The 86,328-nt window shown below is 68.5% G+C and carries 90 protein-coding genes and 3 pseudogenes; 45 read left to right on the top strand and 48 right to left on the bottom strand.

Going from position 1 to position 86,328, the window contains the following annotated elements:
• The first annotated feature begins 139 nt into the window (after window positions 1–139).
• Both NS334_RS02360 and NS334_RS17580 read left to right on the top strand, forming a co-directional pair.
• Window positions 140–331 (top strand): type II toxin-antitoxin system Phd/YefM family antitoxin, encoded by a 192-nt coding sequence (locus NS334_RS02360; RefSeq protein ID WP_058754455.1) that lies wholly within the window; start codon window positions 140–142, stop codon window positions 329–331.
• A gap of 136 nt (window positions 332–467) precedes the next feature.
• The gene (locus tag NS334_RS17580; protein ID WP_193752980.1) at window positions 468–1,184 is read left to right on the top strand and encodes a DUF3800 domain-containing protein; all 717 of its coding nucleotides are present in this window, start codon (window positions 468–470) and stop codon (window positions 1,182–1,184) included.
• A gap of 159 nt (window positions 1,185–1,343) precedes the next feature.
• Here NS334_RS17580 and thiC read toward each other — a convergent pair whose 3' ends face one another.
• The 3 genes from thiC to NS334_RS02375 form a co-directional block, all read right to left on the bottom strand.
• Entirely contained in the window at window positions 1,344–3,188 is a 1,845-nt protein-coding gene (gene thiC, locus NS334_RS02365; protein ID WP_058754379.1) for a phosphomethylpyrimidine synthase ThiC, read from the bottom strand.
• A 277-nt stretch (window positions 3,189–3,465) separates the two neighbouring features.
• Entirely contained in the window at window positions 3,466–4,485 is a 1,020-nt protein-coding gene (locus NS334_RS02370) for a ferritin-like domain-containing protein (protein WP_058754380.1), read from the bottom strand.
• 64 nt (window positions 4,486–4,549) lie between these two features.
• Window positions 4,550–5,581 carry a ferritin-like domain-containing protein gene (locus tag NS334_RS02375; RefSeq protein ID WP_058754381.1) on the bottom strand — a complete coding sequence of 344 codons (1,032 nt, stop codon included), beginning with the start codon at window positions 5,579–5,581 and terminating at the stop codon, window positions 4,550–4,552.
• 129 nt (window positions 5,582–5,710) lie between these two features.
• On the opposite strand from NS334_RS02375, the gene NS334_RS02380 reads away from it, so the two are divergent.
• Together NS334_RS02380 and NS334_RS02385 are read left to right on the top strand one after the other, a co-directional pair.
• On the top strand, window positions 5,711–6,286 hold the full coding sequence (locus tag NS334_RS02380) for a sigma-70 family RNA polymerase sigma factor (RefSeq protein WP_083500218.1): 576 nt from the start codon (window positions 5,711–5,713) through the stop codon (window positions 6,284–6,286).
• Complete coding sequence (locus tag NS334_RS02385; protein ID WP_058754383.1) at window positions 6,276–6,986, top strand: anti-sigma factor; 711 nt, start codon at window positions 6,276–6,278, stop codon at window positions 6,984–6,986. The genes NS334_RS02380 and NS334_RS02385 overlap by 11 nt, the downstream gene beginning before the upstream one ends.
• A 365-nt stretch (window positions 6,987–7,351) precedes the next feature.
• Here the strand turns inward: NS334_RS02385 and NS334_RS02390 are convergent, their stop codons facing one another.
• From NS334_RS02390 to NS334_RS02400, 3 genes are all read right to left on the bottom strand, one after another.
• Window positions 7,352–8,233, bottom strand: coding sequence for a MipA/OmpV family protein (locus tag NS334_RS02390; RefSeq protein WP_193752981.1), 882 nt, complete (start codon window positions 8,231–8,233; stop codon window positions 7,352–7,354).
• Window positions 8,234–8,296: 63 nt separating this feature from the next.
• On the bottom strand, window positions 8,297–8,683 hold the full coding sequence (locus NS334_RS02395) for a DUF2141 domain-containing protein (protein ID WP_058754457.1): 387 nt from the start codon (window positions 8,681–8,683) through the stop codon (window positions 8,297–8,299).
• On the bottom strand, window positions 8,592–9,464 hold the full coding sequence (locus NS334_RS02400; RefSeq protein ID WP_058754384.1) for a sterol desaturase family protein: 873 nt from the start codon (window positions 9,462–9,464) through the stop codon (window positions 8,592–8,594). Before NS334_RS02400 ends, NS334_RS02395 begins: the two co-directional genes overlap by 92 nt.
• Window positions 9,465–9,510: 46 nt before the next feature.
• On the opposite strand from NS334_RS02400, the gene NS334_RS02405 reads away from it, so the two are divergent.
• Window positions 9,511–10,329: an inositol monophosphatase family protein gene (locus tag NS334_RS02405; protein WP_058754385.1), complete on the top strand. Its 819-nt coding sequence runs from the start codon at window positions 9,511–9,513 to the stop codon at window positions 10,327–10,329.
• Here NS334_RS02405 and NS334_RS02410 read toward each other — a convergent pair.
• Complete coding sequence (locus NS334_RS02410) at window positions 10,323–11,864, bottom strand: glycoside hydrolase family 43 protein (RefSeq protein ID WP_058754386.1); 1,542 nt, start codon at window positions 11,862–11,864, stop codon at window positions 10,323–10,325. The two genes, NS334_RS02405 and NS334_RS02410, sit on opposite strands and share 7 nt — an antisense overlap.
• A 278-nt stretch (window positions 11,865–12,142) precedes the next feature.
• Here NS334_RS02410 and NS334_RS02415 point away from each other — a divergent pair, with 278 nt between their 5' ends.
• The 4 genes from NS334_RS02415 (at window position 12,143) to NS334_RS02430 (ending at window position 18,558) form a co-directional block, all read left to right on the top strand.
• Window positions 12,143–15,319, top strand: coding sequence for a TonB-dependent receptor (locus NS334_RS02415; RefSeq protein ID WP_083500214.1), 3,177 nt, complete (start codon window positions 12,143–12,145; stop codon window positions 15,317–15,319).
• Between the two features lie 73 nt (window positions 15,320–15,392).
• On the top strand, window positions 15,393–16,088 hold the full coding sequence (locus NS334_RS02420; RefSeq protein ID WP_083500215.1) for a SapC family protein: 696 nt from the start codon (window positions 15,393–15,395) through the stop codon (window positions 16,086–16,088).
• Window positions 16,085–17,098 carry a cupin-like domain-containing protein gene (locus NS334_RS02425; protein ID WP_058754387.1) on the top strand — a complete coding sequence of 338 codons (1,014 nt, stop codon included), beginning with the start codon at window positions 16,085–16,087 and terminating at the stop codon, window positions 17,096–17,098. The genes NS334_RS02420 and NS334_RS02425 overlap by 4 nt, the downstream gene beginning before the upstream one ends.
• On the top strand, window positions 17,095–18,558 hold the full coding sequence (locus NS334_RS02430; protein WP_058754388.1) for a tryptophan halogenase family protein: 1,464 nt from the start codon (window positions 17,095–17,097) through the stop codon (window positions 18,556–18,558). Before NS334_RS02425 ends, NS334_RS02430 begins: the two co-directional genes overlap by 4 nt.
• 10 nt (window positions 18,559–18,568) lie before the next feature.
• On the opposite strand, the gene NS334_RS02435 is transcribed toward NS334_RS02430, so the two are convergent.
• The 3 genes from NS334_RS02435 to NS334_RS02445 all read right to left on the bottom strand — a co-directional run bounded on the left by NS334_RS02435 (window position 18,569) and on the right by NS334_RS02445 (window position 21,229).
• Window positions 18,569–19,477 (bottom strand): prephenate/arogenate dehydrogenase family protein, encoded by a 909-nt coding sequence (locus tag NS334_RS02435; protein ID WP_058754389.1) that lies wholly within the window; start codon window positions 19,475–19,477, stop codon window positions 18,569–18,571.
• The gene (hisC, locus tag NS334_RS02440; protein ID WP_058754390.1) at window positions 19,477–20,577 is read right to left on the bottom strand and encodes a histidinol-phosphate transaminase; all 1,101 of its coding nucleotides are present in this window, start codon (window positions 20,575–20,577) and stop codon (window positions 19,477–19,479) included. Before hisC ends, NS334_RS02435 begins: the two co-directional genes overlap by 1 nt.
• A 79-nt stretch (window positions 20,578–20,656) precedes the next feature.
• Window positions 20,657–21,229, bottom strand: coding sequence for a hypothetical protein (locus NS334_RS02445; protein WP_058754391.1), 573 nt, complete (start codon window positions 21,227–21,229; stop codon window positions 20,657–20,659).
• 162 nt (window positions 21,230–21,391) lie between these two features.
• Here NS334_RS02445 and metX point away from each other — a divergent pair, with 162 nt between their 5' ends.
• From metX to NS334_RS02460, 3 genes are read left to right on the top strand one after another with little or no spacing between them, the layout of a single operon-like run.
• Entirely contained in the window at window positions 21,392–22,522 is a 1,131-nt protein-coding gene (metX, locus tag NS334_RS02450; protein WP_058754392.1) for a homoserine O-acetyltransferase MetX, read from the top strand.
• Window positions 22,519–23,118, top strand: a complete 600-nt coding sequence (gene metW, locus NS334_RS02455; protein WP_058754393.1) for a methionine biosynthesis protein MetW — start codon at window positions 22,519–22,521, stop codon at window positions 23,116–23,118. Before metX ends, metW begins: the two co-directional genes overlap by 4 nt.
• A gap of 34 nt (window positions 23,119–23,152) precedes the next feature.
• Complete coding sequence (locus NS334_RS02460) at window positions 23,153–23,551, top strand: response regulator (protein ID WP_193752982.1); 399 nt, start codon at window positions 23,153–23,155, stop codon at window positions 23,549–23,551.
• On the opposite strand, the gene NS334_RS02465 is transcribed toward NS334_RS02460, so the two are convergent.
• The 7 genes from NS334_RS02465 to NS334_RS02495 form a co-directional block, all read right to left on the bottom strand.
• A complete protein-coding gene (locus NS334_RS02465) occupies window positions 23,529–25,085 on the bottom strand; it encodes a PAS domain-containing protein (RefSeq protein WP_058754395.1) in 1,557 nt (518 codons plus the stop codon). The genes NS334_RS02460 and NS334_RS02465 overlap by 23 nt on opposite strands.
• Window positions 25,086–25,667 carry a single-stranded DNA-binding protein gene (ssb, locus tag NS334_RS02470; RefSeq protein ID WP_058754396.1) on the bottom strand — a complete coding sequence of 194 codons (582 nt, stop codon included), beginning with the start codon at window positions 25,665–25,667 and terminating at the stop codon, window positions 25,086–25,088. It abuts the gene before it with no gap.
• A gap of 9 nt (window positions 25,668–25,676) precedes the next feature.
• Window positions 25,677–27,530, bottom strand: a complete 1,854-nt coding sequence (gene feoB / locus NS334_RS02475) for a ferrous iron transporter B (protein WP_058754397.1) — start codon at window positions 27,528–27,530, stop codon at window positions 25,677–25,679.
• Between the two features lie 22 nt (window positions 27,531–27,552).
• On the bottom strand, window positions 27,553–27,810 hold the full coding sequence (locus tag NS334_RS02480; RefSeq protein WP_058754398.1) for a FeoA family protein: 258 nt from the start codon (window positions 27,808–27,810) through the stop codon (window positions 27,553–27,555).
• Between the two features lie 117 nt (window positions 27,811–27,927).
• Complete coding sequence (locus NS334_RS02485) at window positions 27,928–28,581, bottom strand: COQ9 family protein (RefSeq protein WP_058754399.1); 654 nt, start codon at window positions 28,579–28,581, stop codon at window positions 27,928–27,930.
• Window positions 28,578–29,501 (bottom strand): DMT family transporter, encoded by a 924-nt coding sequence (locus NS334_RS02490; protein ID WP_153002562.1) that lies wholly within the window; start codon window positions 29,499–29,501, stop codon window positions 28,578–28,580. The genes NS334_RS02485 and NS334_RS02490 overlap by 4 nt, the downstream gene beginning before the upstream one ends.
• Window positions 29,502–29,643: 142 nt before the next feature.
• Window positions 29,644–30,222 carry a TlpA family protein disulfide reductase gene (locus NS334_RS02495; RefSeq protein WP_058754401.1) on the bottom strand — a complete coding sequence of 193 codons (579 nt, stop codon included), beginning with the start codon at window positions 30,220–30,222 and terminating at the stop codon, window positions 29,644–29,646.
• Between the two features lie 16 nt (window positions 30,223–30,238).
• Here NS334_RS02495 and argH point away from each other — a divergent pair, with 16 nt between their 5' ends.
• The 5 genes from argH to NS334_RS02520 all read left to right on the top strand — a co-directional run bounded on the left by argH (window position 30,239) and on the right by NS334_RS02520 (window position 34,979).
• Window positions 30,239–31,597: an argininosuccinate lyase gene (gene argH, locus NS334_RS02500; RefSeq protein ID WP_058754460.1), complete on the top strand. Its 1,359-nt coding sequence runs from the start codon at window positions 30,239–30,241 to the stop codon at window positions 31,595–31,597.
• Window positions 31,594–31,827 carry a hypothetical protein gene (locus NS334_RS02505; protein ID WP_058754402.1) on the top strand — a complete coding sequence of 78 codons (234 nt, stop codon included), beginning with the start codon at window positions 31,594–31,596 and terminating at the stop codon, window positions 31,825–31,827. The genes argH and NS334_RS02505 overlap by 4 nt, the downstream gene beginning before the upstream one ends.
• 23 nt (window positions 31,828–31,850) lie before the next feature.
• Complete coding sequence (gene lysA / locus NS334_RS02510; protein WP_058754403.1) at window positions 31,851–33,107, top strand: diaminopimelate decarboxylase; 1,257 nt, start codon at window positions 31,851–31,853, stop codon at window positions 33,105–33,107.
• A gap of 163 nt (window positions 33,108–33,270) precedes the next feature.
• Entirely contained in the window at window positions 33,271–34,026 is a 756-nt protein-coding gene (locus tag NS334_RS02515) for a precorrin-2 dehydrogenase/sirohydrochlorin ferrochelatase family protein (RefSeq protein WP_193752983.1), read from the top strand.
• Window positions 34,023–34,979: a CorA family divalent cation transporter gene (locus NS334_RS02520; RefSeq protein WP_058754404.1), complete on the top strand. Its 957-nt coding sequence runs from the start codon at window positions 34,023–34,025 to the stop codon at window positions 34,977–34,979. The genes NS334_RS02515 and NS334_RS02520 overlap by 4 nt, the downstream gene beginning before the upstream one ends.
• A gap of 253 nt (window positions 34,980–35,232) precedes the next feature.
• On the opposite strand, the gene NS334_RS02525 is transcribed toward NS334_RS02520, so the two are convergent.
• The 18 genes from NS334_RS02525 to NS334_RS02610 all read right to left on the bottom strand — a co-directional run bounded on the left by NS334_RS02525 (window position 35,233) and on the right by NS334_RS02610 (window position 52,136).
• Window positions 35,233–35,631 (bottom strand): flagellar protein FliS, encoded by a 399-nt coding sequence (locus NS334_RS02525; protein ID WP_058754405.1) that lies wholly within the window; start codon window positions 35,629–35,631, stop codon window positions 35,233–35,235.
• 19 nt (window positions 35,632–35,650) lie between these two features.
• Complete coding sequence (gene fliD / locus NS334_RS02530) at window positions 35,651–37,207, bottom strand: flagellar filament capping protein FliD (RefSeq protein WP_058754406.1); 1,557 nt, start codon at window positions 37,205–37,207, stop codon at window positions 35,651–35,653.
• A 34-nt stretch (window positions 37,208–37,241) separates the two neighbouring features.
• Window positions 37,242–38,366 (bottom strand): EscU/YscU/HrcU family type III secretion system export apparatus switch protein, encoded by a 1,125-nt coding sequence (locus NS334_RS02535; RefSeq protein ID WP_058754407.1) that lies wholly within the window; start codon window positions 38,364–38,366, stop codon window positions 37,242–37,244.
• Entirely contained in the window at window positions 38,366–39,139 is a 774-nt protein-coding gene (gene fliR / locus NS334_RS02540; protein WP_058754408.1) for a flagellar biosynthetic protein FliR, read from the bottom strand. The genes NS334_RS02535 and fliR overlap by 1 nt, the downstream gene beginning before the upstream one ends.
• A gap of 40 nt (window positions 39,140–39,179) precedes the next feature.
• On the bottom strand, window positions 39,180–39,461 hold the full coding sequence (gene fliQ, locus NS334_RS02545) for a flagellar biosynthesis protein FliQ (protein ID WP_058754409.1): 282 nt from the start codon (window positions 39,459–39,461) through the stop codon (window positions 39,180–39,182).
• A gap of 118 nt (window positions 39,462–39,579) precedes the next feature.
• Window positions 39,580–40,488 carry a flagellar type III secretion system pore protein FliP gene (fliP, locus tag NS334_RS02550; RefSeq protein WP_058754410.1) on the bottom strand — a complete coding sequence of 303 codons (909 nt, stop codon included), beginning with the start codon at window positions 40,486–40,488 and terminating at the stop codon, window positions 39,580–39,582.
• Window positions 40,485–40,763, bottom strand: coding sequence for a flagellar biosynthetic protein FliO (locus NS334_RS02555; protein WP_058754411.1), 279 nt, complete (start codon window positions 40,761–40,763; stop codon window positions 40,485–40,487). The genes fliP and NS334_RS02555 overlap by 4 nt, the downstream gene beginning before the upstream one ends.
• Before the next feature lie 15 nt (window positions 40,764–40,778).
• Window positions 40,779–41,069 carry a flagellar motor switch protein FliN gene (fliN, locus tag NS334_RS02560; protein WP_058754412.1) on the bottom strand — a complete coding sequence of 97 codons (291 nt, stop codon included), beginning with the start codon at window positions 41,067–41,069 and terminating at the stop codon, window positions 40,779–40,781.
• Entirely contained in the window at window positions 41,066–42,004 is a 939-nt protein-coding gene (locus NS334_RS02565) for a flagellar motor switch protein FliM (protein ID WP_058754413.1), read from the bottom strand. Before NS334_RS02565 ends, fliN begins: the two co-directional genes overlap by 4 nt.
• Before the next feature lie 6 nt (window positions 42,005–42,010).
• Complete coding sequence (locus NS334_RS02570) at window positions 42,011–42,634, bottom strand: flagellar basal body-associated FliL family protein (RefSeq protein ID WP_241491782.1); 624 nt, start codon at window positions 42,632–42,634, stop codon at window positions 42,011–42,013.
• Window positions 42,635–42,707: 73 nt separating this feature from the next.
• Complete coding sequence (locus NS334_RS02575; protein WP_193752984.1) at window positions 42,708–45,149, bottom strand: flagellar hook-length control protein FliK; 2,442 nt, start codon at window positions 45,147–45,149, stop codon at window positions 42,708–42,710.
• 78 nt (window positions 45,150–45,227) lie between these two features.
• Window positions 45,228–45,635 (bottom strand): hypothetical protein, encoded by a 408-nt coding sequence (locus NS334_RS02580; RefSeq protein WP_153002564.1) that lies wholly within the window; start codon window positions 45,633–45,635, stop codon window positions 45,228–45,230.
• A complete protein-coding gene (locus NS334_RS02585; protein ID WP_058754416.1) occupies window positions 45,628–46,959 on the bottom strand; it encodes a FliI/YscN family ATPase in 1,332 nt (443 codons plus the stop codon). The genes NS334_RS02580 and NS334_RS02585 overlap by 8 nt, the downstream gene beginning before the upstream one ends.
• On the bottom strand, window positions 46,953–47,741 hold the full coding sequence (locus NS334_RS02590; RefSeq protein WP_058754417.1) for a flagellar biosynthesis protein FliH: 789 nt from the start codon (window positions 47,739–47,741) through the stop codon (window positions 46,953–46,955). Before NS334_RS02590 ends, NS334_RS02585 begins: the two co-directional genes overlap by 7 nt.
• On the bottom strand, window positions 47,734–48,753 hold the full coding sequence (gene fliG, locus NS334_RS02595) for a flagellar motor switch protein FliG (protein WP_058754418.1): 1,020 nt from the start codon (window positions 48,751–48,753) through the stop codon (window positions 47,734–47,736). Before fliG ends, NS334_RS02590 begins: the two co-directional genes overlap by 8 nt.
• The gene (fliF, locus tag NS334_RS02600; protein WP_058754419.1) at window positions 48,750–50,510 is read right to left on the bottom strand and encodes a flagellar basal-body MS-ring/collar protein FliF; all 1,761 of its coding nucleotides are present in this window, start codon (window positions 50,508–50,510) and stop codon (window positions 48,750–48,752) included. The genes fliG and fliF overlap by 4 nt, the downstream gene beginning before the upstream one ends.
• 1 nt (window position 50,511) lies before the next feature.
• Window positions 50,512–50,874: a flagellar hook-basal body complex protein FliE gene (fliE, locus tag NS334_RS02605; protein WP_058754420.1), complete on the bottom strand. Its 363-nt coding sequence runs from the start codon at window positions 50,872–50,874 to the stop codon at window positions 50,512–50,514.
• On the bottom strand, window positions 50,871–52,136 hold the full coding sequence (locus tag NS334_RS02610; protein ID WP_058754421.1) for a sigma-54 interaction domain-containing protein: 1,266 nt from the start codon (window positions 52,134–52,136) through the stop codon (window positions 50,871–50,873). Before NS334_RS02610 ends, fliE begins: the two co-directional genes overlap by 4 nt.
• A gap of 281 nt (window positions 52,137–52,417) precedes the next feature.
• Between NS334_RS02610 and NS334_RS19390 the strand changes: the two are divergent.
• Window positions 52,418–52,828: pseudogene (locus NS334_RS19390) on the top strand (flagellin); the annotation flags it as partial.
• A gap of 714 nt (window positions 52,829–53,542) precedes the next feature.
• Window positions 53,543–53,794: pseudogene (locus NS334_RS19395) on the top strand (flagellin); the annotation flags it as partial.
• A gap of 464 nt (window positions 53,795–54,258) precedes the next feature.
• Here the strand turns inward: NS334_RS19395 and NS334_RS18525 are convergent.
• The 9 genes from NS334_RS18525 to NS334_RS02655 all read right to left on the bottom strand — a co-directional run bounded on the left by NS334_RS18525 (window position 54,259) and on the right by NS334_RS02655 (window position 60,832).
• The gene (locus NS334_RS18525; protein ID WP_193752986.1) at window positions 54,259–54,396 is read right to left on the bottom strand and encodes a hypothetical protein; all 138 of its coding nucleotides are present in this window, start codon (window positions 54,394–54,396) and stop codon (window positions 54,259–54,261) included.
• A 119-nt stretch (window positions 54,397–54,515) separates the two neighbouring features.
• Window positions 54,516–55,277: a sigma-70 family RNA polymerase sigma factor gene (locus NS334_RS02620; protein WP_058754423.1), complete on the bottom strand. Its 762-nt coding sequence runs from the start codon at window positions 55,275–55,277 to the stop codon at window positions 54,516–54,518.
• Window positions 55,274–57,337, bottom strand: coding sequence for a flagellar biosynthesis protein FlhA (gene flhA, locus NS334_RS02625; protein WP_058754424.1), 2,064 nt, complete (start codon window positions 57,335–57,337; stop codon window positions 55,274–55,276). Before flhA ends, NS334_RS02620 begins: the two co-directional genes overlap by 4 nt.
• Window positions 57,334–58,197, bottom strand: a complete 864-nt coding sequence (locus NS334_RS02630) for a hypothetical protein (RefSeq protein WP_058754425.1) — start codon at window positions 58,195–58,197, stop codon at window positions 57,334–57,336. Before NS334_RS02630 ends, flhA begins: the two co-directional genes overlap by 4 nt.
• Before the next feature lie 232 nt (window positions 58,198–58,429).
• Complete coding sequence (locus NS334_RS02635) at window positions 58,430–58,741, bottom strand: flagellar protein FlgN (protein WP_058754426.1); 312 nt, start codon at window positions 58,739–58,741, stop codon at window positions 58,430–58,432.
• Entirely contained in the window at window positions 58,728–59,036 is a 309-nt protein-coding gene (gene flgM / locus NS334_RS02640) for a flagellar biosynthesis anti-sigma factor FlgM (protein WP_083500216.1), read from the bottom strand. Before flgM ends, NS334_RS02635 begins: the two co-directional genes overlap by 14 nt.
• A 67-nt stretch (window positions 59,037–59,103) precedes the next feature.
• On the bottom strand, window positions 59,104–59,619 hold the full coding sequence (locus NS334_RS02645) for a flagella basal body P-ring formation protein FlgA (RefSeq protein ID WP_058754428.1): 516 nt from the start codon (window positions 59,617–59,619) through the stop codon (window positions 59,104–59,106).
• Entirely contained in the window at window positions 59,616–60,140 is a 525-nt protein-coding gene (locus NS334_RS02650; protein WP_241491783.1) for an OmpA family protein, read from the bottom strand. The genes NS334_RS02645 and NS334_RS02650 overlap by 4 nt, the downstream gene beginning before the upstream one ends.
• A complete protein-coding gene (locus NS334_RS02655; protein WP_058754429.1) occupies window positions 60,137–60,832 on the bottom strand; it encodes a motility protein A in 696 nt (231 codons plus the stop codon). Before NS334_RS02655 ends, NS334_RS02650 begins: the two co-directional genes overlap by 4 nt.
• Before the next feature lie 218 nt (window positions 60,833–61,050).
• Between NS334_RS02655 and NS334_RS02660 the strand changes: the two genes are divergently transcribed.
• The 13 genes from NS334_RS02660 (at window position 61,051) to NS334_RS02720 (ending at window position 71,937) form a co-directional block, all read left to right on the top strand.
• Entirely contained in the window at window positions 61,051–61,401 is a 351-nt protein-coding gene (locus NS334_RS02660) for a flagellar basal body rod protein FlgB (protein ID WP_058754463.1), read from the top strand.
• 3 nt (window positions 61,402–61,404) lie between these two features.
• Entirely contained in the window at window positions 61,405–61,815 is a 411-nt protein-coding gene (gene flgC / locus NS334_RS02665) for a flagellar basal body rod protein FlgC (protein WP_058754430.1), read from the top strand.
• 2 nt (window positions 61,816–61,817) lie between these two features.
• A complete protein-coding gene (locus NS334_RS02670) occupies window positions 61,818–62,525 on the top strand; it encodes a flagellar hook assembly protein FlgD (RefSeq protein WP_058754431.1) in 708 nt (235 codons plus the stop codon).
• 39 nt (window positions 62,526–62,564) lie between these two features.
• Window positions 62,565–63,863 (top strand): flagellar hook protein FlgE, encoded by a 1,299-nt coding sequence (locus NS334_RS02675; protein WP_058754432.1) that lies wholly within the window; start codon window positions 62,565–62,567, stop codon window positions 63,861–63,863.
• 35 nt (window positions 63,864–63,898) lie between these two features.
• On the top strand, window positions 63,899–64,651 hold the full coding sequence (locus NS334_RS02680; RefSeq protein WP_058754433.1) for a flagellar basal body rod protein FlgF: 753 nt from the start codon (window positions 63,899–63,901) through the stop codon (window positions 64,649–64,651).
• Between the two features lie 15 nt (window positions 64,652–64,666).
• Complete coding sequence (flgG, locus tag NS334_RS02685) at window positions 64,667–65,458, top strand: flagellar basal-body rod protein FlgG (RefSeq protein ID WP_058754434.1); 792 nt, start codon at window positions 64,667–64,669, stop codon at window positions 65,456–65,458.
• Window positions 65,459–65,466: 8 nt separating this feature from the next.
• Window positions 65,467–66,219, top strand: coding sequence for a flagellar basal body L-ring protein FlgH (locus NS334_RS02690; protein ID WP_083500219.1), 753 nt, complete (start codon window positions 65,467–65,469; stop codon window positions 66,217–66,219).
• Window positions 66,219–67,325: a flagellar basal body P-ring protein FlgI gene (locus NS334_RS02695; protein WP_058754435.1), complete on the top strand. Its 1,107-nt coding sequence runs from the start codon at window positions 66,219–66,221 to the stop codon at window positions 67,323–67,325. Before NS334_RS02690 ends, NS334_RS02695 begins: the two co-directional genes overlap by 1 nt.
• Complete coding sequence (locus NS334_RS02700) at window positions 67,325–67,669, top strand: rod-binding protein (protein WP_083500217.1); 345 nt, start codon at window positions 67,325–67,327, stop codon at window positions 67,667–67,669. The genes NS334_RS02695 and NS334_RS02700 overlap by 1 nt, the downstream gene beginning before the upstream one ends.
• Window positions 67,670–67,739: 70 nt before the next feature.
• Window positions 67,740–69,083, top strand: coding sequence for a flagellar hook-associated protein FlgK (gene flgK, locus NS334_RS02705; RefSeq protein ID WP_058754436.1), 1,344 nt, complete (start codon window positions 67,740–67,742; stop codon window positions 69,081–69,083).
• Between the two features lie 26 nt (window positions 69,084–69,109).
• Window positions 69,110–69,985 carry a flagellin gene (locus tag NS334_RS02710; RefSeq protein WP_193752987.1) on the top strand — a complete coding sequence of 292 codons (876 nt, stop codon included), beginning with the start codon at window positions 69,110–69,112 and terminating at the stop codon, window positions 69,983–69,985.
• A gap of 180 nt (window positions 69,986–70,165) precedes the next feature.
• Window positions 70,166–71,029 (top strand): flagellar motor stator protein MotA, encoded by an 864-nt coding sequence (motA, locus tag NS334_RS02715; protein WP_058754438.1) that lies wholly within the window; start codon window positions 70,166–70,168, stop codon window positions 71,027–71,029.
• Window positions 71,030–71,034: 5 nt separating this feature from the next.
• Window positions 71,035–71,937, top strand: a complete 903-nt coding sequence (locus NS334_RS02720; protein WP_058754439.1) for a flagellar motor protein MotB — start codon at window positions 71,035–71,037, stop codon at window positions 71,935–71,937.
• A gap of 7 nt (window positions 71,938–71,944) precedes the next feature.
• Here the strand turns inward: NS334_RS02720 and NS334_RS02725 are convergent, their stop codons facing one another.
• Window positions 71,945–73,111, bottom strand: coding sequence for an acyltransferase family protein (locus NS334_RS02725; RefSeq protein ID WP_058754440.1), 1,167 nt, complete (start codon window positions 73,109–73,111; stop codon window positions 71,945–71,947).
• A 73-nt stretch (window positions 73,112–73,184) separates the two neighbouring features.
• On the opposite strand from NS334_RS02725, the gene ispG reads away from it, so the two are divergent.
• The 7 genes from ispG (at window position 73,185) to NS334_RS02760 (ending at window position 77,368) form a co-directional block, all read left to right on the top strand.
• Window positions 73,185–74,309, top strand: a complete 1,125-nt coding sequence (gene ispG / locus NS334_RS02730) for a flavodoxin-dependent (E)-4-hydroxy-3-methylbut-2-enyl-diphosphate synthase (RefSeq protein WP_058754441.1) — start codon at window positions 73,185–73,187, stop codon at window positions 74,307–74,309.
• A gap of 36 nt (window positions 74,310–74,345) precedes the next feature.
• Window positions 74,346–74,624 carry an AbrB/MazE/SpoVT family DNA-binding domain-containing protein gene (locus NS334_RS02735; RefSeq protein WP_058754442.1) on the top strand — a complete coding sequence of 93 codons (279 nt, stop codon included), beginning with the start codon at window positions 74,346–74,348 and terminating at the stop codon, window positions 74,622–74,624.
• Complete coding sequence (locus tag NS334_RS02740; protein ID WP_058754443.1) at window positions 74,621–75,001, top strand: type II toxin-antitoxin system VapC family toxin; 381 nt, start codon at window positions 74,621–74,623, stop codon at window positions 74,999–75,001. The genes NS334_RS02735 and NS334_RS02740 overlap by 4 nt, the downstream gene beginning before the upstream one ends.
• A complete protein-coding gene (locus NS334_RS02745; protein WP_058754444.1) occupies window positions 74,998–75,900 on the top strand; it encodes a DMT family transporter in 903 nt (300 codons plus the stop codon). Before NS334_RS02740 ends, NS334_RS02745 begins: the two co-directional genes overlap by 4 nt.
• A gap of 143 nt (window positions 75,901–76,043) precedes the next feature.
• A complete protein-coding gene (locus tag NS334_RS02750; protein WP_058754445.1) occupies window positions 76,044–76,526 on the top strand; it encodes a GNAT family N-acetyltransferase in 483 nt (160 codons plus the stop codon).
• Complete coding sequence (locus tag NS334_RS02755; protein WP_058754446.1) at window positions 76,526–76,846, top strand: DMT family transporter; 321 nt, start codon at window positions 76,526–76,528, stop codon at window positions 76,844–76,846. The genes NS334_RS02750 and NS334_RS02755 overlap by 1 nt, the downstream gene beginning before the upstream one ends.
• Before the next feature lie 144 nt (window positions 76,847–76,990).
• Entirely contained in the window at window positions 76,991–77,368 is a 378-nt protein-coding gene (locus tag NS334_RS02760) for a TfoX/Sxy family protein (protein ID WP_058754447.1), read from the top strand.
• Window position 77,369: 1 nt separating this feature from the next.
• Here NS334_RS02760 and ppa read toward each other — a convergent pair whose 3' ends face one another.
• The 3 genes from ppa to NS334_RS02775 form a co-directional block, all read right to left on the bottom strand.
• Complete coding sequence (gene ppa / locus NS334_RS02765) at window positions 77,370–77,948, bottom strand: inorganic diphosphatase (RefSeq protein WP_058754448.1); 579 nt, start codon at window positions 77,946–77,948, stop codon at window positions 77,370–77,372.
• 33 nt (window positions 77,949–77,981) lie between these two features.
• Window positions 77,982–79,904, bottom strand: coding sequence for a M61 family metallopeptidase (locus NS334_RS02770; RefSeq protein WP_058754449.1), 1,923 nt, complete (start codon window positions 79,902–79,904; stop codon window positions 77,982–77,984).
• Between the two features lie 70 nt (window positions 79,905–79,974).
• Window positions 79,975–80,625 (bottom strand): DUF1345 domain-containing protein, encoded by a 651-nt coding sequence (locus NS334_RS02775; RefSeq protein WP_058754450.1) that lies wholly within the window; start codon window positions 80,623–80,625, stop codon window positions 79,975–79,977.
• Between the two features lie 52 nt (window positions 80,626–80,677).
• On the opposite strand from NS334_RS02775, the gene hisS reads away from it, so the two are divergent.
• From hisS to NS334_RS02800, 6 genes and pseudogenes are all read left to right on the top strand, one after another.
• Window positions 80,678–82,006, top strand: coding sequence for a histidine--tRNA ligase (hisS, locus tag NS334_RS02780; protein ID WP_058754451.1), 1,329 nt, complete (start codon window positions 80,678–80,680; stop codon window positions 82,004–82,006).
• Window positions 82,003–83,079, top strand: coding sequence for a peptide chain release factor 1 (gene prfA / locus NS334_RS02785; RefSeq protein ID WP_058754452.1), 1,077 nt, complete (start codon window positions 82,003–82,005; stop codon window positions 83,077–83,079). Before hisS ends, prfA begins: the two co-directional genes overlap by 4 nt.
• Window positions 83,080–83,556: 477 nt before the next feature.
• A complete protein-coding gene (gene prmC / locus NS334_RS02790) occupies window positions 83,557–84,375 on the top strand; it encodes a peptide chain release factor N(5)-glutamine methyltransferase (RefSeq protein ID WP_058754453.1) in 819 nt (272 codons plus the stop codon).
• A gap of 172 nt (window positions 84,376–84,547) precedes the next feature.
• Window positions 84,548–84,814 (top strand): annotated as a pseudogene (locus tag NS334_RS19330) (DUF4167 domain-containing protein); the annotation flags it as partial.
• Window positions 84,815–84,991: 177 nt separating this feature from the next.
• Complete coding sequence (locus tag NS334_RS19335) at window positions 84,992–85,429, top strand: hypothetical protein (RefSeq protein ID WP_342585527.1); 438 nt, start codon at window positions 84,992–84,994, stop codon at window positions 85,427–85,429.
• A gap of 140 nt (window positions 85,430–85,569) precedes the next feature.
• Window positions 85,570–86,001 carry a CBS domain-containing protein gene (locus NS334_RS02800; protein WP_058754454.1) on the top strand — a complete coding sequence of 144 codons (432 nt, stop codon included), beginning with the start codon at window positions 85,570–85,572 and terminating at the stop codon, window positions 85,999–86,001.
• Window positions 86,002–86,328: the final 327 nt, after the last annotated feature.

Raw genomic sequence — 86,328 nt, forward strand, 5'->3', positions numbered from 1 at the left:
GATTGGTATAAGAGACAGGGGGAGGCCGCTTCGGCGGCGGGGGGCGTTTGGTCGGTCATGCCTGCGATGAAGGCATATGTTGGAGGATGTAGGACAGGGGCGTTTGACGTGGCGACGGGGGCGGTGCACCTTCGTGACCATGCACGCTGTCAGCTATGCCGAGGCTCGTAGGAACTTGGAGGCGATGATCGACAAGGTCGTTGCCGACCGCGCGCCCTTGGCGATTACGCGGGATCGGGCTGAGGGAGCGGTGCTGATCTCGGCGAGTGAGTGGGCGGAGATTGAGAGAATTTGTGCGGGTGGCGCTCGCCCAGTGGCGAAAATTTTGTAGGAAGCGCGATTCCGTCCGAGTGATGAGCGGTCGAGCTTGCAAGGCGGTCCGGAGATCAAGCGACTTGATTTAGCTTAAATTCTCATAAAAATTAGGCTTGGATCGTGGAATCGGTGCTTAGCCTATCGAGGTGTTGGTGGCAGAAGATTACTGGGACATTTACGTCGACGAAAGTAGCCAAACGAAGAATCGATACTTGGTGCTTGGAGCTATCATCATTCCCACTTCGAAGGTGACAAGTGCTGACGAGTGCCTTCAATCTGCCCGCCTCCCAGAGTTGCCGCATGGCGAGATGAAGTGGGGGAAGGTCTCAAGCGCCAAACTAACGGCGTATAAAAGGTATGCCGATCAGTTTTTCGACCACGCCTGCCTCCACGAAGCAAAATTTCACAGCCTTGTTGTCGATACAACCCAGCTAAATCACCATAAATTTAATGAAGGATCTAGGGAGATAGGGTTTAACAAGGAGCTTTACAACTTGGCGACCAAGTGTGCCAGATTGCAAAAAACTGGTTTGTTTCATCTCTACCCAGATTTTCGGGACACTAACCAAAAGCCTGAAGACTTGAGAAACATATTAAATCACGGCCGACACAAAAATAGCGACGGGCGCAACTGGCCATTCAGAAGATGCCAATTTCGAGATTCTTCTAAGACGCCCTTACTTCAGCTAGTAGATCTATTACTTGGATCGCTCGCCTATGGAGTAAATAAGCACTACGAAAAAAAAGATGCGTCGCCTGCAAAGCTAGATTTGGCAAGGCATATCATGCGCCGCGCTGGGCTGAAAGATTTAACGCGTGATACTAGCATGAACGGTAAGTATACCGTTTGGCACAGGCGGTTGCGCTGATGGCATCCCCCGAGGTTAGATCACTTAGATCACCGCTAGGACGCGGCTCCTTTCACCGTGGGTGGAAGGCTTAGCCTCGGGGGAGTGACTGCACTATATGAATAGGCTTGACTTTGTCAAGCCTTTAGGGGGGGCATCGCCGATTCGGCGACTCGAAGGTCACTCCGCCGGCAGGTACACCTCCCCGCCCTTCTCGCGGAACTTCTCGCTCATCTCCGCCATCCCGGCTTCCGCATCCCCGACGGCCACGAACGTCTCCACCGGCGCATTCTGCTTCGCCGCGAAGTCGCGCACTTCCTGCGTGATCTTCATCGAGCAAAACTTAGGCCCGCACATCGAGCAGAAGTGCGCGGTCTTGGCGCCTTCCGCCGGCAACGTCTGGTCGTGGTAGGATTCCGCCGTGTCGGGGTCGAGCGACAGGTTGAACTGGTCGCGCCAGCGGAACTCGAAGCGCGCGCGGCTCAGCGCGTCGTCGCGCAGCTTGGCGGCGGGGTGGCCCTTGGCGAGGTCGGCGGCGTGGGCGGCCAGTTTGTAGGTGACGACGCCGACCTTCACGTCGTCGCGGTCGGGCAGGCCCAGATGCTCCTTGGGCGTGACGTAGCAGAGCATCGCCGTGCCGTACCAACCGATCATCGCTGCGCCGATCCCGCTGGTGATATGGTCGTAACCCGGCGCGATGTCGGTGGTGAGCGGCCCGAGCGTGTAGAAGGGCGCCTCGCCGCACGCCTCCAGCTGCTTCTCCATGTTCTGCTTGATCTTGTGCATGGGCACGTGGCCCGGCCCCTCGATCATCACCTGCACGTCCTGCTCCCAGGCGCGCTTGGTCAGCTCGCCCAGCGTGTAGAGCTCGGCGAACTGCGCCTCGTCATTGGCGTCGGCGATCGCGCCGGGGCGCAGGCCGTCGCCCAGCGAATAGGCGATGTCATACGCCTTCATGATCTCGGTGATCTCGTCGAAGCGTTCGTAGAGGAACGATTCCTTGTGATGCGCCAGGCACCATTTCGCCATGATGCTGCCGCCGCGCGAGACGATACCGGTCACGCGCTTCGCGGTGAGCGGCACGTAGGGCAGCCGGACCCCGGCGTGGATCGTGAAGTAATCGACGCCCTGTTCGGCCTGTTCGATCAGCGTGTCGCGGAAGATCTCCCACGTCAGCTCCTCGGCGATGCCGCCGACCTTCTCCAGCGCCTGATAGATCGGCACGGTGCCGATCGGCACCGGCGAGTTGCGGATGATCCATTCGCGGGTGTCGTGGATGTTGCGGCCCGTGGACAGGTCCATGACCGTGTCCGCGCCCCAGCGGATCGACCAGACGAGCTTGTCGACCTCCGCCGCGACGTTCGACGCGACCGCGCTGTTGCCGATATTGGCGTTGATCTTGACCAGGAAGTTGCGGCCGATCGCCATCGGCTCGGATTCGGGGTGGTTGATGTTGTTGGGGATGATCGCGCGGCCGCGTGCGACTTCGTCGCGGACGAACTCCGGCGTCACGTAATCGGGGATCGCCGCGCCGAAGCTCTCGCCGTCGCGGACATATTCCTTGAGCATCTCGCGCCCGAGATTTTCGCGGGTGGCGACATATTCCATCTCGGGAGTGATGATGCCGCGCCGGGCATAATGCATCTGGCTGACGTTCGCGCCCGCTTTCGCGCGCAAGGGACGGCGGTTGACGTTCGGGAAGGGCTGCACCCCGCCGGAGCGGTCGGGGCCGAGCTGGCCATTGTCCTCGGGGCGGATTTCGCGCGCGTCATACGCCTCGACATCGCCGCGCGCCATGATCCAGTCGCGGCGCAGCGCGGGCAGGCCAGCGCCGATATCGATCCAGGCGGCGGGATCGGTGTAGGGGCCGGAGGTGTCGTAGACGTTGAGCGGCGGCTCCCCGGACGACGGATCGAGATCGATCGCGCGCATCGCGACGTTCAGCGGGCCGACGTGGATCTTGCGGCTGCCGCGGATCGGGCCGGTCGTCACGCCGATTTCGGTGCGGGCGGGAATGTCTGCCATGCGTCTTCTCCTCGTGGTCCGGGAGCGAAGACGGTGTGTCCGGGGACGCCGCATCCACTCCCTACGCCGGTGTCAGCCGGATCAGGTTCAGCGGGTCGAGGGCTGCCTCGGGTCCCATGAAAGTGATACTTTCATGGGCGCCCTACCCTCCTCTCAACCGCGGCATCGGCGGTCCCCCGGGGAAGGCGGCAGTATAGGCCGCTCGCGGGCGAGTACCAACGAAAAAGGGCCGCGCGCCGGTGACGACGCGCGGCCCGGGCTGTTCACCGGGGTGCGGTCAGACCGCGACGCCGGTACGCAGCGCCTCCAGCGAGTTGTTGGTGCCGGCCGGGAAGAAGCCGCCGCCGATCGTCGCGCCGGTTTTCAGGTACACGATATTGTGGACCTGCCCGCTGTTGCGGCTGAACGCGATGCCGTTGGAGTCGGCGTTGACGATCTTCGCGTCGCCCGAGCCATCGGCGTTGGCGCTGATCCCGATGTCGAGGTCGGTCGATCCGTCGAGCGAGTCGCGGGCATCCGAGATCTTGTTGGCGGCGACGCGCGCGGTGGTGCCGCGACGGTACAGCTCGGTGCGGATCAACCCGGCGTGATAGGCCTCCGCCGCCAGGATGCCGGCCGCCGCCTCCAGATAGATCGCGCTGCTGATCAGCGGCGACGCGCCCTTGTACGCGCTGACCCCGACATCCTCGAACAGGAAAGCGGCGAGCAGGAAGCTGTCGTCATTGGCATAGGGGTCGAACGTGTCGTTCTGCCCGATCAGCCCCGCCGCGCGCGCCGCGGTGGTGAACGCGCCGTTCGCTCCGCCGTCGATGTTGATCGCGGGCTGGTTGATGACCGCGGCCGAATTCACACTGGTGATGACGGCGCGCAGCGCGTTGACGTGCGCGATCTCGTCCGCCGCGATCTCGCGCGCATAGCTGGCGATGATCGGGTCGGAGAATTGCACCTGCTTGCCGCCGGTGACGGCGCCGCGCGTGCCGACGCTGCCCGTCAGGCTGGCATCGGGCAGCGGACGGCCGAACGCCGCCCAGGAGTAGAATTGCGCCTCCAGATATTCGAGGTTCAGCGCGAGCTGCAGGATCGCGACGTCGGTCGAGACGCTGCCGGTCGGCGTGGGCGTCGGACTGGGGGTGGGCGAGGGGCTGGTCGAATTGTTGTTGTCGCTGCCGCAGGCGGACAGCAGCGCCAGGCCGCCGACAGCGGCGGTGCCGGCCCCGGCGAGCTTCAGGAAGCGACGGCGCTCCTCGCGGCGGTGGTTCGCCATTTCGAGCGCGGCGAAAACGGAATCCTTGATCATGGCATCATTCCCTTGTGCGGGCGGTATGGACGAAGGCGGGGGAGGGCGGGCGATCCCGCCCGCGTCAGGCGGACGCCGCGCTCGTCTTGATGTTGCCGTTGACGCCGGCCGGGAAGAACCCGCCCGAACTGGTCGCCGCCGCGTTGAGATAGACGATGTTGAGCACCTGCCCCGGCGAGCGGCTGAACGCGATGCCGTTCACGTTCAGCGGCACGATGTTCGATACCGTACCGTCGCTGGTGGTGGTGGTGGCGAGGCCCTGATCGTCGACCGGGCCGATGCCGCGCACCAGATCCTCGGTCGGCTTGCCGTCCAGCGTGTCGCGCGCCTTGGAGATGGCGGTGGTCGCCTCGATCAGTTGCAGCGACGGGGTGGCGATGCCCTTGCGGTACAGGGTCGAACGGACGATCGCGGCGTGATACGCCTCCACCGCCAGAATGCCGGCCGCCGCCTCCAGATAGAGCTTGTTGTTGAGGAGCGCCGGGGCCGCGCCCTTGTAGGCGGTGACGCCGACATCCTCGAACAGATAGGCGCCCAGCAGGAACGCCTCGTCACTGGCATAGGGATCGAAGCTCACGCCGGCACCGACCAGCCCGGCGGCCTGCGCCGCGGTGCTGAACGCGCCGGTCGGGCTGGTGCCCAGGTCGATCCTCGGCTGCGCCAGCCGCGTCGTGTCGGTGAACTGCGCGCGCAGGAAGCGGACGTGCGCCAGCTCGTCCTGATAGATTTCCTTCGCATAGGCGGCGACGAGCGGATCCTTGAAGGCGACGGCGCGCCCGCCGGTCGCGGCGCCGGCGGTGCCGACCGCGCCGCTGATGTCGGCGCTGGCCAGCCCGGAGCCGGTGACGGCGAAGGCATAATAGTTCGCCTCGAGATATTCGAGGTTCAGCGCGAAGTTCAGCACGTCGGCCTCGGTAAAGACCGCGGTCGCCGTCGGGCTGGGGGTGGGGGTCGGCGTGGTCTGCGCCACCGCCTTGCCGGACAGCGCGGTCGCGCCAGCCGCCGCGCCCAGGACGCCGGTGAAGAAGGCGCGACGTGAATCGCGGCGACGCACACGCGCGTCGAGCGTTTCGATCAACTGCTCGCTATCCGTCATGGCATGCTCTTCCCTAATCGTTTGTCTGTCCGCCGTCCGGCTGGCATATCCGGTCCGTAGGCCAGCTAGATACGGCGAGGGAAGAAGAAGGATGCGCGCGTCGAGCAAATTTCTTTGGCCGTGCCGTCGTTGAGCGCGTCCGCAACGGAGCTGGCGGAACGGCGCCGTATCCTGACCCATGCGCTGGTCGAAACCGGGGCCGAGGATCGTGCCGCGTTTCAGCGGCTGTACCGGCTGACCTCCGCGAAGCTGTTTGGCATCTGCCTGCGTATCTGCGGCGAACGGCAGGCGGCGGAGGATGTGTTGCAGGAAGTCTATGTCCAGGTCTGGCGACGCGCCGGCGCGTATGAGCCGGGCCGGGCGAGCCCGATCACCTGGCTGGCGACGATCGCGCGCAACCGTGCGCTCGACTGGCGGCGGGCGCAGGGACGCGCGCCGGTGACCTCGGACGCGGTATTGCCCGAAGTCGCCGATCCGTCGCCCGATGCGGAGGCGGCGATGCTGGATGCCGATGCCACCGCGCGCGTCGGCCATTGCCTGGAGCAACTGGAGGCGCGGCAGCGCAGCGCGATCCGCACCGCCTTCTTCGACGGCGTGACCTATGCCGAGCTGGCGATGCGCGAGGCGGTGCCGCTGGGGACGATGAAGAGCATCGTGCGGCGCGCGCTGATCCGGTTGCGGGGGTGCCTGTCCGATGACGCCTGACGATCGCGCACTGGCCGCCGAACTGGTGCTGGGGCTGCTGGACGATGCCGAGCAGGCGGCGGCGCGCGCGCGGATGCTGTCGGACCGCGCGTTCGCGGCCGAGGTGGCGCATTGGCAGGCGTGGCTGATGCCGCTGGCGCATGGGTGGCCGGAGGAAGCGCCGCCGCCCGCGCTGGAGCCGCGCATCATGGCCGCGATCGACACGCCGCTGCCGGGCGCGACGCGGCGCGGCTGGGCGCGCGCGGCCGGACTGGCGGCGGTCGCGCTGGCGGCTGCGATCGTCGCGCTGGTGGCGGGGCCGTTCCATACGAGCGCGCCGGCGCCGGCGCCCGCGCCCGCCGTCGGCGAGCGCCCGGCGCTGCTGGCGGCGCTGGCGGTGACGGACGGGCAGCAGGCGGAGGGGCGCGGCGCGCTGGCGGTCGCGATCGAGCCGGAGGCGGGCGTGGTGCGCGTCTCGCCGGGCGCGGGCGTGCCGGCGCGGCGCAGCGCCGAGCTGTGGGCGATCGCCGAGGGGCGCGCGCCGGTGTCGCTGGGACTGCTGGCAGCGGACGGCACGTCGCGGGTGACGGTGCCGGCGGCGGCGCGAGCGTTGCTGAGGAGCGGCGTGACGTTGGCGGTATCGGTCGAGCCGGAGGGCGGCTCGCCGACCGGCGCGCCGACCGGGCCGGTGGTGGCGGCGGGGGTGATCGCGGCGGGGTGAGATTGTTGGCCTCACGCGGTCGTCACTGCGGCGCACGCCGGGGCGGATGGCCCGCACGAGCGACGGCTGCTGCTCGTCCGGCGCGCTGGACCCCGGCCTGCGCCGGGGCGACGGGCGGGTGAGGCGAAGGACGGGCGATCGGGGAGGACCGCGTCGGTCGCGGTCCATCGGTCGTCGCGGGAAGGGCTGAAAGAGATTCGACGCGCCATGCCGCGCTCACCTCCCCGGCGTCCCCGGGGGCGGTGAGTGGGGGCGCTTCGGAAGGCTCGGGGCGCTGCGGCGAAGCCGCGTCGTCGGTCGGGTCGGGGCCTCGTCGGCCAGGCTCGGGCGAGGCCCGGCGCAGCGTGCGCCGGGCCGCCCGGCGACTAGAACGTATATCCCACGCCGATCGCCGCCAGCCACTGGCTGCGTGAGCCGGCCACCGACACCACCGGCGTATCGCCGAAGTCGTTCAGCATCTTCTTGTAGGTGACGCCGCCGATCGCCTTCCAGCCTTTCAGCAGATTGCCGGTCAGCGCGTAGGTCCCCGCAAGCCCCGCGGTCCAGTGTTTCCACCCGCCGCGCGTGCGGAATTGCGGCAGGCCGCTCGCCAGCGATTGCGCGGCATCGACGTCGAAATAGGTGCGCGCGAAGCCGCGTTCGACGCGCTCGGCGGAGGCGAAGAGGCCGACGCCGGCCTTCAGGCTGAGCGGGGTGAAGTAGTTGACCGACGGGGTCCAGATGCCGCTGCGGTGGACGCCCGACACGTCGTGGCGATAGCTGAGCGAGGCGGACAGTTTGTCATAGGGGCTGGTGATGACCCCGGTCTTGCCCAGCCCGACATAGCCGCCCAGTTCGACCGCGATGTCGCGTTCGCCGAGCGCGCGGATGCGGCGATCGTCAATCGCATTGTTGTTGTTGCGGTTGAAGTTGACGACGCCGATCGGTCCGGCCTGCACGTCCCAGCGCGGGCCGCCGGGGTTGGGGATCAGATCGATCGAGGCGCGGTTGCCGATCAACTGGAAGGAGAAGTTGCGGAACGATCCGATCGCCGCCGGGCCGGGGACGAAGCGATAGTCGTTCGAACCTTCGTAATCGGGCAGATAGGCCGCCGCGACCGCGACGGTAACGGTGTCGCCGACCAGTGCCGGATCGGGCGTCGCATTGGGTTCGGCGGGCACCGACGCGCTCTGCGCCAGCGCCGGCGCGGCCAGACAGGCCAGCGCGGCGACCAGGAGCGGGCGGACGGCGTTACGGTTGACGTTCACGTAAATTCCCCTTTGTTGTGCGCGTCCAACCGACGCGGGGGAATTTGGCTCCGTTGTGGCGCGCTACAGGATGTAGCGCATCCGGATCTGTTGCTCTTCGGCATCACTTTGTAACGTGAAGCGGGCGGCGGCGAAGCGCGGCGGGCCGAAGCGGATCACCGGGTTGCGCGAGAAGCCGAAGCCTTCCCTGGGAATGCCCGCGAACGTATCCAGCTTCTTGTTGCCGTTCTCGTCGTGGATCACCGCCACCGCATAATCGCCGCGCGGCAGGGCGGCGAAGCGGATGCCGTGCTGCGTCGCGGGGACCGAACGCGTCACGGCATGACGATCATCGACGCAGTTCGGGAAATTGTCGGGATCAGCGGTCAGGCAGAGCCGGATCAGCCCCCTGGCCGAGCGGAGCTTCGAGATGTCGACGTCCAGCGACCCCACCGGCGCGGCGCCGATCAGCGGCAGCGCCAGGAGCGCCGCGGCCACCCGCTTGCGGCCGGGCCACCTTGGCGTGGACCCGCGCGAAATCGCCGAGCCCGTCGTCGGTGCCGCACAACCGGTCCCAGAAGCGGAAATAGAGGCCATAGTTACATCCGTACCGTTCGTGGTGCCGCTGATGATGGCTGGCGGTGATCAGCCAGCCCCCCAACTTCCCCCCCCACATGAAGCGCGGGAACATTTCCCAGCCCATGTGGTTGGTGACGCCCATAATCGTCATGGTCGTCAGCACCAAGCCCAGTGCGCCGACATGAATGGGAATCGCGAAGACCAGTAGCGGAATGGCCACAGCGCCGGTCAGCGCCTCGATCGGATGGAACGCCATCGCGGCCCAGGCGGTGGGCGGGCGGCTGGCGTGGTGGACGGCATGGGCCAGCCGGAACACGCGCGGGCGATGCATCCAGCGATGCGTCCAGTAGAACCAGGTGTCGTGCAGGACCAGATAGGCCAGCACCGACACCGGCAGATACCAGAGCGGATAGGCGTGGACATCGGTATAGATGCGCGTCCAGCCGCGATTCTGCCACCCCCATGCCACCACCCCGGCGGGGACGCCGTAGATGAACGCGGAGGCGAGGCTCCACGCGATCTCGCGGCGGATCTGCGGATCGAGCCCGGTGTAGAGGCCCCGGTGGCGGATCCGGGTGGCGAGCGCGAAGCCGCCGCTGGCGGCGAGATAGCGCACCCCGACGATGACGCTCATCGCCAGCGCGGACAACAGGATGGCGATCGCGGTCGACATGGAAAGCCTTCTAGCGCAGCCGCATCGCAGGCGATAGGCAGGCGTCATGCCCGTCCGACCCGCCGACATCGCCCTCGCCCGCCGCCTCGCCGATGCCGCGGGCGACGTGATCCGCCCGTATTTCCGCCGCCCCGCCGGGCTGGAGATGAAGGAGGACCGCTCGCCCGTCACGCGCGCCGATCGCGAGGCGGAGGAGGCGATGCGGCGGCTGCTGGACGCCGAATGCCCCGGCGACGGCGTGGTCGGCGAGGAGCACGGCGTCAAGGACGGCGTGACCGGGCGCACCTGGGTGCTCGACCCGATCGACGGGACGCGCAGCTTCACCGCCGGCCGCGCGATCTTCGGGACGCTGATCGCGCTGGTCGAGGACGGCTGGCCGGTGCTGGGCATCATCGACCAGCCGGTGCAGCGCGAACGCTGGCTGGGCGTCGCGGGGCGACCCACGCTGCTGAACGACGCGCCCGTGCGGACGCGTGGCTGCGCGGCGCTGGAGGGCGCGATCATCGCGACGACCAGCCCGCATCTGTTCGACGACGGTGACGTGCCGCATTTCATGGCGCTGGTGACGGCGGCGAGCGGCGGCGTACCGCGACAGGGGCCGGTCTATGGCGGCGATTGCTACAATTACGGGCTGCTGGCGAGCGGGCACCTCGACATCGTCTGCGAATCCGGGCTGAAGCTCTATGACTTCGCCGCGCTGGCCCCGATCGTCGAGGGCGCGGGCGGGCGGATGTGCGACTGGGACGGCGATCCGCTGACCGCCGATAGCGCCGGCCATGTGCTGGCGATCGGCGATCCGGCGCGCACCGACGACGTGCTGGAGGCGCTACGCCACGTGCACGGGCACGACCATCACGATCACTGAGGCGGCGTCGACAGCGTGAAGCGGTCCACGTCCAGCCAGCCGCCCGTGCCGGCGGGATTGTAGCAGGACAAGGCGAACTGCACGCCCTGGAAGGTGCCGGTGCGCCAGTCGAACATCAGCGGCACGGTGCCGCCCAGCGCGGTGAAGCGGCGACCGTCCTCGCTGTAGGACAGGCGCGCGACCTTCGCGGGAAAGTCCATGTCGGTGCGCAGCCACAGGCGCGGCGAGGCGACGCGCTGCGCCGGTACGCGTACCTCGACATGCGGGCCGTCGGTGCGATCCTCGGTGACGCGCATCGTCAGCGCGCGCGTGCCGTCCGCCCGACCGACGACCGAAAGCTGCGCACTGTACTTGCCGAGCGTGCCGAGGCCGCAGACGTCGCCGGGACGCAGCCCGCGCGTGTCGACCAGCGCCTCGCCGCGTGCGCGCGGGGCTTGCCCCTTCTGCACCAATGTGTTGCGCGCCCACCAGAAGTGCGCGCCCGGCGCGGCGTGGAGGCGCAGGAAGCCGGGGCGTTCGGTGAGCGACCACAAGCGATCGAGCGGATTGTGGTTCCACTGCCACTGCCGCCCCAGCGTCGGCGCGGCGAAATCGTCGCTGGACGGCGGTTCGGCGAAGCGCTGCCCCTGGATCGGCTTGCGCGCGCGATCCGGCACCCGGCCGGGCGCATCCGGCGTGCCCCACACGGGCCAGTCGTCACGCCAGAAGACCGGGCTGATGTTGGTCACGCGCCCGATCGCGCCGGAATCGCGCATCACGAAGCCGTACCAGCCCCCGTCCGGCAGATCGACCAGCGCGCCCTGATGGCCGCCGGTGGTGTCGTCGATCTGCGCGCGCGTTTCCCACGGGCCGTCCAGCGCGCGGGCGCGCGACACGCTGAGCGCCAGTTTGCCGGGAAGCGCGTTGAACAGATAATAATAGCCGTTGCGCTTCAGCAGCTTCGATCCCTCGGCCCCCTTGTTGTAGTAGATCACGCGCGAGGCGGTGATCCGCGTCACGTCATGGTCGAGCGTGTGGAGCGTGATCGTCCCGTCGCTGCCGATCGAGGTGGCGAGATAGACCGCGCCGTCGTCGTCGAAGAACAGCGCCGGATCGAAGGCCTGACGGTCGAGCGCGACATGGGTCCACGGCCCCTTCGGATCGCGCGCGCGATAGATGCGCGTGTTCTGCCCGACCGGCGTGACCGCGACATAGAAGGTGCCGTCGCGATAGCGCAGGCTGGGGGCGTAGATGCCGTGACGATACGACCCGCCGTCCTGAAGGTCGAAGGTCGCGCTGCCGTCGAGGCGCGGGATCAGGTGCGATACGATATCCCAGTTCACCAGATCGCGCGAATGCAGCAGCGTGAGGCCCGGCGCATTGGCGAAGGTCGTGCTGGCGAAATAGAAGTCCCGGCCGACGCGGATGATGTCGGGATCAGGATAATCGGCGTTGAGGGGCGGGTTGGCGTAGGTGCCGTCGCCGCGATCGGAGCGCCACACCTGCGCGGAGGCGACCCCCGCCAATGCCGCGAGCCCCAGCACGCCCGGCGTCATCAGGTGGCGGCTCCGCAATGCACCAATAGCCTTCACTGCCGTTCCCACCGTATACAATCAGACAATATGTTGTTGCTTTTACAGTGTTTAGACAAGGATGAAACGCCGGGGCATTCATAAAAACAGCTGTGATATTTCCGCAACAATGAATGCGCGGCTGAACAAAAAGTCAGATATGCCGGGCAAAGCCGCGCAACGCCGATTGACACTCCCAACGGCTTTGATAGCGATATCAACAAATAGGAACGCGGCGACAATGCCGCACATGGGAGGGGTATATGAAGGGAAGCCAACTTCTCGGCGCGCTCGGTCGTTCGTCGTCGGTGTGGGCGCTGGCGATCGCCGCGACCGTGCCGGGACTCGCCGTGGCGCAGACCGGCGGTAACACCGCCGCCGAGAGCCCGACCAACGCCCAGCCGGCCGACGCCACCGCTCCGCAAGGTGACGCGACGGGTGCCGACGACATCGTCGTCACCGGCGTCCGTGCCAGCCTCGATCGCGCGATCGCGATCAAGCGCGACTCGCCGGGCGTCGTCGATGCGATCAGCGCGGAGGATATCGGCAAGTTCCCCGACACCAACCTCGCCGAATCGCTCCAGCGCATCACCGGCGTGTCGATCAACCGCGTGAACGGCGAAGGCTCGCAGGTCGCGGTGCGCGGCTTCTCGGGCGGCTTCAACCTCGTCACGATCAACGGCCGCCAGCTGCCGGCGACCAACATCGACACCAGCGGCGGCAACCTGTTCGCGCGCGGTGCCGGCCGTTCGTTCGACTTCCAGAACATCGCCTCGGAAGGCGTCAGCGCGCTGGAGGTCTACAAGACCGGCCGCGCCTCGGTGCCGACCGGCGGTATCGGCGCGACGATCAACATCGACACCCGCAAGCCGCTGAGCGCGCGCGAGAGCGGGGTCAGCGGATCGATCGGCGCCAAGGCGCTGTACGATACCTCGGTCGAGAAGGCGGTCGGCGACAAGCACCGCGTGACGCCGGAAGTGTCGGGCCTGCTCAACTATCGCAACGACGACGACACGTTCGGCGCGGCGGTGTTCGGCAGCTACCAGCTGCGTTACTCGGCATCGGCGCAGTCGAACCCGAACTACTGGAACGTCATCAAGACCGCGGACTTCTTCAACCCCGGCACGTTCATCAACTCGACCACCAAGATCGACGGCACGCGCCCGACGGCACCCTATGTGCTGATCCCGAACGACAGCCGCTACCAGTTCTCCGAAAACCGTCGCGAGCGCATCAACTTCCAGGGCGTGCTGCAATTCCGCCCGACCGACACGCTCGAATTCACGGTCGACAGCCTGTTCGCGCAGAACCGACTGCGCGAGCAGCGCAGCGAGCAGACGAACTGGTTCAACCGCCCGTTCAGCGAAGTCCGGTTCGACGACAACCCGAACATGGCGACCGCGATTTTCCTGCGCGACTATCTGCCGACCAGTCCGAAGGACGAAGGCTTCGAGCAGCAGATGGCCGCAACCAAGGCGCGCCTCGGCTCGGTCGGCCTGAACGCCAAGTGGGAGTTCGCCTCCAACCTGACGCTGACCGTCGATGGCCACCATTCGGTCTCGACCTCGTCGCCGGACAACCGCAACGGCACCACCGCGACCACCGTCGCGCTGGGCGCGCCGGTGATCCAGGGCCATTCGCTCGACTTCAGCACCGGCTTCCCGCAGCAGGCGCAGACGATCAACGATTGCTACCGGGCGAACGCCAGCGCGACGCCGAAGGGTAATTGCAACGGCGTGCTCGACATCGGTGATCTGGGTGCCGCACCGGCGCGCACGATCATCTCGCGCCAGACGCAGCGCATCGACCAGATCCAGGCGCGCCTGGGCTGGGATCTGGGCGGCGGCAGCCGCTTCGACGCCGGTGCCGCCTACACCGACTCGAAGATGCATTCGACGCAGACCCAGACGCAGCAGACGCTGGGTGACTGGGGCCTGCAGAATCCGGGCATCATCCAGCAGCTCGCGCCGAACCTGGTCCAGCAATATTGCCTGACCTGCAAGTTCGATCACTTCAACCCGGCCTCCAGCGGCTCGTCGCTGATCGCGTTCCGCGGCAATGCGATCGACCTCTACAACGTGCTGAGCCCGTATTACACCGGGCTGGGCGCGCCGCCGCAGCCGTCGGCACCGGCCGACGACACGGTGCGCGAGAAGATCTGGGCGGTGTACGGCCAGTTCACCTGGAACGGCGAGGTCGCGGGGCGGCCCGCCAACCTGGTGATCGGCGCCCGCTACGAACAGACGCGCGTCCAGTCGGATGCGGTGCAGACCTACAACAACATCGTCTGGACCGCCGACAACGACTTCCGCGGCGACGCCAGCGGCGTGTTCACCGCGATCCGCCAGCGTGGCAATTACGAGAACCTGCTGCCGTCGGTCGACTTCAGCATCGAGCCGATCACGAACGTGAAGGCGCGCGTGTCGTTCAGCCGCACGCTCGCCCGCCCGGATTACGGCAATTTGTTCGCCACCGCCTCGGCGGGGGCACCGGGTCGTCCGACCGCGCTGGGCGGCATCCCGACCGGCAGCACGGGCAACGCCGGGCTGCTGCCGCTGCTGTCAGACAACTTCGACGTGTCGCTGGAATGGTATTACAAGCCGTCGAGCTTCGTGTCGGTCGGCTTCTTCGACAAGCGCGTCGCCAACTTCCTGGGCACCGGCGTCATCAACCAGAACCTGTTCGGTCTGCGCGATCCCAGCTCGGGCGCGGCCGGGTCGCGCTCCGGCACCGCCGCCGCGTTCCTGCGGTCGAGCGGCTATGACCTCAGCGACGTGAACCTGTTCACGTACACGGCGCTGCTGGTGCAGAACAACGGCAACCAGGCTGCCGCGACGCAGCAGTTCAACGCCAATTACGTGGCGGGTTCGGGGCTGCAGCAGACGTTCGTCGACCAGATCCTGTCGCAGGTCGACGTGTCGGCCAACGCCAGCGATCCGCTGTTCAACTTCTCCGTGTCGCAGCCGATCAACAACCGCGAGGGCAAGATCCACGGCTTCGAACTGGCGTGGACGAACTTCTTCGGGAACACCGGCTTCGGCTTCGCCGGGTCGTTCACGAAGGTCAGCGGCGACGTGAACGTCGATCCCTATGCGGACCCGACGGTCAACATCTTCGCGCTGACCGGTCTGGGCAACAGCGCGAATGCGACGGCGATCTACGACAAGAACGGCATCTCGGCGCGCGTCGCGTACAACTGGCGCGACAAGTATCTCGCCGCGACCAACCAGGGCGGCAACCGCAACCCGTTGTTCGTGGCACCGTTCGGCACGCTGGACGTCAACATCAGCTATGACGTGAACGAACAGATTGCGGTTACGCTGGAAGGGATCAACCTGACCAGCGAGAGCGTGCGGACCTATGGCCGTACCGAGCGCAACCTGGTCTTCGCGCAGGAGCTGAAGCCGCGCATCCTGCTGGGCGCGCGCTACAAGTTCTGAGCCCCGGCATCAGACACGACGACGCGGAGGGCCATCGCTTGCGGTGGCCCTTTGCATTTGGAAGAAGAGCCACATGAACCGCGTTCCGCTCGACAATGTCGACCATTACGATCTGACTGTGGCGATCCATGCCGGCGCGGAATGGGGTGATCGCGCCAACCTGCTGCCGGTCATGCCGACCGAGTTCGAGGAGGCGCAGCGCGAGTTTCCGATCGTGTTCCGGCGCGTCGATGGCGGCATCCTCGCCTTCGTGCTGCTGGGGTTCGACGCGGGCGAGAATCTCTTCCTCGACGATCATGGCTGGACGACGCGCTATGTGCCCGCGATCCAGCGGCGCGGACCGTTCGCGCTGGTCGTCGAGGATGGTGTGGAGACGATCCACGTCGACATGGACGATACGCGGATCGGGGCACCGGACGGCGTGCCGGTGTTCCTCGACCATGGTGGCGAGGCGCCGTACCTGACGCAGGCGACGACCGCGTTGCGCGTGCTGCACGACGGAGCGCAGACCGCGCGGGCGATCCATGCCGATCTCGAGGCGGCGGGGTTGCTGCGCGCGGTGACGCTGCGCATCGATCTGGGCGATGCGGGCGGTTACGAGATCGCCGACGTGCTGGCGGTCGATCAGGCGGCGCTCGCCGCGCTTTCGGGGCCGGTGCTGGAGCGACTGCATGCCAACGGCCTGCTGCGCGCCGCGACGATGGCGGCGGCGTCGCTGGGCAATGTCGACCGGCTGATCGAGTTGAAGACACGGGCGCTGGCGCGGTGAGCATCACCGACGTCAGGGCGCGCGAGATCGACGTGCGCGAGGCGGGCGACCTCGCCGCGCTGGTCGGCGGGGGGCAGCCGGTCGTGGTGCGCGGGCTGGCCGCGGACTGGCCCCTGGTCGTCGCCGGGCGCGCAGGTCCGGAGGCGGCCGCCGCCTATCTGCGCGGCTTCTACAACGGGCGTCCCGCGACCGGCTATACCGCGCGCGCCGAACTGGGCGGGCGATACTTCTACGACGAAACGCTGACGCGGCTCGATTTCGAGGCCGAGCGGGTCGCGCTCGACAACTATCTCGCGCGGATGCTGGCATCGCTGGACGGTGCGGATGCGCCGAGCTTCTATGTCGGCTCGACCGATCTCGACCAGTTCTTTCCCGGATTTACCGACGCCAACCCGTTGTCGCGCGCCGACCTGCCGCGCGCGTTGCGCAGCATCTGGATCGGCACGCGCACGACCGCGCAGGCGCATTACGACATGTCGAACAACATCGCGGTCTGCGCGGTCGGGCGGCGGCGGTTCACGCTGTTCCCGCCCGATCAGGTCGCGAACCTCTATCCCGGCCCGCTGGAACCGACGCCGGGCGGGCAGGTGGTGTCGATGGTCGATTTCCGCGCGCCCGACCTCGATCGTTTCCCCGGCTTCGCGGATGCCGTGGCGGCGGCGCAGGTCGCCGAGCTGGGGCCGGGCGATGCGGTCGTCTATCCGGCGCTGTGGTGGCATCATGTCGAGGCGCTCGATGCCTTTAACGTGCTGGTCAATTACTGGTGGAACGACGCAGCGGCGTTCATGGACACGCCGATGAACACGCTGCTCCACGCGATGCTGAGCCTGCGCGACCGCCCGGCGGCGGAGAAGCAGGCGTGGCGGGCGCTGTTCGACTATTACGTGTTCGGCGATGCGCTCCGTCCGGCCGCGCATCTGCCGCCGGCGACGCAGGGCAAGCTCGCGCCGCTGGACGAAACCGGCGCGCGGCGGTTGCGCGCAGAGCTGTTGAGGAAGCTGAACCGATGACGGGCGTGCGACGGGTGGTGATCGCGGGCGGGGGCACCGCCGGCTGGCTGGCGGCGGCGATCCTGACCAAGCAGATCGGCGCGATGGTCGAGGTGACGCTGGTCGAATCCGAGGAGATCGGGACGGTCGGCGTCGGCGAGTCGACGATCCCCACCGTCCGCGCCTTCCACGCGCTGATCGGGATCGACGAGCGCGAGTTCGTCCGCGCGACCGGCGCCAGCTTCAAGCTGGGCATTTCGTTCGAGGGCTGGACCCGCCCGGAAGAGCGCTACATCCACTCCTTCGGCACGCTCGGCAATTCGACATGGATGGCGGATTTCCACCATTTCTGGCTGGAAGCGCGCGCGCAGGGGCTGCCGCACGGCATCGGCAGCTATTGCGTCGAGCATGAGGCGGCGCGCGAGGGGCGATTCGCCGGGCGGCCGCAGGCGGACCTGAACCACGCCTATCATTTCGACGCGGCGCGCTATGCCCGCTACCTGCGCGAACGGTGTGAGGCGGACGGGCTGACCCGCGTCGAGGGCAGGATCGCACGGGTCGAGCGTGATGCGGAGAGCGGCGACATCGCCGCGCTGGTGATGGAGGACGGTGCGCGGATCGCGGGCGACCTGTTCCTGGATTGCACCGGCTTTCGCGCGCTGTTGATCGGCGAGGCGCTGGGCGTCGGGTACGAGGACTGGCGCGACTGGCTGCCTACCGATCGCGCGATCGCGGTGCAGACGGCCGCGACCGGGCCGGCAGTCCCCTATACCCGCGCGATCGCGCATGAGGCGGGGTGGCAATGGCGCATCCCGCTCCAGCATCGCGTCGGCAACGGCATCGTCTATGCCAGCGACTATCTGTCCGACGATGCGGCGCGGGCGCGGCTGCTGGACAGCGTGACCGGCGAGACGCTGATCGAGCCGCGCGTCATCCGATTCCGCACCGGTCGGCGCGAAAAGGCGTGGGAACGCAATTGCGTGGCACTCAGTCTCGCCAGCGGGTTCGTCGAGCCGCTGGAATCGACCAGCATCCACCTCATCATGATCGCGCTGACGCGGCTGTTGCAGCTGTTCCCCTTCGACGGCGTCAGCGCGGCGGCGGCGGCGCGCTTCAACGACATGGCGCGGCGCGAGATCGAGGGCGTGCGCGACTTCATCATCCTGCACTATACGCTCAACCAGCGCGACGAGCCGTTCTGGCGGCGGATGCGCGACATGCCGCTGCCCGATTCGCTGGCGACGCGGATCGCGCTGTTCCGCGAGAGCGCGCAGGCGTTCCAGGCCAGCGACGAGCTGTTCACCGTCACCTCATGGGTGCAGGTGATGCTGGGGCAGGGGATCACACCGGTCGCGCATAACCGGCTGGCGCGGATGATGCCGCCGGGGCGGCTGGAGCAGACGCTGGCGCAGCTGGCCGGCAACGTCGCCGGCGCGGTGCGCGGGCTGCCGATGCACCAGGCGTATCTCGACCGCGTCTAGTCGCCGCGTGTCAGTCGTGCCGTCGCCCGAAGTCGGCGGCGGCGTCGTCCTGTCCCTGATCGACGATCGAGCGGCGGATCGCGCGCGTCTTCGCGAAGCGATCGTAGAGCGCGTCGCCGTCGCCCCAGCGGATCGCGCGCTGCAACTGGCTGAGATCCTCGCTGAAGCGTTGCAGCATCTCCAGCACCGCCTCCTTGTTCGACAGGAAGACGTCGCGCCACATCACCGGGTCCGACGCGGCGATGCGGGTGAAATCGCGGAAGCCGCCGGCCGAGAACTTGATGACCTCCGACTGCGTCACCTGCTCCAGATCGTCCGCCGTGCCGACGATCGTATAGGCGATCAGGTGCGGCAGGTGGCTGGTCACGGCCAGCACCAGATCGTGATGGTCGGGCGCCATCCGCTCGACGTCGGCGCCGATCCGGCGCCAGAATTCCTCGACGCGCACCACCGCCGCCTCGTCGCTGTCGGCGAGCGGCGTGACGATGCACCAGCGGCGCTGGAAGAGGGTCGCGAACCCCGCCTCCGGCCCGCTCTGCTCGGTGCCCGCGACCGGATGCGCGGGGACGACGCGTCCGGGCGGCAGCACGCCGCCCAGCGCCTGCGCGACCGAGGTCTTGCAGCTTCCCACGTCGCTGACGATCGCATCGGCGGGCAGGTCGGCGGCGATTTCCGCCGCGACCGCGCCCATCGCGCCGACCGGCACGCACAGGATCACCAGATCGGCGTCGATGACGGCGGCCCCGGCATGGTCCGCCACGTCGTCGAGCAGGTCGATGCGGCGCGCGGTTTCGCGCACCTGCGCGCTGGCGTCATGGCCGCTGAGCCGCACGGTCGGCATATATTGCCGCACCGCGCGGGCGATCGACGAGCCGATCAGGCCGAGCCCGATGATCGAGACGCGCGCGAACGGCAGCATCAGCCGCGTTCGACCAGATCGCGCAAGGCGGCGGCGACGCCGCGCGTCTCCTCCTCGGTGCCGATCGTGATGCGCAGGCCCTGCGCCAGCCCCTGACCCGGCAGCCAGCGGACGATATAGCCCGCATCCATCAGCCCTTTGTAGGCGACCTCGGCGGTCAGCGCGCCCTCGAACACCACCAGCACGAAGTTCGCCTCGCTGGGGATCGCGCGCAGCCCGGCATTGCCGAGCCTGGCGATCTCCGCGGCGAACCACGCGCGCCACTCGGCATTGTGGGCGCGGGTGTGCTCGACGAACGCGCGGTCCTCCACCGCGGCGACCGCGGCGCGCTGCCCGCCGATCGTGATGTTGAAGGGCAGGCGGATGCGGTGCAGCGCCTGGACGATATCGGCATGGGCATAGCCCCAGCCGATCCGCTCGGCAGCGAGGCCGTGGATCTTCGAGAAGGTCCGCGTCACCAGCACGTTGCTGGCGGTCTTCGCCAGTTCCATCCCGCCGTCGTCGTCACGGTCGGCAAGATATTCGGCATAGGCCTGATCGAGTACCAGCAGCACGTTGCCCGGCAGCGCGGCGTGCAGTCGCGCGATTTCGGCGGCGGGGGCGAAGGTGCCGGTCGGGTTGTTGGGATTGGCGACATAGACGATGCGCGTCCGATCGGTGACGCACGCCAGAATCGCGTCGACATCGGTGGCGTAATCGCGATCGGGCGCGATCACCGGCGTCGCACCGACCCGGCGCGTCGCGATTTCATAGACCGCGAAGCCGTAGCGGACGAAGATCACCTCGTCCCCCGGCCCCGCGAACGCGCCGGCGGCCAGATGCAGGATCTCATCCGAGCCGTTGCCGTAGATGATCCGCGCCGGATCGAGATCGAAGCGCGCCGCGATCGCCTCGCGCACGATCGCGCCGCTGGCATCGGGATAGCGCTCGAGCGAATCGGCGGCCGAGGCGAAGGCCGCGCGTGCGGCGGGCGAGGTGCCGAGCGGATTCTCGTTGGAGGACAGCTTGGCGACCTTCCGGCCGTCATCGGTGGTCGAGCGCCCCGGAACGTACGGGGCAATGTCCATGATCCAGGACTTGGGAACGGGGGCGTTGCTCATGGCCGATGCGGGTAGCGCGGGCGGGGGCGCGGGGGAAGGGCCCGCGCGCGGCGCCGCCCGCTCCCGGCGGACCGGCCGTTCAGAACGCGGCGTCGGGCTTGTAGCCCACCTCGGCGATCCTGCTGCCATCCGGGTTCCGGCCCTCGCGGTACAGCGCGTTGACCTTCTGGCGTTGCGCCCAGGTGAGGCTGTCCCAATCCTCACGGTCGTTGCTGGGGTGGCGCTCGCCGCCGCCGTGCGACTTGCTCCGGGGGGCGTTGCCGGCGTTCGGCGCCTTGGCCCGGTCCTCCTGAAACGCCTTGAGCGCCGCATCGAGCTCGCCCGCGGTCACCGCCTGCTCGAACTTGTCGAGGAAGGCCGCGAACATCGCCTCGGGGATGTGATTGGTGGTCGAGCCGCTGAGCGGCAACGTGCCGCCGGTCAGCTTGACGGTGAAGGCGACGACACCGTTCTGGACCTGCCACCACCGGCCGGCCGCTCTGGCGGTGCCGATGTTGCGCTCCGCATATTGTTCGCGCGTGCGGCGGATGCCGTCCACCACGGGCCGGCGCAGCTTGGCGGGATCGTCGGGCTTCACGGCAAACGCCTCTGCGAGCCCTTCGTTGTCGATGAAGCCGGCGAGTGAATCCAATATTCCCATCTTCGCCTCCACGCCGCACGCCGTCGTCGCGGAGCTAGGCACGACATCTTACCGATTGGTCAACGCGCGCGCGGAATCCGTAAACCTGCGTCAACCTGTCCGCTCATCCGGTGCGCGCCCGGTTCGTCGCCATCTCGACACCGCGCCCCGCGCGCGCGTAGAGACGGTCGCTCGATGCTGACCACGCCTTCCTCGCTCGACCAGCGGTTCGGCCTGTCGCGGCGCGTCGTGCTGCCGGGGCCGCTCAGGCTCGATGGTGGCGCGCTGCTCGCGCCGGTCGAGATCGCCTATGAAACCTATGGCTCGCTGGCGCCCGGCGGTGGCAATGCGATGCTGGTCTGCCATGCGCTGACCGGGGACCAGCATGTGGCCAGCGCGCACCCGCGCACCGGGAAGCCGGGCTGGTGGCAACGGATGGTCGGGCCGGGCAAGCCGATCGACACCGATCGCTTCTTCGTGATCTGCGCCAACGTGCTCGGATCGTGCATGGGCTCGTCGGGGCCGGCCAGCATCGATCCGGTGACGGGGCGGCCCTATGGCATGTCCTTCCCGGTCATCACGATCCGCGACATGGTACGCGCGCAGGCGTTGCTGCTGGATCACCTGGGCGTCGGGCAACTGGCGGCGGTGGTCGGCGGGTCGATGGGCGGTATGCAGGCGCTGAGCTGGGCGGCGACCTTCCCGGAGCGGGTCGCGGCGTGCCTGATGATCGCCTCCACCGCGCGACATTCGGCGCAGAACATCGCCTTTCACGAGGTCGGGCGGCAGGCGGTGATGGCCGACCCGAACTGGCGCGGCGGCGATTATTACGACGGCGATCCGCCCGCGGCGGGGCTGGCGGTGGCGCGGATGGCGGCGCACATCACCTATCTGTCGGAAGCGGGGCTGACCGAGAAGTTCGGGCGGCGGCTTCAGGCGCGCGAACAGAAGTCGTTCGGGTTCGACGCCGATTTCCAGGTCGAAAGCTATCTGCGGCACCAGGGACTGGCGTTCACCGACCGCTTCGACGCCAACAGCTATCTCTACATCACCCGCGCGCTCGATTATTTCGATCTCGCCGAGGAGCATGGCGGGCTGCTCGCCAATGCGTTCCGGGGGACGGCGACGCGTTTCTGCCTCGTCAGCTTCGACACCGACTGGCTGTATCCCACCAGCGAGTCGCGGGCCGTGGTCCATGCGCTGATGGCGGGCGGCGCGGCGGCGAGCTTTGTCGAACTGTCCAGCCCGTACGGGCATGACGCCTTCCTCCTGGAATCGCCCGAACTGGACCGGGTGGTCAGCGGTTTTCTGGGAACCGGACGATGAGCCTGCGCCCCGATCTGGCGATCATCGCCGCGCATGTGCCGCGCGGGGCGCGGGTGCTGGATGTCGGGTGCGGCGACGGCGAACTGATGGCGGCGTTGCGCGACGAATGTGGCGTCGATGCGCGCGGGCTGGAAATCGACCCCGCCAATGTCGCCGCGGCGGTCGGGCGCGGCCTGTCGGTGATCCAGGGTGACGCGGATACCGATCTGGCGGGATATCCCGATGGCAGTTTCGACTATGCGATCCTCAGCCAGACGTTGCAGACCGCGCGCGCGCCCGACCGGGTGCTGGACGAACTGCTGCGGATCGGGAGGCACGCCTTCGTCAGCTTTCCCAATTTCGCGCATTGGCGCGTGCGGCTGTCGCTGCTGTGGGGCGGGCGGATGCCGGTGACGCGGCTGTTGCCCGAGCGCTGGTACGACACGCCCAACATCCACCATCTGACGATCGACGATTTTCGCGCACATCTGGCCGAGCGCGCGGTGACGGTGGACGGGGCGTGGTTCCTGTCGGGGGACAAGCGCACCGGCGGCGCGGCGGCGAATATGATGGCGGAACATGCCGTATTTCTGCTGCGACGGAACAAGCCACGTTGATCCCGGTTAAGATCGCGGGGAATCGGGATCGATGATGAGCAAGACCGCGCTGATTGTAGAAGACGAGATTTTCGTGGCGCTGGATCTGGAGCGGATCCTGGAGGATGCCGGCTATACGGTCGCCGCCATCGCCGCCGACGCGCAGACCGCGCTGGAAGCGGCACCCGGCTGTCGCTTCGCGTTCGTCGACGTCAATCTGCGCGACGGCCCCACCGGGCCCGACATCGCGGAGCGGATCGCGCGCGACCATGGCGTGCGCGTCGTGTTCGTCACCGCCAATCCCGGGCAGATCACCAATCGCGACACCGCGCTCGGCTATGTCCGCAAGCCGTTCAACGAGGAGGCGATCCTGGCTGCGGCGCAGACCGCCGCTCAGGATACGGCCACCGGGCCCGGCAGCGACGATTTCGTCAGGTGGCAACCGATCGGCTGAACGCGCCGCGCGGGATCGTTACCGTCACTTCCAGTCCGTCGCGCGGCCATTCGCGCGTCACCTGCCCGCCCAGCTGACGCGCGGCGCTCATTTCGATCAGCTGCGAACCGAAGCCATGTTCGCCCGGCGTCCCGTCGAGTGGGGGCCCGCCGCGTTCGCACCAGCGCAGCACCACATCGTCGCCGACGTCGGTGATCGTCAGCTCGACCATACCCTGCGCGGTCGACAGCGCGCCATATTTGCTCGCGTTGGTCGCCAGTTCGTGGAAGATCAACGCCAGCGGCGTCGCGGCGCGATCGTCCACCGCGAAGTCGGCACCCGCGATCCGGAAGCGATCGCCGGCGCGGGACTGATAGGGGATGAACAGATCTTCCAGCAGGCCCTGCAGGCTGTCCTGCCGGAGTTGCGGACGCGACTGGTCGCTGTGCGGGCGCACGAAGTCATGCGCGCGACCCAGCGCGGTGATGCGCTGGCGCAACTCGCCGAGCAGCCCTGCGACTTCCGGATGCGTGCGGCCGGTCAGATGGACCAGCCCGGCCACGACCGAGAAGATGTTCTTGATACGGTGGCTCAGTTCCTGGCTGACGACCTCGCGCTCCTCCATCGCCAATTTGTGTTCGTGGATGTCGGTGCAGGTGCCGAACCAGCGCGTGATCCGCCCGTCGCCGTCGCGGATCGGCAACGCGCGCCCCAGCACCCAGCGATAGTGCCCGTCATGGTGGCGCAGCCGGTATTCGATCTCATAGGGTTCGCCGGTCGCCAGCGAATGTCGCCATGCCGTCCAGGCGCGTTCCTGATCCTCGACATGGAACATGCCGTTCCATGCCTCGCCATCGGTCGATCCCTCCGGCATGCCGGTGTAGTCGTACCAGCGCGCATTGTAATAATCGTGATAGCCATCGGGCAGCGTCGACCACACCATCTGCGGCATGGTGTCCGCCAGCGTGCGAAAGCGCGTCTCGCTATCCTCGGCATTCGCGCGCGCCTGTCGCACCGAGGCGCGCCGGGCCGCGCCGTCGCGCGAATCGCGCAGCCGCGCCAGCACGTTGGCCGCCAGCACCGTCAGCCCCTCCTGCTGGAGCGGTGTCAGCCCCTCCGGATGCGGGACGGTGTCGAGCACGCAGAGCGAGCCCATCGGGAAGCCGTCGTCCGACACCAGCGGCGCGCCGGCGTAGAAGCGCAGGTGCATCTCGCCGGTGACGAGCGGATTGTTCCGGAAGCGCGGATCGGTGCTGGCGTCGGTGACGATCGTCAGGCCGTCGCCCCACATCGTATGGCCGCAGAACGAATGTTCGCGCGCCGGCTCCGGCCCCTCGGGCACGCCGGTGCGCGCCAGAAACGTCTGGTGATCGGTGTCCAGGATGCTGACGATCCCGGACGGCACGCCGCAGAGCCGCGCGGCGAAATCGGTGATCTGCCGCAGCGCCGCCGCGCCGTGCAGCGACTGGATATCGTAGGCGGCAAGCGCCTGCGATCGCTTCGCCTCGTCGAGCGCGTCGGCGCAGATCAGCGGAGAAGGGTTGGTGCGCGGCATTTAGAACGGCACGTCGTCGTCGAGGTCGTCCGCGAAGCCGCCACCGTAATTGCCGCCGCCGCGCGACGCGCCTCCGGACGGCGCACCGCCGCCGCGCGCGCCGCCACCGCCGCCGCCACGCGAGCCGCCGCCATAGCCACCGCCGCTGCCGCCGCCGAAATCGTCGCCGCCGCCGAAGTCGTCACGACCGCCGCCACCGCCACCGCCATTGCCGCCGCCATTGCCGCCGCCCGGCCCGTCGAGCATCGTCAGTACCGAGTTGAAACCCTGCAGCACGACCTCGGTCGAGTAACGGTCCTGCCCGTTCTGGTCCTGCCACTTGCGCGTCTGGAGCTGGCCCTCGACATAGACCTTGCTGCCCTTGCGCAGGAACCGCTCGGCGACGTTCGCCAGACCTTCGTTGAAGATCGCGACCGAATGCCATTCGGTCTTTTCCTTCTTCTCGCCGGTGTTGCGGTCCTTCCACGATTCGGACGTGGCGATCCGCAGGTTCACCACCTTGCCGCCGTTCTGGAACGAGCGCGACTCGGGATCGCGCCCGAGGTTGCCGACGAGAATGACCTTGTTGACGCTGCCTGCCATGAGATCCTCTTAGAGGCCGGCAAACGTCGCCAGCCAGAATGTGATCCCCGCCATGACATAAGCGGTCACGAAAAGGTAGCCGAGCATGAACAGCGGCCATCGCCAGCCGTTCGTCTCGCGCCGGGTCACGGCGATCGTGCTGATGCATTGCGGCGCGAACACGAACCACATCAGGAAGGCCAGCGCGGTCGGCAGCGACCAGCGCCCGCGCAGGTGATCGACCAGGCTCTTGGCGCCCGACGCATCCTCGGTATCGTCGATCGCATAAGCGGTGCCGATCGCCGCCACCGCCACCTCGCGCGCGGCCATCGCCGGGATCAGCGCCAGCGCGATATCGTGATTGAAACCGATCGGCCGCACCACGACCTCCAGCCCGCTGGCGATCCGCCCCGCGACCGAATATTCGACCTGGCTTTGCCCCGGGGGCGCCTTGGGGAAGCTCAGCAGCGCCCAGAGCACGACCGTGGTCAGCGCGATCGTCGTGCCGGCGCGCTTCAGGAAGATCAGCGCGCGGCTCCACAGCCCGATCACGACATCGTGCAGGCGCGGGAGCTGGTATTTGGGCATCTCCATCATGAAGCCCGAGGATTCGCCCTTCGTCACGGTGCGGCGCAGCAGCAGCGCGGCGACGAACGCGCCGATGATCCCCATCAGGTACAGGCCGAGCAGCACCAGCCCCTGCAGCCCCACGAACGGCAGCACCTGTCGCGCCGGGATGAAGGCGCCGATGATGATCGTATAGACCGGCAGCCGCGCCGAACAGGTCATCAGCGGCGCGATCAGGATCGTGGTCAGCCGGTCCTTCTCGTCATCGATCGTCCGCGTCGCCATGATTCCGGGCACGGCGCAGGCGAAGCTGGACAGGAGCGGGATGAACGCGCGTCCCGACAGGCCGACGCCCGCCATCAACCGGTCCAACAGGAAGGCGGCGCGGACCATATAGCCCGACGCCTCCAGCACGAGGATGAACAGGAACAGGATCAGGATCAGCGGCAGGAACACGACGACCGCGCCGACGCCGGCGATCACGCCGTCGGTCAGCAGCGAGCGCAGGAAGCCGGGCGCCATCGCCCCCTCGACCGCGGCGTCAAGCGCGGCGAAGCCGTCCTCGATCCAGCCGACCGGCGCCTCCGACCAGCTGAACACCGCCTGGAACATCACGAACAGCAACCCGACCAGCAGGATCGGCCCGAACACGGGATGCAGCGCGACGCTGTCGAGTGCATGGTGCCAGCGGCGCGTCGGCGTCTCGCTGACCGTCGCCGCCCGCGACAGCGCGCGGGCGCGGCGTTGCAGAACGGCGATATCCTCGTCCGGCAGCGTCACGGCGCCGATCGCGGCGCGCCCGGTCCCGACGACGTCGGTCAGCGTGGCGCGCAGCACGTCGATCCCGCGCCGCCGCACCGCAACGGTCGGGATCACCGGCACGCCCAGTTCACGCGCCAGCACGGCGGGATCGAGGACCAGCCCGTCGCGCTCGGCGAGATCGATCATGTTGAGCGCGACCACCACCGGCAGTCCGAGCGCGATCAATTGCATCGCGAAGCGCAAATGATTGTCGAGGTTGGCGGCGTCGACGACCACGACCAAGGCGTCCGGGCGGCGTTCCCCGGCCTGCGCGCCGAGCAGCACGTCGCGCGTCACGCGCTCGTCTGGCGACGAGGGTTCGAGGCTGTACGCGCCGGGCAGGTCGACCAGTTCGACCGGGCGCCCGTCGTCGAGCGCGAGGCGGCCCGAATGACGTTCGACGGTGACGCCGGGATAATTGCCGACCTTCTGCCGTGCTCCCGTCAGCGCGTTGAACAACGCGCTCTTGCCGGCATTGGGGTTGCCGACCATCGCAACCAGCGGGGGCATGTCCATCAGCGTGACGACGGCCGGACGATCACTCGGCGGCCAGCGGCTCGACGGAAACGCGGATCGCGCCCGCGACCGCACGCCGCAGCGCGACGGTCATCCGTCCGATCCGGCAGGCGACCGGCCCGCCGCCGATCCGCGCGCGGTGCAGCACCTGTACCGGCACCCCGGTATCGAACCCCAGCTCACGCAACCGCCGCGCCTCGGGCGTGGCGAGTCGCGTCCAGTCGATGGCGTCGACGACGGCGGCCTGATGCCGCGGCAGGGTTTCGAGGCTGATGGTCACGAGGCCCGTATACCGACGGTGAGATTGATTATCAATAAGCGAATGGGCGACGGTAACGAGGCCGGTCGTCGTCGTCTCTCGTCGTTGCTTCGCTACGCTCGCATGACGGACGGCCTCTCACACCACCGGATAGCGCAACCTGCCCACGAAGCGGCTCAGGCTGGGCCGGCGGTTCGTCCGTCGCGTGAACTGCGCCTTGGCCTTCTCGAAGCGCATGATTCCGTCGATCCGGCGCGCCAAAAACGCGTGCGTGTCGGCCTGTCCCTCGCTGTCGTCGTCCAGGAACACGGTGGTGGTCGCGGCATAGACCGCCAGCAGCATCGTGCGCTTGGTATAATGGTTGTAATCGGTCGCGGTATCGCCCGCCATCCGCCACATGGCATCGACGCTGCGCCACCCCAGTCGTGCGGCATGGACGACGTTGACCGGCAGCGCGAGGACCGCGCGCGCGCGGCGCAGCGCCTCGCGTTCCGGGGCGAGCGTCGCCAGCCGCGCCTCGACCAGGGCGGTTATCCGCTGGCGGATCTTCATCGCGGCCAGCGCCTCGGGCGGCAGCGCGCGGGCCATCTCGGCATCGACATGCGCGAACCATGCATCGATCATCGCGACCGGCCCCTCGGCGAAGGCGACGCGCGCCACGTCCGGGTCCACGCCCTCCTGTTCGGCGGCGAGATCGCGCGCGGCGTCGCTCCATCCGTCGAAGGCGGCATTGGCGGCGATCGCCGGGGCGAGCCGGGCGCGCACCTCGTCGAGCGTCAGGTCGTCGGTCATCGCGTTTCCTCCGGCACCGGGTTGGCGGGTGGCGCCTCCGTAGCATTGCGCCGCGTGTCGCGCACCAGCACCAATGCCGCGGCGATCATCGCGATCCCCACGAAATCGGGCGCGGCGAGCGCCTCGCCGAAATGCACCCAGCCGATCGTCGCCGCCACCGCCGGCTGGATCAGCAGCGCCAGCCCGATCACCAGCGGCGGCAGCCGGCCCAGCGCATAGATCATGCAGCCCTGTCCGAGGATCTGGCAGACCAGCGCCAGCGCGATCAGCGGCGTCCACTGCTGCGGCACGATCCGCTCCCCCAGCAGCATCGCGAAGCCGATGAGCGGCAGCAAGGCGGCCAGCGACGACAGCGCGAGCGCCGGCCATGGCGCGAGCGCGCGGCGCACGTCGGCCATCAGGATGAAATAGCCCGCGTAGAGCACGCCCGCGAGCACGCACAGCAGGTCGCCCGTCAGGTGACGCGGATCGAGCTGGTACGACCGCCCCATCAGCAGCCCGGCACCGAGCGCGGCGAGCAGCAGCGCGACGCCCTGCATTCGCGTCGGCCAGGCACGCGCGACCAGAAAGCCCCAGAGCGGGAAGAGGAAGGTCGCGGAATTGCCGAGGAGTGTGGCGTTGGCCATCGTGGTGTGGATGATGCCGAGGTGCCACGTGCCCAGATCGGCGGCGAAGGCGATCCCGGCCAGCGCGACGAACAGCCAGATGCGCCCGCGCGGCTCGCCCCCGCCGGTTTGGCGACGCATCGTGACGGCCGCCACGGCGAGGACCGGCACCGCCAGCGCCATCCGCCAGAAGGCGGCGGCGACCGGCCCGGTGTCGGCCATCCGTACGAACAACGGCCCGAACGCCAGCGCGGTGTTCGCTACGACGACCGCGAGGAGCGCGCCGGAGGTGGAGGAAGTGGGCGAGCGGTACATTGGTTTCACTTTCGTCATTCCCGCGAAGGCGGGAATCCAGACGCACAGGTTTTCGCCAGAGCCGTGGACGTCAGAGGTTCTGGATTCCCGCCTGCGCGGGAATGACGGGGGGCGGCGGAAATGACGAAGGACGCCGGCAGCCCTACACCGCTTCCGCCAGCAGCTTCTTCGCTTCCGCGCCCGTCCAGTCCATGTCGCCGGTCACGCGCCAGAGCTCATGCCCGCCGGCGTCGTAGAGGATCGTCATCGGCAAATTGGCCCCATAGGCGGTGCTCAGCCCCAGCTTCGGATCGAGATAGGGCGTCAGCGCGGAAAACTGGCCCTTTTCGAGGAACGCCAGCGCCTTCGCCTCGTCCATGTCCTGGCTGACCGCCACGACCGACACCTTGCCGTCGAGCGATGCGGCTGCGGCGTTGAGCGTCGGCATCTCCTTCACGCACGGCGCGCACCATGTCGCCCACAGGTTCACCAGCAGCGGCTTGCCGCCTAGCGAGGCGAGCGTCGTCGCCGATCCGTCCGGCCCCTTGAACGGCGCGACCGGCGGCGCCTCGCCCTTGTGGCTGCGATCGACCTTGCCCGCCGCCGGCGCGGTCGCGGCGCCGGTCGCTTCGTCGCTGCTGCCCGCGACCTCGACTTGCCCGTTGCCCGGTGACGGCTTATCGCACGCCGCGAGGCCCAGCGCGGTGCCGAGGAGACAGACGATCGCGACGCGGGATGCCATGAGCGGTTCCAACCAGATGTGGGGCGGGCGGTTTGCCGAAGGGCCCGCCGCGGTGATGCGCGAGATAAACGCCTCCATCCCCTTCGACAAGCGGATGTGGCGACAGGACGTCGCCGGCAGCCGCGCGCATGTCACGATGCTGGGCGAACGGGGCATCGTGTCCGCCGATGACGCCGCCGCGATTCGCGACGGGCTGGAGCAGGTTGCGGCCGGCTATGCCGCCGACGGCGTGCCCGACGATCTGGCGATGGAGGACATCCATATGCTGACCGAGGCGCGGCTGTCCGCCGCGATCGGTCCCGCCGCCGGGCGGCTCCATACCGCGCGCAGCCGCAACGATCAGGTCGCGACCGACTTCCGCCTGTGGGTGCGCGACGCCACCGATCAGGTGCTGGCCGCGCTCGACGCGCTCGACGCCGCGTTGCTGGCGCGCGCGGAGGAACATGCCGACAGCGTGATGCCCGGCTTCACCCACCTGCAATCGGCGCAGCCGGTGACGCTCGGCCATCACCTGATGGCCTATCACGAGATGGTGTCGCGCGACGTCAGCCGCTTTCGCGACAATCGTGCGCGCGGCAACCTCTGCCCGCTGGGCGCGGCGGCGCTGGCGGGAACCGGCTTCCCGATCGACCGCCATGCGACCGCCGCCGCGCTCGGCTTCGACGGGCCGACCCGCAACAGCCTCGATTCGGTCAGCGACCGCGACTTCGCGCTCGATTACCTGATGGCGGCGGTGCAATGCTCGCTCCACCTCAGCCGGCTGGCCGAGGAATTCGTGCTGTGGGCGTCGCAGCCGTTCGGCTTCGTGTCGCTCAGCGACCAATGGTCGACCGGCAGCTCGATCATGCCGCAGAAGCGCAACCCCGACGCCGCCGAGCTGGTGCGCGGTCACGCCGGGCGCATCTCCGGCTGCCTCGTCAGCCTGATGGTGACGATGAAGGGGCTGCCGCTGGCCTATTCCAAGGACATGCAGGACGACAAGCCGCCGGTGTTCGAGTGCCACGATCTGCTGGCGATCTCGATCGCGGCGATGACCGGCATGATCGAAAGCGCGACGTTCCGCACCGACCGGATGCGCGCCCTCGCCGAAAGCGGTTTCGCGACCGCCACCGATCTGGCCGACTGGCTGGTGCGCGAGGCGGACGTGCCGTTCCGCGAGGCGCATCACATCACCGGGCGCGCGGTGGCACGCGCGGAGGCGCTGGCGTGCACGCTGGACAAGGTGCCGCTCGCCGACCTGCAGGCGATCGACGCGCGGATCACCGATGCCGTCTATGGCGTGCTGTCGGTCGACGCGTCGGTGGCGAGCCGGCGGAGCTTCGGCGGCACCGCGCCGGACAATGTCCGCGCCGCGATCCGGGCGGCGCGCGGGTGAGGGGGCTGGTCCTGCTGTTCGGGCTGGCGCTGTCCGCGTGCGGATCGACGCAGGGGCTCAAACCGGCGCCGGGACAGGCGATGCCCGTCGCGCCTTATGGCGCGGTGCAGACGCCGACCGTCCCGGACCTGCTGACCCCATCGGTGCAGGCGCGGCCGCAGCGGACCGGCGAGGTGCTCAAATCCTCGCAGGAGCGGCCCAACGACCCGTTCGACCTGCCACCGCGCTGACCCTCTGATTTCGATGAGCTTGCATGGACCATTTCCACTATCGCGACGGTGCCCTCTGGTGTGAGGACGTGCCGCTGACGCGGATCGCCGATGAGGTCGGCACCCCCGTCTATGTCTATTCCGCCGCGGCGTTCCGCGCGCAGGCGCGTGCGTTTCGCGACGCGCTGTCGGGAGTGCCCGACGTGCATCTGGCCTATGCGATCAAGGCCAATCCGAACCTGGCCGTGCTGCGCGTCGTCGCCGCCGAGGGCTATGGTGCCGACGTGGTGTCGGGCGGCGAGATGGCGCGCGCGCTGGCGGCGGGCATCCCGGCGAGCGGGATCGTCTTCTCCGGCGTCGGCAAGACCCGCGCCGAGTTGCTGCGCGGGCTGGAGGCCGGGATCGGGCAATTCAACCTGGAACTGGAGGAAGAGGGCGTCGTGCTGGCGCAGCTGGCGCACGAACGCGGGCTGGCCGCGCGCGCGGTGCTGCGCGTCAACCCGGACGTCGATGCCGGCACCCATGCCAAGATCTCGACCGGGCGCAAGGAGAACAAGTTCGGGGTGTCGATCGATCAGGCCCCTGCGATGTACGCACGGCTGTCGGCACTGCCGGGCCTGTCGATGCAGGGCGTGGCGATTCATATCGGCAGCCAGCTGTTCGATCTCGCCCCGCTGGAGGCGGCATACCGGCGGGTCAAGGCGCTGGTCGACGAGCTGCGCGCGGCGGGCCATCAGGTAGCGCGCGTCGATCTCGGCGGCGGCCTCGGCGTCCGCTACAAGGCGGGCGACGATCCGCGCACCCCGGCCGAATATGGCGCGATGGTGGAGCGGGTGACGAAGGGCTGGGACGTCCAGCTGATGTTCGAGCCGGGGCGCGTGATCGCGGGCAATGCCGGCGTGCTGCTGACGCGCGTGATCTGGGTGAAGCCCGGCGTCGTGCATCCCTATGTGATCGTCGATGCGGCGATGAACGATCTGGCGCGTCCGGCGCTGTACGACGCATGGCACGATGTCGATGCGGTGGTCCCGAGGGGCGAACGGATGACGGCGAACGTCGCCGGCCCGGTGTGCGAGACCGGCGATACCTTCGCGATGGCGCGCGAGATGGACGCGGTGAAGGGCGGCGATCTGGCGGTGCTGCGCACGGCGGGCGCCTATGGCGCGACGATGGCATCGACCTACAACAGCCGCGCGCTGGTGCCCGAGGTGCTGGTGGATGGCGATCGCTATGCCGTGGTCGCCGACCGTATCGCGGCGGAGACGATCCTCGCGGCGGAGCGCGTGCCGGAGTGGTTGTAGGGTGCGGCGTGGCTTCTACCCATACTGACAATTGTCACCCCGGCGGAGGCCGGGGGCCAGTGGCGGGCGGCTCGTGTGATGCGGCACGGTCCCCCAACTGGACCCCGGGCTGCGCCGGGGTGACGGTTATGGGGCGGGGGACGGTGAAGAATGGGAAGACGGCATGACCCTGCACAGCCTGCCGCTGTTCGTCCGGTTGCAGGGCCGCCCGGTGATCCTGGTCGGCGACGGCGAGGCGGCCGAGCCGAAGCGGCGGTTGCTGGAGCGCGCCGGGGCGGAAGTCGTCGGTGAGGACGACCCGCACGCGCGGTTGGCGATCGTTGCCGACGACGATGCGGCGGTCGCGCGGCTGAAGGCGCGCGGGGTGCTGGTCAACGCGGTCGACCGGCCCGAATTGTGCGACTTCACGCTGCCCGCGATCGTCGATCGCGCGCCGGTTCTCGTCGCGATCGGTACCGGCGGCGTGTCGGCGGGGCTGGCGGCGGCGCTGCGGCAGCGGCTGGAGGCGGTGCTGCCCGCCTCGCTGGGGCGGCTGGCCGAGGCGCTTCATGCCGCGCGCGGCGGGTTGCGCGCGGCGCTGCCCGATGGCGCGGCGCGGCGGCGCGCCATCGGCGCGGCGCTGACGCCGGGCGGGGCGCTCGATCCGCTGTCCGACTATGACGGGCGCGACGCGGCGCAGGCGGTGCTGGACGCGCGCGCGACAGGCGGGGTGGTCACGCTGCGACTGACCTCGCCCGATCCCGACGACCTGACGCTGAAGCAGGCGCGCTGGCTGGCGGCGGCGGACCGGGTGACGCACCGCGCCGATGTGCCGGGCGCGATCCTCGACCGCGCGCGCGCGGATGCGGCGCGTGAGCGGACCGATGCGCCGCCGCCCGCCGGCGAGGGGTTGACCGTCGACGTGGCGATGACGCGATGAGCGGCACCGCCTGGTGCCGCGCCGCCGACGGCGGCGTGCGCCAACTGCCGATCGGCGCGGCGCTGACGCAGGACGCGCCGTTCCTGTGGGTGCATCTGGCGACCAACACGGCCAAGGCGCAGGCGTGGCTGCGGGACGATGCGAAACTCTCGCCGTTCACCGTCGATGCGCTGACCGCCGCCGAGACCCGGCCGCGCGCGGAAAAGATCGGGCAGGGCGCGTTCGTCAACATGCGCGGGCGTACCGAGGAGGAGCTCGATTCGACGGATATGCTCGCCTCGATCCGCATCTGGGCGACGAAGGGGCGCGTCATCACCGTCTCGCGCAAGCGGCTGGTCGCGCTCGACACGGTCGTCGAGCAGATGACGGCGGGCGAGTTGCGCGATCCCGGCGACCTGATCGCCGCCTTCGCCGCCGCGATCACGACGGATCTGGACCCGGTCGTCGCCGACCTCGGCGACCGGCTCGACGATTGCGAACAGGGGCTGCGGGCCGATCGCGTGTTCGAACTGCGCCGCATCGTCACGCGCGTCCGGGCGGAGGCGATCACCTATCGGCGTTTCCTCAGCCCGCAGCGGGTGGCGCTGGAACGGCTGGCGGCGCTGCCGGGCGACTGGCTGGCGGAGGACGATCGCGCGCATCTGGCCGCCGCCGCCGACAGCGCCGCGCGTATGGCCGAGGAAGTGGAGGCGATCCGCGAACGCGCCGCGTTGATGCACGAGGCGCTGACCGATCTGCGCGCCGAACAGCTCGACCAGCGCAGCCTGGTGATCGCGATGGTCGCGATGGTGTTCCTGCCGCTGACGTTCCTGACCGGCCTGTACGGGATGAACGTGAAGGGATTGCCCTACGCCGAGGCACCATGGGCGTTCGACGCGATCGCGGGCGCATGCGCGCTGATCGCGGCGGGGATCGTCATCTGGTTCGCCCGTCGGCACTGGTTCCGGGGGTAGTCCGCCTCGTTCCTCCCCCGCACGACCACCAACATGCCCGCGCGTGCGCGACCTTGCCAAAGCCCGTTCGTCATGTCGGACTTGGCCCGGCATCCATGGTGCCGCGAACGCGCAAGCCGATGCTCGTGCGGAAGCATGGACCCGGAACCAGTACGGGGTGACGGCGGGGGGCGTGAAGTCGGCGGAGCGACCTTCGCCGCGGTTTCGCGAAGGTGGGAATGACGGATCGGCGGCGGTGGGCCGGGTCGATGCCCTACGCCGCGCGCGCCTGCCGCCATGCGCCCGCAATTTCCTCCAGCTCGGCGGCGACGGCGCGGAACCGGGCGCCCTCGGTGCCGAGGCTGGCCTCGATAACCTGCTTCCGACAGCCGGTATAGAAGCGCGCCAGGATTCGCGAGACGTCGCCGCCCTTCTCGAAATCGAGGTTCGCCTCCAGCGCGAACAGGATCGCGGTCGCGCGGGTCACGCGCTCGCTGCGGGTCGCGAACTGCTTGTGATCGGCCGCCCAGGCCGCGACGCGCAGCGCCTGCGTCAGCTCCTCGTAAAGCAATTGCACCAGCGCCGGGCCGTCGGCCGCGGCGGTGCGGCCGGCAAGGTCGATCTCGCGATAGGTGCGCGCAGGATCGCGCAGCAGGGGAGAGGCATAGGCCATGATCTGTCATCCGCTCCGATCAGCTCGACTTGTACCAGCCGTCGATCTGCTGCTTCATGAAGGACTGCCTCAACTTATAGGCGGACACGCGCGAGTTCATGCTCGCAAATTGCTGCGTCAGGCGCGTGGAAAAGGCGGTCGCCTGCTGCTCGACCTTCGCGCTCTGCTTGGTCACGTCGTCCTGCGCGTCGCGTAGCCGCTTGTCGGTCGCGGTCAGGCCGTAGAGCGAACTGCCCGACGACAGTTTCAGCGACTGCATCGCGGCGTTCAGGCCGGTCGCGCCAAAGCTGGTCGGCTTGAACATTTCCTGGATCGCGTCGGGTGTGGTCTTGATCGCCTTGGCCAGCGCGGCATCGTCGACGACGAGCTGACCGGTCGTCTTGTCGGTCGTGACGCCGATTCCGGCCAGCGACGACGGCGTGCCGGGCGCGGCATTGGGGATCAGCACCTTGCTGGCGAAGCCCTGCAGGTTGCGCAGCAATTGCTTCGCCGCCGTATCGGCGCGCAACGGACCGTCGATCGCGTTGGTCTGTTCCTTCACGCTGGTCAGCAGCTGGTTGAAGGTTTCGGTGAAATCCTTGACCGCATTGCTCAGCGCATCGTCGGGCCGCGTGCCGGTGATCGTCATCGTGCCGGTGCCGGTCAGCGCCAGCTTCACGCCGGGCACCAGATCGTCGATCTGGTTGCTCGACCGCTCGACCGCCACGCCATCGACCGACAGCTTCGCGTTGCCGGACTGGGTGCCGATCGCCATCGCCGAGGTCGTGGTGGCGTCCTTGCCGACGCTGAGCTTGTCGAGCGAACCGCCGCTGCCGGTCAGTGAAAAGGCCTGGGTGGTGCCGCTCGCACCCTTGATCGACAGGAAGCTGCTGCCATCGGCATCGGTGATGACCGAGGCGGTGACCCCGGTGTTCTTCGCGTTGATCGCCGCGGCGATCCCGGCGGGTGTGTCGTTGGCGCCGGCCGTGATCGCGATATCGAACGACAGGGCGGTGCCGTCGGCGGCCTTGCCGACCGCCAGATCGGTCATCTTGCCGTTCGCGTCGAACGTCCCGGTGCCGATCTTCAGCGTCAACGTGCCGGTGCCAAACTGCGTGGTCGCGGCCAGCTTGCTGCTGGTCACCGTCTGCGCGGTGGCTACCCGGGTGACGGATACCGTCGTCGCGGCGGTGGCGTTCATCGCCGACCCGGTAATCGCGGTCGCGCTGGCGACTTTCGGATCGCTGACGTTCGGCTGGGTGGCGAGCGAGCCGCCCGTCACCAGCGTATTGACCGCCTTGGCGAAGTCGCTGACGAAATTCTTGAGCATCGCCGCGCCGGAGATCTGCGCGGTCAGCTTCTCGGTCTTGCCGGTAAGCTGCGCGCGCTTGGAGGCGAACTGCGCCTCGACCAGGCCGGAGACCAGCGCCTCGGTGTCGACGCCCGAACCCGTTCCCAGCGAGGTCAGGATCGAGTCCGCGGCTCCCTTCGTGACCGATGCGGTGCCGGTCTTGCCGCCGGTCGTGGTCGACGACGTCGTCGACGTTTTCGTCGTCGAGGCCGTGGAGCTGCTGCTCATGCTGCTGATCGTCGCCATGATGCTCTCCTAAACGGCCGCGCGCGGCGATTCTTTATGATGGTTGGACGCCATTTTCGTCGAAGCGTGCGGTCGGCGGTACCTCGATCGGCGGTTGCGATCCGCCCGCGGCGGCATTCAGCCCGAACACGAAGGCCAGCACCGTCGCGACGGCGAGATACAGATCGTCGCGGATCTCCTGCCCCTCGCGGCTGGTGTAGTAGACCGCGCGCGCCAGCGCCGGATATTCGAGCACCGGCAGCGCGCGATCCTTCGCCGCCGCGCGGATCGCCAGCGCCATCGCGCCGCGCCCCTTGGCGACCACGACCGGCACCTGGTCGCGTCCGCGATCGTAGCGCAGCGCGACCGCGAAGTGCGTCGGATTGGTCAGCACGACATGCGCGGAATCCAGCGCCTTCTGCATCCCGCCCGACAGCAGCTCGCGCTGCTTCATGCGCATGTGCCCCTTCATCTCGGGGTTGCCTTCGCTTTCCTTGTGCTCGTCCTTCACTTCCTGCTTGGTCATGCGCAGCTTGCGCAGCAGCTGCATGATCTGCGCCGGCACGTCGATCAGCGCGATCGCCAGCAGCCCCATCGCCATCACCAGCAGCACGTGCGTCAGCGTCGATCCCAGCCCGGCCAGCGCGACCGGCAGGTTGGACGACGCCAGCCCGAAGCTGAAATGTGCGGTCTGCCAGAGCATCCATGCGCCGATCGCGCCCAGCAGCACGACCTTCAGCAGCGACTTGGCGAGCTCGATCCAGCCCTGCATCCCGATGACGCGCTTGATCCCCGAACCGGGGTTGATCCGCGACGCCTTGGGCGCCAGCAGCGAGGCGTTGAAGCTGAGGCTGCCGAGCCCCGCCTGGCTGACGACCGCCGCGCCGATCGTGATCGCGAACAGCGTGCCGACGGGCGCGGCCAGCCTCCACCCGGCCTGCACCAGCGGCCGCCACGGCTGGAAATCCTCCACATCGGCGCGCCCGAAGTTGAAGCTGGCCGCCATCACCTCGCGGCACGCGGTCAGCAGCATCGGACCGAAGAACATCAACCACGAGATACCCGCCAGCACCACCAGCGCGGTGGCCAGGTCGCGGCTCTTGAGGACGTCACCCTTCTTCCTGGCGTCGTCACGACGCTTCTGGGTTGGGGCTTCTGTCTTGTCGCCGCCCTCCGACATCAGCCGAGCACCAGGCTCCGCGCGGCGGCCAGCCCCTCACGGACGATCACCTGCATGTAATCGCCCATCGCGGGCAGTGCGATCGCAAGGCTGATCACCCCCACCGCCAGGCTGGCGGGCATGCCGACCGAGAACAGGTTGAGCGACGGCGCGGAACGCGACAGCATTCCCATGACCAAGTTGAGGCAGAGCAGCAGGAAGCCGACCGGCAGCGCCAGCAGCAGCCCGGCCATGAACGCATAGCCGCCGAACAGCGCGATATCGCGCAACTGCCCCGCCGCCATCCACGCCGCACCCGGCGGCAGCGCGGTATAGCTCTTCATCACCATGTCGACGAGGACGAGATGTCCGTCCAGCGACAGGAACAGCAAGGTCAGCAGGATCGACAGGAACTGGCCCACGGCGGGGCTGGATCGCCCGGAATTGGGGTCGATCATGTTGGCGAAGCCGATCCCCATCGATCCGCCGATCAGCTCGCCGGCGACCAGCGGCGCGGCGAAGGCGATCTGGACGATGAAGCCGATCGCCAGCCCGACCAGCGCCTCGGCCGCGATCGCGACGAAGGTGGACAGGGCGAAGACGGTCGGCGGCGGCTGGATGGTCATCGACCCCAGCACCAGGATGCCGACCGCCCCCGACAGCGTAACGCGCACCGGCAGCGGCACCGAGACGTTGCCGAACACCGGCGCGACGATGAACATCGCGCCGATCCGCACCATCACGAACAGCAGCGCCCAGAGCTGTGGCTCGATGGCGAGACCGAATCCTAGCATCGCGCCGGCGCCGGGATGAAGGGGAGGGCGCGGGGCAAGGTTATCGAACCAGGTCGGGGATGCGCGCGAAGATCTCGGTCGTGAAGTCGCTGAGCAAGCCGAGGATCATCGCGCCGAACACCATGATCGACACCGCGACCACGATCAGTTTCGGCACGAAGCTGAGCGTCTGTTCGTTGATCGACGTCGCGGCCTGTACCATGCCGAGGATCAGCCCCGACAGCAGCGCGGGAATCAGGATCGGTGCGGAGGCCAGCGCCAGTACCCACATGGTCTGGTTGGCGACGGTCAGGAAATAATCGGCATCGACAAGCGGTTGCATGGGCGCTGACTTCTGTTGTCGTCATTCCCGCGAAGGCGGGAGTCCAGACGCGGGGGTTTCGGTGCAGGGCGGGACGTCAGAGGTTCCGGATTCCCGCCTTCGCGGGACTGACGATGATTTATGTGGCGAACGAGTTCGCCAGACTGCCCATCGTCAGCGCCCAGCCGTCGACCAGCACGAACAGCAAGAGCTTGAACGGCAGCGAGATGATCGTCGGACTGAGCATCGCCATGCCCAGCGCCATCAGCACCGTCGCCACCACCAGGTCGATGACGATGAACGGCAGGAACAGCAGGAAGCCGATCTGGAACGCGGTCTTCAGTTCAGAGGTGACGAACGCCGGCAGCAGCACCGAATAGGGAATGTCCTTCGGCGAGGCATAGGGGCCGGACTTCGCCATGTCGGCGAACATCGTCACGTCCTTGATCCGGGTCTGCTTGGCCATGAAGGCGTGCAGCGGCAACGCGGCGGTCTGGATCAATTGCGTGCCGCCGATGCGCCCCTCGGAATAAGGCTGGATCGCCGTCGTGTTGATCTGGTTGATCGCGGGGGCCATGATGAAGAAGCTGAGGAACATGGACAGCCCGATCAGCACCTGATTGGGCGGTGTCTGTTGCAGGCCCATCGCCTGGCGCAGGATCGACAGGACGATGATGATCCGGGTGAAGCTGGTCATCATCAGCACGATGCCCGGCAGCACCGTGAGCAGGCCCATGATGATGAGCACCTGCAGCGACAGCGACAGCGAACCGTTGCCCGGCCCATTACCCGGCTGGGCGCCGGCATCGCCGCGCGACAGCTGACCCAGCGCGCGGTCGACCGCGTCGCCGACGCCCGGCGCGGGCGCGGCGGGCGCGCCCGGCACCGGCGGCTGCGAGGGCGCGGGAAAGTTCTGCGCCAGCGCCGGCATCGCGACGCACAGCGCGACGATGATGGCGAGCAGCGCAAGGATCAGGTGCGCGCGCTTGCCCGCTGCGGCGCGGCGCGGGCGGATCAGTGTGCCGGTGCGGATCGCGGTGACGCTCACTGGCCGGTCTCCACGGGAACGCGCACGTCGTACTTGTCGATCAGCGACACGCCCGCACGATTGACCGATACCAGCAGGCGACGCCCCTCGAAATCGACCACCGCCAGCTTGACGCCCGGCGAGATCATCATCGTCTCACGCACCGCGATCGCGCGCGTCGTCGGCTTGCCGGGCATCCGTGCCTCCAGCCGCCGCCAGAGGTACAGGCAGCCGATCATCAGCCCGCACACCAGCGGGAGCATGATGACCAGCTTCAGGATATAGGTCCACATCATCGCCGGTTATCGTCCTCAGCCGCGCTTTTCCGGGGAGACCAGCTCGGTCATCTTCACGCCGTAGCGCTCGCCCACCGTCACCACCTCGCCGCGCCCGATCAACGTGCCGTTGACCAGCACGTCGAGCAGCTCGCCCGCCTTGCGGTCCAGTTCGATCACGCTCGATTCGCCCAGCGCCAGCAGCTCGCGCAGCGACAGCGTGGTCGAACCGATCTCGACCGTCAGCTTGACGTCGACCCCCTGGAGCAGCCGCAGATTGGCGGCGACGGCGGCGTCGATCGCAAAGCCGCCCGACATGTCGTTCATTGCAGGGGTCCTTCAAACTTGGAGATGCGGATGGCCGCGCGGCCGTTGGAGGTGCCGACGGTGCCCAGCCCGAGCGGGACGCCGCCGATCACCACCGGCACGTCCGGGCCGAAACTGATCGGGATGATGTCGCCTTCCTTCAGCTCCATCAGCCGCGACAGCGGGATGGTCGGCTCGGCGAGCACCGAGCGCACCGGGAAGCGTACCCCCATCGCGGCGCGCGTCAGCTGCGTGCGCCATTCGGCATCGACCTCGGCGGGCTTGGCCACGACCTTGCCGGTCAGCGCGACCGTGTGCGGCTTCAGTGAGGCGACCGGGTACAGGATGTCGACGAACGCCGGCTTCACCGTGCCGCGCGCGATCGCGAAACGGGTGGCGATCACCACCTCGTCATTTTCGACACCGGGCACCATGCTCGATCCCAGTTCGCACCGCTCGGCGGTGAAGCGCGCGCGCGCCAGCGGTTCCCAGGCGGTTTCCAGCGCGCGCGCCATGCCCGCGGCGATCCGCGCGACCAGCACGTCGGACGCCGGGGTGAATTCCAGCGCCAGCGTCGGCGAGACGTCGCCGCTGCCGCCGAAGAACAGATCGATGACCTCGGCGACGAACTGGCTGTCCAGAACGCAGAGTATCGCGCGCCCGTCCATCGACAGCGGCACCCAGGCGGTCAGCTTGTCACCGCGCGCGGCGCGATAATCCGCGAGGCGGAGCACTTCCAGCGGCTCCGCCCACACCCGCGTCTCCGTCCGCCAATAGCCCTCGAACGCCTGACGCACGCCGCGCGCCGCGCGCGCCGACAGATGCTGAAGCGTATGGAGATCGCCGAACGGATGCAGTTTCGCGGGCGCGCCCGATCCTCCGCCGAACGCAGCGGCGGCGCCGATCGGCGTACCGGTGTCGAATCCGGCATCAGAGGAGTCGGGCGTGTTAACCATGCCCGTTCACTGAACCACGAAATTGGTAAAGTAGACGTTACTGATGCCGCCAAACCCCTCCTTTTCGCGGAGAACCTGGTTGATCGTCGCGACGAGCCGTTTCTGGAGCTGCTGCTTGCCGGTCCCGGTGAACACCTGGTCCTCCGGTGTGTCGCCCAGTGCCAGCAGGATCGCCGAGCGAATGGCAATATCGTTGGATTTCAGATTGTTGATGACCTTTTCGTCATAGGGCGTCGACACGGCGATGCCGACCTGAACGAAATGCACCGAATCCTGAAGGTTGGAGGTGAACTCCTTCTCCATCGCGAAATAGTTCGATGCATAGGGTTCGCCACCATGGCCCTCGGGGGTCGGCTCACCTTTCGATTCGCCACCGCCCTCGCCGCCTTCGCCATGGCCGCCCTCGGCGCTGGCCTCGCCGCCGCCATGGCCGCCTTCGCCGCCCTCGCCACCTTCACCGGCCTTCTTCTGCTCGCTCTTGGGCACCAGCTTGGGCTTGTCCGGGTCCTCCTTGGGAGCATGTTCCTCGCTTTTGCCGCCGCCGGTCGCGCCGGCGGCGTACAGACCGGCGCCGACGCCGCCGCCCAGCAGGACGACGGCGCCGACCACGCCGATCAGGATCATCTTCATCTTGCCCTTTTTCTTGGGCGCGGCATCGGTCGCCGCTGCGGCGGGAGCGTCACTCATCGTTCGTCTTCCTCAATCAAGCGAGTCGCTGTTCGGTGTCTTGGTCGGCCTCGGCGGTCGCGCGGCGCGCGGCGGGCGGGGCGGTGGGGATCGGCGCGGCGCGCTGCTGCGGCTGTTGCTGCGGGCGGTCGCCCTGTTGCCCGGCCATGTTGGCGCCGGTGCCGTTGCCGCCGGTATGCTGGAGCTTCAGCCCGCGTGCCTCGGCCATTTCGGTCAGCCGCGGCTGTGCTTCGGCGAGCAAGGCGCGCGTCTGCGGCTGTTCGGCGGTCAGTTGTACCTGCACGATATCGCCCTCGCGCCGCAGCGCGACGTCGATCGCGCCCAGCGCATCTGGGACGACACGAATGCGCATGTCGTTCGCGTCCGCCATGTCGCGCAGCTTCTCGATATGCTGGATCATCGCGGTCGGCCAATGCGGCTGGCGCATGTCGAGCGTCTGCTGTTGCGCCTGCCCGGTCGCCGCGACGGCGGCGGCGGAGATCGCGCCGGTGGCCTGCGGCTGCGCGACCGGGGCGGTCGGATCGGCGGGCCGCGCACGATCGTCCGCGCTGACCGCGCGGTGGATCGCCTCTGCGAAGGTACGCGCGGCCGAGGCGATCACGGGCGCGGGCGGCTCGGCGGGAGCGCGTGCGGCGACCGGCGCCACCGTCGTCGCGGCGGGTTGCGACACGTCGCGCTCGATCGCCACGGTGTCCGGCGTCACGGGGGTGGCGGTGGTCACGACGGTCGCCGACGCCGGGGAAGCGACGCTGGCACTGACACTGGTCGGTGCCGTTGCCGCGGCGGATGTGTTCAGCGGCGCATCGAGCCGCGCCGTCGCGACACTCGCGATGACGGGCGCCGGGACGGCGGACGGGGCGCGCGGCGCGACGGCGGCAGGCGTGCTCGACGCAGGCGCGGGCATCGTGCCGGAACGCGAGCGTGCCGGAGCGATCGGGTCGGACGCGACCCTGGCCACCGGCGGACTGACGGCAGGCGTGATGTCGGTCGGCGACGTCACGCCGACAGCGGCAACCGCAGGCGTGGCGACCGATGCGCGCTCGTCCGGCGTGGAGACGCGGCTATTCAACGGCGTGATGGTCGTTTCGATGGCGACGGGGGTGACGGCGGACGGCACCTGTGCGGCGGTTGGGGTCTCCGGCGCGGCGGTCGGTGGTGTCGCCGGGGTGACGACGGACATGCTGTCGGCGGTCGCCGTGGTCGCGCCGCCGGTCGGCGCGACGGTCACTTCTGGCTGGGATATCGGCGGCGGCGGCGTATCGCTGATCGCCGAGGCCGAAAGCGTCTGTACGACGGTGGTCGCCGTGTCGCTGGTGAGCGTCAACGGCGGCGCGGCGTTGACCACGCGGCGGCTGCTTGCGGCAGCGGTGGTCGCCGTCACGACGGGGACGGGCGCGGGTGCCGCCGGTTCGACGGAGGCGCCCGCGGCTTGCATCGGCACGCGCGGCCGTGGCGCCTCTGCACCCGGCCGCACGGAACGCCCGACCATCGGCGGGGCCGCCCGATCCGCGATCGGCGTTGGCACGGGCGCAGGCGCGGGCGCGGGCGCGGGGGCGGGCGCGTCCGACCGTTCGCGCGGCGCGGCGGGAACGAGCGCTTCGTCGCTGACCGGCGTCGCCGGGGCGGCGGATGGAGTCGGGCGATCCGCGACCGGATCAACCTCGATGGCGGACGGACGGACCGGCACGGGCGGGGGGGGCGTATCGGTAGCGGCGGGCGTCGCCTCGGTCGTGGGCGCTTCGACCGAGGTGACCAGCGGGCCGACCGGCTTCGTCGATGCCGCTGGACGCGACGACGTGATCTCCGCCGTCGCATGCTCTGTCGCGACATCGGCATTATGGCCGGTGGAGGGGGCTACCGTGACCGCCGGTTGCGTCGCGAGGATCGCGGGCGGGAGCGACGGGGCCGGCACGGGGACGGCCGCCGGGTCGGAGACCGGCATCTCGTCACGTGCCGTCGCGCCGGTATCGGCGTCGGGCGTGTCGGTGGCGACCGAGGTGTCACCGACCGGCAGCGCGACCGGCACCTCGGGCGGCGCGATGCGCGCTTGCAGACGGATCGGCAGCATGTCGCCGACCGCCGGCTTCGTCTTGATATCGATCGGCAGCGGCGCGACGCGGGGCTGCGGGACCGGACGATCGACGACCGGCAGTGGCGTGGCGACAGGCGCGGGGGGAACCTCTACCCCGGTCGCCTCGGCCAGCCATGTCAGCGCCGCCTCGCCGTTCGACACATCCATGTCGGCCAGCGGCAGCCCGGTGCCGGAGCCGGCAAGATCCTGCCGCCCGATGCCGACCGATGATCCCGCCGCGCCGGTGCCGACGGTCGCGGCGCCGGCCGCGATGCCGTCGCCGCAGCCGGGCAGCACCAGCTTCAGGAAATCGCCGGTGGCGGTCGCGATTCCCGGCGTCGCGGGCGCGGTGCCCGGCAGCATCGCGCCCGGGGCCGTCGTCAACAAGAGGCTTGCGATCGTGGTCAAGGGTCAGGCCGCTTTCGTCATCGGGGTTCATCCGCCACGATGCAAGGGCCGTGCCGTTTAGCGCTTCTTGTGGTGCGGCGCGTCTTCCAGCGCCTTCATCTCCGCGCGCAGATCCTCCGCGCGGCGACGGTCGAGCAGCTTTTCGACCGCGCTTTCATCGCGCCGCGCGCCGCGCGTCGCCTCGGCGCTGCGCTCGACCTGTTGCTCGGCCATGCGAACGCGGTTCGCCGCCGCCTCGGCGGAGCGGTGCAGCCGATCGCGGAAATGCGCCATCGCCGCCATCTGCACCGCGCCCGCCGTGGTGGCGGGCGCGGGGGTCACGGCGTCGGCGAGCTGCGCGATGCGCTGCGCCAGCTGGGTTTCGCTGCTGAGCTGCGCCTGCGTGCGGGCCTCTTCGGCACGCGCCAGCCCGACCTGGAGCGTGCGGACGCGGTGCAGGCGCTTCAGCCGTTTGGCGTCAGGCATCGCCGAACACGCCGGTCAGCTCCATCGCGGCATCCTCCAGCGGCACGTTCTGATACGTGTCCTGACGGATGAATTCCATGATCGCGGGCTGATAGGCGATGGCATTGTCGATCGCCGGGTCGCTGCCGGCGCGATAGGCGCCCATCAGCACCAGGTCGCGATTCTCCTCATAGGTCGCCAGATGCCGGCGCAGCGAACGCGCCGCCTGCTGATGCTCGATGGGGACGATATCGTTCATGACGCGGCTGATCGATTTGGACACGTCGATCGCGGGATAGACCGCGCGCTCGGCCATCTGGCGGCTGAGCACGATATGCCCGTCGAGGATCGAGCGCGCCGAATCGACGACCGGATCGTTGCCGTCGTCGCCGTCCGCCAGCACGGTATAGATGCCGGTGATCGACCCGCCGGTGTTCACGTCCGACCCGGCACGCTCCAGCAGGTTGGGGAGCATCGCGATGGCGGAAGGCGGATAGCCGCGCGCCGAGGCGGGTTCGCCCAGCGCCAGTCCGATCTCGCGCCCGGCGTGCGCGACGCGGGTCAGCGAATCGATGATGAGCAGCACGCTCTTGCCCTCCGCGCGGAACGCCTCGGCAATGGCGGTGGCGCGTAGCGCGCCGCGGATGCGCAGCACCGGCGAATGGTTGGCGGGCACCGCGACCACGACCGAGCGCGCGCGTGCCTCGCCGGCGACCTTGGTCTCCAGAAAGTCGGCGACCTCGCGGCTGCGCTCGCCGATCAGCCCGATGACGACGACATCGGCCTGCGCCGCGCGCACCATCATGCCCAGCAGCACCGACTTGCCGACGCCCGACCCGGCCATGATGCCGACGCGCTGGCCCTGGCCGACGGTCAGCAGCCCGTTGATCGCACGCACCCCGACATCCATCGGCTGCAGCACGCGGCCACGATCGAGCGGCGACTGCATATGTCCGGCGAGCGGCCAGCGCCCCGCACCACGGATCGGCCCCAGCCCGTCGATCGGCTGGCCGGCGCCGTCGACGACTCGGCCCAGCATCGCCGCGCCGACCTCCGCCTCGCCCGGAGGCCCAAGCGGGCGCACCGGCGCGTTGGGGAGCAGCGCGGCGGGGCCACCGAGGTTCATCATCAGCGTGCGGCCGTTGCGGAACCCGATCACCTCGGCCTCCACCTGCCCGCCGCCCTCGGCACCGATCCGGCAGACCGTACCGACCGGCAGCGACAGCCCGACCGCCTCCATCAGCAGCCCGTCATAGGATGACAGCCGGCCGGAAACGCGCGCCTTTGGCCGCGTTCCCGACAGTGCCAGCGTGTCCAGATAATCGCTTGCGAACCGGTTCAGCACGCCGGGACCGCCGCGCGCTCGATCGCGACCGACAATTGATCCAGCCACATCGCCGGGCCGTCCTCGACGATGGTCGAGGCGGCTTCCATCACGAAGCTGCCGCGCGCGACCTGTTCGTCACCGACCGGGAAGATCGTCGACGGCAAGCGTCCCTCCAGCAGCGGCACGTCGTCCGGATGGACGCGCAGTATCGCCGACTCGCTGGCATCGGCCAGCAGGTCGGTCGCCGCCTCGACGCGCGCGGCCAGCAACGGCGCGGACACGCCGATGTCGCCGACCATCTGCGTGACCAGCATCGTCACCGTGCGGCGCAGCGCCTCGGCCAGCGCCGCGCGATCGATCGCGCCGCCCGCCTTCATCGCCGCCGCGATCTGCTCCAGCAGCGCGCGCTCCTGCGCGACGACGGCATCGGCGGCGATCGCCGCGTCGGCCAGGCCCTCGTGATAGCCGGCGATCCGCGCGGCCTCGACCTGCTCGACACATGCCGGGATCGGCGCATCGGCATCCATCATGTCCCATCCGGCGGTCGGATCGGCGTCGCGATCGGCCGGCGAGAAGTGCCGCGGCATGCCGCCGTCCGCCTCGGCGGTCGTCGCCTGCGCCGCTCCCGGCGTCGGCTCCGACCCCGGTGCAGGAGAGCGGGCGCCGAACGCCTGTTCGATCCGCGCGATCAGATCGGCGGGGGTGAAGCCCGCCGACGCATCGGGCCGCGTGCGCGAATGCTGGACCGCCGCCGCGTCCGCGCGCGCCGGCAGGCCGATGACGAAATCCACCTCAGACATAATCGTCGTCGCCCGCCCCCAGGGTGATCGTGCCGTCCTTGGCCAGGTTGCGCGCGATCTGGATGATCGCCTTCTGCGATTCCAGCACTTCGCTCAGCTTCATCGGCCCGCGTGCCTCCATGTCGTCGCGGATGCCCGCCGCCGCACGTGCCGACATGCAGCCGAGGATGCGGTTCCGCGCGGCCTCGTCCACGCCCTTCAGCGCGCGACCCAGCGTGTCGCCGTCGACGTTGCGGATGAGTGTGCTCAGCCCCTTGTCGTCCAGTTCCAGCAGGTTGTCGAAGACGAACATCGCCTCCTCGATCTGCCGCGCGATATCGCGATCCATCTTCAGCAGTTTGGGCATGACGCGCTGTTCGACCGACTTGCGCGCACCCTGCAGGATCTTCGCCGCCTCGCGCGCGCCGCCCAGGTGGAGCGCGGCGGATGTGCCGCCACCGCCACCGGCCCCGCCGCTGCGGCTGGCGATCAGCATGCGCAGCGCATCGACCGCGTCGGGGGTGATCGGGCCCAGCCGGGCGATGCGGTGAAGGATGTCGGGCTGCACCAGTTCGGGCAGCAGTTCCAGCACCTGGCTGCCGACCGACGGATCGAGGTTGGCGATCATTACCGCCGCGATCTGCGGATGCTCCTTGTCGAGCATCGCCGCGATTTCGCTGGCGTCGAGCCAGTCGAGCAGGTCGATCTCGCACACCGCTTCGGCCGGGGTGATCTGCGCCAGCACGCTTTCCGCCTTCTCGCGGCCGAGCGCACGTGTCATCACCGCCTCGACATGCGGGGCGGGGTTGAAGGTGATGCCGGTCCGCTCGCGCGCCTTGCCGACGAAATCGTCGAGCACCAGCCCGACCTCTTCCTCGCTGACGTCGGCGACGGCGAACATCGCGGTGCCCAGCTTGCGGACCTCTTCCGGATCCAGCTTCTGCAGGATCGCGGCGGCCTCGTCCTCGCCGACCAGCATCATCAGCACCGCGGCGCGCTCGACGCCGGTGAAGGTGCGCGGGGCGGCGGTCACGGCTTGGGCTCTTCCGGCGCGACCGCGATCATGTCGCGTACCGCGAGCGCCGCACGCGCCGGATTGTCGCGGGTGAAGCCACGCACCGCGTCGATCCGCTCCTCATAGCTGCGGCTGGTTTCGATCTGGTCCAGGCTGACCGGTGCGGCGACCTCGATCTGATCGGTGCCCTCCGCGCCGTCCGCCACCGACTGCCCGTCACCGGCGGGGGAGCCGTCGCCCGACGCCGCCCCCGGCGTCGCGCCGTTCGGCAGCGCGGCGGCGGGGGCGATGGCGTCCTCGCGCTTCTTCATCAGCGCCTTGGCGATCGGACGCACGCCCAGCAGCAGCACCAGCAGCGCGATCAGCACCGCGGTCAGGTTGCGCGCCAGCATCGGCACCAGCGCGTTGTCGTACCACTTGGGCGCGGCGGCGGGATCGACCGCGCTGTCGGCGAACTTGCGGCTGATGACGGTGACGTTGTCGTTGCGCGCCTGATCGAAGCCGACCGCGCTCTTCACCAGATCGTTGATCTGCTGGATCTCCATCGCGGTCCGCTTGCCCTTGTCGGGGTCGCGCAGCAGCACCGCGACCGACAGCCGCTTGATGTTGCCCGGCGCGGCGCGCGTCACCGACACTTCCTTGTTCAGGTCATAGGCGCGCTGGAACGCGTCCGACTGCTTGGCCGCGTCGGGCGCGGGGCCACCGGGGGTGGGCTGTGCATTGGGCGTGCCCGGTGCGCCCGTCGCCGGCTGCGGCGTGGAAAGCTGCGAGGCGGGCGGCGGCGTATTGCTCAGCGCGCCGGGGATGCCGGCGGGCGGGGCGCCGCTTGCCATGTTGCCGGTCCAGTTGCCGGTCTCGGCGCGCAGGCGGCCTTCCTTGTCATAGCTTTCGCGCGTCGCGCTGGTCTCGTCCAGATTGACGTCGGCCTGTACCTCGGCGCTGAAATTGCCCGCGCCGACCAACGGCGTCAGCAGCTGGATCAGCTGCTGACGGTATTTGTCCTCCACCTGCCGCTGGAATTCGATGCGCTTGTCGTTGGCGCTTTCCGGCCCGTCGCCGGTCTTCGTGAGCAGCCCGCCCATCTGGTCGACGACGGTCACGGCATCGGGCTTCAGCCCCGGCACCGAGGACGCGACGAGATTCACGATCGAGCGTACCTGCGCCTCCGACAGCGACCGGCCGCCCTGCAGCTTGATGACCACCGATGCGGAGGGCGACGCATTGTCGCGCACGAACACGCTGGTCTCTGGCATCGCGAGATGGACGCGCGCCTCGGCGACCGCGTCGATCTCCTGGATCGAGCGCGCCAGTTCGGTCTCGCGCGCCTGGCGCAACCGCTCGCCCTCGACCGCGCGGCTGACGCCCATCGGCAGTTCGTCGAGGATCGCATAGCCGCCCGGCGCCGCCTTCGGCAGGCCCTGACCCGCCAGCAGCAGCCGCGCCTTGCTGTAATCCTCCTCGTTGACGGTCAGCGTACCCGCCGAATCGTCGATATGGCTGGGGATGTTCGCGGCGCTGAGCGCGGTGGTGACCGCCGCCTTGTCCGAATCGGGCAGCCCGGCGAACAAGGTCTTCTGCGGCGGGGTCGACAGCGCTGACCAGGCGAGACCGGCGGCGCCGATCAGGCCGACCATCAACGCCATCGGGCCGGCGCGACGCACGGCCGGTTGTGCCATGACGCCCTGGATCTGGCGCAGCGGATTGGCGAACTTCTCCGGCACGATCGTGACCGGCGCGGGGTTCTGCGGCGTGGCGGGGGCGAGAGCGTTGCTCATATCAGACCGGCATGCTCATGATGTCCTTGTACGCGGACAGGATCTTGTTGCGGACCTGCAGCGTCGCCTCGAAGCCGACCGACGCTTCCTGGCGCGCCAGCATCACCTTGGCGATGTCGACGGTTTCGCCGCGTTCATATTGTTCCGACAGCGCCGAGGCCTTCTGCTGGCCCTCGTTCACCTTGGCGATCGCCGACTGCATCGTGTCGGAGAAGCTGGCGGCGTTGGTCGCGCCGCCCGTCACCGGGGCCGGGGCGGCCGCGGCGCTGCCGCTGACGCGGTTCAATGCGGCGTTGCGCTCCAGGATCTGCGCACGCAGCGCCATCACCCGGTCGACGCCGCCGACCCCTCCGATCGCACTCATGCCGAGGCGCTCCGCGTCGCGGCGCCGCCGACGAGGTCGTCACCCTGTTCGCGTGCCTTGGCGAGGCGATAGCGCAAGGTCCGCTCGGAAATGCCCAGCCGCTTCGCGGTCTCGATCCGGCTGCCGCCACACGCGGCCAGGGTCTCGCGGATCGCGGCGAATTCGGAGAATTGCACGACCTGCCCCAGCGTCGCCTCTTCCGCGACCGGCGCGCCGCGCGGTGCGGCGGGGCGGTCGAAGACGATGTGGCACGCCTCGATCGTGTCGCCGCCCGCGAACAGCAGCGCGCGCTGGATCACATTCTCCAGCTCGCGGACATTGCCCGGCCAGTCGTGCGCGACCAGCGCGGCGATCGCCGCGTCGCTCGGCCACGGCACGGTCGGACGGTTGCCGGCGTGGCGCAGGATCATCGTCGCGGCCAGCGCCGGAATGTCCTGCGGCCGGTCGGCCAGCGCGCGGGTCGACAGCGGGAAGACCGACAGGCGATAGTAGAGGTCGGCGCGGAACCGCCCGGCGGCCACCTCGGCCTGCAAATCGCGGTTGGCGCAGGCGACGACGCGCACGTCGACCGGCTGCGGCATGGTCGCGCCGATCGGCACCACCTCGCGCTCCTGCAGCACGCGCAGCAGCTTGGCCTGGAGGTTCAGCGGCATCTCCGCGATCTCGTCGAGCAGCAACGTGCCGCCGTTCGCGGCGCGGAAGAAGCCCTCGCCCCCCGACGACGCGCCGGTGAACGCGCCCTTCTGGTGGCCGAACAGCATCGCCTCCAGCATCGATTCGGGCAGCGCGGCGCAGTTGATCGCGACGAACGGGCCATCGCGACGCGCGGAGTTCAGGTGGATCGTGCGCGCCAGCACTTCCTTGCCGGTGCCGGTCGGACCGTTGATCAGCACGGTGATGTCGGCCTGCGCGACCCGCTCGGCCAGCGCCAGCAGCGCCAGCGACTCGGGATCGGCGGCGGTCGGCAGTTCCGGCCCGCCGACCAGCGCGCGGGCGAAGGCGTTGCCGACCGTCGCGTCCTCATGGCCATAAGCGATGCGCGCCGGCTGGCCGTCGCGGTGCGGGATGACCTGCCGTCCTTCGTTGCCGAGGATCAGCGTGCGCGCGGGGGCGGGCACCTGCTCGCCCTCGGCGACCAGGTAGGAGACGTTCGGCTGCGGACGGCTTGTCGCCGGCTGCACCGCGAAGCCCTGCGCGCGCAACGAGGAGACGAGCGTCAGATGCGCTTGCTCCACGATTTTGGTCGGCACGATCGAACGCATGGCGAGAAAATTCCCTCGAATCAGTGACGCTGTGATGCGGCGTGAGTGGTTAACGCGCGGTATAATTGCCGCCTTGCCGGCAGGTATTTTCCGGGCGCGTGAGGGCACGCGCGCGCGTGGCGTGTGTGTACGTATGGGACGGGGCGGGCGGCGGGCTGGTCGAAAAAGCGCTTGCGAAAAGCGCTAAAGCTCCGGCGCGGGCTGTCGTTTGAAGCGGTGACGGCACGGCCACCTGCTCATTCGGGGGCGGCGGGACGGGCCGGTAGATGGAGTTTTATCCCATGACCGTGATCAACACCAACACCTCGGCAATGCGCGCCACCAACGCTTCGGTCCAGGCGAACCGCTCGCTGTCGACCTCGATGGAGCGCCTGTCGACCGGCAAGCGCATCAACTCGGCGAAGGACGACGCCGCCGGCCTGTCGATCGCCAACCGCATGACCAGCCAGACCAAGAGCATGGCGATGGCGGTCCGCAACGCCAACGACGGCATCAGCCTGGCGCAGACCGCCGAAGGCGCGATGGGCGAAGTCACCAACATGCTGACCCGCATGAAGGAACTGGCGACCCAGTCGGCCAACGGCACGCTGCAGGATACGGACCGCACCGCGCTTCAGTCGGAAATGACCCAGCTGACCGCCGAGATCAACAATGTCGCCAAGACGACCTCGTTCAACGGCAACAACCTGCTCGACGGCAGCAAGAGCTCCGTCAAGCTGCAGACCGGGATCAACGCCGACCAGAACATCAGCATGGCGCTGACCGACACGCGCGCCTCGACGCTGGGTCTGACGGCGCAGGTGGGCAACAACGCTGTTGCGGGTGCTACCGCCCTGGCCGCGAACGGGATCACGATCAACGGGCAGAACGTCGGTGCCGCTGCCACTGCCGACGCCAAGGACGTTGCGACTGCCATCAACGGCGTGACCACGAACTCCGGCGTCGTCGCCACGGCGAAGAATAAGGTCGAAGCGAATATTACCAGCTTTACCGCCGGCAATTCGCTCACGATCGGCAGCACCGCCGTCGTTCTGACGGCCGCGGAGAAGGACGTGAATGCGGTCGCCGCCAAGATCAACTCGACGCTCGGTTCGAGCAGCACCATCGCCGCGTCTGTCAGCGACACTGGCAAGCTGGTCCTGACGTCGTCGGATGGCGGCAACATCTCGGTGACCGACACCAACAGCATGCTGGCAAACGGAACGGATATCAAGGGCGGCACGGTCACGTTCGCGACGACGGCGGTGGTGACACGCGGCAACGTTACGCTGGAATCGCAGAATGGTAGCGGCATCACGGTTGCGGGCACTGCTGCGGGGCTGACCGCCTCGGGTCTGACCGCTGGCAGCACGTCGGCGATCTCGATTTCGACCCAGACCGGCGCATCGGCCGCCATGTCGGTGATCGACAGCGCGCTGGACAAGGTCTCGGCCGCTCGCGGCACGATGGGTGCGGCGCAGAACCGGCTGGAATCGACCGTCAACAACCTGACCACGACCGCGACCAACTTGTCGGACGCCAAGAGCCGGATCGAGGACGCGGACTTCTCGACCGAGACGACCGCGCTCGCCAAGGCGCAGATCCTCGGCCAGGCCTCGACCGCGATGCTGGCGCAGGCCAACCAGTCGCAGCAGGGCGTGATGAAGCTGCTCGGCTAAGTCCGGCAGCCGACCACCGGCCTCTCGCCCCCGACCAGAGCGGGGCCGGTGCCGGACAAGAAAACCCCCGTCAGCGACAAGCTGGCGGGGGTTTTGCTGTCCTGTCGTCGTGCCGGCACGGGACGGTACGTTACCTTCCCGGCCGTCCCGGCGAGAGTAGCGAAGCAATCCGGTGCCTGACCAGGACGTCCTTGATTGCTTCGCGCGGCTCGCAAGGACGGAGACTATCTACCCGTGTCCGTCCGCTACAAATGCTGCGCGTCGGCCCGATCGTCGCCCCTGCGCAGGCAGGGGCCCATGTCTGCATCGTCAGGACATCCCGCCCGACACAGGCGCCTCGCCATTCGAGTCTGCTTGGCGTGAGAGGCAACTGACATCGGCCCCTGCCCGCGCAGGGGCGACGGCGTTTGGGCCGGCCGTGACTGCGAAGCGGCGGTCGCATCCACAACGACCGCCACCTCATCTCACGCCTCCCCCGACACCGTCAGATCGTCCGGGTTATCCTCCGGCTCCCCGGCCGGCACCTGCTCGACATCGTCATGGCCTGCGTCGGGATCGCGTTGTTCCTCGCTCAGCGCGGGGTGGCTGCGGGGTTCGGTCATCGCCTTGGCTCCTTCTCCTGTCCGCGCGACCAACGCGCCAACCCGCGCGACAGGCACAAAAAAACCGGCCCGGCTGGTGGACAGCCGGGCCGGTCGGAAGCCGGACGACGACGCTCGTGTCAGCGGCGCGTCATCGCCTTCTTCAACTTCGCATGCGCCGCGCTCTTGATCTGGCAGACGCGCGCCGCGCCGATGCCCAGCACCTGGCCGATCTCCTCCAGGTTCAGTTCCTCGACGTGATAGAGCTGGATCACGAGCTGCTCGCGCTCCGGCAGGCCGGCGATCGCGGCGATCAGCCGCTCGCGGGTCTGGTTCTCGGACAGTTGCTCGAACGCATCGGGCGTGTCGCTGGCGAACCACGGCTGGTCGTCGGCATAGACCTCATCGATCGGTTCGTATTTCACCGCTTCGGCGCCGGCATATTCGGTGCGCAGCTTCTCCGGCGTCACGTCCAGCCGCGCGGCCAGTTCGCGCTCGGTCGGCGCTCGGCCCAGTTCGTGCGACATCTGGTTGACGGCGCGGCTGTACTCGCGCTTCCGCCGGATGGCGCCGCGCGTCATCGCGGCGTGGCGGCGCAGCTCGTCGATCATCGCGCCGCGCAGGCGCGTGACCAGATATTGTTTCAGCGTCGCGGTGCCGCGATCCTCGAAAGCGGCGACCGCCTCGACCAGCGCGACCAGCCCGACCTGCACCAGATCCTCGACCTCGATCGCGGTCGAGACGCTGCCATGGACGTGCCAGGCCAGCCGGCGGACGAGCGGCAGATGCTCGCGCACCATCGCATTCTCGTCGCGCGCGCGCGGGCGCGGCTTGTAGGTAAGCGGCGCGCCGTCCAGCGCGGGGGCGGCGGCGAAAGCGCCGGGCATCGGCTCGGCGCTCATGCCGCCAGCGCCTGCTGCTGGGCGTGACCGCCGATGATCGCGACGACCTCGACGGCCTTGTCCTCGGGGACCTCAAAGAAGCTCATGACGGGCGTATCCGGTAGAACGGTGCGGATGAGTTTGCGGATCGCGACGCGGATCGCGGGCTGGACGACCAGCGCGAACGGCTTCGCTTCCGCGATGAGCGGCTGGGCCGCGGCTTGCAGCGCGTCGACGATGCGACGGCCGAGTTCGGGTTCGATGACGTGGCGGCCGGGCTCGTTGCGCGCGGCCTGGCCGAGCAATTGCTCCAGCCCGCCCTCCAGCGTCATCACGCGCAGCGGCTCGCGCACGCCGGCCAGCTTGGCGATGATCAGCGCGCCCAGATCGGGGCGGATCAGCTCGATGATCTCCAGCGGGTCCAGCGTGCGCTGCGCGGCATTGGCGATCGCGGCGGCGATGCGGCGGAACTCGCGCAGCTGGATGCCCTCGCTCAGCAGCCCGCGCAGCACGGTGGCCAGCGCGGTAAGCGGCAGCGGCGCAAGCGCCGCGACCAGATGCGGCGCGCGCTCCTTGAGCTCGTCGAGCAGCGACTGCACCTCGTCCGCGCCCAGCAGGTCGCCGGCATTGGCGCCCAACGCATGGTTCAGGTGCGTGGCGATGACGGTCCCCGAATCGACGACCAGATAGCCCTGGCCGGTCGCGACATCGGCATCGCCGGTCGCGATCCAGGTGGCATCCAGCCCGAAGGTCGGATCCTTGGCCTTCTTGCCGATCAGTTCGCCGAAGGCCTGGCCGGTGTCGAGCGCCAGCATCTCGTCGGGAGATACCTGGTCCTCGCCGATGCACACGCCGCCCAGCATGACGCGATAGATGTAGGGCGGCAGGTTGATGTCGTCGCGGACGCGCACCTGCGGCACGACGAAGCCCAGTTCCTTGGACAGCTGGCGGCGGACGCCGGTGATGCGGCCCATCAGCGGCGCGCCGCGCCGCTCGTCGACCAGCGGGACCAGCCCGTAGCCGATGTCGAGGTTGACCATCATCGTCTCGCTCACCTCGTCCCAGCCGATCTTGGAGGGGTCGGGCGCCTCGACCGGCGCGGCCGGGGGCACGGGGACCGGGCGCTTGGCGATCTGGTGCAGCTTCCACGCGGCGAAGCCGGCGGCGGCGGCGAGCGGCAGGATGACGAAATGCGGCATCCCCGGCAGCACGCCCAGCAGCGTCAGGATGACCGCGACCGGCGTCCAGGTGCGCGCCGAGCCGAACTGGCTGCCGATCTGGCCGGCGAGATCCTTCTCGGACTTCACGCGGGTGACGATGGCGGCGGCGGCGATCGACAGCAGCAGCGCGGGCACCTGCGCGACCAGCGCGTCGCCGATGGCGAGCATGGTATAGGTCTGCGCGGCCTTGGCGATCGTCAGGCCGTGGCTGACGGGGCCCAGGATCAACCCGCCGACGATATTGGCGGCCAGGATCAGCAGGCCGGCGACCGCGTCGCCCTTCACGAACTTCGACGAGCCGTCCATCGAGCCGTAGAATTCGGCCTCGGTCGCGACGTCGACGCGGCGCTTCTTGGCTTCATCCGGCGTTATCAGCCCGGCGTTCAGGTCGGCGTCGATCGCCATCTGCTTGCCGGGCAGGGCGTCGAGGGTGAAGCGCGCCGACACTTCGGACACGCGGCCCGCGCCCTTGGTGACGACGATCAGGTTGATGATGACGATGATCGCGAACACGAACAGGCCGACGACATAGTCGCCGCCGATCACGAACGATCCGAACGCCTCGATGACATGCCCCGCCGCCGCCGAGCCGGTATGGCCGTGGACCAGCACGATGCGCGTGGAGGCGACGTTCAGGCCGAGCCGGAACAGCGTCGCGAACAGCAGCACGGTCGGGAAGGACGAGAAATCGAGCGGCTTCTCGGCGTTCAGCGCGACCATCAGCACGGCCAGGCTGATCGTGATGTTCATGATGAAGAACACGTCGAGCATGAAGGCCGGGATCGGCACGACCATCAGCACGACCAGCAGCAGGATCGCGGCGGGCAGTGCGCCCTGCCGCACGGCGGCGAGGATCTTCATCGCGCACCGCCCCCCATGCCGGCCAGCATCATATAGGCGAGCCGGGCATTATCCGGTGACGGGCGCAACAGGCTGCCGGCCGCCGCGCCGCGCGCGCTGCTGATCCGGCCCAGCGTCGATGTCGCCCAGTCCAGCGCGTCGCTGGCGCTCTGCCCGGTGCCGGTCACGACCGTCGCGTCCTCGCCCATCGCCAGTGCCTGCGCAGCGAATTGCCACTGGTTGTTGGCGTTGGCGGTCGCGGCGGCGTCACCGCCGTCGCCCAGCTTGCTGGCGAAGCGCTGATAGACGTCCGAGAGCGAACGCGCGGACCCGTCGCGCTCGTAGAAGACGCTGCGGTTGGCGCGCGCGGCGGTCGGGAACAGCGACGCCGCGCTGCGATCCGGGTTGGCCTTCATCGCGGTCAGGAAGGTGCGCGCACCGCCGATGCCCAGGAAGTGCGCCATGTACAGGTCGGTGCCGGTCGCCTCGCGCCCGGTCGCGGCCTCAATCGCGCCCTTGTTGTCGCTGGCGTGTTCGGCGGCCATCAGCGCGGCGACTTCCGGGTTGTTGCGCAAGCCCAGGATCGCCTGGCGGTTGCCGCCGCTGACGACATAGCGGCCGCCCGATTTCTGGATGCTGTCGGCGGCCCAGCCGAGGCCATGCTCGCCGCCGTGCTGCTTGACCACGCCCAGCCAGCTCTGCTCGAGGAACTGGTACAGGCCGCTCGCCGACGAGGTGCCGGAACGCGCATTGGCCTTCAGCCCGCTCTCCAGCTTCGCCTGACCCATCAGATAGTCGAAGTCGATGCCGGTACGCTCGGCGGCGCGCTGGATCGCCGACGTGACGCGCTGACTGGCAGAGGTGATCGCGGAAACCGTCATGCCGGTGTTAAGAGCAAGACGCGTGCCAGACGTGGACCCAGCCCTTGCCGTCACTCCCGCGCACGCGGGCACCCAGAACCTCTGCCGTCGCGGCCGTTGCGAGCACCTGGGCGTCTGACTTCCCGCCATCGCGGTGGTGACGGCGGCCGGGCGTCAAGTGGTTTCCCCCAAACGCCAAAACGCCCCGGCGGTGGGGCCGGGGCGCTTTCGGTGTCAGCGGTGGCGGGGGGCGTCAGGCGTAGGCGGCGCCCCCGCGGCCATAGGCGTTGCCGGGTTGACCGGAAAGAAGTTGCAGGCGGCGGCGAACATTTGCCGCCATCAGGTTCACGTAGATGCGGCAGGTGTCGTTGAGGCGATCCGCCTCCTCCACCAGCCCGCGCAGTTCCGGCGTCGCGGGGCCGTCACCCAGCTGACGCAGCTCCTCGATCACGCTCAGCTTGTGGGCGGTCGCACGCTCCAGCGCGTTCATGTCGTTGCTTTTCAGCGCGGCGATCTCCGCATGGAGCAGGTCGATCACGCGGATCAGCGCGTCACGCCTGTTCATTGCGGCTCACCCAGTCGTAGCGCAGCGCGATGAACTGGTCGGCGATCGTCGATGGCGACAGCGGGAAGGTGCCGTTCGCCAGCGCGGTCTTGATCTGCTGCACGCGGTCGGCATTCACCGGCGGCTCGGCCGCCATGGCGCTGGCCATCGCGCCCGGCGCCTGCGTCGCGTCGGCCGGCGCCGCCTTCGCGGTCGGCGCGACCTCGGCGACCGGCGTGGCCGCGCTGCTGCGTTGTACGGTCGAGACGGGCGCCAAGCCCGCCCTGACCGTTGATGATCCTATCGATTCCACCATGTCCACACCTGTGGCTTTCCGCTGACACCGGCAGAAACGACCGCATGGAGGGTGGCTTTAGCACTTTTTATTCCGGCCAGCCGGGCAGCGTCGCGCGACCGGCATCGACCGCCACCGCCTGCACCGGGCGATTGTCGTCGCCGACGCGGACCATCACCCGCGCGCCCGGCGCGGCATCGGCCATCGCCACGCCGTCGCGCGTGATCGCAAAGCCGTCCGCCCCGGCCTCGATCGTCACCGGATCGCCGCGCCGGATCACCGGCTCGGCGCGCGGCGACGACGCGGTGGGGCCACCCGATCGCGCGATCGCCGGGGTGGCGCCGGCGGCGCGTGGCGGCGCGATCACCGGCACGAACACCCGCCATGCCGGCTCGGCGCACGCGACGACGACCGCATCGTGCGCGTCGGTGCGCCATGACAGCGCGACCATCGAGCAGGTGGCGAGCCGCAGGCGCGGATCGACCGGCGCGCGCGCGCCGCCCTCGCTGCCGATCGGACGCGTGGTGAAGGCGGCGACCGCGCGGTCGAGCGCGGCGGTATCCTGGAAGCTGAGCGCCGCGGCGGCGGCAAGCAAGGCGATCATGGTCGGGTTCCCTGGGTTTCGCCCGCGAAGGCGAGCGTGACGACGACCGACCGGGGCCCGTGCGCCGGGGTCGTGGAAAGGATCAGGCGGTTGTCTGGGATGCCGCCCGCCGTCAGGGCGGCGGCGACCGCGCGCGCGCGATCGGCGGCCAGCATGGTGGCGCTGCGCGTGGCCGGATCGACATCCTGCGCGCTGCCGTCGGTCGCGCCCGTGACGGTCAGGCGCACGCGCGGATCGCGCAATTCGCCCCGCGCCCAGCCGACGAGCATGGCGGTCGGCTGCGGCAGCGCCGCGCTGCCCGGCGCGAAGCCGGCGATCCCGTGGCTGGCGACCGGCATCGCGGCGGGCGCGGGTTCCACGCCGAAGCCTTCCGCGATGCCGCGCGCCAGTTCGTGCGGGCTCAGAGTCTGGTTCGCCTGCAACAACACGAAGAAGCCGACCAGCAACAGCGCGAGATCGGCCAGCGTGATCAGCCACACCGGGCGCGAGGGCTGGACGTCCAGCAGCTCGTCGTCGCTCATGCCGCGGCCTCGCGCGCGGGCACGACCGTCATCGGCGGCGGCTCCGTGTCCGGCACGCGTGTGCGAGGACGCGGCGCCTCGCGCTCCGCCAGTTCGGCGAGCGGGGCGACCAGCTGCGCGCGTCCGGCCGCCTCGGCGCGTGCGGCGACGCGCAGGCGGGCCGCGACCGGCATCGCGACCAGATTGGCGAGCAGCGCGCCATACAAGGTGGCCAGCAACGCCACCGCCATCGCGGCGCCGATCGCCTGCGGGTCGCTCATCCGCGTGAACATCGCCACCAGCCCGATCAGCGTGCCGATCATCCCCATCGCCGGGGCGGTCTCGGCCATGCCGGTCCAGCATTCGATGACGATCCGGTGGCGCTCGGCGCGGCGCCGGCGCGCCGCGTCGAGCGCCTCGACCACGGCCGCTGCCTGCGCGCCATCGACGATCAGCGCGATGGCGCCCGCCACATCGGCGTCGCGGATCACGCTGCGGTCCAGCGCGTGCACGCCGTGGCGTTGCGCGATCCGTGCCAGCGCGGTGATCTGCTCCAGCCGCGCATCGGCCCGGAAGCGGCGGCGCGGCAGGACGCGCAGCGCCAGCAACGCGCTGCCCAGATCGCGCACCGGCGTGCGCAGGGTCGTCGCCAGGATCGTACCGCCCAGCACGATCGCCAGTGCGATGGGGTCGAGGAAGATCGCGGGTGTCATGCCCCTCTGACTGCAAGGCGCGGGCCAAGTGACTCGCGCGCCGTCGGTCCGCACCGGCAACCGGTGTGGCGGCAACCCGCCTTGCCGGCAAGCGGCAAGCGCTTGCCGGTTGCCCCGTCCCACACGCGCCGCATCGCTCTGCGACGTATTTGGCACGCCCCTTGCTGATGGTCGGACATGCTTGGGCGCGATGGTCGCGCATGGAGGAGGCGAGGCCGATGGCCGAGGGATTGTTCGGAGTTCATGCCGCCGCGCTGGAGGTGCGTGCGCAACGCATGGGCGTGCTGGCGTCGAACATCGCCAATGCCTCCACGCCCAACTTCAAGGCGCGCGACATCGACTTCAAGGCCGCGCTGAGCGCGGTCGAGGGGCAGCCGGGCGGCGTCGGCGCCGATCTGGGGGGGGCGGTAAAGTATCGCGTACCGACCAACCCGTCGATGGACGGCAACACCGTCGAGCTGACGACCGAGCAGACCGCCTTCGCCGAGAACGCCGTCCAGTATCAGACGACGCTGGCGTTCCTGAACGGCCGCATCGGCACGCTCACCCGCGCGCTGAAGGGAGAATAAGGCATGTCGAACCCGTCGATGTCGATCTTCCAGGTCGCGGGGCGCGCGATGTCGGCGCAGCTGACGCGCATGAACACGACCGCCTCGAACCTCGCCAACGCCGGCGGGGTCGCGGGCAGCGAGGACGCCGCCTACAAGACGATGAAGCCGGTGTTCCGCACCAGCTTCGACCAGGCCACCGGCCTGTCGACGGTCGACGTGCAGCAGATCGTCACCGCCGGCGAGAAGCCCACCAAGCGCTACGATCCCAATCATCCGCTGGCCGACAAGGACGGCAACGTCTTCGACGCGGCGGTCGATGAATCGCGCGAGCTGGTCGACATGATGGAGACCGCGCGCAGCTACCAGAACAACGTCGAGGTGATGCAGACCGCCAAGACGCTGATCCTCGACACTCTCAAAATGGGTCGCTGAGCATGAGCACCGCCATTTCCGCCACCGACAAGGCCGCGCAGGACGCGATCTACGCCGCCGCCGGCGTCGCGCAGGCGCAACCGAAGACGAACGCCACCGCCACCACCGGCAAGTCGACGCTGGGTCAGAAGGACTTCGTGCGCCTGATGACCGCGCAGCTCCAGTATCAGGATCCGTTCAACCCGCAGGACAATACGCAGATGGTCGCGCAGATGGCGACCTTCTCGCAGGTCGCCGGGATCAGCGAGATGAGCAGCACGCTGGCCGGCATCGCCAACCGCCTGGGCACCACCACGTCCAGCGAGGCGATGAGCTTCGTCGGCCGCACCGTCCTGACCGAGGGCAAGACCGCCTATGAGCGGACCAGCGGCGGGATCATGGGCGGCGTGGAGCTGGCCAATTCGGCCACCGACGTCAGCGTCACGATCACCGACAAGAACGGCCTGACGGTCAAGGATATCCAGCTCGGCAAGCAGGAGGCCGGCACCGTCGACTTCACGTGGGACGGCAAGGACGGCGAGGGCAACAAGGTCGAGAACGGCCCCTATACCGTCACCGTCGAGGCCGCGAACGGCAGCACGATCGTCGAGGCCAAGCCGCTGGTCTGGGCGCCGGTCGAAACCGTCAGCCTGTCGGCGGGCAGCGAGCCGGTCCTGAACGTCACCGGCCTCGGCAAGGTCGATCCCGCCGCGGTCCGCAAGGTCGCCTGATCCCCCCTTTTCACTCGATTACCCCCAGGAGCACACCCCATGTCCTTCTTCACCTCGCTTTCGGGCCTCCAGGCCATGCAGACCGACATGTCGGTCATCAGCCACAACCTGGCCAACGTCTCCACCAACGGGTTCAAGAAGAGCCGGACCGCGTTCGCCGACGTCATCTCGTCGAACGTCTCGACCGATCCGCGCAAGATGGTCGGCTCGGGCGTGTCGGTGAAGGGCACGGTTCAGCAGTTCTCGGACGGTTCGTCGAACCAGACCAAGAGCGCGCTCGATATGCAGATCCTGGGTGAGGGCTTCTTCGTCGTGAAGTCGACCGGCCTGTCGGATCAGATCAACTACACCCGCACCGGCGCGTTCACGGTCGACGACAGTCGCAACGTGATCGATGCGCAGGGCAGCTATCTGATGGTCTATCCGGTCGACAACGACGGCAACGTCACCGCGACCGGCGACAAATCGCTGACCAACCTGCAGATCCAGCCGACCAGCGGCTCGCCCAAGAAGACCGAGAACGTCGCGACCAAGGTGCAGATCCCCTCGACCGCGACCGTCAAGGATGCGACCAAGTTCAAGCGCACCGACACCACCACGTACAACAACTCGGTCGCGACCCGCGTCTATGACGCGAACGGCAATCCGATGACGATGACCAGCTATTACGTGCGGACCGCGGAAGGCGACCCGAATGCAAAGGATGCCAACGGCAACGCGAAGCCCAACACCGGCACTTGGCAGGTCTTCACCTACGTCGGTGAAACGATGCTGACCCCGGACGGCGCCGCCGCCCCGGGCCCGATCACGCAGACCTACGACACGACCGGTGCGCTGGTCGCTCCCACCGCGATCCAGTTCAAGCCGTTCATCCCGGCCTCGGGCGCGGCGCAACAGGCGATCAAGCTCGACCTGACCGGCTCGACGCAGACCGCGGCGGCGGCGGCGGTCAGCAACCGCGTGCAGGACGGCGTCGCGGTCGGCCAGCTCGTCGGTATCACCGTCGACGACGCCGGCATCATCAAGGCCAGCTATTCCAACTCGGACATCGTGCCGCTGGGCAAGGTGGCGATCGCGAAGTTCTCCGCGCCGACCGGCCTGCGGCAGGCGGGCAGCAACTATTGGCAGGCGACGGGTATCTCGGGGAAGGCGACGCTCGGCTTCGCCGCCGCCGAGGGCTTCGGCAGCCTGAAGTCGGGTCAGCTCGAAGGGTCAAACGTCGACATCACCGAGGAGCTGGTCAACCTGATCGCGGCGCAGCGCAACTTCCAGGCGAACTCGAAGGCGCTCGATACCGCGACGCAGGTGTCGCAGTCGATCTTCAACATCCGCGCCTGACCGGCGTCGGTTCGGCTCCGTCGGAGAGGATGTAAGTGGACAAGCTGGTCTATACCGCGGCGACGGGCCTGCGCGCGCACATGCAGTCGCAGGCCGCGATCGCCAACAACATGGCGAACGCCTCCACCACCGGCTTCCGGGCCGATCGCGTGGTGTTCGACCGCATCATCCTGTCCGATGGATCGCAGCAATTGTCGGCGCGCCAGCCGACGTCGGAAGAGGTGCGCGACGCCGATCGCGCGCCGGGTGTCATCCAGCAGACCGGGCGCTCGCTCGACGTGGCGATGGGCGATGCCGACAAATGGCTGGCGGTGCAGGCCTCCGACGGGTCTGAGGCGTACACCCGGCGCGGCGACCTGTCGGTTTCCGCCTCGGGCGCGCTTCAGACCGGCGACGGCTTCCTCGTCATGGGGCAGGGCGGGCCGGTCACGCTGCCACCTTACGATTCGATCTCGATCGGTTCGGACGGCGCGATCTCGATCGTGCCCCAGGGCGACAAGACCGGACAGACGCAGGTCGTCGACACGCTGAAGATCGTGTCGAGCAAGGGCAGCGACACGGTCAAGGGGCTCGACAATCTGATGCGCGTGCGCGGCGGCGGCGTGATGCCCGCCGATCTCAACGCATCGATCACCAGCGGCGCGCTGGAAGGCTCCAACGTCAACATGACCCAGGCGCTGGTCGACATGATCGAGAACCAGCGCAGCTACGAAGTGCAGGCCAACCTGTTGAAGGAGGCCAAGTCCATGGACGAATCGAGCGCATCGGTGATGCGCCTGCCGGGCTGAGGGAAGGAATAGCCGATGACCACCGCCGCCATGCACATCGCGCGTACCGGGCTGGATGCCCAGGACACGCGGATGCGCGTCATCTCGAACAACCTCGCCAACGTCGCCACCACCGGCTTCAAGCGCGATCGCGCCGCGTTCGAGACCCTGTCCTATCAGGTCGTCACCGCGCCGGGCGCGCAATCGACGTCGGAGAGCAAATATGCCACCGGGCTGAATCTCGGCACCGGCGTGCGCGTGCAGGGCACGTCGCGCACCGAGACGCAGGGGTCGATGAACCAGACCGGCAACAGCCTGGACCTGGCGCTCGACGGCGGCGGCTATTTCCAGGTGCAATTGCCCGGCGGTCAGTTGGGCTACACCCGCGCCGGCAATTTCTCGCGCTCGCCGGAGGGGTTGCTGATCACCAGCCAGGGCTATCAGGTGATGCCCGGCATCACGATCCCGCCCAATGCGACGCAGATCACGATCGGCACCGACGGCACCGTCTCGGCCGAGATTCCGGGGCAGACCGGATCGCAGAACCTGGGCCAGATCCAGATCGCCAGTTTCCCGAATCCCGCCGGGCTGCAATCGGCCGGCGACAATTACCTGACCGAGACGACGTCGAGCGGCGCGGCCAACATGGGCGTGCCGGGCGACGACGGGCGCGGCAAGGTGCGGCAGGGGTCGCTGGAGGCCAGCAACGTCAACGTCGTCGAGGAACTGGTCGACATGATCGAGACGCAGCGCGCCTATGAGGTCAATTCCAAGATGATCTCCGCCACCGACGACATGTTGAAATACGTTAACCAGAACATGTCATGAGTCGGATCATGATCGAATCGTTCCCTTCTCCCGCCGTCGCTCCGCTGCCCCGCCGCCTTCGTACCGGCATCGGCGCGCTGCTGGGCGCGCTGGCCGCCGCGGCGCTGGTGCCGGCGCCCGCGCACGCCAGCATCTTCGGCAAGGTGCTGAAGCGCAAACCCGCCGAGGATTTCACCGCCGTGCGCGTCGCGCCGTCGGCCCCCACGCCGGTCGCGCCGGTCGCCAACGGTTCGATCTTCCAGGCGGCGGACGGCTATGCCGCGCTGTACGAGGGGTGGCGCGCGCGCCGCGTCGGCGATCCGCTGACGATCGTGCTGACCGAACGCACCGCCGCGTCCAAGTCCTCGACATCGAAGATCGATTCCAAGGGGCAGTTCGGGCTGGTCCCGCCGTCGACGGGGCCGCTCGGCGGTCTGCTCCGCAGCACCGACGTCGGCGCCAGCGGCAATCGCGGCTTCAACGGCACGGGCAGCGCCGATCAGGCCAATTCGCTGTCGGGCGAGGTGTCGGTGACGGTCGCGGAGGTCTATCCGAACGGCACGATGCTGGTGCGCGGGCAGAAGCGCGTGACGCTGAACCGCGGCGACGAATTCGTCCAGATCAAGGGCATCGTGCGCAGCGCCGACATCGATCGCGACAATCGTGTCGAATCGACCCGCGTCGCCGATGCGCAGATCGCCTATACCGGCAAGGGCGACGTCGCCCGCGCCAGCCGTCAGGGCTGGCTGTCCCGCTTCTTCCAGGTGGTGAGCCCGTTCTGATGCTGCGCACGCTCTTCATCGCGCTGCTGGCGCTGCTGGCGTCGATTCCGGCCGCCGCGCCGGCGCACGCCGACCGGATCAAGGATCTCGGCGGGTTTCAGGGCATCCGCTCCAACCAGCTCACCGGCTATGGCGTGGTCGTCGGCCTGCCGGGCACCGGCGACGACAATCTCGAATATACCGTGCAGTCGGTGAAGGCGGTCGCGTCGCGCTTCGGGCTACAACTGCCCGCCGGCGCCAATCCGGGGCTGAAGAACGCCGCGGTCGTGCTGATCACCGCCGACCTGCCGCCCTTCGCCAAGCCGGGGCAGAAGATCGACATCACCGTGGCGTCGATGGGCAAGGCCAAGAGCTTGCGCGGCGGCGCGCTGGTGCTCACCCCGCTGCTGGGCGCCGATGGACAGGTCTATGCGATGGCGCAGGGCAATCTGGCGGTCGGCGGGCTGGGCGCGGAGGGCGCGGACGGATCGAAGATCGTCGTCAACATCCCCTCCACCGGGCGCATCCCGGAGGGCGCGACCGTCGAGCGCGCGGTCGCGACCGGCTTCGCCGATTCGCCGTTCCTGACCTACAATCTCGCCCGCGCCGACTTCACCACCGCGCAGAACGTCGCGGCGGCGATCAACCGCAAGCTCGGCTTCGGCACCGCGCAGGCGATCGACGCGGTGTCGGTCGCGGTGCGCGCGCCGGTCGGCGCCGACGTGCGCGCGACGCTGATGAGCGAGATCGAGAATCTCGACGCCTCGACCGCCGAGCCCTCGGCGAAGGTGATCGTCAACGCGCGCACCGGCACGGTCGTCATCAACTCCGCGGTCCGGCTCGCGCCCGCCGCCGTCACCCACGGCAAGCTGACGGTGCGGATCGACGAGAGTCAGCGCGTCAGCCAGCCCGCGCCGTTCAGCCAGGGCCAGACCGCGCTGGAGAACCGCTCCAACGTGCAGGTCAGCGAGGAGAAGAAGCCGATGTTCCTGCTGTCGCCCGGGCCGAAGCTGGCCGATGTCGTCAAGGCGGTGAACGCGATCGGCGCGTCGCCGGCCGATCTGGTCGCGATCCTGGAGGCGCTGAAGGAAGCCGGCGCGCTCAAGGCCGAACTGGTGGTGCTGTAATGGACGCGGTCGGACCGATCAGCGGCGCCACCGGGCTGGACACCGGCCTGTCGCGCGCCGCGACGCGCGCGAACCTCGACAAGGCGGCGCAGCAGTTCGAGGCCGTGTTCACCGGCATGATGCTGAAATCGATGCGCCAGGCCAAGCTCGCCGATCCGCTGATCGACAGCAAGGCGATGGAGACGTTCCGCGACATGAGCGACCAGAAGGTCGTGCAGCAGATGGCGGAACACACCCCGCTCGGCATCGGCGCGGCGATGAGCAAGTTCCTGGCGCAGGCGCAGCCGGAGCTGGGATCGGAGCCGGCCTCCGCGGCGCAAAACACGCCAACGACAAAGCCTTGACGGCCGCGCGAGTCCGGCGACTCGCACGCCTTAAACCCGATTTTAACCCGACTCGTGCCACCCTGTCCGCATGGCTGATCTGCTCTCCATCGGCGCTTCGGGCGTGCGCACGTATCAGACGGCGCTGACGACGACGTCGGAGAACATCGCCAATGCCGGCAACGCGTCCTATGTGCGGCGCACGCCCAGCATCCGCGAGATCAGCGGCGGCACCGGCTACAATACGTCATCGCCCAACGGCATGGGCTCCTCGGCGTTCAACATCCTGCGCTCCGGCAATGCCTATGCGGATCAGTCGCTGCGCACCGCCGCGTCGGACCTGTCGCGGACCGAGGCGGGGTCGGTGTGGCTGGAGCGGATCGAGACCGCGCTGGGCAGCGGGCAATTGTCCTCGCGACTGACCAGTTTCTTCGCGGCCGGCACGGCGTTGCAGGCCGATCCCACATCCGCCGCCCTGCGTGCCGGGATGCTGAGCGCGGGTTCGTCGGTCGCCGATGCCTTCGGCGTTACCGCGCGCGCGCTGGACGATGCCGCCGCCGAGCTGGACGGTCAGGCCGGACAGGCCGCCGCCGAGCTGACGCGGCTCAACCAGGCGGTGCTGAAGGTCAATCAGGGGCTGGTGCGTACCGCGCCCGGCACATCGGCGATGGCCGGGTTGATGGACCAGCGCGACGACCTGTTGCAGCAGATGAGCGCGCTGACCGACGTCGACGTGAAGATCGACGATTATGGCCGCGCCACCGTCCGGGCCGGCGGACCCAATGGCCCGGTGCTGGTCGATCCGCGCGACGCCAGCGAGGTGGCCTATGGCCGCACCGGCAACAATGTCGCGGTGGCGGTACGCCCGCCGACCGGCAATCCGACGCTGTTCGCCCCGGACGGCGGGACGCTGGCCGGGATGGTGGAGGGCGCACAGCGCATCGCTTCGAATCGCGACGCGCTCGGGCGGGTCGCCAAGGATCTGACCGAGACCGTCAACACGCTCCAGGCGCAGGGCGACGACCTGAAGGGCGTCGCGGGCACCGACTTCTTCCAGTCGAGCGCGACCGACCCAACCAGCTTCACGGTCAAGCTGACGAACGGCGACAAGATCGCGGCGGCGGCGCGCGCCGGCGGCTCGCGCGACGCGACGAACCTTGCCGCGCTGGCCGGCCAGCGAACCGCGATGGGCTTCGAAAGCCGCGTGCAGGGGCTGGTCACCGACAATGCGGCGACGCTGAAGCAGCGGCGGCTGGTGGCCGAGGCGCAGACGACGATCCGCGACGGTGCGATCACCACGCGCTCCGAACTCACCGGCGTCAATCTGGATAACGAGGCGGTCGACCTGCTGAAGTTTCAGCAGGCCTATCAGGCGTCGAGCCGCGTCATCCAGGTCGCCAAGGAAACCTTCCAGTCGATCCTCGAGATCAGGTAAGCGCGATGCAGATCTCCAGCAGCCTCATGTTCGATCGGTCCGCGTCCCGGATGGGCACGCTGATGGCGATCGCGGCCAAGCTCCAGACGCAGATCGCGACCGGCAAGAAGATGACTTCGCCGTCGGAGGATGTCGCGGTCGGGCAGCAGCTCGCCGAATTCGATCGCAAGAATATCGATGCCGCCGCGTACACGTCGAACATGAACATGTCGGCGTCGATGCTGTCGCAGGCCGATACGACGCTCGATTCGATCGTGACCCAGATGCAGCGCGCGACCGAGCTGACGGTGCGCGCCGGCAACGGCTCGCTCAGCGTCCAGGATCGGCAGGTGATCGGCGACGAGCTGAAGGCGGTCGTCGACACGCTGATCGGTCTCGGCAACGTCAGCGATTCGAATGGCCGCGCCCTGTTCGGCAGCGCGTCGGGCACGCCGGCGATCACGAAGAACGCGGACGGCACCTTCACCTACAATACCGCGCCATCGCTGTCGGAGGTGCCGATCGCCGACAACATGTCGATCCAGCCGACCGAAACCGCCGCGCGCGTTTTCCAGAGTCCGGCGGGCGACACGCTGTCCATCCTCAGCCAGCTCGCCGCGTCGCTCCAGGCGGGCGACACGACCGGCGAATCGGCGCGCAACGTGCTCGACAAGGTGAACACCGCGACCGATCAGGTGTCGATCGTTCAGTCCTCGGTCGGCGCGCGCGCCGCGCGGGTCGAACTGCAGCAGACGTTGCAGGAGAACATCTCGGCCGATCGTGAGGAGCTGCGCTCGTCGCTGGAGGACACCGACCTCACCAGCGCCGCCGCCGAATTCGCCAAGACGATGACGATCCTGAACGCGACGCAGTCCAGCTTCTCCAAATTGTCGCAGCTTTCGCTGTTCAGCTACCTGCGCTGATCTCTCTCCCTCGCCGCATGCCGCGCCGTCCGGGTCGCACCCGGGCGGGCGTCGTCGCATGTGGCGCGGTATCGCGTCGCGCCGTCACGATAAACGCCGCAACGGTAACCACTTCTCCACCGCTGCCGGGTTAACCACGGGCCTCGAGAATCGTCCCGTCAGCGAATTGGGGAAACACGCATGTTTGCGGCCATCGGCCTCGTCGTCCTGCTCGGTATGGTGTTCGGCGGATTCGCCATCACCGGCGGCAACCTGGAGCCCGTGTTCGAGGCGATCCCGCACGAGATGCTCATCATCGGCGGCGCGGCGGCGGGCGCGCTCATCATCGGCAACTCGATGGGTGAGCTGAAGGCGATGGGCGGCGGCATCGGCAAGGTGTTCAAGGGCCCGAAGTACAAGAAGCAGGATTATCTCGACGTCATCTTCCTGGTCAGCAAGCTGATGAAGATGCTGCGGATGGAAGGACCGATCGCGCTGGAGCCGCATGTCGAGGATCCCAAGTCCTCGGCGGTGTTCGCCGAATATCCCAAGCTGCTGAAGGACCATACGCTCGTCAACCTGATCGCCGACACGCTGCGGCTGGTCGTCGTGTCCTCGGGCACGCTCGACGTTCACGCGGTCGAGGAAGTCATGGACAATGCGATCAAGACCCACCACCACGAGGTCGAGGGGCCGGAGCATACGCTCCAGAGCCTCGCCGACGCGCTGCCCGCGCTCGGCATCGTCGCGGCGGTGCTCGGCATCGTGAAGACGATGGGCTCGATCGACAAGCCGCCATCGGTGCTGGGCGGCATGATCGGCTCGGCGCTGGTCGGCACGTTCATGGGCGTGTTGCTGGCCTATGGCATCGTCAATCCGTTCGCGGGCCGGCTGAAGCAGGTCGTGGCGGCGGACGGCGCGATCTATCATGTGGTAAAGCAGATCATCATCGCCTCGCTGCACGGCCATCCGCAGCCGCTGGTGATCGAGGCGGCACGCTCGGGGATCGATCACAAGAACCAGCCCGGCTTCGCCGAGGTCTTCGACGGCCTGCGCGGTAAGTAAACGCGATGGCCAAGGCACCGCACGGCAAGAACGAGCCGCCCAAGATCGTCATCGTCAAGAAGATCACGGTCGTCGGCGGCGGGCACCACGGCGGCGCGTGGAAGGTCGCCTATGCCGATTTCGTGACCGCGATGATGGCGTTCTTCCTGCTGCTCTGGCTGCTGGGCGCCACCACCGAGAAGCAGCGCAAGGGTATCGCGGACTATTTCGCGCCGACGCTGATCGACAAGAAGCGCGTCGGTATCGGTGGTCAGGGCATCGGCGGCGGCGAATCGCTGACATCGAAGGAGAAGATCGGCCCGAAGGCGGGCACGTCCGATCTGCACGCGCTGGCGCTCGTCACCGACCGGCCCGTCGGTGAGGCCAAGGGCTTCGGCCAGAAGGGCTCGCTGCGCAGCTCGGCGGAGATCGCCAAGGAGGATGCCAAGAACTTCAAGCGGCTGCGCGAGGAGGTGATGACCCGCATCGCCGCCAATCGCGCGCTGGCGAAGCTGGCCAAGCATATCCGCTTCACGATGACGCAGGACGGGATGCGGATCGATCTGGTCGACGATGCCGATTATTCGATGTTCGCGGTCGGCACGACGGCGCTGGCCAGCGATGCGTCCGAACTGATCGGAATGGTGTCGGACGGGATCAGGGAGATGCCCAATCCGATCATGATCCGCGGCCATACCGACAGCCTGGGCTATGGCGATCCGCGCGCGATGAACAACTGGATGCTCTCGTCGGGCCGTGCGGAGGCGACGCGGCGGCGGATGGCGCTGGCCGGCATCCCCGAATCGCACTTCAACCGGATCGAGGGCGTCGCCGACCGCGAGCCGATGATCGCCGACAATCCCATGGACCCGCGCAACCGCCGCGTGGCGATCACCCTGCTCTACCGCGCGACGACCTTCGGGCAGTAGCGGGGTATCACATCAGCGCCGGTCGCGGATCGACATGCGTGCGGCGCGAGGCGTGCCGCCGCAGCCCGATCAGTGGTCGCAGCGGCCCGATCGCGCGACCGCCGAGGTAGAAGCCCCAGCAGCCCGCGACCGTCGCCACCACCAGCAGCGCGAAGTTCGCCCAGCCCGGCAGCGCCAGCGGCCGCAGCCAGAAGGCGATCAGCACGATCAGCGACTGGTGGATCAGGTAGAAAGGGAACACCGCTTCGGTCAGCATCGGTCGCCAGCGGTGGTCGCGGTTCCAGTGGCCATCGGCATAGCCGATCAGCGCCGCCACCGCCGTCCACCCCTCCACCGCCCGCGCCAGCGAGAAGACGATCCCCCAGGGGTGCGGCATCGTGCTGCCCGGCCAGCGGATCTCGATCCCGGCGACGAGCAGATAGGCGGCGACCGCGATCGCCGCCGACGCCTTCCACCGCGCGACCAGCGCCGCCAGCGTATGCGGCGCGCACGCCAGCGCGAAGCCGAACAGGAAGGCGGGAAAATAGCTGAAATGCGCCACCCAGTCGTCCGCCAGCGCGTGCGTCTCGCGCCCGCCCGGAAACAGCGCGAAGTTGACCAGCACCAGCCAGGCGATCGGCACCATCAGCAGCGCGGGCCCGCGCATCATCCACGCGAACCCGGCCTGCAGCGCGCGCGTCGCCACGCCCGGCAGCACCGCCGCCCCCAGCGCCAGCGCCAGCGTGTAGACCCAGAGATAGGCGACGAACCACAGATGGTTCCAGGCCGGCAGGAACAATGGGCCCACGACCGCGAACCGGAAATAATCGTGCATCCAGAAGTGCCCGAACCCCGCAGCATAGCCGTACTTCTCGGACAGCTCGACCCAGGGCTGGACCGGCACGATCACGACGATGCCGAAGATCAGCGGCACCAGCAGCCGGAGCGAGCGCTGCCGCGCGAACCGCCATGGCACCTTGTTGCGGGTCAGCAGCGCGCGGCTGGCATAGCCCGACACGACGAACAGCAGCGACAGCCGCCACGGGTTCGACGCCATCATCGGCACCGCCACCCACCACGCGCCGGGCAGCTTGGCGTGGAAATCCCATGGCACGAACACCATGCCGACATGATAGAGGATCAGGATCGCGAACGCCCCGATGCGAAGCCAGTCCAGGCCGTAATGACGCTGCATCCGCCGCCGCCTAGCAAAATGCGCACGTTCTCGCGACTTTGAACTGCCACGCGGGAGGCGTATAGGGGCGGGCATGTCGATCCGTCCGTGGCGCGATATCGCGCGTCGTCCCAGCCGCCAGATCATGGTCGGCAACGTCCCCGTCGGTGGGGATGCCCCCGTCACCGTGCAGACGATGACCAACACCCCGACCGAGGATGCCGCCGCGACGATCGACCAGATCCGCCGCTGCGAGGAGGCCGGCGCCGACATCATCCGCGTCAGCTGCCCCGACGTCGCCTCCACCGCCGCGCTCGGCCAGATCGTCCGCGCGGCGAAGGTGCCGATCGTCGCCGACATCCACTTCCACTACAAGCGCGCGCTGGAGGCAGCGGACGCGGGCGCGGCGTGCCTGCGCATCAATCCCGGCAACATCGGCTCGTCCGAGCGCGTCGCGGAGGTGGTGCGCGCCGCCAAGGCGAACGGCTGCGCGATCCGCATCGGGGTCAACGCCGGGTCGCTGGAAAAGGACCTGCTCGAAAAATACGGCGAGCCGTGCCCCGAGGCATTGGTCGAATCCGCGCTCGACCATATCAAGCTGCTCCAGGACCACGATTTCCACGAATATAAGGTCGCGGTGAAGGCGTCGGACGTCTTCCTCGCGGTCGCCGCCTATCAGGGGCTGGCCGAGGCGACCGACTGCCCGCTGCATCTGGGCATCACCGAGGCGGGCGGGCTGATCGGCGGCACGGTGAAATCGTCGATCGGGCTCGGCTCGCTGCTCTGGTTCGGTATCGGCGACACGATCCGCGTCTCGCTGTCGGCAGAGCCGGAAGAGGAAGTCCGCGTCGGCTTCGAGATCCTGAAGGCGCTCGGCATCCGCAATCGCGGCGTGCGCGTGGTGAGCTGCCCGAGCTGCGCGCGGCAGGGCTTCGACGTCATCCGCACCGTGCAGGCACTGGAGGAACGGCTCCAGCACATCCGCACCCCGATGAGCCTGTCGGTGCTCGGCTGCGTCGTCAACGGCCCCGGCGAGGCGCGCGAAACCGACATCGGCATTACCGGCGGCGGCAACGGCAAGCACATGGTCTATCTGTCGGGCGTCACCGACCACCATGTCCAGGACGCCGACATGATCGACCATATCGTCAAGCTGGTCGAGGCGAAGGCCGCCGAGATCGAGGCGGCCGACGCGGCGGCGAAGCTGGTCGCGGCATAGGTCCTGTGCTATATGTCAGGTCCTGGAGGGCCTGACATGACCTACCATGCGAAAGTGATTGCCGGCGGCAAGATCGTCATACCGGCGGATCTACGACGCGAACTCGGCATCAAGGACGGCGATTCGGTCATCATCGACCGGGACGCCTCTGGCGCGATGGTGCTCAAGACACACGCGCAGATCGTTCGCGAAGTGCAGGACATCTTTCGCCCCTTCCGCGATCCGGCCCGCGGTATCGTCGATGAATTGCTGGCCGGGCGACGTGAAGAGCAGAAGCGCGAAAGCGACGCCGCCGATGCCGCCTCTGCGGCATGACCATCGTCATCGACGCTTCCGCTCTGCTGGCGCTCCTGTTCGACGAGCCGGGTGGTGAGGCCGTGCTGCCACTGGTCCGTGGCGCCTTGCTGTCGGCAGTCAATCTCGACGAGGTGCTCCATAAATGCACGCGGCGCGGCATCGACGCGACGGCGGTGCTGGATAGCGTCCGGCGTCTCGAGGTGATCGTCATTCCCTTCGATGCGGAGCAGGCGCTGGTCAGCGCGACGCTTCACGCGCGCGCGCAGGCGTGGCGGCTGTCCTTCGCCGACCGCGCCTGTCTGGCACTCGGCAACATGCAGGGCGCGACGATTGTGACGGCTGATCGCGCGTGGCAGGCGTTCGATGGCGACGCCGACATCCGCCTCATCCGGTGACCACCCCCCGCCACCTCTCCCCCGCGCTGGCGCTCGCCGTGGCGGCGGGCGGGATCGGGCTGTTCTCGATCATGGACGCCTTCATGAAGTCGCTGGTGATCGCGATCGGCGTCTATAACGCGCTGCTCTGGCGCACGATGCTGTCGACCGTCATCGGCGGGGTCGCGTGGCGCGCCGGCGGCGGGCGGCGGATCGGCGCGCGGGCGCTCCGGCTGCATGTCGCGCGCGGCAGCCTCACCACCGCGATGGCGCTGCTGTTCTTCTGGGGTCTGGGCCGCGTGCCGATGGCGCAGGCGATCGCGCTCACCTACATCGCGCCGCTGCTGGCGCTGCTGCTCGGCGCGTGGTTGCTGGGCGAGCGCGTCGGGGCGCGCGTGGTCGGTGCCTCGATCGCCGCCCTCGTGGGGGTGGCGGTGATCCTCGCCGGGCAGGCGCGGATGGCGCTGGGGCCGGAGGCATTGTGGGGCGCGGGCGCGATCCTGCTGTCGGCGATCCTCTATGCCGGCAATCTGATCGTCGCGCGGCTCCAGAGTCAGGCCGCCGCCCCGCGCGAGATCGCGTTCGTGCAGTCGGCGGTGACGGCGACACTGCTGCTATGCGCCGCGCCATGGCTCGCCGTGCTGCCCCCGCCCGAGGCGTGGTGGAAGATCGCGGTCGCCGCCGCGCTGGCAGCGGGCTCGCTGTTCCTGCTCGGCTGGGCCTATGCCCACGCCGAGGCGGGGTTCCTCGCGACGACCGAATATACGTCGTTCGTCTATGCGGCGGTGCTGGGCTGGCTGTTCTTCGGCGAGGCGGTCGCGCCGACGACGCTGCTGGGGGCAGGGGTGATCGTCGCCGCCTGCCTCTACGCCGCCCGTCGCCGCGCGGTGCCACAAGGCGCACTCGAAGGCGCGGCCTGACCCCGCCAATTCCGTCATTCCCGCGAAGGCGGGAATCCAGACGCGCAGGTCCTCGCAAGGGTCGAAACGTCAGAGGTTCTGGATTCCCGCCGTTGCGGGAATGGCCGTTGGGTGCCGGCACCGAACCCGGTACACCGCTTCCCATGACCGTCACGATCCGCCCCGCGACCCCCGCCGACGTCCCGACGATGCTCGGCTTCATTCGCGACCTCGCCACCTTCGAGAAACAACCCGACGCGGTAGAGGCCACCGAGCCGATGCTCCACGACGCGCTGTTCGGTGCGCATCCCGCGGCCGAGGGGCTGATCGCCGATCTCGACGGTCGCGCGGTCGGCTTCGCGATCTTCTATCTCACCTTCTCCACCTGGACCGGCAAGCGCGGCATCTGGCTCGACGACCTCTATATCGCGCCCGCGGCACGCGGGCAGGGCGCGGGCGCGGCACTGTTGCAGTCACTCGCCGGGATCGCGGTCGATCGCGGCTATGCGCGCTTCGAATGGTGGGTGCTCGACTGGAATACCCCGGCGATCGATTTCTACCGCGCCAAGGGAGCGATCGCGCAGGACGAATGGACCGTGCAGCGCGTCGATGGCGATGCGCTCCGCCTTCTCGCGGGGCGCGGCTGATGGCGTGGTTGTGGCTGATCGCCGGTGGCCTGTTCGAGATCGGGTTCACCACCTGCCTGCGCAACGCCGACGGCTTCCGGCATGTCGGCTGGACGCTCGGCTTCCTCGCCTCGGTGTCGCTGTCGATGCTGCTGCTGGAGGTCGCTGCGCGCAGCATCCCGATGGGAACCGCCTATGCGGTCTGGACCGGGATCGGTGCGCTCGGCACCGTCCTGACCGGCATCCTGTTCTACGGAGAGGTGGCGACGCCGCTGCGGCTGCTGCTGATCCTCGGCGCGGTCGGCTGTATCGCCGGGCTGAAGCTGACGGCCGGTCATTAGAACGAGATGGTGTGCGATTGACTCACCCCGTCATTGCGAGCGGAGCGAAGCAATCCAGTCCCGGACCAGGACGCCCTGGATTGCTTCGCTCCGCTCGCAATGACGGAATCGCTCGACGTCATCATGCAAAGGGGAGAGCGAGTGATGGCGCTCGACCACGGGTTGATCGACTGGATCGCCGAGGCGCTGGCGGCGGAAGGTGTCGTCACGCACCGGCGGATGATGGGCGGCGCGACGCTCTACCTCGACGGCACGGTATTCGCGATCGTCGGCGGCGACGGCGGTTTGTGGTTCAAGGGCGATGCCGAGAGCGACGCGACCTGGGACGCGGCGGGCTGCGCGCGCTTCACCCATGAGCGCGGCGACGGGACGATCGCGTCGATGAACTATCGCCGCGCGCCGGAGGATTGCTACGACGATGCGGAGGCGGCGCGGGAATGGGCGCTGCTGGGCGTCGCGGCCGGGCGGCGCGCGCCGGCAAAGAAAAAGCCCTCTTCCCGAAGGAAGAGGGCCTCATCATGATTTACGCGCGGCCCGGCACGTCGTGGTCGTGCGGCTCTTCGCCCTCGGCCTTGGCGGCTTCGTAGCGCTCGATCGCTTCCATCACGATGCGGCGCGCTTCCTCGCGATCGCCCCAGGTGCCGATCCGCACCCACTTCTTCTTCTCCAGGTCCTTGTAGTGGGTGAAGAAGTGTTCGATCTGCGCGAACACGATCTCGGGCAGATCGTCCTTCTCGCCGACGTTGGTGTAATAGGGGAAGGTCGAGTCGACCGGCACGCAGACCAGCTTCTCGTCGCCGCCGGCCTCGTCTTCCAGGTTCAGCACCGCGATCGGGCGCGCGCGCACGACGCAGCCGGGGATGAACGGCGAGCGTGCGACGACCAGCGCGTCGAGCGGATCGCCGTCCGGCGACAGCGTGTGCGGCACGAAGCCGTAGTTCGCCGGATAGCGCATCGGCGTGTGCAGGATGCGGTCGACGAACAGCGCGCCCGACGCCTTGTCGAACTCGTACTTCACCGGCTCGCCGCCGGTCGGCACCTCGATCACCACGTTCAGGTCGTCGGGCGGGCTCTTGCCCACCGGGATCAGGTCGATACGCATTCTCTTCCCCTCTGGAGGTGCGAACGCCCCGCGTCAGCGGGGCGCAAGAAGCCGGTCGAGACCGCTGTCGCCGGTGCCGACCTTCTGAAGTGCCGGGTAACGCAAGCCATTATGATAGTCGAGTGCGACGCTGCGGTAGCGTTCGCCCTGCTTGACTGTCAGCGGGATCGGGGTCCGGCTATCCTTGGCCGCGGTGATCGCCGCCTTCAGCCGCTCGGCGCTATACGCCTGGTTGTCCACCGCGACGATCTGGTCGCCGATCGCCAGCCCGGCCTTGAACGCCGCGCTGTCCCAGGTCACGCCGGTCACCTCGCCATCGCCGCCCAGGGTCAATCCGCCCGAATAGGTCAGGTTGGTCGACTTGGATGCGGTTTCCGCCGCCTTGAACGACGGCGTCGGCGTGTCCTTGTAGATCAGTCTGTAGCCGTTGCGCGCGAAGCCCTCGATCGGCGCGCCCTCGGCGTGTTCTGTGAGGCGACGGTTGAGATAGCCCGCCCAATCCCATGGCACGATGCCGTTCAGCGTCCTGGCGACATCGTCGAACGTGTACGTCACCTCGCCCCAGTCGCCGTCGCGGATTCCGAAAAAGGCCTTTGCGAAATCGTCGATCGACTTCGTCCCGCCCGATTTCTCGCGCAGCAGCGAATCGACGTCCATCCAGACCAGCAGCCCCTCGTTGTAATAATCCTCGCTGCGCTGCCAGCTGGTCCAGCCCTTCGGCTTGCGCGACGAGATGATCGGGTCGTTGGTGGTGTCGATCAGCGCGCGCCACTGTCGCGCGGGCTGGCTGTCGTACAACGCCATGATCGCGGCGTACTGGTCCAGCGTGTCCTGCTTGCTGACCAGTCCCGAGCGCGCCTGCAGCACATAGCCCCAGAACTGCGTCTGCCCCTCATACACCCACAAGGACGAATCGCGCATCGGGGTGCGATAGTCGGGCGTCCACAGCTCCGCCCCGCGCCGGAACTTCCCGTCCCAGCTATGCGTGAATTCATGCGGCAACAGGTTGCGGCGGCCCGGCCCGTCGTTCCACTTCGTGAAGTATCCCGGCGTCACGCCATTCTCGCTCGACCGGTGATGCTCCAGCCCGATTCCGCCGAGCTGGTCGGTGATCGACAGAAGGAATTCGTATTTGTCGTAATGCTGCGCGCCGAACGTCTTGACCGCCTGATCGACCAGCCGCGCATGTGCCGCGATCTGCTCCGGCGTCGCGTTCAGCTCGGCGGGATCGTCGGCGAAGACGTTCAGGTTGACGCGGGGGCTCAGCGGCCAGACCTTCCCGTACTTGCCCGCCAGCACCGGCGAATCGACCAGGATCTCGTAATTGGTCGTGTCGTAGTTGTAGGTCGCGCCCGTCTTCTTCGCCGGGATCGCCCCCGCCGCGGTCCAGCCGTCGGGATACTTCACCGTCATCTGGATCGGGATCGCCCTCGTGAAATACCCGGCCGGATACAGGCTGACCGAATTGGGCTGGAGCGAGATCATCGTCGGCGTCATCGCGATCCGCCCCTGATTGCCTTGCGTCGCCGACAGGAACTGGAAGTTCGCCTCGATGGACTTCACTCCGGCGGGCACGTCGATGTGGAAGGCGAAGACGTCGACCGTGTCGCGCGTCCATTCGATCCGCTTGCCATTGCCGGTGATGATCAGCCCGGCCAGCTTCTCGATCTCGCCGCGCGGGCTATGCGCGCCCGGCAGCCATTTCGGGAACAGCAGCACCATATGCCCCGCCTGCGGCACCGGGATCGTCTCCTGCACGCGGAAGATGCCCTGTTCGGTCTGGCTGGCATCGACGTTCAGCCGGATCGTACCGGGAAAGCGCACGTCGCGGGGGGCGGGGATCGTGTCGACGATCGGCACCGGCTGTGGCGCGCTGTTGCCCGCCGGGACTTGCGCGAGGGTAGGGGAGAGGCTGGCGGAGGCGAGAAGAGCGGCGAACGCGATACGACGGATCATCGGGGCTCCGATAAGGCAGGGTGACTGTCGTGACTAACCAGCCGCTCGCCCCGGCGTCCAGCCCCTTTGCCTAACTCGCCCCCAGCACGTTGATGCTGAACGCGATCACGCCGAGGTTGAACACGAACCCGGCCAGGCATTGCCCCAGCGCCACGCGCCGCGCCGCCGCCGACCCGATCGTCACGTCGGAGGTCTGGAACGTCATGCCCAGCGTGTAGCTGAAATAGAGGAAGTCCCAGTAATCGGGCGCCTCCGTGTCCGGAAAGCCGATCCCGCCGCGATCCTTGCCCGCGTCGCCGGGCATGTAGAACAGATGCGCATAATGCAGCGCATAGACCATGTTGAGGAACAGCCACGCCAGCGCCAGCGTCACGATCACCAGCAATCGGGCCTGTCCGTCCTCCCGCCCGCGCAATTCGCTGTCGACCGTCGCCAGGATCACCAGCACCACCACCGCCGCGACCGCCAGCAGCAGCCCGCGATTGGCGTCGTTCGCTGCCGACGCCGCGCGCATCTGCTGCGGCGTGTCATGCCCGAACAACGCGACGACGCTCAGCAGGAACACGATCGCGGCGATATCGAACCCCGCCATCACCCCGCGCGCCGCGCCCAGCCACGGCACCAGCGCCGCGACCGCACCCGCCGCCACGACCGCGAACAGCACGAAGCGCGGCGGCGCGACGCGCTGTCCCAATCCCCACCATCGCGGTCGATCGCTCATGCGAACAGGCGCTAGCGCTTGGGGCTGGCCGCGACTAGATGCACGCGCCTATATGGCCCGTATTCCGACACCGCAGCGCGTGCGTGGCACGCAGGACATCTTCCGCGACGAACAGCGCCGCTTCGCGCACGTCCTCGACACGTTCGAGCGCGTGCGGCGGCTCTATTGCTTCGAACGCGTCGAGGTGCCGGTGTTCGAGGATACGCAGGTCTTCGCGCGCTCGATCGGCGAGACGACCGATGTCGTGTCGAAGGAGATGTACACCTTTCCCGACAAGGGCGACGACCTGCTGACGCTGCGCCCCGAATTCACGGCGGGAATCGCGCGCGCCTACATCACCAACGGCTGGCAGCAGTTCGCGCCGCTGAAGCTGACGACCAGCGGCGCGGTGTTCCGCTACGAACGCCCGCAAAAGGGTCGCTATCGCCAGTTCCACCAGATCGACGCCGAGATAATCGGCGCGCCCGAACCGGCAGCCGACGTCGAACTGCTCACGCTCGCCGATCAGTTGCTGCACGAACTGGGCGTGGCCGAGGGCGTGACGCTGCAACTCAACACGCTCGGCGATGCCGCGACCCGCGACGCGTGGCGCGACGCGCTGGTGGCCCATTTCGAGGCGCATCGCGGCGAGTTGAGCGAGGACAGCCTGACGCGCCTCGACAAGAACCCGCTGCGCATCCTCGACAGCAAGGACCCGCGCGACCGCCCGATCGCCGACGCCGCCCCCGGCATCGACGCCTATATGAGCGCCGAGGCGGGCGCCTTCTTCGACAGCGTGCAGAAGGGGTTGCAGGCAGCGGGCGTCGCCTTCCAGCGCAACGAGCGGCTGGTGCGCGGCCTCGACTATTACCGCCACACCGCGTTCGAGTTCGTCACCGACCGGCTCGGCGCGCAGGGCACCGTGCTGGCAGGCGGGCGCTACGACGGGCTGGTCGAAAGCCTCGGCGGACCGGCGACGGCGGGCGTCGGCTGGGCGGCAGGGGTCGAGCGGCTGGCGATGCTGCTCGAGGAGCCGCATGTCGAAAGACCAGCTATCTCAGTGATCCCAGAAACGCCATCGGCCGAGCAGATGGCCATCCGCATTTCCGCGACCCTTCGTAGGCTGGGCTTCAGCGTTGATATCGGTTTTCGAGGCAAGGCGAAAAAGCGCTTTGAGGAAGCTGCAAAGGCGAAGTCCGGCGGACGCGTGATCGTTGGGTGCGATCAGTTTCCAAATGGGGATGCCGCCGGCATCTCTGTTCGAGCCAATCAAGAGCACGAACTTGGCGACGCTCACGTTGAAGCCATACTGAACGCTCTCTCTCAGGTCCTCCAAGTCGAGCGCTCGTGGGATGTCGCGAGGGCAGGGCAGATTGATGCGGTGGTGCGGCTTCCCGCATGACCACCATCTCGATCGACCGCATCCGCCAGATCGAGGCGCGCCGCGACGAACTGGCCGCGCAGATGGCGACCGGCAATCTCGACGGCGACCGCTTCGTCGCGGTGTCGAAGGAATATGCCGAGCTCGAACCCGTGGCGCAGGCCGCGACCGAGGTCCGCCGCCTGCGGCAGGAGGCCGAGAGCCTCGCGTACATGGCCGCCGACACCGACGCCGAACTGCGCGCGCTGGCCGAGGAGGAGTTGCGCGACAACCGCGCCGCGCTCGACGCCGCCGATCGCAAGCTGGCGCTGGCATTGCTCCCGCGCGACGCCGCCGATCAACGCTCGGCGATGCTCGAGGTGCGGGCCGGGACCGGCGGCGACGAGGCGGCGCTGTTCGCGGGCGACCTGTTCCGCATGTACCAGCGTTATGCGGAATCGCAGGGCTGGCGCGTCGAGTTGATCTCCGCCTCGGACAGCGACGCGGGCGGCTACAAGGAGGTCGTGGCCAGCGTCACCGGCAGCGGCGTGTTCGCCAGGCTCAAGTTCGAATCCGGCGTCCACCGCGTCCAGCGCGTGCCCGTGACCGAAAGCGGCGGGCGCATCCATACCTCCGCCGCGACCGTCGCGGTGCTGCCCGAGGCCGAGGACGTCGACGTCCAGATCGACGAGGCGAAGGATCTGCGGATCGACGTCTATCGCTCGTCCGGCCCCGGCGGGCAGTCGGTCAACACCACCGACTCGGCGGTGCGGATCACCCACTTGCCGACCGGGCTGGTCGTGATCCAGCAGGACGAGAAGTCGCAGCACAAGAACAAGGCCAAGGCGCTCAAGGTGCTGCGGACCCGGCTCTACGAGGCGGAGCGCGAGCGGCTGGCGGCGGAGCGATCGGGCACGCGTCGCGCGATGGTCGGCTCGGGCGACCGGTCGGAACGCATCCGCACCTACAATTTCCCGCAGGGGCGCGTGACCGACCACCGCATCAACCTGACGCTCCATCGCCTGCCGGAGATTCTGGCGGGGGAGATGGACGAACTGATCGGCGCGTTGATCGCGGAGGATGAGGCCGAGCGGCTGGCGACGATCGAGGCGTAGCGCAGGCTGGCCTGTCGCTGCTTGCGACAGGACTCGGCCAAGCTCGGCGGGCGGGGCATCGCCCCGACCGACGACGCGGCTTTGCCGCGGCGCTGTCCTACACGCCCCATCACACGCTATTATCCCATTCGTCTCTTCCAAAGTGGACCCTATGCCCCCCCGTCATTGCGAGCGCAGCGAAGCAATCCAGAGCGTCCGGGCAACAGCCCTGGATTGCTTCGCTGCGCTCGCAATGACGGGGGGAGGCGGACCCCACACCCCCGCCCGAATGTTGAGTCACCGCGCTACCGTCTCAACATTCGCAACATTCGCGCGCGCCCCGCTCTCCCGTGTTCCGGCGAACGCCGGAACCCAGAGTCAAGCAAAACAAGGCCTTGTGGCAGCAATCGCCGCCACGTCACGCCGCTTGTCGCGTGCGACCGGAATGTTGAGTCACCCCGTCACCACCTCAACATTCACAACATTCGCGGTGCGGGCATGACCCCCCGCGAGGCCCTCCGCGACGCCGCCCGGCGCTTCGCCTTCTCGCCAACCGCGCGCCTCGACGCCGAGCTGTTGCTCGCCCACGCGCTGAACATCACCCGTGAGCGCCTGCTCCTCACCCTCGACGATCACCCCGTTCCGGACGGGTTCGCCGCCCTCGCCGCGCGCCGGGCCGCGCACGAACCGGTCGCCTATATCACCGGTACGCGCGCCTTCTGGACGATCGACCTGCACGTCGGTCCCGGCGTCCTCGTCCCGCGCGCCGACAGTGAGACCTTGCTCGACGCCGCCGTCGATCATTTCAAGGGCACCCAGGGCCCGCGCCGGATCCTCGACCTCGGCACCGGCCCCGGCACGCTGTTGCTCGCGGCGCTCGACCAATGGCCCGACGCACACGGGGAGGGGGTCGACGCCTCCGACACCGCGCTCGGCTATGCCCGTCGCAATGCCGAGGCGCTTGGCCTCGCCGCCCGCGCGCGCTTGGCGCGCGGCGACTGGGCGGACGGGATCACCGCTACCTACGACCTCATCCTCACCAATCCGCCCTATGTCGAGGCCGGCGCCGCGCTTCCCGAGGAGGTGGCGGCATACGAACCCGCAGCCGCGCTCTTTGCCGGTGCGGACGGTCTCGACGACTATCACCGCATCGCGCGCCAGCTTCCGCCGTTGCTCGCGCCCGGGGGCGTGGCCTGTGTGGAGATCGGCGCGGATCAGGGGCGATCCGCCGCAGCCTTGTTCCTCGATCGGGGGCTATCGGTCAGCATCCGCCGCGATCTGGGTGATCGCGACCGCTGTCTGGTGGTCACGGGTTGATTTTGCGCGCCTACGCACCAATATTTCGCTTTGAGAACGCCTGCCGTGCGTCTAGAGACGGCGCAGGGGCTCGCGAACTCACCGACATGCGTTGGATGGCGCGCCTGCCCTCCCTTCGTCATCAACCGCTGCGGTCCGGCGGTCATGGCAGGCCCACGACACGAACGTCGTCGTGGCGCCGGGGAACGATTGCAACCCGTGCATCGGGAGCGAATGCCGGTTTTGGTTCCAGGACGAGGACAGTGATTTGATCAACAACCGTCAGAACGGTCGCCGTCGCGGCCGTGGTGGTGGCCCGCAGCGTCAGGGTGGCGGCGGCGGCCATGGGCAGCGTGACAGCGGCAACCGGATCGACAGCCGCGCGCGTGGCAATGCCGCGCAACTGCTCGAAAAGTACAAGAACATGGCGCGCGACGCGCAGATGGCGGGCGATCGGGTCAACACCGAATATTACCTGCAGTTCGCGGATCATTATTTCCGCGTCCTCGCCGATCAGCGCGGCCGCAGCGACGATCAGCAGCCGATGCGTCGCCAGCGCGACGATTTCGACCAGTTCGACGACGCCGATGATTTCGGTGACGAGGGCGAGCCGATCCGGGCCGACGATCAATCGCGCATGAGCGAGGTCGAGCAGCCGCAGCGTCAGGAGCGTTTCCGCGAGAACCGTGCCCGTGACGATCGCCAGCGTGACGATCGCCAGCGTGACGATCGTTCCCGTGAGGAACGTCCGCGCGGGGAACGTCAGCGCGACGACCGTCAGCGTCCCGAGCGCGCCGCGCCGGTCGCCGAGGCGCCGGTCGCGCCGGTGCCCGAGGATCGGGATGCTCCCGTAGCAGCGGCGCAGGGTGAGGAAGAGGCGGGCACTCGTCGTCGCCGTACCCGCAAGCCGCGCGAGGAAGCGGTGCAGGCCGACGCTCCCGCGTTCGATGCCGATCGCCTGCCTCCCGCGCTCGGTACCGCTGCCGAGCCGGAGGCACCGGCCGGAGAGGAGGCGCCCAAGCCGCGCCGCCGTCGGGTCCGCGCCGCCTCGACCGAGATCGCGGCCGCCGAGTAACCGGCGCGTCTCTCAACGGCTCATCTGACGGCCGGCGTTCGTTCGCGAACGCCGGCCGTCGTCGCTTCCGCGGCTTGTCTTTGCGCGTGGATATGGGATGCTCTTCCCGCGACAACGATCGCATCGCCAGGGAGAGGACCATGACCATCGCCGCCATTCTCGGTCGCAAGGGTGCCGACACGATCGCGATCGCCCCCGATACGCCGCTGCGCGACGCGATCGCGCTGCTGGCCGAACATCGCATCGGCGCTGTGCCGGTCGTGGACGGGGTGGTGGTGCGGGGGATCTTCTCCGAACGCGACGTCGTCCGCCTGTTGGCCGATGGTGATGCCGCGCAGCTGCTCGCGACGGCGATCGGCGACCTGATGACCCGCGAACCGCTGACGGTCACGCGCGACGACTCGGTCCTCGCGGCCCTGTCACTGATGACCCATCGCCGCATCCGCCATTTGCCGGTGGTGGAGGGCGGTGCACTGATCGGGATCGTGTCGATCGGCGACCTCGTCAAATACCGCATCGACCGCATCGAAGCCGATGCGGCAGCAATGCGTGATTATATTCAGCAGACGTGATTCGCCCCGCCCGCTCGTGACTGGCCGCAGGCAGATGCGGAAAAACGGCGGATTTCTGCGGGGTTCCGATCCCGACGACATAAAATTGCAAAAAGTATTTGACGGTTCTGTCATGGGCCCGTAGAGGGCTGTTCACCGCAGCGGCGTTGCTCTTTTCAGGAGCGGTTGCAGCGGTCGCCACATGGACGGACAGCGGTCTTTCGCTAGAGATAGCGGGATTGATCGATTGTCCGGTTTGTTTGTGGATGGTTCTTTGACATTGTAGGTTGTACCTTAACACCATCTGACGCTGCCGACGAAGAGATTGGACAAGCACCAGGTGAGCAC

Source organism: Sphingomonas endophytica (genome assembly GCF_001476895.1).
Classification (GTDB): domain Bacteria; phylum Pseudomonadota; class Alphaproteobacteria; order Sphingomonadales; family Sphingomonadaceae; genus Sphingomonas; species Sphingomonas endophytica_A.

Coding starts and splice junctions, on each gene's coding strand:
- NS334_RS02360 (WP_058754455.1), top strand. CDS start 140: ATGCACGCTGTCAGCTATGCCGAGGCTCGTAGGAACTTGGAGGCGATG.
- thiC (WP_058754379.1), bottom strand. CDS start 3,188: ATGGCAGACATTCCCGCCCGCACCGAAATCGGCGTGACGACCGGCCCG.
- NS334_RS02370 (WP_058754380.1), bottom strand. CDS start 4,485: ATGATCAAGGATTCCGTTTTCGCCGCGCTCGAAATGGCGAACCACCGC.
- NS334_RS02375 (WP_058754381.1), bottom strand. CDS start 5,581: ATGACGGATAGCGAGCAGTTGATCGAAACGCTCGACGCGCGTGTGCGT.
- NS334_RS02385 (WP_058754383.1), top strand. CDS start 6,276: ATGACGCCTGACGATCGCGCACTGGCCGCCGAACTGGTGCTGGGGCTG.
- NS334_RS02400 (WP_058754384.1), bottom strand. CDS start 9,464: ATGTCGACCGCGATCGCCATCCTGTTGTCCGCGCTGGCGATGAGCGTC.
- NS334_RS02405 (WP_058754385.1), top strand. CDS start 9,511: ATGCCCGTCCGACCCGCCGACATCGCCCTCGCCCGCCGCCTCGCCGAT.
- NS334_RS02410 (WP_058754386.1), bottom strand. CDS start 11,864: ATGACGCCGGGCGTGCTGGGGCTCGCGGCATTGGCGGGGGTCGCCTCC.
- NS334_RS02415 (WP_083500214.1), top strand. CDS start 12,143: ATGAAGGGAAGCCAACTTCTCGGCGCGCTCGGTCGTTCGTCGTCGGTG.
- NS334_RS02420 (WP_083500215.1), top strand. CDS start 15,393: ATGAACCGCGTTCCGCTCGACAATGTCGACCATTACGATCTGACTGTG.
- NS334_RS02430 (WP_058754388.1), top strand. CDS start 17,095: ATGACGGGCGTGCGACGGGTGGTGATCGCGGGCGGGGGCACCGCCGGC.
- NS334_RS02435 (WP_058754389.1), bottom strand. CDS start 19,477: ATGCTGCCGTTCGCGCGCGTCTCGATCATCGGGCTCGGCCTGATCGGC.
- hisC (WP_058754390.1), bottom strand. CDS start 20,577: ATGAGCAACGCCCCCGTTCCCAAGTCCTGGATCATGGACATTGCCCCG.
- metX (WP_058754392.1), top strand. CDS start 21,392: ATGCTGACCACGCCTTCCTCGCTCGACCAGCGGTTCGGCCTGTCGCGG.
- metW (WP_058754393.1), top strand. CDS start 22,519: ATGAGCCTGCGCCCCGATCTGGCGATCATCGCCGCGCATGTGCCGCGC.
- NS334_RS02460 (WP_193752982.1), top strand. CDS start 23,153: ATGAGCAAGACCGCGCTGATTGTAGAAGACGAGATTTTCGTGGCGCTG.
- NS334_RS02465 (WP_058754395.1), bottom strand. CDS start 25,085: ATGCCGCGCACCAACCCTTCTCCGCTGATCTGCGCCGACGCGCTCGAC.
- ssb (WP_058754396.1), bottom strand. CDS start 25,667: ATGGCAGGCAGCGTCAACAAGGTCATTCTCGTCGGCAACCTCGGGCGC.
- feoB (WP_058754397.1), bottom strand. CDS start 27,530: ATGGACATGCCCCCGCTGGTTGCGATGGTCGGCAACCCCAATGCCGGC.
- NS334_RS02485 (WP_058754399.1), bottom strand. CDS start 28,581: ATGACCGACGACCTGACGCTCGACGAGGTGCGCGCCCGGCTCGCCCCG.
- NS334_RS02490 (WP_153002562.1), bottom strand. CDS start 29,501: ATGTACCGCTCGCCCACTTCCTCCACCTCCGGCGCGCTCCTCGCGGTC.
- NS334_RS02495 (WP_058754401.1), bottom strand. CDS start 30,222: ATGGCATCCCGCGTCGCGATCGTCTGTCTCCTCGGCACCGCGCTGGGC.
- argH (WP_058754460.1), top strand. CDS start 30,239: ATGTGGGGCGGGCGGTTTGCCGAAGGGCCCGCCGCGGTGATGCGCGAG.
- lysA (WP_058754403.1), top strand. CDS start 31,851: ATGGACCATTTCCACTATCGCGACGGTGCCCTCTGGTGTGAGGACGTG.
- NS334_RS02515 (WP_193752983.1), top strand. CDS start 33,271: ATGACCCTGCACAGCCTGCCGCTGTTCGTCCGGTTGCAGGGCCGCCCG.
- NS334_RS02520 (WP_058754404.1), top strand. CDS start 34,023: ATGAGCGGCACCGCCTGGTGCCGCGCCGCCGACGGCGGCGTGCGCCAA.
- NS334_RS02525 (WP_058754405.1), bottom strand. CDS start 35,631: ATGGCCTATGCCTCTCCCCTGCTGCGCGATCCTGCGCGCACCTATCGC.
- fliD (WP_058754406.1), bottom strand. CDS start 37,207: ATGGCGACGATCAGCAGCATGAGCAGCAGCTCCACGGCCTCGACGACG.
- NS334_RS02535 (WP_058754407.1), bottom strand. CDS start 38,366: ATGTCGGAGGGCGGCGACAAGACAGAAGCCCCAACCCAGAAGCGTCGT.
- fliR (WP_058754408.1), bottom strand. CDS start 39,139: ATGCTAGGATTCGGTCTCGCCATCGAGCCACAGCTCTGGGCGCTGCTG.
- fliQ (WP_058754409.1), bottom strand. CDS start 39,461: ATGCAACCGCTTGTCGATGCCGATTATTTCCTGACCGTCGCCAACCAG.
- NS334_RS02555 (WP_058754411.1), bottom strand. CDS start 40,763: ATGATGTGGACCTATATCCTGAAGCTGGTCATCATGCTCCCGCTGGTG.
- fliN (WP_058754412.1), bottom strand. CDS start 41,069: ATGAACGACATGTCGGGCGGCTTTGCGATCGACGCCGCCGTCGCCGCC.
- NS334_RS02565 (WP_058754413.1), bottom strand. CDS start 42,004: ATGGTTAACACGCCCGACTCCTCTGATGCCGGATTCGACACCGGTACG.
- NS334_RS02570 (WP_241491782.1), bottom strand. CDS start 42,634: ATGAAGATGATCCTGATCGGCGTGGTCGGCGCCGTCGTCCTGCTGGGC.
- NS334_RS02580 (WP_153002564.1), bottom strand. CDS start 45,635: ATGCCTGACGCCAAACGGCTGAAGCGCCTGCACCGCGTCCGCACGCTC.
- NS334_RS02590 (WP_058754417.1), bottom strand. CDS start 47,741: ATGTCTGAGGTGGATTTCGTCATCGGCCTGCCGGCGCGCGCGGACGCG.
- fliF (WP_058754419.1), bottom strand. CDS start 50,510: ATGAGCAACGCTCTCGCCCCCGCCACGCCGCAGAACCCCGCGCCGGTC.
- fliE (WP_058754420.1), bottom strand. CDS start 50,874: ATGAGTGCGATCGGAGGGGTCGGCGGCGTCGACCGGGTGATGGCGCTG.
- NS334_RS02610 (WP_058754421.1), bottom strand. CDS start 52,136: ATGCGTTCGATCGTGCCGACCAAAATCGTGGAGCAAGCGCATCTGACG.
- NS334_RS18525 (WP_193752986.1), bottom strand. CDS start 54,396: ATGACCGAACCCCGCAGCCACCCCGCGCTGAGCGAGGAACAACGCGAT.
- NS334_RS02620 (WP_058754423.1), bottom strand. CDS start 55,277: ATGAGCGCCGAGCCGATGCCCGGCGCTTTCGCCGCCGCCCCCGCGCTG.
- flhA (WP_058754424.1), bottom strand. CDS start 57,337: ATGAAGATCCTCGCCGCCGTGCGGCAGGGCGCACTGCCCGCCGCGATC.
- NS334_RS02630 (WP_058754425.1), bottom strand. CDS start 58,197: ATGACGGTTTCCGCGATCACCTCTGCCAGTCAGCGCGTCACGTCGGCG.
- NS334_RS02635 (WP_058754426.1), bottom strand. CDS start 58,741: ATGAACAGGCGTGACGCGCTGATCCGCGTGATCGACCTGCTCCATGCG.
- flgM (WP_083500216.1), bottom strand. CDS start 59,036: ATGGTGGAATCGATAGGATCATCAACGGTCAGGGCGGGCTTGGCGCCC.
- NS334_RS02645 (WP_058754428.1), bottom strand. CDS start 59,619: ATGATCGCCTTGCTTGCCGCCGCCGCGGCGCTCAGCTTCCAGGATACC.
- NS334_RS02650 (WP_241491783.1), bottom strand. CDS start 60,140: ATGAGCGACGACGAGCTGCTGGACGTCCAGCCCTCGCGCCCGGTGTGG.
- NS334_RS02655 (WP_058754429.1), bottom strand. CDS start 60,832: ATGACACCCGCGATCTTCCTCGACCCCATCGCACTGGCGATCGTGCTG.
- NS334_RS02660 (WP_058754463.1), top strand. CDS start 61,051: ATGGCCGAGGGATTGTTCGGAGTTCATGCCGCCGCGCTGGAGGTGCGT.
- flgC (WP_058754430.1), top strand. CDS start 61,405: ATGTCGAACCCGTCGATGTCGATCTTCCAGGTCGCGGGGCGCGCGATG.
- NS334_RS02670 (WP_058754431.1), top strand. CDS start 61,818: ATGAGCACCGCCATTTCCGCCACCGACAAGGCCGCGCAGGACGCGATC.
- NS334_RS02675 (WP_058754432.1), top strand. CDS start 62,565: ATGTCCTTCTTCACCTCGCTTTCGGGCCTCCAGGCCATGCAGACCGAC.
- flgG (WP_058754434.1), top strand. CDS start 64,667: ATGACCACCGCCGCCATGCACATCGCGCGTACCGGGCTGGATGCCCAG.
- NS334_RS02690 (WP_083500219.1), top strand. CDS start 65,467: ATGATCGAATCGTTCCCTTCTCCCGCCGTCGCTCCGCTGCCCCGCCGC.
- NS334_RS02695 (WP_058754435.1), top strand. CDS start 66,219: ATGCTGCGCACGCTCTTCATCGCGCTGCTGGCGCTGCTGGCGTCGATT.
- NS334_RS02700 (WP_083500217.1), top strand. CDS start 67,325: ATGGACGCGGTCGGACCGATCAGCGGCGCCACCGGGCTGGACACCGGC.
- flgK (WP_058754436.1), top strand. CDS start 67,740: ATGGCTGATCTGCTCTCCATCGGCGCTTCGGGCGTGCGCACGTATCAG.
- NS334_RS02710 (WP_193752987.1), top strand. CDS start 69,110: ATGTTCGATCGGTCCGCGTCCCGGATGGGCACGCTGATGGCGATCGCG.
- motA (WP_058754438.1), top strand. CDS start 70,166: ATGTTTGCGGCCATCGGCCTCGTCGTCCTGCTCGGTATGGTGTTCGGC.
- NS334_RS02720 (WP_058754439.1), top strand. CDS start 71,035: ATGGCCAAGGCACCGCACGGCAAGAACGAGCCGCCCAAGATCGTCATC.
- NS334_RS02725 (WP_058754440.1), bottom strand. CDS start 73,111: ATGCAGCGTCATTACGGCCTGGACTGGCTTCGCATCGGGGCGTTCGCG.
- ispG (WP_058754441.1), top strand. CDS start 73,185: ATGTCGATCCGTCCGTGGCGCGATATCGCGCGTCGTCCCAGCCGCCAG.
- NS334_RS02735 (WP_058754442.1), top strand. CDS start 74,346: ATGACCTACCATGCGAAAGTGATTGCCGGCGGCAAGATCGTCATACCG.
- NS334_RS02740 (WP_058754443.1), top strand. CDS start 74,621: ATGACCATCGTCATCGACGCTTCCGCTCTGCTGGCGCTCCTGTTCGAC.
- NS334_RS02750 (WP_058754445.1), top strand. CDS start 76,044: ATGACCGTCACGATCCGCCCCGCGACCCCCGCCGACGTCCCGACGATG.
- NS334_RS02755 (WP_058754446.1), top strand. CDS start 76,526: ATGGCGTGGTTGTGGCTGATCGCCGGTGGCCTGTTCGAGATCGGGTTC.
- NS334_RS02760 (WP_058754447.1), top strand. CDS start 76,991: ATGGCGCTCGACCACGGGTTGATCGACTGGATCGCCGAGGCGCTGGCG.
- ppa (WP_058754448.1), bottom strand. CDS start 77,948: ATGCGTATCGACCTGATCCCGGTGGGCAAGAGCCCGCCCGACGACCTG.
- NS334_RS02770 (WP_058754449.1), bottom strand. CDS start 79,904: ATGATCCGTCGTATCGCGTTCGCCGCTCTTCTCGCCTCCGCCAGCCTC.
- NS334_RS02775 (WP_058754450.1), bottom strand. CDS start 80,625: ATGAGCGATCGACCGCGATGGTGGGGATTGGGACAGCGCGTCGCGCCG.
- hisS (WP_058754451.1), top strand. CDS start 80,678: ATGGCCCGTATTCCGACACCGCAGCGCGTGCGTGGCACGCAGGACATC.
- prfA (WP_058754452.1), top strand. CDS start 82,003: ATGACCACCATCTCGATCGACCGCATCCGCCAGATCGAGGCGCGCCGC.
- prmC (WP_058754453.1), top strand. CDS start 83,557: ATGACCCCCCGCGAGGCCCTCCGCGACGCCGCCCGGCGCTTCGCCTTC.
- NS334_RS19335 (WP_342585527.1), top strand. CDS start 84,992: ATGAGCGAGGTCGAGCAGCCGCAGCGTCAGGAGCGTTTCCGCGAGAAC.
- NS334_RS02800 (WP_058754454.1), top strand. CDS start 85,570: ATGACCATCGCCGCCATTCTCGGTCGCAAGGGTGCCGACACGATCGCG.